Genomic DNA, 113434 nt, shown 5'->3' on the forward strand with positions numbered 1-113434 from the left:
CGCCGCGATCACGCCGAGGGCCGCGAGCCGGTCGGTCATGTTGCGCGCCTCGCGAAGCTGGAGGAGGGCGCCTTCGGTGCCGGCCGCCGGGTCCGCGGCGGCGATCAGGTCGAGGCAGGCGTTGGCGAGCGAGCGGCGGCCGGCCGAGGCGGCGTCCGGGCTGTAGGGGGCGTCCTGAGACGCCCGCAGGGCCAGGGCCAGCGCATCGAGGCGCGGGCGCAGCCGCGTGCCCAGCGCTTTCCGAAGGGCGGTTCGGGCCGCGTGGATCGCGTCCGGGTCGAGGTCGGCGGCGATTTCGTTGGCGGCTTCGCCTTCGCCGGGGAGCGACAGCACCAGGGCGGCGAAGGCCGGGTCGGCCAGGGCCTCGCCGTCGAGGAAGGCGCCGAGCGCGTCGGCGAAGGCCTCGCCCGCGCCCGGTGCGGCCGGTTCGAGGATCAGCCGCATCGCGATCCCCTGCGCCGCCTGCCAGCGGTTGAACGGGTCGGTGTCGTGCCGGAGCAGGACGAGGCGCTCGGCGTCGGTCAGGTCGAGTTCAAGCCGCACCGGGGCGGAAAAGCCGCGCAGCACCGAGGGCACGGGCGCCTCGGCGACGCACTCGAACACCACGGTGGCGGTCCCGGTGTCGAGGACGAAGACGCCGTCGGAGACCGATGTCGAAGTCGCCCCGGCGAGGGGGCCGTTCTCGCCGACGAGGCCGAGGGCGACCGGGATCACCAGGGGAGGGCCCGCCGCCTCGAGGCTCTGGCGGAAGGTCAGCGTGTATCGCCGGGCCTCGGCGTCGTAGGCGCGCGTCACCGCGAGGGCCGGCGTGCCGGGGCGCTCGTACCAGCGGGCGAAGGGCTGGAGGTCGCGCCCGGTCACCGCGGCGAAGGCCGCCAGGAAATCCTCGACGGTCGCCGCGGTGCCGTCGTTGTCGGAAAAGTACCGGTCCATGCCGGCCCGGAAGGCGTCGGCGCCGACGAGGGTGCGCAGCATCCGCACGATCTCGGCGCCCTTGTCGTAGACCGTGGCCGTGTAGAAGTTATTGATCTCGGCATAGGCACCCGGCCGGACCGGGTGCCTGAGCGGGCCGGCATCCTCCGGGAACTGCCGGGCGCGAAGGTTGCGGACCTCGCCGATGCGGTGGACGGCGCGCGAGCGCATGTCGGACGAGAATTCCTGGTCGCGGAAGACGGTCAGCCCCTCCTTGAGGCAGAGCTGGAACCAGTCGCGGCAGGTGACGCGGTTGCCCGACCAGTTGTGGAAGTACTCGTGCGCGATGATGCGCTCGATCGCGGCGTAGTCGCCGTCGGTGGCGGTCTCGGGGGAGGCCAGAACGTATTTGTCGTTGAACACGTTCAAGCCTTTGTTTTCCATCGCGCCCATGTTGAAGTCCGACACGGCGACGACGTTGAACACGTCGAGGTCGTAGGCGCGCCCGAACGCCTCCTCGTCCCACCGCATCGAACGGATCACCGCGTCGAGGGCGTAGGCGGCGCGGGGCCCTTTGCCGGGCTCGACGTAGACCGCGACCGCGACCGTTCGGCCCTCCATCGTGGTGAAGTCCTGCGCCACCCGGTCGAGCGCGCCGCCGACGAGGGCGAAGAGGTAGGCGGGCTTCGGGTGGGGATCGTGCCACACGGCGAAGTGCCGCCCGGTGCCGGCGATCTCCCCGGCCTCCACCGGGTTTCCGTTGCCGAGCAGCACCGGGCATTCGGCGCGCTCGGCCTCGATTCGGGTGGTGTAGACCGCCATCACGTCGGGCCGGTCGAGGAAGTAGGTGATCCGGCGGAACCCGTCGGCCTCGCACTGGGTGCAGTAGACGCCGTTCGAGCGGTAGAGCCCCATCAGCTTGGTGTTGGCGGTCGGGTCCACCCGCGTCAGGATCGTCAGTTCGAACGGTCCCTGCGGTGGCGCGTGCAGCGTCAGCCCCGCGGGGCTCGCCGCGTAGGCCTCGGCGGACAGCGGCGCGCCGTCGAGTTCGATGCCGTCGAGCGTCAGGTCGTCGCCGTCGAGCACCAGGGGCGCGCCCGCCCGGCCCGCCGGGTTCGCCCGCAGCGCCAGCCGCGCCGTGATCCGCGTGTCGTGCGGGGCGAGCCGCACGTCGAGGTCGACGCGGTCGATCAGGAAGTCGCTCGGCCGGTAGTCTTCGAGGCGGATCTGGACGGGCGTGTCGGTTCGCATCGGGGCATCGCTCGGCTGGCCGGAGGGGACGTCGAAGGGACGTCGAAGGGGCGTCGAAGGGGCGTCGAAGGGGCGTCGAAGGGGATGTTCGCGGTCCGCCGCGGCGCGGCCGAGCCCGTTGACGGGGTCCGGCCCGGGCCCAGATAGGCCCGCATCAGCGGAGCACGAGAACACCCATGGAATACCTGCACACGATGGTGCGCGTCGCCGACCTCGACAAGGCGCTGGCGTTCTACGTCGACACCTTCGGGCTGAAGGAGGTGCGCCGCATCGACAACGAGAAGGGCCGCTTCACCCTGGTCTTCCTCGCCGCCCCCGGGGACGCGGCGCGGGCCGAGACCACCAAGTCGCCCCTCGTGGAGCTGACCTACAACTGGGACCCGGAGACCTATTCCGGCGGGCGCAACTTCGGGCACCTCGCCTACCAGGTCGACGACATCTACGCCTTCTGCACCCGGCTGAAGGACAAGGGCGTGACCATCAACCGGCCGCCGCGCGACGGGCACATGGCCTTCGTGAAGTCGCCCGACGGCATCTCGATCGAGATCCTGCAGAAGGGCGGCGCCAAGGAGCCGCAGGAGCCGTGGTCCTCCATGGAGAACACCGGGACCTGGTAGCCGGATCGCGACGGTTCGGGGCAAGCCGCACGGCGTGGGCAGACGAGGATTTCGGTCCTGGGCGGCCTCGACGCCTGAACGCGCGGCCGTCCGCTTGACCCGGGCGGGCGATCCGGCCCACATCCGCGCCGGATCAGTCGGCCGGGCGGCCGCTCCGAGCTTCGGCTTGGGGAGGAAAGTCCGGGCTCCATGGAGAGACGGTGCCGGATAACGTCCGGCGGGGGCGACCCCAGGGACAGTGCCACAGAGAGCAGACCGCCCCGGACCGCGAGGTCGCGGGGTCAGGGTGAAAGGGTGCGGTAAGAGCGCACCGCGGACGCGGCAACGCGGACGGCACGGCAAACCCCACCGGGAGCAAGACCGAATAGGGGCGGCGCGCGTCTCCTCGCAGGAAGAGGCGCAGGCCCGCTCTCCAGGCCAGTCGCCCGGGTTGGTTGCTCGAGGCGGTCGGCAACGATCGTCCCAGAGGAATGGCCGCCACGTCCGGATGCGCCTCGGCGCCTCCGGGCCCTACAGAACCCGGCTTATAGGCCGGCTGATCCGCTTCCTGCCTGTCCGGACGCAGAGCCACGGCACCGGCTAAGCCGTTGACGGAGCGTGCCGATCCGCCGCGCGAAGCACGGTCCTGCGGAATATGTGCCGCCGGTCGGCGCATCGCGGCGAAGCTTTCGCCAGCAGACGCGCGCAGGTCCCGAGGATCGCCGGCGCCCGTGCGCCGAACGTCGGCGGGCGGGGCGAAAAATTGACCGTCGGTTAACCTTGCTGAGGTCACATCGGACGTCCGCGATGCGGGTCTTCGCTTGCGTTGACGATCGTCAGAGGCCCATGGTACCCGCCAACATCTCGTCATCGGCGATTTCCGGATCGGCGGACGCCCCCAGCGGCCACGCTCGCCGCGGCCGTGCGGGGATCGTCCGCGCGCGGGCCTTCGGCCACCGCACGAGCGGGATCGCCCAAACCGACCGCGCCGCGTCGCCGCGGCCGGGTGCAGGCAGCCATGAGCCGAACCGTTCCCCCCATCCCCGGCGGGCCGCCTCGGCCGCACGCGGCCCGGCGCCTTCGCCCGAACGGGCCGCGGCGATGACGCGCAAACCCATCGAGAAACCGTGCGGCCCGCACGTCCCGGTGCTGCTCGACGAGGTGCTCGCCGCCCTCGACCTTCCCGGTACGACGCTGGCCGTCGACGGCACCTTCGGCGCCGGCGGCTACACCCGCGCGATGCTCGCCGCCGACCCGGACCTCCGCGTGGTCGGCATCGACCGAGACCCCTCGGCCATCGCCGGCGGCGCGGCGCTCGTCGCCGCGTCGAACGGGCGCCTCACGCTGGTTCCGGGCCGATTCGGCGCCCTCGACGCGCACCTGGCGGATCTCGGCGAGGCGCAGGCCGACCGGATCGTGCTCGATATCGGCGTCTCCTCGATGCAGATCGACCAGCCCGAGCGCGGCTTCTCGTTCCGCAACGACGGCCCGCTCGACATGCGGATGGCCGCCACCGGCCTCAGCGCCGCCGACCTCGTCAACGAGGCCGAGGAGGTGGAGCTCGCCGACATCATCTACCATTACGGCGAGGAACGCCGCTCGCGGGCGGTGGCCCGCACCATCATCGAGGCGCGCCGCCGCGGCCGGATCGAGACCACGGCGCAGCTCGCCGACCTCGTCGCCGGGGTCGTGCGGACCGAGCCCAGCAGCGGCATCCACCCGGCGACGCGGACGTTCCAGGGCCTGCGCATCGCGGTCAACGACGAGCTCGGCGAGCTGGTCCAGGCGCTGCACGCCGCCGAGCGGATGCTGCGGCCGGGCGGGCGGCTCGCGGTGGTGACGTTCCATTCGCTCGAGGACCGCATCGTCAAGCAGTTCTTCTCCGCCCGCAGCGGCCGCGCCGTCCAGGCCTCGCGCCACATGCCGAGCGCGCTGCCCGGCGGCGAGCCCACGGCCGCCCGCAGCTTCACGCCGGTGACCAAGGGCCCGGTGCTGCCCTCCGATTCCGAGACGGCGCGCAACCCGCGCTCGCGCTCGGCCAAGCTTCGCGCCGCCGAGCGCACGGACGCACCCGTGCCGGCGCCGCTCGCCGCGATCCAGGCGCTCGCTGCGCTTCCCGAAGCCCCGCGCGGAGGCGCACGCCGGTGATCCGCCTGCTCAACCTGCTGGCCGTCGCCGGCCTCGTCGCCTCGGCGATCTACGCCTACTCGATCAAGTACGACACGCTCTACCAGGGCGGTCAGGTCTCGAAGCTGAAGGCCGGCCTGCATGCCGAGCGTCAGGCCATCGCGGTGCTGCGCGCCGAATGGCAGCTCTTGACCCGGCCGGACCGGCTGCAGGCGGCGGTGGAGAAGCACCTCGCCCTCGAGCCGATCGGCACCGCCCACCTCGGGCGCCTCGCCGACCTGCCGGCGCGGCCCGAGCGCGGCGACGAGATCGGCCGCCTGCTCGCGGCCACCGCGACGCCGAAGGAGAAGGGGCCGGCCTCCGAGCCCCGCACCACCGGCTCGATCACCCGCACCGTCGTCACGACCCGCACGCCGAACCCGGCATCGAGGTAGTCCCCGTGTCTCAAGACGCCCACGACGCCCGAGAGGCGCACGACGCTCAAGCGGCTCACGAAGCCCGAGACGCCCACTTCGCGGCCGACGACGCGGCCGGCATCGGGCATGCCGCGCCTGAGCCTGCGCACCACGGCGACGCGGACGAGACGCCGGCCGCCGCGCGGCTGGCGATCGAGGAGCCGGTCGTCGCGGCCGAGCCCCGCGTGCATCCGGGCGTGCGCCTGTTCCGGGCGATGTTCCGCCTCGCGATCGAGCGCTCGCACACCCGCGTCGCGCTCGTCGGACTCGCCTTCGTGGCGGTGTTCGGCGCGATCAGCGTGCGGCTGCTGTCGATCGCGATCTTCGGCGCGCCGCCGAGCCAGGAGCACCGGGTGGCGGCCGCGTCCACCACCGCCATTCGGCCCGACATCATCGACCGCAACGGCGAGATCCTCGCCACCGACATCCGTACCGTTTCGGTCTTCGCCGAGCCCGGCAACATCTACGACAAGGACGAGGCGGTGGAACTCCTCACCGCCGTCCTGCCCGAGCTGAACGCGACGGAACTGCGCGCCAAGCTCACCCAGAAGCCCGGCAAGAAGGGCGTCGGCTTCGTCTGGGTCAAGCGCGAGCTGACCCCGAAGCAGCAGGCCGAGGTCCACCGCCTCGGCATCCCCGGCATCGGCTTCCTGCCCGACCACAAGCGCGTCTACCCGAACGGGGTCGCGGCCGCCCACATCATCGGCGCGACCAACCTCGACGGCATCGGCATCGCCGGCATGGAGAAGTACATCGACAACCAGGGCAACAAGGCCCTCAACGACTTCGGCTTCGTCGCCAAGCAGACCGACCTCAAGCCGATCCAGCTCTCCGTCGACCTGCGGGCGCAGTTCGCGGTGCGCGACGAGCTCGCCAAGGGCATCGAGCACTTCAAGGCCAAGGCCGGCGCCTCGATGATCCTCGACGTCCAGACCGGCGAGGTGATCGCGCTGGTCTCGATGCCGGACTTCGACCCGAACAACCCGGTCGACGCCCTGTCCGACGACAAGATCAACCGCATGAACGTCGGCGTCTACGAGATGGGCTCGACCTTCAAGGCGATGACCCTCGCCATGGCGCTGGAATCGGGCAAGTACAACGTCAACTCGACCTTCGACACCCGCGGCGGCGTGCTGAACTGGGGCCGCCAGAAGATCCACGAGTATCACGGCACCAACCGCGTCATCACCATGCCGGAGGTGTTCACCCACTCCTCCAACATCGGCTCGGCCAAGATGGCCCTCGGCGTCGGCGTGCCCGGCCACAAGGCCTTCCTGCGCAAGATGGGCCTGCTCGACCGGATGCGGACCGAGCTGCCGGAATCGGCCATGCCGATCGTCCCGCCGCGCTGGACCGAGATCAACACCATCACCATCGCCTTCGGCCACGGCCTCGCGGTGGCGCCGATCCAGGCGACGGCGGCGGTGGCCGCGATCGCCAACGGCGGCTTCCTGATGACGCCGACCTTCCTCAAGACCGACGTCAAGGAGGCGATGGCCAAGGCGACGACGGTGCTGAGCCCGCAGACGAGCGAGGCGATGCGCTTCATCATGCGCCTCAACGCCGTCGAGGGCTCGGCCAAGAAGGCGGCGATCCCGTACTACTTCGTCGGCGGCAAGACCGGCACCGCCGAGAAGGTGATCGGCGGGCGCTACAACAAGAACCGCCTGTTCACGACCTTCATGGCGGCCGCGCCCATGGACAAGCCGAAATACCTGTTCGTCACCATCATGGACGAGCCCCAGGGACTGCCGGAGAGCGGCGGTTACGCCACCGCCGCCTGGAACTCCGGCGTCGTCACCGGCAAGGTGATCGAGCGCGTGGCGCCGATCCTCGGCCTGCCGCCGCAATTCGAGCCGCCGGCCAAGCCCTTCCCGCTGATGGTCAAGCTCAACGCCTACCACGCCAACATGGTCGGCGGCCCGTGAGCGCGGCGACGCTGGGCGCCCTGTTCCCCGAAGCCGGGGCGGCGGAGGCCGACCGGCCGGTGGCCGGGCTGACCGCCGACAGCCGGAACGTGGTGCCGGGCGGCGTCTTCGTCGCCGTGCCGGGGACGAAGGCCGACGGACGCCTGTTCGCGGCCAAGGCCGCCGCGGCCGGCGCGATCGCGGTGGTCGGTGAGGGCGACCGCCCCGCCGACCTGCCGCCGGCCTGCGCCTGGATCGCCGTCGCCGACCCACGCCGGGCGCTGGCGCTCGCCGCCGCGCGCCTGTCCGGGCGCCAGCCCGCGACCATCGTCGCGGTGACCGGCACCGCGGGCAAGAGCTCGGTCGCCGACTTCGTCCGCCAGATCCTGTCGCGGATCGGGCGCGCGTCCGCCAGCGTCGGCACCGTCGGCATCGTCACCGACCGTGGCGCCGCCTACGGCTCGCTGACGACGCCCGACCCGGTGACGCTGCATGCGACGCTGACGCGGCTCGCCGACGACGGCATCACGGACCTCGCGATGGAGGCCTCCTCGCACGGCATCGAGCAGCGCCGCCTCGACGGCGTGCAGCTCGCCGCCGCCGGCTTCACCAACCTCGGGCGCGACCACCTCGACTACCACGCGACCATCGAGGACTACCTCGCCGCCAAGCTGCGCCTGTTCACGACGCTCCTGCCGGCGGGTGCGCCCGCGATCGTCAACGCCGACGGCGCCTACGCCGACCGTGTCATCGCGGCCGCGACCGCGGCCGGCCACGACGTCCGCACCACCGGCCGCGCCGGCTCCGAGATCCGCCTGCGCGACGCCCGCACCGAAGGCTTCGCGCAGGTGCTCGACCTCGACGGCCGCCACGGCCCGCGCCGGGTCCGCCTGCCGCTGGTCGGCGGGTTCCAGGTGGAGAACGCGCTCGTCGCCGCCGGCCTCGTTCTCGCCACGCCCGCCGGCGCCGCCGACCCCGACGGCGTGTTCGCGGCGCTCGAACACCTCGTCGGCGTGCCCGGTCGCATGGAGCGCGTCGGCGAGGCCGACGGCGCGCTGTGCCTCGTCGACTACGCTCACAAGCCGGAGGCGCTGGAGGGCGTCCTCGTCGCTCTGCGCCCCTTCGCCTCCGGGCGCCTCGTCGTGGTCTTCGGCTGCGGCGGCGACCGCGACCGCGGCAAGCGCCCGATCATGGGGGCGATCGCCGCGCGCCTCGCCGACGCGGTCATCGTCACCGACGACAACCCGCGCTCCGAGGAACCCGCCGCGATCCGCGCCGCCATCCTCGCCGAGGCGCCGGGCGCCACCGAGATCGGCGACCGCGCCGAGGCGATCCGCACGGCGGTGCGCGGGCTCGGACCCGGCGACGTGCTCGTGGTCGCCGGCAAGGGCCACGAAACCGGCCAGATCGTGGGCGACCGGGTGCTGCCGTTCTCGGACCACGCGGTCCTGAGGGCGGCGATCGACGAGTTTTCGCGATGAACGCGTCTTCCCCGAAGCACGACGAAGTCCGCGCCTCTCCCTTCCCCGCAGAGGGGGAGGGGGCTTCGCGTCCGCGCACCGTCAGACCGGAGGCCGCATGAGCCCGAACGCCAAGCCGCTCTGGACGGCGGCCGAACTCGAGGCCGCCACCGGGGGCACGCTTCACGGGTCGCGCGGCGCCGTCGCCGGCGCCTCGATCGACACCCGCACGCTGCAGCCCGGCGACCTGTTCTTCGCGATCAGGGGCGAGGCCCGCGACGGGCACGACTTCGTCCGCGCCGCCCTGGACAAGGGGGCTGGCGCGGCCGTGGTCGCCGCCGACCGCGCGGCGTCGTTCGACGGCCCGGTCCTGGCCGTGCCCGGCGACGGGCCCGATCCGGTCCTCGACGCGATGACGCGCCTCGGCAAGGCGGCCCGCGACCGCACCGCGGCCCAGGTCGTGGCGGTGACCGGCTCGGTCGGCAAGACCGGCACCAAGGAGGCCCTGCGCCACGTGCTGTCGGCGCAAGGGCAGACCCACGCCTCCGTCGCCTCGTACAACAACCACTGGGGCGTGCCGCTGACGCTGGCGCGGATGCCGGCCGACACCCGCTTCGGCGTGTTCGAGGTCGGCATGAACCACCCGCGCGAGATCGTGCCGCTGGTGGCCCAGGTCCGCCCGGAGGTGGCCCTCGTCACCACCGTCGAGCCGGTCCACATCGAGCACTTCGCCTCGGTGTCGGCGATCGCCGACGCCAAGGGCGAGATCTTCTCAGGGCTCGCGCCCGGCGGCGTCGCGGTGATCAACCGCGACAACCCGAGCTTCGCGCGCCTGCACGCCCACGCGCTCGCCTCGCGGGCAGGCCGCATCGTCACCTTCGGCGAGCACGCGGAGGCCGACGTGCGCGCCAGGCGCATCGTGCTGCGCCCCGATCTTTCCGTGGTCGACGCCGTGGTGATGGGCCAGCCGGTGACCTACCAGCTCGGCACGCCGGGCCGGCACACGGCGATGAACTCGCTCGGCGTGATGGCGGTGGTCCACAGCCTCGGCGCGGATCTGGCCCGCGCCGCCCTGTCGCTCGCGGCGCTGCGCCCGCCGGCCGGGCGCGGCGAGCGTACCGCCCTCCAGATCCGCGACGGCGAGGCCTTCCTCGTCGACGAGAGCTACAACGCCAACCCGGCCTCGGTGCGCGCCGCGCTGTCGACGCTGGCCGCGATCGAGACCGGGCCGCGCGGGCGCCGCATCGCCGTGCTCGGCGACATGCTGGAGCTCGGGCCGACCTCGGACGCCCACCATCGCGACCTCGCCGGCGCGGTCGCCGACCACGCGGTCGACCTCGTCTTCACCGCCGGCACGCTGATGAACCACCTGTTCGAGGCGCTCCCGGTCTCGCGCCGGGGCGTCGCCGCCGCGACTTCGGCCGACCTCGTCGAGCCGCTGGCCGCGATCCTGCGGCCGGGCGACGCCGTGATGGTCAAGGGCTCAAACAGTATTCGCATGGGCCGGATTGTCGAGGCGCTCAAAGCCCGCTACGCGAACCCCCCGGTGCGCCGCGACGCGCCGGCCCCGACCGCCGGGCCGTGACCGGCATCTGATCGTCCGCCGAGGCGCCGGGACCGTTCGCGTCCCGTCGGCGCCCTTCTTCGTGTGAGCCAAGCCGCCGAGCCCCCCGGATGCTGTATCTCCTGTCGGACCTGAGCGGCACGCTCTCGGCCTTCAACGTCTTCCGCTACATCACCTTCCGCACGGGAGGCGCGCTGTTCACGGCGGGCCTGTTCGTGTTCTGGTTCGGGCCGCTGATCATCTCGCTGCTGCGCCTGCGCCAGGGCAAGGGCCAGCCGATCCGCGAGGACGGGCCGCAGACCCACCTGCTGACCAAGCGCGGCACGCCGACCATGGGCGGCCTGATGATCCTGGCCGGCGCCATCGTCGCGATCCTGCTCTGGGCCAACCCGCGCAACCACTACGTCTGGATCACGCTCACCGTGACGCTGGGCTTCGGCGCGATCGGCTTCTACGACGACTACCTCAAGGTGACGAAGCAGTCGCACAAGGGCTTCTCGGGCAAGCTCCGCCTCGGGCTCGAGGCCCTGATCGCGATCACGGCCTGCTACGCGATCTCGTACTTCTCGCCGTCCACGCTGCAGAACCAGCTCGCCTTCCCGGTGTTCAAGGACGCGCTCTTGAACCTCGGCTGGTTCTACGTGCTGTTCGGCGGCTTCGTCATCGTCGGCGCCGGCAACGCGGTGAACATGACCGACGGTCTCGACGGGCTCGCCATCGTCCCCGTGATGATCGCCTGCGGCACCTTCGGCGTCATCGCCTACCTCGTCGGCAACTCGTTCACCGCGAGCTACCTTCAGGTGAACTACGTGCGCGACACCGGCGAGCTCGCGGTGGTGGCCGGCGCGGTGATCGGGGCGGGCTTAGGCTTCCTCTGGTTCAACGCGCCGCCGGCGCAGATCTTCATGGGCGACACCGGGTCGCTGGCGCTCGGCGGCCTGCTCGGCGTCGTCGCGGTGGCGACCAAGCACGAGATCGTCCTGGCGATCGTCGGCGGCCTGTTCGTCCTCGAGATCATGTCGGTGATCATCCAGGTCGCGTCGTTCAAGCTGACGGGCAAGCGCGTCTTCCGCATGGCGCCGATCCACCACCACTTCGAGCAGAAGGGCTGGAAGGAGCCGCAGGTCGTGATCCGCTTCTGGATCATCGCCGTGATCCTGGCGCTCGCCGGCCTGGCCACGCTCAAGCTGCGGTGACCTGTGGTAGAAGTCGGCTCCGCAACGCCACTCCCACCCCGACCCTCATCCTGAGGTGCGCACGCGAAGCGGGCGCCTCGAAGGAGCCCTCCAGAAACTTCGGTGCGGTCTGGAGGGCTCCTTCGAGGCCCGCTGACGCTGGCACCTCAGGATGAGGGGGAGGGTTGGGACGAGCCCCGATCGCCGACCGGTTCCGAGTTTCCGATGACCCCAATCACCACCTTCGCCGGCCGCGCGGTCGCCTTGTTCGGCCTGGGCGCCTCCGGCCTCGCCACCGCGCTCGCCCTCAAGGCCGGCGGCGCGCAGGTCGTCGCCTGGGACGACAACGCCGACGGCGTCGCGAAGGCGGCCGGGCAGGGGATCGAGACCGCGGACTTGCGCGGGGCCGACTGGTCGGGCTTTTCGGCGCTGATCCTCTCGCCCGGCGTGCCGCTGACCCATCCGGCGCCGCACTGGACCGTCGCGCTCGCCAAGGCGGCCGGCATCGAGGTCGTCGGCGACATCGAGCTGTTCTGCCGCGAGCGGCGCGCCCTGGCGCCGGGGGCGCCGTTCGTCGCGATCACCGGCACCAACGGCAAGTCGACCACCACGGCGCTGATCGCCCACATCCTGCGCACTGCCGGCCGCGACGTGCAGATGGGCGGCAACATCGGCACCGCGATCCTCTCGCTCGAGCCGCCGGCAACGAATCGCATCCACGTGGTCGAGCTGTCCTCGTTCCAGATCGACCTGACGCCCTCGCTCGATCCGAGCGTCGGCGTGCTCCTCAACATCACGCCCGACCACCTCGACCGCCACGGCACCTTCGCGCAATACGCCGCGATCAAGGAGCGGCTGATCCAGGGCTCGGACCAGGCCGTCGTCGGGATCGACGACGGGCCGAGCCGCGCCATCGCCGACGGGTTCGCCGAAGGCGGCGCCGACCGGTCGACGCGCATCCACGTGCCGCGCGACGCCGCGCTCACCGCCGACGCCGTCACCGTGCGCGACGGGATCGTCTCGGACCGCGACGGCGCGCCGCTCGCCGACGTGTCGGCGATCCGGTCGCTGCGCGGCGCGCACAACTGGCAGAACGCGGCCGTGGCCGTGGCGGTCGCCCGCGCCCTCGGTCTTGCGGCCGACGCGATCCAGGCCGGGCTCGCGAGCTTCCCCGGCCTGCCGCACCGGATGGAGGAGGTTCGGGTCCGCGGGCCGGTGCTGTTCGTCAACGATTCGAAGGCGACCAACGCCGACTCGACCGAGAAGGCGCTGACCGCCTTCCGCGACATCCACTGGATCCTCGGCGGCAAGGCGAAGGACGGCGGGATCTTCCCGCTCGTCCCGTACTTCGAGCGCATCGCCCACGCCTACCTGATCGGTGCGGCCTCCGACGCCTTCGCCGCCACCCTGGAGGGCGCCGTGCCCTACACCCGCTGCGAGACCCTGGACGTCGCCGTGAAGGCGGCGGCCGAGGGCGCGGCGGCGTCGGGTGCGCCCGAGCCGGTGGTGCTGCTCTCGCCGGCCTGCGCCTCCTACGACCAGTTCCGCAGCTTCGAGCAGCGCGGCGACGTGTTCCGAGAGCTCGTGCGCGCGCTGCCCTGAGCCGCCGCTTCGAGGCGCGCCAGCTCGCTGCGCGCCTCGTGCCGGACGTGTGGCCCTACCGGGCCAGCACGCTGGCCGCCTCGCGCGTCGTCGTGACCGCCACGGAGACCTCCGTCACCGAGGCCGAGATCGTGCTGATGTTGGCGGTGATCGCCGCCACGGCCTGGGCCGCGGCCTGCATGTTCTGCGACAGGTCGCGCGTGACGATGCTCTGCTCCTCGACCGCGCTCGCCGTCGCGACGACGTTCTCGCGCATGATGTCGACCGAGCCGCTGATCGAATCCAGCGCGCCGACCACCTCGCTCGACAGGCCCTGCAGGCCGTTGATCTCGGCACCGATCTGCTCCGTCGCGCGGGCGGCCTGGTTGGCGAGGTTCTTGACCTCGTTCGCGACGACCGCGAAGCCACGTCCGGCTTCTCCGGCGCGCGCCGCCTCGATGGTGGCGTTGAGCGCGAGCAGGTTGATCTGCGCGGCGATCGACTGGATCAGGCCGACGATGCCGGTCATCGACCCGGCAGCCTCCGTGAGGCGCTGGGTGAACCCGCCGGCCGCCTGGACCCGTTCGAAGGCGGCGTCGGTCGCGCTGCGCGAATGTCCCATGCTCTGGGAGATCTCGGCGACGGAGGCGGCCAACTCCTCAGACGCCGCCGCCATCATCGCCACGTTGCTCGAGGTCGTCTCCGCGGCGGCGAAGGCCGCGCCGGACCCGTCCGCCGAGCGGCCGATCGCCTGGTCGATCTCGGTGAAGTTGCGCTCGATCAGCCGGCGAAGGTTGGCCAGCAGCATGACCTGGTCGGTGACGTCGGTGGCGAACTTCACGACCTTGTAGGGGCGGTTCGCGGCGTCGAAGATCGGGTTGTAGGTCGCCTGGATCCAGACCTCGCGCCCGCCCTTCGCGATGCGCTTGTACTGCGCCGCCTGGTACTCCCCACGCTTCAACGCCGCCCAGAACGCCGCGTACTCGGCGCTCTGCCGGTAAGCCGGCTCGACGAAAATGCTGTGCGGGCGCCCGCGAACCTCCGACAGGTCGTAGCCCACCACTGCGAGGAAGTTCGCGTTGGCATCGAGGACGGTGCCGTCGAGATCGAAGGCGATCACCCCTTGCGCCTTGTCGATCGCCGCGATCTGGCCCGCCCGGTCGGCATCCTCGGCCTTCTGGCGCGTGATGTCGGTGGCGAACTTCACCACCTTGTAGGGCTTGCCGTTCCGCCCGATCATCGGGTTGTAGGAGGCCTCGATCCAGAGGTCGCGGCCGCCCTTCGCCATCCGCCGGAACTGGCCTGCGCTGAACGCGCCGGTGCGCAGTCGATCCCAGAACGCCTTGTACTCCGCCGAGTCCCGGTACTGCGGGTCGACCAGCATCGCATGCGGCTGCCCGACGAGTTCGGGAAGCGTGTAGCCGACGGCCGCAAGGAAGTTCGCGTTGGCGTCGAGGATTCGGCCCGACAGGTCGAACTCGATCACCCCCTGGACGCGGTCGAGGGCGGCGAGCTTGGCGGCGGCTTCGACGGTCTTGCGTGCGGCGAACATGGGCGGATCGTCCCGGCGTGGCGACTCGGAAGGAGGCGCCGTCGTGAGTGCAATTCAAGATTGCAATTTCGCCGTTAATATTTCGTATTCACTACGGATCGGCTGGCGGGCCGGGCCGCCTGGCGGGTTTGGCAAGGATGCCTTTACCATTCGCGGACAGGATCGCTCCCGACCGTCGCGTGCTCCTGCGCGACCGCTCGAAGGTCGTCGCACGCCCATGATGTCCCGCGCGGAACGCACGCCCCTGACCGACTGGTGGTGGACGGTCGACCGCGGCCTGCTCGCGGCCTTGGCCGCCCTGATGGTCGCCGGCCTGGTCTTCCTGATGGGCGGCGGCCCGCCGGTGGCCGAGCGCATCGGCCTGCCGACCTTCTACTTCCTCAACCGCCAGGCGATGTACCTCGCCCCGACGATCGGGTTGATCTGCGCGGTGTCGTTCCTGAGCCTGCGCGGCATCCGCCGGCTCGCGCTCGGCACCTGGCTCGTCGGCGTCGCCCTGTGCCTGCTCGCCGGCAAGTTCGGCCCGGAGATCAAGGGTGCCCACCGCTGGATCCAGTTCGGCTCGTTCGGCCTGCAGCCCTCGGAGTTCGTGAAGCCCGCCTTCGTCATCGTCGCCGCCTGGGCGTTCTCGGAAGGCGCGCAGCGCCGCGACATGCCGGGCGGGTTCCTCGCGATCCTGCTCCTGCCGATCACCATCGTGCCGCTGCTGCTGCAGCCCGATTTCGGGCAGACGATGCTGATCACGCTGGTGTGGTGCGCCCTGTTCTTCGTGGCCGGCCTGCACCTGATCTGGGTGGCGGTGCTCGGCGTCCTCGGCCTGACCGGGGTGTTTGCCGCCTACACGTTCTTCCACCACGTGCGCGAGCGCTTCAACCGCTTCCTCGACAAGGATTCCGGCGACAGCTTCCAGACCTTCTGGTCGCAGGAATCGTTCCGCTCCGGCGGGTGGTTCGGCACCGGCCCGGGCGAGGGGATCGCCAAGCGCCACCTGCCCGACGCGCATACCGACTTCATCTTCTCGGTGACCGGCGAGGAATTCGGCGTCCTGGTCTGCCTCTGCCTCGTCGCTTTGTTCGCCTACATCGTGCTGCGCGGGCTCAAGCTCGCGCGCCGCACCGACGACACCTTCTCGAGGCTCGCCATCACCGGTCTGATCACCCTCTTCGGCCTCCAGGCCTGCATCAACATGGCGGTGAACACCCAGCTCATGCCGGCCAAGGGCATGACGCTGCCGTTCGTCTCCTACGGCGGCTCGTCGCTGATCTCGCTGGCGCTGGGCATGGGCTTCCTCGTGGCCCTCACCCGCAAGCGCCCGCGCACCACGATGCTGAGCCAGAAGCCTCCCGGCACCGCGCCGGCCACCGTCGCCGGGGTGATGCGGTGACGGTGTTCACGCCCACCATCCTGCTCTGCGCCGGCGGCACCGGCGGCCACCTGTTCCCGGCCGAGAGCCTCGCCCACGCGCTCCGCGCCCGCGGCATCCGCGTGGTGCTCGCCACCGACGCGCGGGTCGATTCCATCGCGGGCGGCTTCCCGGCCTCCGAGGTCGTCACGATCACCTCGGCGACGCCGTCGGGCCGCTCGATGCTGCGCCGGGCCGGCGCGGTGCTGACGCTGGGCCGCGGCTTCGCGGAGGCCGCCAAGGCGGTCAAGCGCATCAACCCTGCGGCGATCGTCGGCTTCGGCGGCTACCCGACCGTGCCGCCGATGCTCGCCGGGCAGATCCTGCGGGTGCCGACCATCATCCACGAGCAGAACGCGGTGATGGGCCGGGCCAACGCCTTCCTGGCGCGCGGCGCCCGCACCATCGCCACCGGCTTCAAGGAGGTCCGCGGCGTCCCCGACAAGGCGCGCGCGCCGCGCATCCACACCGGCAACCCGCTGCGCCCGGCGGTGATCGAGGCCGCCAAGGTCGCCTACCCGCCGCTCGGGCCGACGGACGTCCTGCACCTCCTCGTCTTCGGTGGAAGCCAGGGCGCGCGGGTGATGGGCGAGGTCGTGCCGAAGGCCCTGGCGCAGCTGCCGGCTGCCTTACGCGCCCGCCTGCACCTCGTGCAGCAGGTCCGCCCCGAGGACCTGACCGCGGTGCAGAACGACTACCTCGCCATGGGGCTCGCCGGCCTCGAGGCGGCGCCGTTCTTCAAGGATTTGCCCGGGCGGATGGCGGCGAGCCACCTCGTGGTCGCGCGCTCGGGCGCCTCGACGGTCTCGGAGCTCGCCGCCATCGGCCGCCCGTCGATCCTCGTGCCGCTGCCCGGAGCCCTCGACCAGGACCAGGCGGCCAACGCGGCGACGCTCGCCAAGATCGGCGCGGCGCTGGCGATGGCCCAGACCGCGTTCACGCCGGACCGCCTCACCGCGGAACTCGTCGACGCCTTCGAGAATCCTCAAAAATTGACCGCGGCGGCCGACGCGGCGAAAAGCGCCGGCATCCACGACGCCGCCGAGCGGCTCGCCACAGTGGTCGTCGACACGGCCGCCCGCACCTGAGTCTTCCGGGACGCACGCCTCGGCGCAGTCCCGCCATCGAACGGTTCTTCCTATGAAACGGTTCTTGCCATGAAGCTGCCCGACAAGCTCGGTCCCATCCACTTCATCGGCATCGGCGGCATCGGCATGTCCGGCATCGCCGAGGTGATGCACAACCTCGGCTACACGGTTCAGGGCTCCGACGCCTCCGACAACGCCAACGTGCGGCGGCTCGCCGACAAGGGCATGAAGACCTTCGTCGGCCACGCCGCCGGCAACGTCGAGAATGCCGGCCTCGTCGTCGTCTCCACCGCGATCCAGCGCGACAACCCCGAGCTGATGGCCGCCCGCGAGGCCCGGCTCCCGGTGGTGCGCCGCGCCGAGATGCTGGCCGAGCTGATGCGCTTCAAGTCCTGCGTCGCCATCGCCGGCACCCACGGCAAGACCACGACGACCTCCCTCGTCGCGACGCTGCTCGACGCCGGCGCCATGGACCCGACGGTCATCAACGGCGGCATCATCAACGCCTACGGCACCAACGCCCGCATGGGCGAGGGGGAGTGGATGGTGGTGGAGGCCGACGAATCCGACGGCACCTTCCTCAAGCTGCCGGCGGACGTCGCCATCGTCACCAACATCGACCCCGAGCACCTCGACCATTTCGGCTCGTTCGACGCGGTGAAGGACGCCTTCCGGCGCTTCATCGACAACATCCCGTTCTACGGCTTCGCGGTGATGTGCATCGACCATCCCGTGGTCCAGGACATGGTCGGCCACATCGAGGACCGGCGCATCATCACCTACGGCGAGAACCCGCAGGCCGACGTGCGCCTGATCGACGTGGACCTCCGCGGCGGCCAGAGCCGCTTCCGCGTGATGATCCGCGACCGCCGCCCCGGCTTCCGCATGGAGATGGAAGACCTCGTCCTGCCGATGCCGGGCAAGCACAACGCGCTCAACGCCACCGCGGCGCTGGCCGTCGCCCACGAGCTGGGCGTGTCCCCGGAGGCGATCCGCAAGGCGCTCGCGGGCTTCGGCGGCGTCAAGCGCCGCTTCACCCGCACCGGCGAGTGGAACGGCGCGCAGATCTTCGACGATTACGGGCACCATCCGGTGGAGATCAAGGCGGTGCTCAAGGCCGCCCGCGCCTCCACCGAGGCCAAGGTGATCGCGATCGTGCAGCCGCACCGCTACTCGCGCCTCGCCTCGCTGTTCGACGACTTCTGCACCTGCTTCAACGACGCCGACACGGTCATCGTCGCCCCGGTCTACGCCGCAGGCGAGGCGCCGATCGAGGGCATCGACCGCGACGGCCTCGTCGCAGGCCTGCGCTCCCGCGGCCACCGCGACGCGCAGGCGCTGGAGCGTCCGGAAGACCTCGCCGGCATGGTCGCCGCGCACGCGATGCCCGGCGACTACGTCGTCTGCCTCGGCGCCGGCAACATCACGCAATGGGCCTACGCCCTGCCGGCGGAGCTGGCGGCGCTGAAGCCGTGACTGTCGCCTTCCCCGACATCACGCCCGCGATCCGCGCCGGCGCGCCGAACCTGCGCGGTCGGCTGCTGGCGAACCCGTCGCTGGCCGACCTGACGTGGTTCCGCGTCGGCGGGCCGGCGCAGGCGCTGTTCACGCCCGCCGACGAGGAGGACCTGGCTCACCTCCTGGCCGGGCTCGACCCCGAGATCCCGGTGACGGTGATCGGGCTCGGCTCGAACCTGATCGTGCGCGACGGCGGCATCCCCGGGGTCACGATCCGGCTCGGCGGCAAGGCCTTCGGCGCGGTGGAGATCGACGGCGACACCTTGCGCGCCGGCACCGCCGTGCCCGACATGCGGCTGGCGAAGGCCGCGGCCGAAGCCTCGCTCGACGGGCTCGCCTTCTTCCGCGGCATCCCGGGCTCGGTCGGCGGGGCGCTGCGCATGAACGCCGGCGCCCATGGCGGCGAGACCACCGACGTGCTCGTCGAGGCCCGCGGCGTCGACAGGCGCGGCGCGCTTCGCCGCTTCACCCACGAGGCGATGGGCTTCACCTACCGTCATTCGGCGGCGCCCGAGGACGTGATCTTCACGAGCGCGCTGTTCCGCGGCCGCCCCGGCGACCGCGCTGCGATCGAGGCGGAGATGGCGCGGGTGACCGAGGCCCGCGAGGCGGCCCAGCCGATCCGCGAGCGCACCGGCGGCTCGACCTTCAAGAACCCGCCGGGCGGCAAGGCGTGGCAGCTCGTCGACGCCGCCGGCTGCCGCGGGCTGACGCGGGGCGGCGCCCAGGTCAGCGAGATGCACTGCAACTTCCTGATCAACCGCGACGGCGCCACGGCGGCCGACATCGAGGGGCTCGGCGAAGAGGTGCGGCGGCGGGTGCACGAGACCAGCGGGGTCGCGCTGCACTGGGAGATCAAGCGGATCGGCGTCTCCGCCGACGGCTCGACGCCGACCTTCACCTGAGATCCGTTCGTCTTCCTTCGATACGCGCCACGGAGCCGCCCATGTCCAAGCACGTCGCCGTCCTGATGGGGGGCACCTCGTCCGAGCGCGAGGTCTCGCTGAACTCCGGCACCGCCTGCGCCGACGCGCTGGAGGGCGAGGGCTACCGCGTCACCCGCGTCGACGTCGGGGCCGACGTCGCCGCCGTGCTGTCGGAGCTTCGGCCGGACGCCGCCTTCAACGCGCTGCACGGGCCGGCGGGCGAGGACGGCACGATCCAGGGGCTGCTCGAGATCCTGCGCATTCCCTACACGCATTCCGGCGTGCTGGCTTCGGCGCTCGCCATGCACAAGGAGCGGGCGAAGGTCGTGATGCGGGCGGCCGGCGTCAGCGTTCCGGAGGGCCGGGTCGTTAACCGGCATGATGCCGCGAAGTCACACCCGATCGCGCCGCCCTACGTCGTCAAACCGGTCTCCGAAGGCTCGTCGATGGGCGTCATCATCGTGCGCGACGGGCGCTCGCATCCGCCCCAGATCCTGACCTCCGAGGAGTGGGTCTTCGGGGAGGACGTCCTTGTGGAGACTTACGTTGCGGGCCGCGAGCTCACCTGCGCGGTGATGGGCGACCGGGCGCTCGGCGTCATCGAGATCAAGGCCGCGTCGGGGGGGTGGTACGACTACGACGCCAAGTACGCGCCGGGGGGCTCGATCCACGTCCTGCCGGCCGAACTTAAACCAAATGTTTACCAGCGTGTCCAAGAGTTGTCGTTAACGGCGCATCAAGCACTGGGCTGCCGGGGCGTCAGCCGTGCCGACCTTCGCTACGACGACACACCGGGTGGCACCGGTGCCCTCGTCGTCCTGGAGGTCAACACGCAACCCGGCATGACCCAGACCAGCCTTGTGCCGGACATGGCCGCCCATGCTGGGTATCGTTTCGGTGAGTTCGTACGATGGATGGTGGAGGACGCGTCTCTGGGCCGCTGAGCCCCGCTGGGTTTCCCGGCGCGACCGGTCCTGCCGCGCGCTTCGCTGGGCAGGGCTTGGCCGGGCAGGGCCTGGCCGGTAGCGTCCTCTCCCGGCTTCCGCGCTTCCTGCGCCGGTCCGATTCCCTGCGCCGCGGTCGGCCCGGCCCGTCGATGGCCGAGCGCCTGCCGCGCGGCGTCGGCGCCCTCGGCCTCAGCACGGCCTTCGGCGCGCTGGCGCTCGCCGGCTTCGTCGCCAGCGGCCGCTACGACGCCTTCGTCGCCGAGAACGGCCGCCCCTTCGACATCCTCGCGCGCATCGCCGGCTTCGGCGTCGAGCGCGTCACCATCTCGGGCATCTCCCGGATGTACGAGCGCGAGGTGCTCGCCGCCGCCGGCATCGACTGGCGCGCGTCCGTTCCCTTCCTTGACGTCGCCGAGGTGCGCGCCCGCCTGCTGCGGGTGCCGTTGATCGCCTCCGTCTCGGTGCGCAAGATCTATCCCCGCGAGATCGTCATCAACCAGGTCGAGCGCGAGCCGGCCGCCCTTTGGCAGATGAACGGCGAGATCAGCGTCATCGCCGCCGACGGCACGATCATCGATACGATGCGCGACGACCGCTATGCGACGTTGCCGCTCGTCGTCGGCGACGACGCCAACACCAAGCTCGGCGAGTATCTCGCCCTGGTCGCCGCGGCCGGCCCGCTGGCCGACCGCATCCGCGCCGGCACCTACGTCTCGGGCCGGCGCTGGACGCTGAAGCTCGACGGCGTCGACATCCGCCTGCCGGAGGTCGAGCCCGGCGCCGCGCTGGCGCGCCTCGTCGAGCTCGAGCGCGCCAACCGACTGCTGGAGAAGGACATCATCGCCGTCGACCTGCGGATGCCCGACCGGGTCGTGGTCCGCCTCACCGAGGAGGCCGCGGCCGCCCGGGCCGAGGCCTCGAAGAAGACGAAGAAGGGGACGGCGACGTGAGCCCAGCCCAGGCGCTCCTTTCGACCACCCGCCGCCCCGCCCGTTCCCCGTCTTTCGCCGGTCAGCGCTGATGCATTCCCAACACGGCCTCACGCCCCGCCTGAAACCGCTCTCGGCGCGTCGCAGCACCACGCTGTCGGTGCTCGACATCGGCACGAGCAAGGTGGTCTGCCTCATCGCCGAGCTGCAGCCGGCCGAGGCCCTTTCGACGCTGAAGGGCCGCACGCACCTCGCCCGCATCATCGGCATCGGCCACCAGCGCTCGCACGGGCTGAAGGGCGGCGCGATCGTCGACCTCGAAGCCGCCGAGGGCGCGATCCGGCAGGCGGTGCACGCCGCCGAGCGGATGGCCAAGGTCGAGGTCCAGTCGGTCATCGTCAACATGAGCGGCGGGCGCCTCGCCTCGCAGCACTTCCAGGCGCGGGTCAACGTCCGCACCGGCACGGTCACCGGCGCCGACGTGGAGCGCGTCCTCGAGGCCGCAAGCGCCCACGGCGTCAGCCCCGGCCGCGCCGTGCTCCATGCGCTGCCGACCGGCTACGCGCTGGACGGCCAGGGTGCGGTGATCGACCCCTCGGGCATGATCGGCGAGGCCCTCGGGGTCGACCTCCACGTGGTCACCGCGGAGGCCGCCGCCGCCCGCAACGTCATGCTGGCGATCGAGCATTGCCATCTCGGCGTCGAGGCGGTGATCGCCACCCCCTACGCCGCCGGCCTCTCGGCGCTCGTCGACGACGAGGCCGAGATGGGCGTCTGCGTCGTCGACATGGGCGGCGGCACCACGAGCTTCGGCGTGTTCTCCGGCGGGCACCTCGTCCACACCGACGCGATCGCCGTCGGCGGCCACCACGTCACCATGGACATCGCCCGCGGGCTCTCCACCCGGGTCGCTGCGGCCGAGCGGCTGAAGACGCTCTACGGCTCGGCCATCGCCACCCCCTCGGACGAGCGCGACATGATCGCGGTCCACGGCGTCGGCGAGGACGAGGGCGAGACCCCGAACCACGTTCCGCGCTCGCAGCTGGTGCGGATCATCAAGCCGCGGGTCGAGGAGGTGGTCGAACTCGTCCGCGACCGCCTGCGCGCCGCGGGCTTCGCCGCCCAGGCGGGGCGCCGTGTGGTGCTGACGGGCGGCGCGAGCCAGCTCGTCGGCCTGCCCGAGGTTACCCGCCGGGTGATGCAGGGCCAGGTCCGGATCGGGCGTCCGCTCGGCATCCGCGGCCTGCCCGAGGCGGCCAAGGGTCCGGCCTTCTCGGCCGCGGTCGGCCTGCTGGTCTACCCGCAGGTGGCGCATGCCGAGCACTTCGAGCCGCGGGGCCAGCGCGCCTTCGCCGGCACGGGGACCGACGGGTACATCGGCCGCGTCTACGAGTGGCTGAAGCAGGGTTTCTAGGCGTTTTCCCGGGCGCCCTCTCGCGCCCGGCCTCGACGAATCGGCGTCTCCTCGACGGAGGCGCTCCGGACAACGCGTTAAAGGTCACGAAGGGCTCGACACCATGGCCATCTCTCTCCAGGCGCCTGACATCCGCGAACTCAAGCCCCGCATCACCGTGTTCGGTGTCGGCGGCGCCGGCGGCAACGCCGTCAACAACATGATCGAGTCGGGCCTGCTGGGCTGCGAGTTCGTCGTCGCCAACACCGACGCCCAGGCGCTGACCTCCTCGAAGGCCGAGCGCGTGATCCAGATGGGCCTCGGCGTGACGCAAGGGCTCGGCGCCGGCTCGCACCCCGAGGTCGGCTCGGCCGCCGCCGACGAGGTGATCGACGAGATCCGCGACCAGCTCTCGGGCGCGCACATGTGCTTCATCACCGCCGGCATGGGCGGCGGCACCGGCACGGGTGCCGCCCCCGTCATCGCCCGGGCGGCGCGCGACATGGGCATCCTCACCGTCGGCGTCGTGACGAAGCCGTTCCAGTTTGAGGGCCTGCGCCGCATGCGCACGGCGGAAGCCGGCATCCAGGAGCTCCAGGCCGCCGTCGACACCCTGATCGTGATCCCGAACCAGAACCTGTTCCGGGTCGCCAACGAGAAGACCACCTTCGCCGACGCCTTCGCGATGGCCGACCAGGTGCTCTACTCGGGCGTCGCCTGCATCACCGACCTGATGGTCAAGGAAGGCTTGATCAACCTCGACTTCGCCGACGTGCGCGCGATCATGCGCGGCATGGGCAAGGCGATGATGGGCACCGGCGAAGCGAGCGGCGAGAAGCGCGCCAGCCGCGCGGCCGAGGCCGCCATCGCCAACCCGCTCCTCGACGACGTCTCGATGAAGGGCGCCCGCGGCCTGCTGATCTCGATCACCGGCGGCGCCGACCTGACCCTGTACGAGCTGGACGAAGCCGCCACCCGCATCCGCGAGGAGGTCGACCAGGAAGCCAACATCATCCTCGGCGCCACCTTCGACGAGAGCCTCGACGGCATCATCCGCGTCTCGGTGGTCGCCACCGGCATCGAGCCGGCGCTGATCTCGGCCAACTCCCCGAACAACAAGGAGATCGCCGAGACCGAGCAGCGCATCGCCGAGGTCGCCGAGCGCCTTCGCTCCGAGGCCCGCTCGCGCGCCGCGCAGAACGCCCCGAGCTTTCGCGCCGCGGCCGAGCCGGCCGTGACCCAGGTTCAGGCGGCCCCCGTCCAGCCCGTGCGCCAGGTGGCGCCCGAGCCGGTGCATCAGCCCGAGATGCGGATGGAGCCGGCGCCCGTGATGCGCGACGACATCATGCTGACCCAGGCCCAGCCCCGCGCCGCCGCCCCGTTCGTGCCCGTCCCGGCGCCCGCGCCCGAGCCGGTCTCGCAGGCCCATGCCGGCCCGTTCATGCCGCCGCGCCCGGCCGCCCCGCTCGCCCGCGCCCCGCGGATGCCGCAGATCCACGAGCTGCCGCCGATCGCCCAGACCCAGATCGCGGCAAGCCGCGGAGAGCATGTCGAGAACCACGGCGACACCAAGCGCACCAGCCTGCTCCGCCGCCTCGCGACCGTCGGCTTCGGCGGCCGCCGCGAGGAAGCCGAGCCGGCGCCGGCGCCCCGCGCCCAGCCGCAGGTCCAGGCTCCGATGCCGCCGGCCCCGCGGGTCCAGGCTCCGGTCGCCCCGACCTACCGCCCGGCGCAGGGCAACCTCGACGCGCAAGGCCGCATGGCGCCCCAGCCGCGGATGATGGACGACGACCAGCTCGAGATCCCGGCCTTCCTGCGCCGCCAGGCCAACTGATCCGGCGATCCCCCGAAGCCCCGCGGGCCAACGCCCGCGGACCTCATCGCGCGACGCGATTTCCGCCCCGGCACCCGTGCCGGGGCGTTTTGCGTTGCAACATGGAGTGGCCTATTTTCCGGGCGCCGCCGGTGATTTTCGTCGCAAAACCGCTCGGCGCGGCCCCGTCCCGGCGTTCGGGCGGGGGGCGTGGTGCGCGCAGGACACAGCGCGAGCGCTTGGTTGTAGGCGTGTTAACCATTCCTTAACGTGTTGAACTGGAACGATATTCCGGAGATCGCGGCGCGAGCGTGTCTGTAACACAGCGTAAGAAAGCGTGATTTGGCCGGGCTGTGCGCCGCAGCTATAAAAATCTCGAACGAACGAATAGCGGCGCGGTTTTCGGACCGACGCCGCACGCAGGGGCTTCAAGCAGCGGACGGATCGGAAGGCGTCGTCACAACGCGATACGCGCGGTGGCGTGGCCGGATCGCGGCCGAGGGCTAAGGAATGCGGACGAACCAACAAACAACACTCAAGGGCGCGGCCGTGCTGAGCGGCATCGGCGTCCATTCCGGAAACCCGGTTGCGATCACGCTGCGCCCGGCTTCCGCGAACCACGGTATCGCTTTCCTCCGCACCGGAATGGCCTCCGGCAACGACCGACTCATCAAGGCCCACCACGCCTGCGTCTCCGCGACCGAGCTCTGCACCGTGATCGGCGACGTCGATTCCGGGGCGGTCGCCACGATCGAGCACCTGATGTCCGCCTTCTACGGATTGGGCGTCGACAACGCGCTCGTCGAGATCGACGGGCCCGAGATGCCGATCCTCGACGGCAGCGCGCTTCCTTTCGTCAAGGCGATCGACGCCGTCGGCATCGCCCAGACCGGCACCGCCCGCCGCTGGATCAAGGTCCTCCGCCACGTCCGCATCGAGGCCGGCGCCGCCTTCGCCGAACTCCGCCCGATCGACCGGGGCTTCCGCCTCGACGTCGAGATCGATTTCGAAAGCCCGGTGATCGGCCGCTCGCGCAAGGCGATGGACCTCACCGCAGCCGCCTACCGCCGCGAGATCGCGCCCGCCCGCACCTTCGGCATGATGAAGGACGTGGAGCGCTACTGGAAGGCGGGCTTCGCCCTCGGCGCGTCCCTCGAGAACACCGTCGCCGTCGGCGAGACCGACGTGGTCAACCCCGAGGGCCTGCGCTTCGCCGACGAGTTCGTCCGTCACAAGTTCCTCGACGCCGTCGGCGACCTGGCGCTCGCCGGGCTGCCGCTCCAGGGGGCCTACCGCTCCTATTGCGGCGGCCACCGCATGAACGTCGGCATCCTCGAAGCCCTCTTCGCCGACCGCGCGAACTACGCGATCGTCGAGGCGCAGGGGACCCGCCGCGAGACCGCGCTCGCCGAATTCGGCGCCGGGCTCGGCATCGCCGCCTTCGCCGGCGACCTCTGAGAGACCCTTCCGGCCTGCCGCCTCCGGGCGATGTGGCCTGCAAGACACAGCCGCCCGCCGATCCGCGCGGGCGCGGAACCGCCGCTTTCATGCCCGAATCTGCCGCCACGGTGAATCGTCCGTGAAGTGCGCGGCAGTCCGGGATGCGGTGGCCGCCCGGACCCGGTAGAGTGCCGGCGCCGACATGAACCCATGATGGCTCAACGGCGCTCCGAAGCGAGGACGCGCCCGTTCGGGGGAAGAACCGCCAATGCCTGTGACCCTTCGGACCCGCGGAGCGGCGGCGGCCGTGCTCATCACCGCCTTCGGCCTCGGTCTCGGCGGTTGCGACGCCCTCGACCCGACCAACCTGTTCGCCGAGAAGTACAAGCCCGAGGTCGTGCAGGACACGCCGGCCGACAAACTCTACAGCGAGGGCTTGGCGAAGATCGAGGACAGCGACTACGAGGGCGCGGTCAAGAAGTTCGATTCGCTCGACAAGCAGTACGCCTATTCCGACTGGTCGCGCCGCGCGCTGCTGATGACGGCCTACGCGAACTACGAGGGCCAGAAGTACGACGACGCGATCACCGCCTCGAAGCGCTACCTGCAGCGGCATCCGGCGAGCAAGGACGCGGCCTACGCCCAGTACTTGATGGCGATGTCGCAGTACAAGCAGATCCCCGACGTCACCCGCGACCAGGACCGGTCCGAGAAGGCGCTCGTCGCGCTGCAGGAGCTCGTCCAGAAGTATCCGACCTCGGAATACTCCACCGACGCCAAGGCCAAGATCCAGATCACCCGCGACCAGCTCGCCGGCAAGGAGATGGAGGTCGGGCGCTACTACCTCGAGCGCCGCAACTTCCCCGCCGCGATCAACCGCTTCCGCGACGTGGTCAGCAAGTATCAGACGACCCGCCACGCCGAGGAGGCGCTGGAGCGGCTGACCGAGGCGTACATGGCGCTCGGCATCGTCGCCGAGGCGCAGAACTCGGCCGCCGTGCTCGGGCACAACTTCCCCGACAGCCCCTGGTACAAGGACGCGCACGCCCTCCTGCAGAACGGCGGCCTCGAGCCGCGCGAGGAGAAGGGCTCGTTCCTCAGCAAGATCTACACCTCGGTGATGGGCCGGACCGCGGCCGCCCAGTAGGCCGCCCGCGCATCACGACGGGACGCGAAAGCGCGGGCGGGGCTTCGGCTCCGCCCGTTTCGCATTTCGGGGGTGCGATCGGCCCGGCATCGGCCTACATGACGGCTTCGTATTTCCCGTAAAGTTTAGGGCACCCGTCCGGATCGACGGACGGGGAGCCGGAGGCACGAAGGCGCGGCATGCTGGTGCAGCTCGCGATCCGCGACATCGTCCTGATCGACAAGCTCGACCTGAACTTCGCCAGCGGGCTCAGCGTGCTCACCGGCGAGACCGGCGCGGGCAAGTCGATCCTTCTCGACGCGTTCAGCCTGGCGCTGGGCGGGCGCGGTGACGGCTCCCTCGTGCGCCACGGCGAGGCGCAGGGCGGCATCACCGCGGTGTTCGACGTCGGCCTCGACCACCCAGCCCGGCGGATCGCCGCGGAATCCGAGATCGACACCGAGGGCGACCTGATCCTGCGGCGCACGCAGATGGCCGACGGGCGCACCCGTGCCTTCGTCAACGACCAGCCCGTCGGCGTGCAGGTCCTGCGCGCGATCGGCGCGGCCCTGGTCGAGATCCATGGCCAGCATGACGACCGGGCGCTCGCCGACGTCACCACCCACCGCGCCATCCTCGACGCCTTCGGAGGCCTGAGCGGCCCGCTCGACGCGGTGGCGAAGGCGGCCAAGACGGTGAAGACCGCCCGCACGACGCTCGCCGAGCACCGCGCCCGGGTCGAGACCGCTCGCCGCGAAGCCGACTTCCTACGCCATGCGGTCGAGGAGCTGGCGGCCCTCGATCCGAAGCCAGGCGAGGAGGCGACGCTGGCCGAGCGCCGCACGGTGATGCAGCAGAGCGAGAAGGTCGCGCGCGAGCTGAACGACGCTTTGGCCGCCGTCGGCGGCTCGCATTCGAGCGTGCCACAGCTCTCCTCTGCCATCCGCAAGCTCGAGCGCCGCGCCGCGCAGCTGCCGGCGCTGGTCGAGCCCTGCGTCGCGGCGCTGGACGCCGCCCTCGTCGCCCTCGACGAAGCCCGCGCCGTCCTCGACGCCGCGGTGTCCGAGGCCGAGTTCGATCCGCGCGAGCTGGAGCGGGTCGAGGAGCGCCTGTTCGCCCTGCGCGCGGCCTCCCGCAAGTACGACGTCGCCGCGGACGACCTCGCGGCCCTGCGTGAGCGCTACGAGGCGGACGTGGCGGCGATCGATGCCGGCGAAGAGGCGTTGGCCGGTCTCGAGGCGACGCTGGCCACGGCCGAATCGGCCTACGCCAAGGCCTCGGAAAAGCTCAGCGCCGGGCGCCGCCGGGCGGCCAAGGCCCTTGACGCGGCGGTGCAGGCCGAGCTGCCGCCGCTCAAGCTCGAGCGCGCGCGCTTCATCACCGAGATCGTCACCGATCCCGAATCGCGCGACCCCGCCGGGATCGACCGCGTCGCGTTCTGGGCGCAGACCAACCCCGGCACCAAGGCCGGCCCGATGATGAAGGTGGCCTCGGGCGGCGAGCTGTCCCGCTTCATGCTCGCCCTGAAGGTGGTGCTCGCCGACAAGGGTTCGGCGCCGACGCTGATCTTCGACGAGATCGACACCGGCGTCGGCGGCGCGGTGGCGGACGCGATCGGCGCGCGGCTCTCGCGCCTGTCGCGGGACGTGCAGGTCGTGGCGGTGACCCACGCGCCCCAGGTCGCGGCGCGCGCCGTCACGCACTTCCTCATCGCCAAGGATGCGGTGAAGGGCGCCGGCCGCGTCGCCACCCGCGTCGCCTCGCTCCCCGTCGCCGCGCGGCGCGAGGAGATCGCCCGCATGCTCGCGGGTGCCACCGTCACCGACGAGGCCCGCGCCGCGGCGGCCCGCCTGCTCGAAGGCGCGGCCGTCTAGGGGGACGCTCCGACGATCCCCGCAAACCGTCGGTTAAGGTTAACACCTTCTTAACCATCGGGACCGACACTGATGCGATCCGGTGGCGACAGCGATTCGCGTACGCCGGCAACGTCCTACTTCGGGGGGGACCATGCATCAGGCCGCAGCCAAGTTCGAAGTCCTCCCGTCGCGCGAGGGCCTCGCGTCGCATCGCGGCGCTGCCAGCGTCGACACCCATCATCTCGGGCAGACCCTACGCACCGTCTATGAGGGCAGCGTCGACAAGCAGCCGATTCCGGACTCCCAGGTCGACCTGCTGCTGCGCCTGCGCCAGAAAGAACGCGACCTGCGCCGCAGCGCCTGAAGCGGGCAGGGGGCAAAGTCCGGGCCGCAAGGCGATCCGACGCAACCTTTCTGGCTCATCGCAGCGAGCCGTAAGGACGCCTCAAGCCATCTACCAGCGCTTGGCGCCCGGGCGCCGCTGATACTCGGCGGCGCGGATGCGCGTCAGCAAGCGGTCCAGGCTCATCAGCATCGAAGCCTCGTCGGCTCGGGCGCGCTCGGCCTCGCCGGGCTCGGTGCTGAAGTTCTGCCGCGCCTTCGCCAGGGCCAAGTCGCGCTCCAAGGCCTCGCGCTCGGCGTGGAGGGCCTGGAAGGCGCCGTCGTCGGGACGCGGCGCACGCGTCGGCGCCGCAGGCGAATCGTGGGGCACGGGAACGTCTTTCCGACCGGGCGAGCCGCGGCGGAATGCCGACGACCGAGCCCGGATCGAACGGAGAACGCGCGAACCCGGCAAAGCGTGCCATCGCCAAGCGATCCCGAACAGATCCCAAGCTGATTTCGCGGCGATCCCGGTCGCCGCGGCGCCGAAGCCGCCCATGTCATGCGGCTGTCATCTGCGTGTCCTAACCGCGGCGGTGTCGAGCCAGGCGGCTGCGGCCGCCGGACTGCCGGACGGCCGGCGCGATTCCGCACCTGCGGATCCGCGCCCCTCGGACGCGCTCGACGGATGACGGAGATCGATGTGAAACCCTTCACCTACGCGCTCGCCCTCGGCCTCGCGACGGCCCAGCTCGCCTTCCCGGCGCTCGCCGCCGACATCACCGGCGCCGGTGCGACCTTCCCGTTCCCGGTCTATTCCAAGTGGGCGGAAGCCTACCGCAAGGACACCGGCACCGGCCTGAACTACCAGTCGATCGGCTCGGGCGGCGGCATCAAGCAGATCCAGGCCAAGACGGTCGACTTCGGCGCCACCGACGCGCCGCTGAAAGGTCCGGCCCTGGAGAAGGACGGCCTCGTCCAGTTCCCGACCGTGATGGGCGGTGTCGTCGCCGTCGTGAACATCCCCGGCATCGAGCCGGGCAAGCTCAAGCTCACCGGCGACGTGATCGCCGACATCTACGCCAACAAGATCACCAAGTGGTCCGACCCGAAGATCGCCGCGCTGAACGACGGGCTGAAGCTGCCCGACGCCAACATCACCCCGGTCTACCGCTCGGACGCGTCGGGCACGACGAACATCTTCACCACCTACCTCAGCCAGGTCTCGGAGGGCTGGAAGAAGGAGTTCGGCGCCGCCACCACCGTGAGCTGGCCCGCCGGCCAGGGCGGCAAGGGCAACGAGGGCGTCACCGCCACCGTCAAGCAGGTCCCGAACGCCATCGGCTACGTCGAGTCGGCCTACGCCAAGCAGAACAAGCTCAGCTACGCGCTGATCCGCAACAAGGCCGGCAAGTTCCCGCAGCCGGACGACAAGGCGTTCCAGGCCGCCGCCGCCAGCGCCGACTGGAAGAGCCAGCCCGGCTTCGGCATCACGCTCACCGACCAGGCGGGCGAGGATGCGTGGCCGATCACGGCCGCGACCTTCATCCTCGTCCACAAGGAGGCCGCCGACCCGGCGAAGTCCGCCGACGTGCTGAAGTTCTTCGACTGGGCCTACAAGAACGGCGACAAGCTCGCCTCCGACCTCGACTACGTTCCGCTGCCGGACGCCGTCGTCGGCCTGATCCACGAGGAGTGGAAGCAGGTGAAGGGCAAGGACGGGAAGCCCGTCCTCGGCATGTGAGGCCGACGGCGCGGGGCGGACTCCACCGCGCGCCTCGATCGTCGACTCGTCGGGCGGCCACCGGGACCACGGTGGCCGCCCGACCCCCGAGCGGACCGGCTTCCTCCCATCCGGTCTCACTCCCATCCGGTCTCACTCGCATCCGGTCTCGCCCTCGCGCCCGGCCGCACGGCGCGCTACCACCCCAGACGGTGAAAAGAACCGCGGATGACCGCCTTGACCGAACAGATCGCCCTGACGCGCTCCGGCACGAGCACGCGCTCGCGAAAGGGGCCGAGCAAGGGCCTCGACGCCCTGTTCCGCGCCGCCTCCTACGGTTCGGCCCTGCTGGTGCTGGTGGTGCTCGCCGGCATCCTTGGGTCGATCCTCTACGGCGGCTGGCCCGCCTTCCGCGAGTTCGGCTTCGGCTTCCTCACCTCCAGCGCCTGGAACATCGGCACGGAGCAGTACGGCGCCCTCGTCGCCGTCACCGGAACCCTCGCCTCGGCGCTGCTGGCCCTGGTGATCGGCGTGCCGATCTCGCTCGGCATCGCGATCTACCTGACGCAACTCTGCCCCGGCTGGGCGCGCAAGCCCGTCGGCATGACGATCGAGCTGCTCGCGGCGGTGCCGAGCATCATCTACGGCATGTGGGGCCTGTTCATCTTCGCCCCGTTCTTCGCCCGCTTCGTGCAGATGCCGGTCTCGAACGTCGTCGAGGGCCTGCCGATCGTCGGCACGCTGCTCTACGCCCGCGTGCCCTCGGGCGTCGGCGTGCTCACCGCCGGCATCATCCTGGCGATCATGATCGTGCCGTTCGTGGCCTCGATCGCCCGCGACATGCTCGACCAGATCCCGACGATCCTGCGCGAGAGCGCCTACGGCATCGGCTGCACCACCTGGGAGGTGGTCCGCCACGTCCTGCTCCCGCAGGCCTCCGTCTCGATCATCGGCGCGATCATGCTCGGCCTCGGCCGCGCGCTCGGCGAGACCATGGCGGTGACCTTCGTGGTCGGCAACGCCAACCGGCTCTCGGCCTCGGTGTTCGACCCCGGCTCGACCATTGCCTCGCGCATCGCCAACGAGTTCAACGAGGCCGACGGCCTGCAGCTGAACTCGCTGATGGCTTTGGGCTGCATCCTGTTCGCGATCACCTTTGTCGTCCTGATCATCGCCCGCTTCCTGACGCGCCGCGTCAAGGTCGCCTGAGGGAGCCCGTCGTGGACGCCAACAACACGATCCGTCCCGCGCCGGCCCTCAAGCCGACCCGCATCCGCGGCAGCCGCCGGGTCGCCGACCGCACCCTGCGCCTCGCCTGCCTCCTTGCCACCGTGCTCGGCGCTGTCGTCCTCGGCTCGATCCTCCTGATGCTGATCATCGAGGGCGCGCGCGGGTTCTCGCCGCTGCTGTTCACCCAGCCGACGCCCGGCCCGGGCTCGGAAGGCGGCGGCATCGCCAACGCCATCCTCGGCAGCCTGGTGCTCACCGGCATCGGCATCCTCGTCGCCACGCCGATCGGCCTGATGGCCGGCACCTACCTCGCCGAGTACGGCCGCGGCTCGAAGCTCGCCGAGGTGATCCGTTTCCTCAACGACATCCTGCTCTCCGCGCCCTCGATCCTGATCGGCCTGTTCGTATACACCCTGATGGTGCGGCCGATGGGGAGCTATTCGGGCTGGGCCGGCGGCGTGGCGCTGGCGATCATCGCGACGCCGGTGATCGTGCGCACCACCGAGGACATGTTGCGCCTCGTCCCCGGGACGCTGCGCGAGGCCGGCGTCGCGCTCGGCGCCCCGATGTCGACGGTGATCCGCAGCGTGACGTGGCGGGCGGCGTCGGCCGGCATCGTCACCGGCATCATCCTGGCGCTCGCCCGCATCGCCGGCGAGACCGCGCCGCTGCTGTTCACGGCGCTCAACAACAACTCGTGGTTCAGCCGCGACCTGATGGGCGGCGTCGCGAACCTGCCGGTGATGATCTACCAGTTCGCGCTCTCGCCCTATCCGAACTGGCAGCAGCTCGCCTGGGCCGGCGCGCTCCTGATCACCATGACGATCCTGCTGCTTTCGGTCGTCGCCCGCGTCGTCATCAAGCCGCAGACCGCGCGCTGATGTCCATGGGGACCCAGAACCCGCCGCCGGCACCCACGAGGAACACGACGATGAACGCCGCCCCCGCGATCAGCGCTTCCCAGTTCGACGGCCGGAACCCGGCCGACGAGCACGCGCCCATCCGCATCGCCGCCAGGGAGCTGAACTTCTATTACGGGCAGTTCCATAGCCTGAAGAACATCAACCTCGACTTCCACGACCGCCAGGTCACCGCCCTGATCGGCCCGTCCGGCTGCGGGAAGTCGACCCTGCTGCGCACCTTCAACCGGATCTACAGCCTCTACCCGGAGCAGCGCGCCGAGGGGCAGGTGCTGCTCGACGGCCAGAACGTGCTCGACGCCAACGTCGACCTGAACGAGCTGCGCTCGCGCATCGGCATGGTGTTCCAGAAGCCGACGCCGTTCCCGATGTCGATCTACGACAACGTCGCCTTCGGCCTGCGCCTCTACGAGAAGCTGCCGAAATCCGAGCTCGACGGCCGCGTCGAGTCGGCCCTGCGCAAGGCCGCCCTGTGGGACGAGGTGAAGGACAAGCTCAAGCAGTCCGGCATGGGCCTCTCCGGCGGCCAGCAGCAGCGCCTGTGCATCGCCCGCACGGTGGCCCAGAGCCCCGAGGTGATCCTGTTCGACGAGCCGACCTCGGCCCTCGACCCGATCTCGACCGGGCGCATCGAGGAGCTGATCGAGCAGCTGCGCAGCGAGTTCACGATCGTCATCGTGACCCACAACATGCAGCAGGCCGCGCGCATCTCGCAGTTCACCGCCTTCATGTATCTCGGCGAGGTCATCGAGGTCGGTCCGACCAACCGCATCTTCATGAACCCGACCGTGCGTCAGACCCAGGACTACATCACCGGCCGCTTCGGCTGAGCCGCATACGGATCGATCGAGGACCAAGCCCATGCCCGGCCACATCGTCACGTCCTACGACACCGACCTCGAGGACCTGCGCCGCTCGATCTCCGAGATGGGCGGCGTCGCCGAGAAGATGATGACCGAGGCGACCGACGCCCTCGTTCGCCGCGACACCCAGCTCGCTCAGGCGGTGATCCTCGCCGACAAGCGCCTCGACACCCTTCAGCGCGAGATCGAGGAGCGCTCGGTGCTGCTCATCGCCCGGCGCCAGCCGATGGCGATCGACCTGCGCGAGACGATCTCGGCGATCCGCGTCTCGGGCGACCTCGAGCGCATCGGCGACCTCGCCAAGAACATCGCCAAGCGCGTCGTCGCGATCAGCGACCAGGCCCAGGCGCAGAAGATCGTGCTCGGCGTGCAGCACATGAGCGACCTGGTGCAGGAGCAGCTCAAGGACGTGCTCGACGCCTATGCCAGCCGCGACGTCTCGGCGGCGCACAACGTCTGGGAGCGGGACGGCGAGATCGACGCGCTCTACAACTCGCTGTTCCGCGAGTTGTTGACGTACATGATGGAAGATCCGCGCAACATCTCGTTCTGCACGCACCTGCTGTTCTGCGCCAAGAACGTCGAGCGCATCGGCGACCACACCACCAACATCGCCGAGACGATCCATTATCTCGCCACCGGCGAGAACCTCGCCGGTGACCGCCCGAAGAACGACGCGTCGAACTACGCGACGGTGACGCCCGGCGCCTGAGACGCCTGTCGGCGTCTCACGGCGGCCAAGGAAGTCGGGCGGCCCGCCCGGGAGTGCCCTGCATGCGTACGCGGATCCTGATCGTCGAGGACGAGGAGGCGCTCACCACCCTCCTGCGCTACAACCTCGAAGCCGAGGGCTTCGAGGTCGATTCCGCCGCCCGCGGCGACGAGGCCGAGCTGCGCCTGCAGGAGCAGGTGCCGGACCTGATCCTGCTCGACTGGATGCTGCCCGGCCTCTCGGGGATCGAGCTGTGCCGCCGGGTGCGGGCGCGGCGCGAGACGGCGTCCCTGCCGGTCATCATGCTGACGGCGCGCGGCGAGGAGGGCGACCGCATCCGCGGCCTCGGGACTGGGGCCGACGACTACATCGTCAAACCGTTCTCCGTGCCGGAGCTCCTGGCCCGGGTCCGCGCGCTGCTGCGCCGGGCCAAGCCGACCCATGTCGCGAACCTCCTGGAGGCCGGCGACATCGAGCTCGACCGCGACAGCCACCGCCTGCGCCGGGCGGGCAGCGAGATCCACCTCGGGCCGACCGAGTTCAAGCTGCTCGAATTCCTGATGCAGAGCCCCGGCCGGGTCTATTCCCGCGAGCAGCTCCTCGACGGCGTCTGGGGCCACGACGTCTACATCGACGAACGCACCGTCGACGTGCATGTCGGCCGCCTGCGCAAGGCCCTGAACCGCACCGGCGAGACCGACCCGATCCGCACCGTCCGCGGCTCGGGCTACGCCTTCGACGAGACGTTTTCGGGCGAGGATTAGGGCACCTTCGTTCCCGCGCCCGCGAGCCCCGCGCTGCGGCCCGTCGCCGTTACGGCGTCCAGCGCGCTCAGCACCGTGCCCTCGGTGAGGATCTGCGGCAGCACCGTCGGCTCGCCTGGCCCTGCGTAGAGCAGGTAGAGCGGCACGCCGCTGCGGCCGTGGCGCTCGAGCAGGCGGGTGATCTCCGGATTCTGGTTGGTCCAGTCGCCCTTGAGGTAGGTGACGTCGCGGGCGCGCATCGCTGCGCCGACCGCCGCCGTCCCGAGCGAGGTGCGCTCGTTGACCTGACAGGTGATGCACCACGCCGCGGTCATGTCGACGAAGACCGGCCGGCCGCCGGCCAGCAGCGCGTCGAGGCGCGCCTGCGTGAACGGCTCGACGCCCTCGGCCCTGGTCTGGGCGCCCGGCGCGATCCGGTCGCGGTCGAGGGTGAGGGCGAGCGCCGCCACGCCGACGACGGCGAGCACCGCGAGGCCGCGGGCGAGCTGCGCCCGCACCGGGCGCGCGTCGCGGCCGAGTTCCCACGCCCAGGCGGAGAAGCCGAGCAGCACCAGTCCGATCAGCGCGGCGAGCAGGCCCTGCGGCCCGACCTGCTGGGCCAGCACCCAGACCAGCCACGCGACCGTGGCGTAGATCGGGAAGGCCAGCGCCTGCTTCAGCACGTCCATCCAGGCGCCCGGGCGGGGCAGGGCGCGGAGCGCCGCCGGCCACAGGGTCAACGCCAGGAAGGGCAGGGCGAGGCCGAAGCCGAGGCTCGCGAACACCACGAGGCCGGCGGCCGTCGACTGCGTCAGCGCGAAGCCCACCGCCGAGCCCATGAAGGGGGCGGTGCAGGGCGTCGCCACCACGGTCGCGAGCACGCCGGTGAAGAACGAGCCTTCGAGTCCGGCCCGCCGGGTCAGCCCGTCGCCGAGCCCGGCGAGCCGCCCGCCGAGGTGGAGCATGCCCGACAGGCTCAGGCCCATGGCGAAGAGCAGGTAGGCCAGGGCGGCCACCACGGTGGGCGATTGCAGCTGGAAGCCCCAGCCGATCCCGGCTCCCCCGGCCTTCAGCGCGATCAGCAGCGAGGCCAGCGCCAGGAACGCCGCCAGCACGCCCGCCGTGTAGGCGAGCCCGTGCAGGCGGACCCGCCCCGGCGCCTCGCCGGAATGCTTCACCAAGCTGAGCACCTTGATCGACAGCACCGGGAAGACGCAGGGCATCAGGTTGAGGATCAGGCCGCCCAGCAGCGCGAGGCCGGCCGCGGTCCAGAGCGTCAGGGTCTCGGCCGGCTCGGTGCGCGGGATCGCCGGCGCCACGCTCGGCATCGCGCTGCCGGCCGCGAGCGGCGCCTCGTCGCCCAGCGCGAAGGCCTGGCGGACGAGACCGTCGCCGGTCTCCTCCTCGATCGCCAGCACGCCGGGCAGGCTCTCGGGCGCGGCGTCGGTGGGCGTCGCGCGGGTCAGCGTCAGGTGGAGGCCGGCCGCGTCCACGGTGAAGGGCTGCGGCGCGGCGTTCTCGATCGCCGTCTCGGAATAGGGAAAGAACGCCACCGCGCGGAGCCTGTCCGCGGCGAGGCCCGGCGCGTCGAGGTCCAGGGCGAGGCGGTCGCCCTGGCTCGACAGCCGCACCGGCCACGGCGAGGCCTTGGGCAGGGCGGCGCGGGCACGCACGAACAGCGCGGCGTTGGCCGGATCGGCCGCGGCCTCGCGGGCGACCGGCAGGGTCAGGGTGAGGTCGGCCGAGCCGGGGATGCATTCCTTCTCGCACACGAGATAGGTGAGCTTGCCCGCAAGCGTCACGGGGGCTGCCGGGTCGAGGCTTGGCGGCGGCGTCACCCGCACGAGCAGGATCGCCTCGCCCTCGTAGCCGAAGTTCATCAGCGTCGCGATCGGGATGCGGTGCGGTGCCGGCCACTGGATCGCCGAGGCCGAGAAGCCGGCCGGCAGCGTCCAGGTCACCTCCGGCGGCAGGCCCGAATCGCCGGGGTTGCGCCAGTAGACGTGCCAGCCCGGCTTCATCGCCATGCGGATGGCCACGGTGAACGGCGTGGCGCCGGCCATTGCCGCAGGCTCCGCCACGAGGCTCGCCCGCACGAGGTCGGCCGGCGGCTTGAAGCCTTGGGCCGCGACGGGCCCGGCGAGCAGCGATAGGAGGAGGGCGAGAAGACGGAGCATGCGGTCCCTTCGCGCGACCGTCCACGACGGTTTCACGCTGCTCTGGTCATAGGCGCGAACCGGCGGAGGGTAAAATCGCGACGGCGCGTCCGGGTGCCGCGCGGAGGATCGATCCTGGGTTCAGAGTGCCGCCGTCGCCCGCTCCAGCCAGGCTCGCGTCTCCGGGTCGAGGTCCGGGTCGAGCACGTCGCGGACGTGGGCGTGGTAGGCGTCGATCCAGGCGCGCTCGGCGGGGCTCAGCATCTCCGGCACGATCAGGCGGCGGTCGTAGGGGACCAGCGTCAGGGTCTCGAAGCCGAGCACCGGGCGTTCGCCGCCGGGCACCTCGCGGGGCTCGACGAGGACGAGGTTCTCGATGCGGATGCCGTAGCCCCCGGCGCGGTAGTAGCCCGGCTCGTTGGAGAGGATCATCCCCGCCTCCAGGGCGACGGTTCCGGTCTTGGCGATGCGCTGCAGGCCCTCGTGCACCGAGAGGAAGGCGCCGACGCCGTGGCCGGTGCCGTGGTCGAAATCGAGGCCGGCCTCCCACAACGGCAGGCGCGCAAGGGTGTCGATCTGCGCGCCTGTGGTGCCCTTGGGGAAGACCGCGCGGCTGATGGCGACGTGGCCCCGCAGCACGCGGGTGTAGCGATCACGCATCTCCGCGCTCGGCGCGCCCACCGCGACCGTGCGGGTGATGTCGGTGGTGCCGTCGGGGTATTGCGCGCCGGAATCGATCAGGAACAGCTCGCCCGGCTCCGCCCGCCGGTCGGTGGCGCGGGTGACGCGGTAATGCACGATCGCGCCGTTCGGCCCGGAGCCGGAGATCGTCGGGAACGAGACGTCGCGCAGGTCGCCGCCGTCCGCGCGAAAGTCCTCCAGCGCCTCCACCGCGGCGACCTCGGTGACGTGGCTCTGCCCGTCGAGCCAGGCGAGGAAACGCACCACGCTCGCCCCGTCGCGCCGGTGTGCGGCGCGGGCGCCGGCGATCTCGGCGGCGTTCTTCACCGCCTTCATCGCGGTGATCGGGTCCGGGCCGACATCGGGGGTGCCGCCCACCGTCGCGACGCGCTCCTTCAGGGCGGCGGCGCCGGTGGCGGCGTCGAGGCGCACGCGCTTGCCGGCGAGCTCGCCGAGCGCCGGCTCGAAGTCGTCCCGCGAGGCGATGTCGGCGACCGGGGCGAGCGCCGCCCGCGCCTCCTCCGTCACGTCGTGCGACACCAGGAACAGCCGCGGCCGGCCCTCGCGCGGCAGGATGGCGTAGCCCAGCGCCAGCGGCGTGTGCCCGACGTCGCCGCCGCGCAGGTTGAACGCCCAGGCGAGGTTGTGGGGATCGGAGATCACCAGCGCGTCGCACTGGCCGGCCTCCAGCTCCACGCGGATGCGCGCGATCTTGTCGCTCGCGGTTTCGCCGGCGAAGTCGAGCGGATGCGCGATCACGCGGCCCGATGGCGGCTTCGGGCGGCCGGCCCAGACCGCGTCCACCGGGTTCTCCGATAGCGCCTTCACCGAGGCGCCGGCCTTGGCGGCGGCATGCTCGAGGCGGGCGACCCCGTCGGGGGTGTGCAGCCACGGGTCGTAGCCGAGCACTGCGCCGCGCCGCAGGGTCCGGCCGATCCAGGCCTCGGCGGTGCTCTCGGCGAGGGGCACGACCGTGACGACGCCCGGATCGACCTGTTCCGGCGCCTGGATGGTGTAGCGCCCATCGACCATGAGTGCTGCGGCCTCGGCCAGGATCACGGCGGTGCCGGCCGAGCCGGTGAAGCCGGTGAGCCAGGCGAGCCGCTCGGCGTTGGCCGGGACGTATTCGGATTGGTGCTCGTCGGCGCGGGGCACGACGAAGCCGTCGATTCCGGCCTCGCGCAAGGCGGCGCGAAGGGCGGCGACGCGCTCAGGCCCCTTGCGGTGGCTCGGGTCGTCGAAGGTCTGGAATCGGGTGCGGGTCATGCGCCCACGGTATCGCCGGCGGCACCCCGCGGGCAACCGAACGCGGGCCGTCCGCCTCGGATCGGGCTCAGCGCCGGGCGGACCCGGCCAGCGGCCGCTGCGCCGCCCCGCCGCGGCGCAGCACCAGGGCGACCCAACCCTCGATCGTCCCCCGCGAGGCGAGGTGGAAGCCCTGGTGGCGGTAGGCCGAGAGCACGCCGGCCACGTCGCGCTCGATCAGCCCCGAGAGCACCAGCACGCCGCCCTCGGCCACCACCGCCGAGAGCGTCGGCGCCAGGGCGCGCAGGGGGCGGGCGAGGATGTTGGCGAAGACGACGTCGAAGTGGCGCGTCCGCGCGGCCATGGCGTTGCGCACCCCCGGGCCCTCGTAGAGCTTGAGGTAGGGTCCGAGCCCGTTGGCGCGGGCGTTGGCGCGGGCGGTGCGCACCGCCTCGCCGTCGAGGTCGCCGGCGATCACCGGGCGGCGCAGGGCCTTGGCGGCGGCGAAAGCGAGGATGCCGGTGCCGGTGCCGACGTCGAGCACCCGGCCGGGGCGGCCACGCTTGAGCACGTCCACCAGGGCCTTGAGGCAGCCGAGCGTCGTGCCGTGGTGGCCGGTGCCGAAGGCCAGCGCCGCCTCGATCTCGATGGCGAGCTCGTTCGGCCGCACGGTGTCGCGGTCGTGCGAGCCGTGGATTCGGAAGCGTCCGGCGCGCACGGGCACGAGGCCTTCGAGCGAGGCGCGGACCCAGTCCTTCTGGTCGACGGTGCGGAACTCGGCGGCGTCCGCCTTCGCGCCGACCACGGGGCGGATCAGGTCGCGGATGTAATCTTCGTCCGGCGCGTCGGCGAAGTAGGCCTCGAGCCGCCACGTCACCCCGTCCTCGGACTCGAAGGCGGCCACCGCCGTCTCCGTCGGGTCGAACATCTCGCCCAGCAGGTCGGTCATCGTGCGCGCCGACCGCTCGTCGGTCATCAGCTGCAGGACGTGGGTCGGGCGGTTCGGGTGCAGGCCTTCGAGCATGGCCGCCTCTACCACCCTCGGATCGGAGCCGCCACAAGCGGATCGAACCGCGGCAAAACCGCCTGGGAATGCGGCAGATTGTTCACGCGTTCATCATATCGACCCCCGGAACCGGCTTCGGCGTGCAACGGTTTCGGTCAGGCCACCACGTCGGCACTCCGCATTGTCGTCCGAGTCGTTCGTTCATCGAGGGTGCGTCCGCGTGACCAAGTCGAGACCTTCCGTTGCCCGGCCGGTCGTCCTCAACGGCCTCGCCCGGCGCCGGCGCCAGCCGGCCCGGCCGCGCGACGCCCTGCTCGGGGCCGAGGCCCTCGAGACGCCGCTGCCGGGCCGGCTCCTCGTGCTGCTGAGCCGCCTGCACCGCGCCGAGGAGGCGAAGCCCGGCACGAAGGACGAGACCGGCGCCTGAGCCGCTTGCGCGCCGCGCATCCCCCGTCCAAGGCTGCTTATCGAGCGGCCGCGACGGTCCGCGGCGCCTCCCGGACCGGACGACCCATCCTTGCTCGACCTGACGCCCGACGAGTGGACCGCCGTGGCGCTGAGCCTGAAGGTGGCCGCCGTCGCGACGTTCGCGAGCCTGCTGCCGGGGATCGCCGTGGCGTGGCTTCTCGCCCGGCGGCGGTTTCCCGGGCGCGCCCTGCTCGACGGGCTGGTCCACCTGCCGCTGATCCTGCCCCCCGTCGTCACCGGCTACCTGCTGCTCCTGGCGCTCGGCCGGCGCGGGCTCGTCGGCGGGTGGCTCGCCGAGGTGGGGATCGTGTTCGCGTTCCGCTGGACCGGGGCGGCGCTCGCCTGCGCAGTCATGGGCTTTCCCCTGATGGTGCGGGCGATGCGCCTGTCGATCGAGGCCGTGGACGCCCGCCTCGAACAGGCGGCCGCGACGCTCGGCGCCCGGCCGCTGGCGGTGTTCCTCACGGTGACCCTGCCGCTCAGCCTGCCCGGCATCCTCGCCGGCGCGGTGCTGGCCTTCGCCAAGGCGATGGGCGAGTTCGGCGCCACCATCACCTTCGTCTCGAACATCCCCGGCGAGACACAGACCCTGCCCGCGGCGATCTACACGCTGACGCAGGTGCCCGGCGGCGAGGCCGCGGCGCTGCGCCTCACGCTGATCTCGGTCGCCCTGTCGATGGCCGCCCTGCTGCTGTCCGAACTTCTGGCCCGCCGCATCGGGCGGCGGCTGGGGGCGGGATGACGGGGAGGCTGCGATCCCACCGCGCCTCATGCATAGGCATACGGCCCGCCGCGCTCCAGCGCGCGCCGGTAGGCCGGGCGGGCGTGGATGCGGGCGAGCCAGTCGGTCAGGCGCGCGCCGGCGCCGGTGCCGCGCGCGGCGAAGGCTTCGAGCGGGAAGCTCATCTGGATGTCGGCGGCGGTGAAGGCGTCGCCGCCAAACCACGGTCGGTCGGCCAGCTCACCCTCCCAGTAGGCGGCGTGGCGGCGCAGCTCCGGGTCGACGAACTTGGCCGTGACCGCCTTGGCGATCCCCCGCACCAGGGGGCGCACCAGCGCCGGGCTGCCCGGCGCGAGGCGCGAAAAGACCAGCTTCAGCAGGAGCGGCGGCATCGCCGAGCCTTCGGCGTAGTGGAGCCAGTAGGTGTAGCGGCGATGCTCTTCGGTGCCGGGGGCAGGCACCAGGGCGCCGCCGCAGCGGGCGGTGAGGTATTCGACGATGGCGCCGGATTCCGCCACCGTCACGTCGCCGTCGGTGATCACCGGCGACTTGCCGAGCGGGTGGATCGCCCTGAGTTCCTGCGGCGCCAGCATGGTCTCGCGGTCGCGGGCGTAGCGCTTCACGTCGTAGTCCAGGCCGAGCTCCTCGAGCAGCCAGAGCACCCGTTGCGAGCGGCTGTTCTCCAGGTGGTGGACGGTGATCATGCGCGGCCTTCCGTGAGGGTGTCGTCGCACAACGCGGGGACGCCGCGAAGGAGCCGGCCGGCATGACGATCGCCGTCGCCGTCGCCCTGCGCCGGGGCGCGTTCACGCTGGACGCCGCCTTCGAGGCCGGGGCCGGGCTCACCGCCCTGTTCGGCCGCTCGGGCTCGGGCAAGACCACGCTGATCGACCTGATCGCCGGGCTGAGCCGCCCCGATCGCGGCCGCATCGTCGTCGCCGGCGAGACGTTGGTCGACACGGAGCGGCGCATCGCCCTGCCGGTGCATCGGCGCCGGATCGGGCTGGTGTTCCAGGACGCGCGCCTGTTCCCGCACCTCAGCGTGCGGGGCAACCTCGGCTACGGTCGGCTCTTCTCCGGCCAAAGGGCGGACCGGGCCGAGCACGACGCGGTGGTCGACATGCTCGGCGTCGGCCACCTGCTCGACCGGCGGCCGGCGGGCCTCTCCGGCGGCGAGCGCCAGCGCGTCGCCATCGGCCGTGCGTTGCTGGCCAAGCCCCGCCTGCTGCTGATGGACGAGCCGCTGGCGGCGCTGGACGAGGCGCGCAAAGGCGAGATCCTCCCCTACATCGAGCGGCTGCGCGACGAGGCCGGCATCCCGATCGTCTACGTCAGCCACGCGGTCGGCGAGGTGGCCCGGCTCGCCAACACCGTGGTGGTGCTGGAGGCCGGCCGCGTCGCCGCCTGCGGCCCGGCCGAGGCGATCCTGCGCCGGGCCGACCTCGTTCCGGTCCACGAGGCCGAGGCCGGCGCGCTCCTCGACATGACCGTTGCCGGGCACGACCCGGAGGCCGGCCTGACCCGCCTCGAAGGCGCGGCCGGGCGGCTCCTCGTACCGCTGCTGCCGCGCGCCGTCGGCAGTGCGTTGCGGGTGCGGGTGCCGGCCCGCGACGTGCTGGTCGCCACCGCGGTGCCGATCGGCCTCAGCGCCCGCAACGTGCTGTCCGGCCGGGTCGCGGCGCTGATCCCGGACGGGCACGCGGTGATGGTGGAGGTCGCCTGCGGCGGCGCGGTGCTCGCCGCCCGCCTCACCGGCGCCGCCGTCCGAGACCTCGACCTCGCGGTCGGCCGCCCGGTCCACGCGGTGATCAAGAGCGTCGCCCTCGATCCCGCCGGGATGGGCGGGCGCCGGGCGATCGAGATCTGAGGCACTTTCGCGCGAGACGGACGCAGGCTCGCGCGAAGGTCATACGGCTGCACGGCGGGTTCGATCGTCTTCCATGATCCGAAGATCGCGGAACAGGCTCTCGTGGCGGCGGATCAACCCGCGATGTCGTTCGTCCTCGACCCGACGCAGCCGCAGAAATCGCTTCGTTCGGTTGGAAGCGAGCGTTCACGGGATGTCAGTTCACGTGTTTTCGGCCCGGTTTCCGCGCCGGAACCGACAATCTTTATAGGATAAAAGTCATATTTAGTGAACCCGATCAGTCGAAATGACTGTAACAAATGTTTAATTCGATTTGATTACCGTGACATGTTGCTTCTTCGCAATGCGTGGATTCCATTGAGCTGAAGTGATGACTGGCATCGACGCGAACGAACAAGCATTCGGTCTTCAAGGCCCGGCCTCTTCAGACACCAGAGTGGCGGGCGCTTTGGGACTGGTACAGGCCGCCACCTATGCTTTCATCACCAACGACAGCAGCGGTCGTATCACCTTCGTGAACGATGCGGCCGAGGCGCTCTTCGGATACGGACCCGGCGCGATGCTCGGCCAAAACATCGATGTCGTCGTTCCCGAACGGTTTCGCGCCAGCCACGCGGCAGGTTTGGCCCGCATGGTCCGTAACGAGCCCTCCCGGATGGCCGGCCGAACGATCGAGGTCACGGCGAGACGTTGCGACGGCAGCGAGTTTCCGGCCGAATTCACGTTGTCGATTTGGAGAGACCGCTTCGGCCTCGGCTTCGGGGCGATCATGCGCGACATCTCGGAATGGCGCGCCCGCGACGCGCATCTGGTCAGGCTTGCGCATCACGACACCCTCACCGGGTTGCCCAACCGCGCCTCCTTCGAAGAGACGCTCGACGCGCGGCTCGTCGCCGGTCAGGCCACGTGCGTCCTCATGCTCGACCTCGACGGGTTCAAGGAGGTGAACGACAGTTGCGGGCACGGCACCGGCGACGCCGTCCTCCAAACCCTCGCCATCCGTCTGCCGGCCTGGCTCGGTGCGGATGCGATCCTCGCCAGGTTCGGCGGCGACGAGTTCGCCGTGATGCTGCCGGGCGCCACCGATCCACTGAAGGTCGCAGCCGGTGCCGCCGCGCTTCTCGAAGCCTTCGCGGCACCGTTCTGCGTCTTAGGTCATACCTTCCATCTGGGCGTCAGCGTCGGAGGGGCCATCAGCCCGACGCAGGGCCTGTCGGCGGGCGAACTCGTCGGCAACGCGGACTTGGCGCTTTTCGCGCGAAGCAGGACGGCAAGCGTGTCTTCCGCTTGTTTCAGCCCGAGATGCGGAGCGCGCTGCTTTCGCGGCTGGCGATGCAGTCGGAGTTGCGCAGGGCGGTCGCGGCCGGCGAGTTCGTGCTCCACTACCAACCGCAGGTGGCGCTCGAGAACCGGTGCATCAACGGGGCCGAGGCCCTCCTGCGGTGGCGGCATCCCGAACGCGGATTGCTGTATCCGGGCGCCTTCCTGCCGCAGCTCGAGGAGCACCCCCTGGCCCTCGAGGTCGGACGCTGGATCCTCGACGAAGCCTGTCGGCAGGCGGCGGCCTGGCGCGACGCCGGGCTCCCGATCCGGAAAATGGGCGTCAACCTGTTCACCGCCCAGGTCCGGTCGGGGACGCTGACCTTGGACGTCGCCGACGCGCTCCAGCGGCACCGGTTGAGCCCGGAGATGCTGGAGCTGGAAATCACCGAAACGATCTTCCTGAAGGTCGACGAACCTGTCCTTCGCCCGTTTCGCGACCTGCATCGTCGCGGAGTCGGCATCTCGTTCGACGATTTCGGGACCGGCTACGCCTCGTTGAGTTCGCTCAAGCGTTTCCCGCTGACGCGCCTCAAGATCGATCGGGGATTCGTCCGGGACCTGATGACCGATCAGCACGATGCGGCGATCGTGCGCTCCATCATCCAGATCGGGAACGACATCGGGTTGGACATCATCGCGGAAGGGATCGAGACCGCGGACCAGGAGGCGCGGCTGCTCGAAATGGGCTGCAAGCAGGGTCAGGGATTCCTGTACGCAAAGGCGCTGCCGGCGGCGCAGTTCGAGGATCTCCTCCAGGGTTTCGGTCCCCGCCAGAAGATCGCGAGCTGATTGACGGGGGGAAACCGGCAAGCTGCTCGGCGTTCACGGATTCCGAGCGTTTGCAGTCGGTGGCGAACGACGGGTTTCGACCCTCACGCCCGCCCGTCGACGAAGGCGCGCATCAACACGTGGGCGATCGCCATCGGCGGCGGGGCGAACAGGTCGTCCGGGTGGCGGCGCTCCAGCATCGCCAGCACCTCGGCGCGGTCGAACCAGCGGGCGTCGGCGAGTTCGGTGGGGTCGGTGACGATGGTCTCGTCGAGGGCCTCCGCCGTGCAGCCGATCATCAGCGAGGACGGGAACGGCCAGGGCTGCGAGGTGTGGTAGGCGACCGAGGACACCCGCACCCGCGTCTCCTCGTAGGATTCGCGCGCGACCGCGGCCTCGATCGTCTCGCCCGGCTCGAGGAAGCCGGCGAGGCACGAGTACATCCCCTCCTTGAAGTGCGGGCCGCGCCCGAGCAGGCAGCGTTCGCCGCGACGGATCAGCATGATCACCACCGGGTCGGTACGCGGAAAGTGGTGGGCGGCGCAGGTCGGGCATTCCCGCCGGAAGCCGCCGGCGCGGAACAGGGTCTGCGTGCCGCAATTGGCGCAGAAGCGATTGCGCCCGTGCCAGCCGAGCATCGACTTGGCGGTGGCGAGCAGGCCGAGCTCCTGCTGCGGCACCGCGCCCTCGGTGGCGATGGTGCGCAGGTCCAGCGTCCGGAAGGTGTCGTCGGCATAGGCCTCGGCCGCCTCGGGAGCCGCGACCGCCGCGAAGATCGGTCGCCCCTCGACGTGCCCGAGGAAGATCCGCTCCTGGGTGATCAGCGGGTTCGCCCGCGCGCCGTCCTCGGCGGAGAGGATCGCGCTGCCGCCGCGCAGCACGAGCGCGTCGCCGGCCATCAGCACGAGGCCGGTGTCCGGTGTGTCGGAGGCCGGCACCGCGCCCTCCGGCTGCTCCGAGGAATGGCGGACGAGCCGGCTCTGCGTGAAGCCGAGCGTCGCGAACGGATCGGGCATCGCCACCTCAGGCTGCTGCGAACTGGGCGCCGGCGCGCTCGGCGAGCTGCGCGCGGGCGTGATGCGGATAGGGCTTGCGCGTCTCGAAGCCCCAGACCGGGCCGGGCCAGGCCGGATCGGACAGGAAGCGCCCGACCACGTGGACGTGGAGCTGCGCCACCACGTTGCCCAGCGTCGCGACGTTGACCTTGTCGGGCTTGGCCAGCGCCTGCATCACGCTCGTGGCGAGGTGCACCTCGCGCCACAGTGCGGCCGCGTCGTCGGCGGCGAGGTCGGTGAGTTCGCTCAGCCCGGGCCGGCGCGGCACCAGGATCAGCCACGGGAAGCGTGCGTCGTCCATCAGCAGGACGGAGCAGAGGCCGAGGTCGCCGACCGGCACGGTGTCGGCGGCGAGCCGGGGATCGAGGGTGAAGTCGGTCATGCGGGCGATGTAGCGCGGGCGACCCGCCCGGCGCCATGCCTTCATCGCTGGCCTGCGATCAGAGGTCGCCGGTCGGGGAGGGCGGCCGGCGTCGCGTCGTGCGGGATGTCACAAGGTCGGCTCGGTCCCCGACCGGCCGACGGCGACGAGGTCGGCGTTGACGACGCCCTCGGCATCCTTGCGGGCGAGCACGACCACGTCGGCCCCGGGGACCAGCAGGGCCTTCTCGCCCGGCGCGATCTGCGCGGTCGGCGTGCCGGGCGGGATGGTGAAGGTCTTGCTGCCGCCCTCGTAGACCAGCTCGACCTCGCGCGGCGCATCGAGCGAGAGCCCGCCGATCCAGCCCGCGGTGAGCCGCGCGTCGGGGGCGGCGTCCCAGGGCTTGGTGCCGGCTTCGAAGCCGCGCTCCGACGGCGAGTAGATCGCGACCTTGATCGGCTTCGGCTTCCCGTCGGGGCCGGGCACCGACACGATGCTGACGTAGCTCTCCGGCTTGATGTCGCGCAGCCGCCCGGCGGTGGCGATGAACAGGCGCGTCTTCACGTTCATCAGCACGGTGACCGTCTCGCCGTCCGGGCGCCGGATCCGCACAGACTCCGCGTCGCGGGCCTCGACGGTGCCGTGGTAGCGGGCGACCGATTCCTTCGGTTGCGGGGCGGAGGTCGGGGCCTGCGGGGCCTGGGCCTGCGCCGCGACGGAGGTCGCGCTCAGCGCGAGCGCGATCAGACAAGCTCGGATCACTGTGGTCAGCCCTCGATCGACCGGCACGGCCCGGCGAGGCGCGAACGCCGGGCGTACGGCCGAGGTTCCGGCCATGACGCCGCGGCGCCGCTCAGTGCGCCATCAGCATCGGCAGGTCGGCGTGGGCGAGGAGGTGGCTCGTCGGCCCGCCGAAGATCATCTGCCGCAAGCGGCTCTGGGTGTAGGCGCCCTTGATCAGCAGGTCGGAGCCGAAGGCCTTGGCCTCGGCGAGGAAGGTCTCGCCCGGCGTCCGGCGCCCGGCGGGGAGCGCCCTGTGCTCGGCCGACACGCCCTCGCAGGCGAGCGAGCGGGCAAGGTCCTCCGCGCTCGGACCCGGCACCGTGCCGCCCTCGACGCTGAGCACCAGCACGCGGGAGGCCGCCCGCAGCAGCGGCATCGCGAAGGCGACCGCCCGCGCGGTCTCGGTCGAGCCGTTCCAGGCGACGACGATGGCGTCGCCGAACCGCGTCGGCGGGGTGGGCGGCGCCACCAGGATCGGGCGCCCGCCCTCGAACAGGGCCGTCTCCAAGGTGGTCATGCGCGGCGTGCCGTCGGCGGCGCCCGGGCGGCCGACGACGGTGGCCGAGAACAGGCGCGCGTATTGCCCGAGGAAGGCGTCGCCCGCGGGCACGTCCTGGCGCCAGCGGTAGCGGGCGCCGGCGCCGGCGACGTTCTCGGGAACGCACAGGCCGTCGCGGGCGTGGCGCGGGATGCCGGCCGCATCCATGAAGGCGACGAAGCGCCCGCCGGCCTTCTCGGCCTCGGCCCGGTCGGCCTCCTCGTCGCGCAGCCAGGTCATGCCGCCGACCATGTCGACGGGCACGTACTCGGCGAGTGCCGGCCGCAGGGACACGCCCTCGATCAGGCTGCCGAAGCGCTGCGCCACGAGGCGCGTCGTCTCCAGCACCGAGGGCAGGGCGTCGTGGAGCGCGATCGGCACCAGAAGGGTCTTCATCGCGTCGCCTCGCTTGGGGTTCGCCATCGTTGGGGCGACGCTAATGCGGATCGCGGCGGCGGGAAACTCGCCGTCCCCCGGCGCTCACACGGTTTTCGGACTCGGATCGGGCGCCGGATCGAGGCGCGCGCGGGCCAGCCGCGTCATCGGGCGCTCGACGAAGGCGTGGACGAGGAGCGCCGCCGCGACGCTGGCCGCCAGCATCAGGGCGAGCGCGGCCCAGGGGTCGAGCAGGGCCGCGAGGTTCGCGCGCACCAAGACCTCGCGCAAGGCGCGCAGGGCGAAGGGGTGGACGAGGTACAGCGCGTAGGAGGCGTCGCCCAATGCGGCGAGCGCCGACACGATCGACGATCGCCGCCCGCCTTCCGCCCGCGCATGGCCGAGCGCGGCTGCGGCGACCAGGCAGGCCGCCGGGATGCCGAGGGCGAGCGGGCGCCAGAATCCGTCGAGGTCTGCGCTTCCTTGCGCGGCGCGCCAGAGCAGGCCGAGCCCGAGGAGCGCGAGCGCCGCCCGCGCCGGCTCCCTCAGCCTCAGCCCCTCGTCACGGGTCAGCGCGATCAGGGCACCGAGGGCGAATTCCAGCATCACCGGGTTCGACCAGAAGGCGAGCGGCACCGAAGCGGGCCGCAGCCATGCCCCCGCCAGAACGATTCCTGCGAGCGCCGCCACGAGCCACGCCACACGCGACCGTCGGCCCCAGCCGAGCCCGACCGCGAAGAGTGCGTAGAAAGCCATCTCGCAGTTCAGCGTCCAGCCGAGGCCGTAGACCGGCTGTACCGCGCCGTCCGCCCGCGCGGCCGGCCAGAACAGGAACGCGGCGACGACCGATCCGGCGTCGAGCGGGCCGCCGGCGCCGCTGAGGGCGGCCGGCGCCGCCAGCCCGACCGCGAGGTAGAGGGCGGTGACCAGCCAGTAGAGCGGCACCACCCGCGCGATCCGGTGGGCGAGGAAGCGCCGCCGGCCGTGCGGCCCGGCGGCGTGGGCCGTCGCCGCGTGGACGATGATGAAGCCAGAGATCACGAAGAACACGTCGACGCCGCCGGCCCAGGGCAGCAGCGCGCTCGGCGCGAAGGCCTGGCCGGTCCGCTGCGCCAGCGCGGCCGCCTCGGATTGCGCATGGTGCATCACCACGAGCAGGGCCGCCGCCGCGCGCAGGATCTGGATCGCGATGAGCTTCACGGGCGGCGGCCTCGCGGCGGACGGGACGGCGCAGGCATGGCCGCTGGCGCGAGGGCGATCAAGCGCGGCTTCGCGCGCCGCGGCCCCGGCAAGGTCAGCCAAGACCAGAGGAACCATGGGCGATCGTCATCGTTGGTCCAGTGAAGTGCTGCCGCCGTCCGCATCGGTTGATTCCGGTCCGGGCGATGCAACGATGACGGCTTGCACGCTCACCATTCGTGACCAGAGGTTTTCAATGCTGAAGAATTACGCAGTCCTGTCCGCCCTCGCCTTCGCCGTCTCGACCCCCGCCATGGCCCAGGGCCTGAGCGATTTCCGCCTGCAGGCGCTGCAGGCGAACGCCTTCGAGATCCAGTCGAGCCAGATCGCGCTGTCGAAGTCTCGCAACCCGCAGATCCGCACCTATGCCCAGGAAGCGATCCGCGACCACCGCTCGGCTAACGTCGCCCTCGTCGGCGGTGACCGCAGCTACGTCGCCGCGCAGGGCGGTGTCGTGGGCGGTCCGGTCGACGGCCTGATCGGCGCGCCGCTGGCGGTGGCCGGTGGTGCCGTCGGCGCCGCGACCGGCGCGGCCGCGGGCGTTGTCGGCGGCACGTTGAGCGGCGGCCCGGTGGGCGGGCTCGAGGGTCTCGGCTCGGGCGCCCAGCGCGGCGCGGCGGCGGGCAGCCGCCTCGGCGGCGTGGACGTCGACCAGACCGCCGGCACCACGGTGGTCCAGCCGAGCCCCGAGCAGCAGGCGATGCTGGCGGAGCTTTCCGCGACCCCGTCGGGCGCGCGCTTCGACCGGCTCTACGTGAGCCAGCAGGTCCAGGCGCACCGGATGACGATCGGCATGACCGAGGCCTACGCCTCGTCCGGCCCGAACCCGGCGCTCCGCACCTACGCGCAGCAGGCGCTGCCGGTGCTGCAGCACCATTACGGCATGGCCCAGCGCCTGCCGGGCGCCCGCGACGCGATGTGATCACAGCGCTTCCGCCCGGCGGCGACGCCGGGCGGGGCTGACGAAAAAGGGCGGCGGGCCATCGAGCCCGCCGCCCTTTTTCGTGTCCGAAACCCCTTGCGCGGGCGCTCCGGTGGACGCGCCCGCTCGATTATCCTCAGTTGCAGCTGATCAGCGCGGACGGGCGCAGCGGCTCGCCGTTCCGGTCCGCCGCCGGCTTGAAGTCGCCGGTCTCCGGATCGCGCACCAGCAGGTCGCCGGTGGCCACGCCGAAATGCGCGCCGTGGAGCTGCAGGCTGCCGTCCTCGACCCGCTCCTTGATGAACGGGAAGGTCATCAGGTTCTCCAGGCTCTGGCTCACCATCCCGTGCTCCAGGCGGGTGAGGTATTCGGGCGCGCTCGAATCGCCCGCCTTGGCCTCGGCCGGCTCGACCAGCGAGACCCACTTGCCGATGAAGTTGCCCTTCGAGAGCGGCTTGGCCTTGTCGGCATAGGCCTTGATGCCGCCGCAGCTGGCATGGCCGAGGACGACGATGTTCTTCACCTTGAGGCCTTGCACCGCGAACTCGATCGCCGCCGAGGTGCCGTGATAGTCGCCGCCGGTCTCGTAGATCGGCACGATCGCGGCGACGTTGCGGATCACGAACAGCTCGCCCGGCCCGACGTCGAAGATCGCCTCCGGCGCGACCCGGCTGTCACAGCAGCTGATCACCAGGGTTTCTGGCTCCTGGGCCGAGGCGAGTTCCTGGAAGCGCTTGCGCTCCGTCGGGAAGCGGCCGGACAGAAAGGAACGGTAGCCGTCGGTCAGCGCGGTTGGGAACATGATGTCTCCTGACAAAGGGAAGATTCCGTCACGGAACGAACAGCCTGAGCACCCTGTTCCACGCTCAAGTTTGTCGCCAATTCAGGATGATCGGGGCCTCCGGAACGTGCCCGGCGACCAAGCGCGCGGCGAGTTCCCCGAGGCCGGCCGGCTCGATACGCGCCTCGGTTGAGAGCAGTTCGGAGACACTCCACCAGCGGGTGCCGTGAAGCGGGTTGTCCTCGGTTTCCATCAGGCGGCTGGTGTCGACGCGGTCGTCGGGGAGCCGCACCAGGAAGTAGCGCTCGCGCGCGTCGCGGGACTGCCGGAACAGGTGGAACGGGCCGTCGCAGGCCGCGACCTGCGGGCCGATCGGGCAGTCGGCGCGGCCGATCTCCTCCGACAGCTCGCGCCGGCAGGCCGTGACGTGGTCCTCGCCGGGCTCCAGCCCGCCGCCGGGCATGAACCAGAATCGCAGCGGCTTGCCGTCCGGCTCGATCGCGTGGACCGATTCGTACTCGATCAGCAGAAGCCGGTCGGCCGGATCGAACACCAGCGCGCGGGCGACGTGGCGGATTCCGAGGGGCTGTGCGCTGGACTGTTCGCTCATGGTCCACGTCGTTAGCAGGATTCCGGCCGCGTGCCTCTTCGAGGGGGCGCCGGCATCCAGATCACCGCCGGCAGGCCGTGCCCGTCGCGCTCCGGCGGGTCGGGCAGGGGGCTCGCGCGTCCGAGGAGGATGTCGCGGGCGACGACGAGGCCGGCCATCGCGTCGAGGTGGTCGTCCGCCCCGACCCCGCGCGGCCGCGCGCCGTGGACCAGCGTCTCCGGCAAACCGGCGGCGACGAGGAGCGCCCGGCGGAGGTCCAGTCCGGCTTGGCGCTGCGGCCCCTTCTTGCCCGCACCGAGCGGCCGGTCGCCGTTGAGGCGGCGGAAGGCGATCTCGGGATGCACCTCGTGCAGGCGCGCCGTCAGCGCGGACCGCGAGTGGAGCAGGTCGTCCACCGCGCGGATGTAGCGGAAGATGTTGAAGCATTGGATCGAGGGCGCGAAGGGTGGCGCGCTGTTGGCCCGCGACAGGGCCTTGGCCGCCGTGTAGTCGTCGGCGAAGATCGCCGCCCGCGGCGGCACCGGGAAGACGCTCGACCGGTTGGCGCCGAGGTAGGCGCGCGCGGCCCGGTCGGCGGCGCGTCCCCCGGCCGTCGCGCGGTTGGGCAGGCCGATCGGCACGTCGATCCCGACCGAGACCGGCGCCTCCGGTCCGTCGAGGCAGGCGGCGACGGTCTTAAACAGGGCCGCCCGGTGACGGCCTGGGTCGTCGAGGTCGAGCAGCACCCCCGCCCAGGCGCCGCGGCAGCCATCGAGTCCCGCGATCCAGCGCGCCATGCCGGCCTCCTTGTCTCGCCGTCCGGGGAACGGTATCGGCGCGTTCGTCTGACCGACCGCCGTGCAAACGAAAAGGGCCGCCATGACCGAGTGTCGTCCGTGAGCGCCGGGCTCCCCGAGGTCGGCATCCGCGGGCTCGATCCGCGGCTGGCGGGCTGGGGCTTTCCCCGCTGGGGCTCGGCGCAGGCCGCCGGCCTCGACCTCCACGCCTGCCTCGACGCGCCCCTCGACCTCGCGCCGCAGGCCGCCCCGGTGCTGATCCCCGCGGGCTTCGCCGTGCTGATCCGCGATCCCGACTGGTGCGGACTCGTCGTCCCCCGGTCCGGCCTCGGCCATCGCGCCGGCCTGGTGCTCGGCAACGGCACCGGGGTGATCGACGCCGACTACGAGGGCCCGCTGATGGTCTCGGCCTGGAACCGCAACCCGAGTGGTGATCCGATCCAGATCGCGCCGGGGGACCGCATCGCGCAACTGGTTTTTACGCGCGTCGCACGGCCGCGCTTGGTGGTCTTCGAGGCGGACGAGACGGCGTCCGGGCGGGGTGGTGGCGGGTTCGGATCGAGTGGGCGATGATGGACATGCGTGCTTCCCTCCCCGCAAAGGGGGAGGAAAGAGGGGGCCGCCGGTCGCAAACCCAGTTTGTAGGCCTATTCCGCCGCCGCCTTAACCGCGGCGCAGCCCTCTTCGGGAAGCCCAAAACGGCCGATCGTGTCCTGCAGGCGGAGGGCCGCGTTGATCAGCGCCATGTGCGAGAAGCCCTGGGGGGTGTTGCCGCGCTGCTCGCCGGTCTTCGGGTCGATCATCTCGGCGAACAGGCCGACGTCGTTGCCCCGTGCCAGCAGGCGCTCGAACGCGGCCTTGGCCTCGCCGGTGCGGCCGTCCAGCGCCAAGCATCCGACGCGCCAGAACGCGCAGGCCGTGAACGTGCCCTCGTCTCCGGCGAGCCCGTCGTCCATCCGATAGCGGTAGATCAGGTCGCCGACGCCGAGCTCGTCCTCGATCGCGGCGAGCGTCTTGCGCAGGCGCGGGTCGCTCGGGTCAATCGCCCCGAACAGGGCCGCGCGCAGCACCGCCGCGTCGAGGTGGTGCGAGCCGTAGGCGCCGGTGAAGGCCTGGCGCTCCTCGTTCCAGGCCTTCTCCAGGTAGTCGGCGCGGATCTCGGCGGCGATCCGCTCCCAGGTCTCGATCTTCTCCGGCGCCACGCCCTCGATGTTGCGGCCGATCCGGGCGGCGTCGTTCAGCGCCACCCACAGCATCGCCTTGGTGTGGAGCTGCTGGCGCGGGCCCGTGCGCAGCTCCCAGATGCCGTCGTCGGCCGCGTCGCGGCAGGCGATGGCGCGGCGGGTGAGGTTGTCGAGCACCTCCGGCAGGCGATCGTTGACCTTCTCCGGCGGGTCGTAGTCGACCGCTTCGAGGAAGACGCACAGCGCCCGGATCAGCTCGCCGTAGATGTCGTGCTGGTCCTGGCCCTCGGCGGCGTTGCCGACGAGCGGCGGGCCGACGTCGCGCCAGCCCGAGAGGTGGTCGAGCTCCTCCTCCGGCGGCATCGCCTCGGCGATGCCGTAGAGCAGCTTCGTGTCGCGGCCGAAGCTGCCGTCCGCCTCGCGCAGGAAGCGCAGGAACTCGGAGGCTTCGCGGACGTAGCCGAGCATGACGAAGGCGGTGACCGTGAAGGTCGCGTCCCGCATCCAGGTGAAGCGGTAGTCGTAGTTGCGGTTGCCCGGCACCGCCTCGGGCAGGCCGGCGGTGGCGGCTGCGACGATGGCGCCGGTCGGCGAGTAGGTCAGCAGCTTGAGGCAGAGCGCCGAGCGCAGGACCGCGTCGCGATAGGGGCCGTGATAGGTGCAGCGGTCGCTCCAGCGCCGCCAGTAGTCGATGGTGGCCTCGGCGCGGCTCTCGGCGCCGGCGAAGTCGTCGATCGCGGCGCGCTCGCCGTCCTCGCCGTGGGTGAGCACGAGGTAGGCGGTCTCCCCCGCACCGAGGGCGAACCGGCTCTCGGCGATCGCGCCGTCGAGGCTCGGCTCCGGCGCGGCGTTGACGCGCAGCCGCTGCTTGCCCGCCTCGAACAGCACCGTCGCGCCGTCGGCGATGGGGATGCCGTCGCAGCGTGCGTAGTCGAAGGTCGGGCGCACGGTGAAGCGCCCGGCGACGTGGCCGTCGAGGCAGGTGAGCAGGCGGACGAGCCGGCTCTCGCCCTCGCCATCGGGGCCCTCCTCGGGCTCGGGGGTCGGCGGGTTGACCGGCATCACGTCGACGAGCCGGGCACTGCCGGTCTCGGTGACGAAGGTCGTCTCCAGCACGTTGGTCTCGGGCAGGTAGCGCCGCGAGGTCGAGCGCAGGCCCTCGAACGCGATCCGGCAGGAGCCGCCCTTGTCGTCGTCCAGCAGCGCGAGGAACAGGGCCGGGGAGTCGTGCCGCGGCCAGCACAGCCAGTCGACCGAGCCGTCGCGGGCGATCAGCGCGGTCGAGTGGGTGTCGCCGATGACGGCGTAGTCTTCGATGGGTTTATACAAGATGCGTTTCCCGGGGGCTCGACCCGTTCTAACGCGCCGCCCGCCCGGTTCGACCGCGCCCGACGAAATGTCACATAGGTTTATAATGCGGGCTCACGCCCCGGCTTGGAATTCCGCGACGTGCTCGGCGACGATCGCGTCGAACGAGGCGTCGGCGGTGAAGCCGAGCGCGCGCGCGCGGTCGGTGGCGAAGGCTTCGGGCCAGGTCTCGATGATGCGCGCGACCGCGTCGTCGGGGTCGCGGCGGATCAGGGCGACCGCCTTGTCGCCGCCGACCTTGCGCAAGGCCTCGATCTCCTCCGCCACGGTGGCCGACACGCCCGGCAGCGTCAGCGACCGGCGCAGGCCGAGGCGGCCGAAGTCGAGCCCGGCCGCGTGGAGCAGGAAGCCGGTGGCGGCTGAGGGGCTGGCGAACCAGTGCCGCACGGTGTCCGGCACCGGCAGGATCGCCGGCCGGCCGGCCAGCGGCTCGCGGATGATGCCGGAGAAGAAGCCGGACACCGCCTTGTTCGGTTTGCCCGGGCGCACGCAGATCGTCGGCAGCCGTAAGGAGATGCCGTCGAGGAAGCCGCGGCGGGAATAGTCGGCGAGCAGCAATTCGCCCATCGCCTTCTGGGTGCCGTAGGAGGAGGCCGGCGTGACGATCCAGTCGTCGCCGATCACCGGCGGCAGCGGCGGCCCGAACACCGCGAGCGAGGAGGTGAACACCACCTTCGGCCGGTAGCCGTCCGCCGCGTGCGCGCGGCGGATCGCGTCGAGCAGCAGGCGGGTGCCGTCGAGGTTGACCCGGTAGCCGAGTTCGAGGTTCGCCTCCGCCTCGCCCGAGACCACCGCTGCAAGGTGGAACACGATGCCCGGGCGCCCGGCGATGGCGGTGTCCGCCGCCCCCGGAGCTGTGAGGTCGGCGGCCTCGGTGCGGACGGTGCCGGCACAGCCCGCGGGCGCGTCGGGCTGGACCACGTCGATCAGGGTGAGCGCGTCGAGCGGGTGGTCGCCGACGGTGCCCGATGCGACCAGGGCCTTGGTGAGGCGGCGGCCGATCATGCCGGCGGCGCCGAGGATCAGGGCGTGCATGGGAAGCTCCTTGGCTTGCGAGAACGGTTCGGCTCGCCCACCCGCCGACCTCATCCTGAAGGGGACCTGTGGGACGGGCGTGGCGCCCTCACCGCATCAGGTCGAGGGCGCGCAGGAAGAAGTCGCGGCCGCCGAAGTTGCCGGACTTCAGCGCCAGCAGCATCGGGTCGCCGCCGGCGGTGCGCAGAACCGGGACGCCGGCGGCGATCTCGGGCCCGAGCAGGAAGGCCTTCAGCCCGAGGTGGTCGACCACCGCCCCGGAGGTCTCGCCGCCGGCGACGACGAGGCGGCGGACGCCGCGGGCGAAGAGGTCCGCGGCGAGCTGCGCCAGGGCCGCCTCGACGGCGTGGCCGACCGCGGCGACGCCGTGCTTTGCCTGCAATGCGCGCACGGCGTCCGGCGCGGCGCTGCTGGCGATCAGGACCGGGCCGTCGGCGAGGCGCGAGGCGGCCCAGGCGAGGGTCGCCTCGCGTTCGGCGGGGCCGGCCATGAGTTTTTCGATGTCGAGGTGCAGCACGGCCATGTGCGCGGCCGCGGCTTCGATCTGCGCCAGCGTCGCCTGCGAGCAGCTGCCGGCGAGGCACGCGGCGTGGCCGCCGACCGGCTCGCCCGCCATGGCGTCGGCGGCGGGCGCGCCGCGGCCGTCGGCGACGAGCGCGCGGGCGAGGCCGAGGCCGAGGCCCGAGGCGCCGCAGGAGACCCGGTGCCCGAGGGCGGCGCGGCCCAGGATCTCGAGGTCTGACTCGAAGATCGCGTCGGCGATCGCCGCGCCGTGGCCGTCCGCCGCCAGGGCGTCGAGGCGGGCGGCGACGGCCTCAGGCCCCTTTGCCACGGTGGCGATGTCGACGAGCCCGACCGTGCCGGCGCTCTGGCGGGCGAGCACCCGCACGAGATTCGAATCGCGCATCGGGTTGAGGGGATGGTCCTTCAGCGGGCTCTCGGCCAGCAGGGTCGCGCCGACGAAGAGGTGGCCCTGGCAGACGCTGCGCCCGGTCTCGGGGAAGGCGGGCGTGACCAGCGCGATCGGCTCGGCCGCATCCGCCCGAAGGGCGTCGAGCACCGGGCCGATGTTGCCGGCGTCGGTCGAGTCGAACGTCGAGCAGACCTTGAATAGCACGTGGTTCGCGCCGCGGCGGCGGAGCCAGGCGTCGGCCTCGCGCGACCGCGCCACCGCCTCGCCCGGCGCGACGGACCGGCTCTTGAGCGCCACCACCACGGCGTCGACCTCCGGCAGGACGAGGTCGTCGGCCGGCACGCCGATGGTCTGCACCGTGCGCAGGCCCGCCTTGGTCAGGGTGTTGGCGAGGTCGGAGGCGCCGGTATAGTCGTCGGCGACGCAGCCGAGGGCGAGGGCTCGGGAAGGAGACTGCGAAGCGCTCATCGGGCGTTTCCCCGCTGGCCGGCGCGATAGGGCGCGAACCAGCTTAAGCCCTCGACGCTGCCGGCGGCCGGGTTGTACTCGCAGCCGACGAACCCGTCGTAGCCGAGCCGGTCGAGCTCCGCGAACAGGAAGGCGTCGTCGATCTCGCCGGTGCCGGGCTCGTGGCGCGCCGGCACCGAGGCGGTCTGCACGTGCCCGACGATCGGCATCAGCTCGCGCAGGCGCATCGTGACGTCGCCGTGCATGATCTGGCAGTGATACAGGTCGAATTGCAGCTTCAGGTTCGGCAACCCGAGGTCGCGGATCAGCGCCGCCGCCGCCCCGAAGTCGTTCAGGAAGTAGCCCGGCATGTTGCGGCCGTTGATCGGCTCCAGCACCAAATCCCGTCCGGTGCTGCCGACGGCCTCCGCCGCCCAGGCGACGGCGCGGCGGTAGGCGTCGCGCGCGGTCGAATCGTTCGGGTCGGCCAAGCCCGCCATCAGGTGGAGGCGCCCGACGCCGGTGGCCTCGGCGTAGCGGAGCGCTGTGGCGACGCCTTGCTTCAGCTCGTCGAAGCGCTCGGGTAGGGCCGCGAGCCCGCGCTCGCCAGCCTCGAAGTCGCCCGGCGGCAGGTTGAACAGCGCCTGGGTCAGGCCGTGGCGCGCGAGCCGCTCGGCGATCGCGTCGGCCGGATGCGCGTAGGGGAACAGGAACTCGACGGCCCCGAAACCCTGGTCCGCGGCCGCGGCGAAGCGGTCGAGGAAGGGCAGCTCGGTGAACATCAAGGTGAGGTTGGCGGCAAAGCGCGGCATGGTTTCGAACTCTTTCTGCGCCGGTCCCCGACGAGACCGAGCGTTAGATCCCCGGTCGTCCCACCCTTGCCCCTCATCCTGAGGTGCCGGAGCGAAGCGGAGGCCTCGAAGGAGCCCTCCAGGGATGACGGCGGGTTCTGGAGGGCTCCTTCGAGGCCCGCCGAGGCGGGCACCTCAGGATGAGGTGGTGGATCGGACGATCGAACGCCGACGGATGCTCAGCTCTTCGCCCCCGGCAGGGTCGCGCCCGAGACCTGGGCGTAGAGCCGCGCGACGGAGGAATCGTCGTCGCGCCCCATGCCCGAGCCCGAGGCCATCAGGAACATCTGCAGGGCGGCGGCCGCCACCGGCACGGGGTACTTCTCGACGCGGGCCATGTCCTGCACGATGCCGAGGTCCTTGACGAAGATGTCGACCGCGCTCTTCGGGCCGTAGTCGCCGTCGAGCACGTGCGGCATCCGGTTCTCGAACATCCACGAATTGCCGGCCGACTTGGTGATGACCTCGTAGACGCGCGCGAGGTCGAGGCCCTGCTTGGCGGCGAAGCTCATCGCCTCGCACGCCGCGGCGATGTGCACGCCGGCCAGCAGCTGGTTGATCATCTTGAACGCCGCGCCCTGGCCGGCGGCGTCGCCGAGCTCGTAGAGCGTGCCGGCCATCGCATCGAGGGCGGGACGGGCCGCGTCGAAGGCGGCTTGCGTGCCCGAGGCCAGGAAGGTCAGCGCCCCGTCGGCGGCGCGCGCCGCGCCCCCGCTCATCGGCGCGTCGAGGTAGTGGCGGCCGGTCGCCTCGAGGCGGGCGGCGAGGCGCCGGGCGACCGCCGGGTCCATGGTCGCGGAGGAGACGAACACCGCGCCCTCCGGCATCGCCGCCGCGGCGCCGTCCTCGCCGAACAGCACGGTCTCGGTCTGTGCGGCGTTGACGACGACGCAGATGACCACGCCCGCGCCCTCGGCCGCCTCCGCCGGGCTCGTCACGCCGCGCCCGCCGGCCGCCGAGAAGCGGGCGACGGCCTCGTGGTTCACGTCGCAGGCCGCGACCGTGAAGCCGGCGCGCAGCAGCGAGGCCGCCATGCCGAAGCCCATCGAGCCGAGCCCGATCACCGCGGCGTGGCGGGCGGAGGAGGTTGCTGTCATCGCGGATGTCCGGTTGAAGCCTTGGGCGGCGGGTGCCGGGGTCTAGCGGTTCACCAGGCCCTTGGGCGTCACGAAGGTCGCGATCGAACCGAGCACCAGCATCGCGGCGAGCGCGTACATGCCGGTGGCGGTGTTGCCGCTGTAGTCCTTCAGGGCGCCGATCACGTAGGGGCTGGCGAAGCCCGCGAGGTTGCCGACCGAGTTGATCAGCGCGATGCCGGCGGCGGCGCCCGCACCCGAGAGGAAGGCGGTGGGCAGCGACCAGAACAGCGGCGCGCAGGTGAGCACCCCGCCGGCCGCCACCGAGAGCGCCATGATCGCGATCGTGGTGCTGCCGGCGGTGGCCGCGACCACGAAGCCGACGGCGCCGCAGAGCGCCGGCACGATCAAGTGCCAGCGCCGCTCGCGCATCCGGTCGGCGCTGCGTCCGAGCAGGATCATCACGAACACCGCGAACAGGAACGGGATCGCGCTGATGAGGCCGATGTTGAGGTTGCCCTGCACGCCGGTGGATTTCACCAGGGTCGGCATCCAGAAGGTCAGGCCGTACTGGCCGGTGACGAAGCAGAAGTAGATGAAGCTCATGAACCAGACGCGGCCGTTCTTGAACACGGTCGCGATCGAGTGCGGGCTCGTCTCCTTGCCGACGTTGTCGGCGGCGATGTCGCGCTCGATCACCGCCTTCTCGGCGTCGTTCAGCCACTTGGCCTCGGAGGCGCGGTTGTCGAGGTAGAAGAACACCGCGACGCCGACCAGCACCGCCTCGATCACGAACATCCACTGCCAGCCGGCCAGGCCGTGTGCGCCGTTGAACGCGTCCATGATCCAGCCCGAGAGCGGGTTGCCGAAGATGCCCGAGACGGGGATCGCCGCCATGAACACGGCGATGACCTTGGCGCGGCGATGGGCCGGGAACCAGGCCGTCGTGTAGAGGATCACGCCCGGGTAGAAGCCGGCCTCGGCGAGCCCGAGCAGGAAGCGCATGATGTAGAAGGTGGTCGCCGAGTTCACGAACAGGAACGCGCCCGAGATGATCCCCCACGTGACCATGATCCGGGCGATCCAGATCCGTGCGCCGACCTTGTGGAGGATCACGTTCGAGGGCACCTCGAACAGGAAGTATCCGATGAAGAACACGCCCGCGCCGAAGCCGTAGACCGTCTCGCTGAAGCCGAGGTCCTGGGACATCTGCAGCTTGGCGAAGCCGACGTTCACCCGGTCGAGGTAGGCGACGACGTAGCAGAGCATCAGGAACGGCACGAGGCGCCAGAACACCTTCGTATAGGTCTGCTCGACCAAGTCCTTCGACGGCACGGCGCTGCCCGGCAGCACGGCGGCTGGTGAACTCATGGCGTCCTCCAAGGCCGACGTCTTGGCGCGTCGGCGTCATGATTGATTCTGCGCCGTGATGCGGCGCTTGGATTCTGCCTAAAGTATTTTGGCAGCGCTGCCAATCGAGTTGCGGGTGACAGCGATGCTCGATATGTCGCTTCTGATCTCGCCGCGCGAAGGGCCACCATGAACCTGCATCGGCGCCTCGTGACGCTGGCGGACGTCGCCCGGGAATCGGGGTTCGGCGAGAGCACCGTCTCGCGGGTGCTGCGCAACCAGGGCTCGTTCTCGAAGCGCACCGCCGACCGCGTGGCCGAGGCGGTGGCCAAGCTCGGCTACGTGCCGAACCGCCTGGCCGGGTCGCTGGCCGGCAACGCGGCGTCGGCCGGCTCGCAGCTCGTCGGCATCGTGATCCCGTCGCTCGCCAACATCGTCTTCCCCGACCTGCTGCGCGGGCTGACGGGGGCGCTCGACCGCACCGGCTTCCAGAGCGTGATCGGCGTCTCCGACTACGATCCCGACCGCGAGGAGGCGCTGGTCGCCGCCCTGCTGTCGTGGCGCCCGGCCGGGCTCGTCCTCACCGGCCTGGAGCACAATCCCGACACCGTGGCGCTGCTGCGCGCCGCCGGCATCCGCGTCGTCGAGATGATCGACACGGACGGGCCGGGCCTCGACCTCGTCGTCGGCTTCTCCAACCGGGCGGTCGGCGAGGCCAGCGCCGCGCATCTGGTGGCGCGGGGCTACCGCCGCATCGGCTATGTCGGCCACGACATCCTTCGGGATCTCAGGGCGGGGAAGCGGCTCGCGGGGTTCGAGGCGGCCCTGCAAGGCACGGGGTACGGGCTGATCGACCGCGAGATCGTCGCCGAACCGTCCTCCGCTACGGCGGGGCGGGCGGCGCTCGACCGGCTGCTCGACCGCACGCCGGACCTCGACGCCGTGTACTTCTCCAACGACGACATGGCGCTCGGCGGCTACTTCTGCTGCCTGGCGCGCGGGTGGTCGATCCCGCACCGGCTCGCGCTGTTCGGCTACAACGGCCTCGACATCACCGCGGCGATGCCGCAGCCGCTCTCGACGATCCGCACGCCGCGGCTGCGGATCGGCGAAATCGCCGCCGAGCGTCTGGCGGCGGGCGGACCGGCCGAGACGATCGACCTCGGCTTCGCGCTGGTCGCGGGCGCGACCGCATGAGGGATCGGGCATGAGGGATCGGGCATGAGCGAGTCGAAGCAGCGCGAGGACATCTGCCGCCACGGGCGCTCGCTGTTCGAGCGCGGCCTGACGCCCGGCTCCTCGGGCAACATCTCCCTGCGCCTGCCCGACGGCGGCTGGCTGGTGACGCCGACCAACGTCTCGCTCGGCTTCCTCGACCCGGCCCGGATCTCGCGCCTCGACGCCGCGGGTCGGGTGGTCTCCGGCGACAAGCCGACCAAGGAGATCCCGCTGCACACCGCGCTCTACGAGAGCCGCGCCGAGGCTCGCGCCATCGTCCACCTGCACTCGACCCACGCGGTGGCGGTGTCGATGCTGCCCGAGATCGACCCGAAGGCGGTGCTGCCGCCGCTGACGCCGTACTACCTGATGCGCACCGGCGGCACGGCCCTCGTGCCGTACTACCGCCCCGGCGATCCGGCGGTGGCCGATGCGATCCGGGGTCTGGCGGGGAAGTACGCCTCCGTGCTGCTCGCCAACCACGGCCCGGTGGTGGCCGGCGAGAGCCTGGAGGCCGCCGTCTTCGCCACCGAGGAGCTGGAGGAGACGGCCAAGCTCTACCTGCTCCTGCGCAACCTCAATCCGCGCCAGCTCAGCCCGGCCCAGGTCGCCGACCTGGTCTCGCATTTCGGGCTGACGCTGCCGGAGCATGATGGGCACGCGCACGGCTGTTCATGATTTTCACGCCATCCCCGTCATTCCGGCTCCGCTGCGCGGCCCCGGAATGGCGGGGTGGTGTTTCAAAGCCCCGTCCAGCCCGTAAGCGTCGGATAGAGCTCCGACCATTCGGGATTGAAGTCCTCGATGAGTCGGACCTTCCAGTCGCGCCGCCACTTCTTGAGCGCCTTCTCGCGGTCGATCGCGTCGACGATCCGATCGTAGAATTCGTACCAAACGAGGCGATTCACGTCGTAGGTCGCAGTGAACCCGCGATATCTCTTCGTCCTGTGCTCATGAACACGACGCGCAAGGTCGTTTGTCACGCCCAGGTAGAGGGTGCCATGCCGACGGCTGGCAAGCAGGTATACGGCACTCGGCAGGTCCGACGACGGTATCGGTTTCGATGCTCAAGAGCAGTATCGCGAACATCTCAATCCTTCGAGAGCATCCCGCGCCCGATGGAGAACACCCGCCCGTCGCCCAGCAAGTGCGCGGTGAAGTCCTTGGAAAACAGCGGCTCGAACGCCGCGTCGCGGACGTTGAGGCCGCCGGCGTAGGCGCCGAAGGCCGGCATCACCAGGCGGGTTCCGTCGGTGACGAAGCAGCGGCGGCGCACCGCCCGGCCGCGCATCGCGACCTTGCCGCACGGGTGGAGGTGGCCGGCGACCTCGCCGGGCGCCGCGCCCGGGGTCGGCTCGTGGCGCAGCGTCAGGCCGCCGAGCCGCAGCACGTCGGCGTAGCGCCCGCCGACGCCCTCGCTCACCGCGGCGTCGTGGTTGCCGGCGATCCAGACCCAGTCGCGGCCCTGCTGCAGCGCCGCGACCATCGCCCGGTCGCCCGGCTCCATCCGCTCCGGCCCGCGCGCGTCGTGGAAGCTGTCCCCCAAGGCCACGATGCAGGCCGGGTCGAAGCGGGCCACGGCCTCGTGCAGGCAGGCCAGGGTCTCGCGGGTGTCGTAAGGCGGCAAGAACTGGCCGGTGCGGGCCGCATACGCCGAGCCCTTCTCCAGGTGGAGATCGGACACGATCAGGGTGCGGTGCGCGGGCGCCCACAGGCCGCCGCACAGGTCGAGGGTGAGAACCTCGCCGGCGAGCGTCAGGCCGGGGGATTTTTGAGTCTTCTCGAGTCTCAGGCCGAGCGCCAAGATGGTGTCCTCGTCGGTGGGGAAGGGGGCCGTCACCCCAGCGCCTCTTCGAGAAGCTGGGCCTCGGCCTCGGCCAGGATCTCGTCGGCGCCCTCGCCGTAGACCCGTTCCCGCCCGATCTCCAGCATCACGGAGACCGAAAGCGGCGAGACGCGGTCGAGGGCCTTGTGGGTGATTCGCCCCTGGATGCGCTCCAACATCATGCCGAGCCGCCTCACGTCGAGGAGTCCGGTTGCCGCATCCTGGCGCGCGGCGCGCATCAGCAGGTGGTCGGGCTGGTGCTTGCGCAGCACGTCGTAGATCAGGTCGGTGGAGATCGTCACCTGCCGCCCGGTCTTCTTCAGCCCGGGATGGCGGCGCTCGATCAGCCCGGCGATGACCGCGCATTGGCGGAAGGTGCGCTTCATCATCGAGGATTCGTCGAGCCACGCTTCGAGGTCGTCGCCGAGCATGTCCTGCGCGAACAGGTCTTCGAGGAAGCGGGGCTCCAGCGCGATCCGCTCGGAGAGGTCGCGGGTCATGAAGATCGCGATGCCGTAATCGTTGGCGGCGAAGCCCAGCGGCCGCAGGCGGGCGCGCTCCAGCCGCCGCGTCAGCAGCATGCCGAGCGTCTGGTGCGCGAGCCGGCCCTCGAACGGGAAGGCCGTGAGGTAGTGGCGCCCCGCCCGCGGGAAGGTCTCGACCAGGAGGTCGCGCTCGCCCGGCAGCAGCGACCGGCTGCGCTGGAGCAGCAGGTAGTCGGCGACCTGCCGCGGCAGCCGGTCCCACTCGAACGGGTCGGCGATGATCGCGCGCACGCGCGCAGCGAGGTAGGTCGAGAGCGGGAACTTCGAGCCGGCATAGGAGGGGATCGCCGGGTCGGTGCCGGGCCCGGCGCGGGTGGCCATCGCCTCGTCCTCGGCCAAGCCCTCGAAGCGCAGGACCTCGCCGGCGAACAGGAAGGTGTCGCCCGGCGTGAGGGTGTCGGCGAAATCCTCCTCGATCTCGCCGAGCACCCGGCCGGTCTTCGGCAGCACCGTGCCGGGCTTGCCGCGCAGCGAGCGGGCGAGCCGGACCTTCACCTTCGCCGCCTCGACGATGGTGCCGACGTTCATCCGGTAAGCTTGCGCGACGCGCGCATCGCGCACCCGCCACAGGCCGTCCGGCCCGCGCAGGATCTTGGCGAAGCGCTCGTAGGCGCGCAGCGCGTAGCCGCCGGTGGCGACGTAGTCGACGACCGCCTCGAAATCCTCCCAGGACAGGGTCGCGTAGGGGGCGGCCGAGATCACCTCGTCGTAGAGCGCCACCGGGTCGAACGCGTCGGCGCAGGCCATGCCGAGCACATGCTGGGCGAGCACGTCCGGCGCGCCGAGGCGGGCGTCGGGCGTGTCCTGCGCCGCCTCCTCGACGGCATCGAGCGCCGCCCGGCATTCGAGGATCTCGAAGCGGTTGCCGGGGACGAGGTAGGCCTTCGACGGCTCGTCCATGCGGTGGTTGGCGCGCCCGATCCGCTGCATGATCCGGCTCGCGCCCTTCGGCGCGCCGACGTTGATCACGAGGTCGACGTCGCCCCAGTCGATGCCGAGGTCGAGCGTCGCGGTGCAGACGATGGCGCGAAGCGAGCCCGCCGCCATCGCCGCCTCGACGCGGCGGCGCTGGGTGGCGTCGAGCGAGCCGTGGTGGAGGGCGATCGGCAGCACGTCGTCGTTGAGGCGCCACAGCTCCTGGAAGGTGTACTCCGCCTGGAGACGGGTGTTGACGAAGACAAGCACCGTGCGGTGCGCCCGGATCAGGTCGTAGATCGCCGGCATGGAATGCCAGGCCGTGTGCCCGGCGAGCGGCAGGGTCTTGCCGATGTCGAGCAGGTGCAGGTTCGGCGCGGCCCCGCCGCGCACGACGACGAGGTCGGCCATGGGGCTCGACGCGCTCCCTCTCCCAGGAGGAGAGGGTTGGGGTGAGGGGCGTGCCGTATCCGGAGGGGCCACGCCCCTCATCCTTGCCTTCTCCCCCTGGGAGAAGGGACCTGCGCCGTCACCGGTATCCGGGTCCGATTCGGAGAGCGCGTTCTGCGGCACGAGATACTGCCGCAGCGCGTCCGGCTCGCGCACCGTCGCCGACAGGCCGATCGCGGCGAGGCCGGGGCTGAGCCGGTGCAAGCGGGCCAGCGCGAGCGACAGCAGGTCGCCGCGCTTCGAGGTGACCAGGGCGTGGAGCTCGTCCAGCACCACGCAGCGCAGCTGGGAGAAGAAGTCCGCCGCCTCCCGGTGCGCGATGAGGAGGGCGAGCTGCTCCGGCGTGGTGAGCAGGATGTCCGGCGGGCGCTCGATCTGGCGGGTGCGCTTGTGCGCCGGGGTGTCGCCGGTGCGGGTCTCGATCCGCAGCGACAGGCCGATGCCCTCCACCGGTGCCTCGAGGTTGCGCGCGATGTCGACCGCAAGCGCCTTCAGCGGCGAGATGTAGAGCGTGTGGAGTTTTCGCTCGGACGGCTTCGCCCGGCTCTCCGACAGGGCGACGAGGCTCGGCAGGAAGCCGGCGAGCGTCTTGCCGGCGCCGGTCGGGGCCACGAGCAGCGCCGAGCGGCCGGCGCCCGCGATGCGCAGCAGCTCGAGCTGGTGCGGCCGCGGCGTCCAGCCCCGCGCGGAAAACCACGCGGCGAAGGCCGGCGGCAGGACGCCCGTGTCGTCCGTTTTCCCAGGCCCCTTGCGCCCGCTCAGGCGAGCGCCATCAGGAAGCGGTCGATCAGCTCCAGCGCCCGCTCGGACATCGCGCCGGGGTAGCGGATGAAGACGTGGCAGCCACCGGCATAGACCGCCGTGTGGCCGCCGTTGCCGGCCGCGGCCCAGCGGCCGGACATGTAGAGCGTGTCGTCGAGCAGCGGGTCGCAGGTGCCGACGGTGAATAGCGCCGGCGGCAGGCCCTTGAGGTCGGCGTAGATCGGCGAGACGTCCGGCCGGCGCCGGTCGATGCCGTCGCGGACGTAGCCGTTGGCGAAGGCGGTCAGGTCGGTGGTGTTGCAGACAAGACGCTCGTCGCCCCAGTTGCGCACCGACGGGGTCAGCCCGAGGTCGAAGAAGCCGGCGTTGAGGTTCGCGCCGCGGAACGCGCGCGGCAGCGCGTGCCGGTCGCGCAGGCGCAGCAGCACCATCACCGCGAGGTGCGCCCCGACCGATTCGCCGCCGATCGTCAGCGCCGTGACGCCGAACTCGGCCTTGCCCGGCCCCGCGAGCCAGAGCGCGGCCGCCTCGCAATCGAGGAGGGCGGCTGGATAAGGATGCTCGGGGGCGAGGCGGTAATCGACCGAGAGGCAGATGAAGCCGCAGGTGTCGGCGATCCGCTCCAGCCACGGGTCCTGCTCGTCGGCCGAGCCCCAGACCCAGCCGCCGCGATGGATGTGCAGGTAGGCCCCGCGCAGCTTCACGCCGGCCCGCGGGCGGATCACCCGCAGGTCGAGAGGGCCGCCGGGGCCCTCGATCGTCATCGTCTCGGCGCGGGTGCTGCGCGGCATCGCCGGCGAGGCGGGCGTGCCGGCGCGGCGCCGGGCGCGCACCTCGGCGATCGGCAGCGACCACGGGTCGGCCTGCGCCGCGTGCGCGGCGACGATCTCGGCGTTGAGCCGCTTGGTCTCCGGATCGATCGTCGCCGGGTCGAACAAGGCGTGGTCGATCATGGGGCGTTTCGTCTCTTTACGCGTCTCTTGGGGCAACGCGGCGCGCGGGCGGAGGGCGTCGGCGAATCCCGCGCGCATCTTGGCGCGCCGGGGCCGCATTGCCATCTCGTCCCGGGCAGCGAAACCGCCTAACGCCCGAACCACCATCCGGTTTCGCCGCCGGTGTGGTGCATCCGTCACGGTTCCGCCGGCTTCGGGCGGTTGGAAGGGCGTCGTCCTCCGAGGAATGTCGATGATCGTCGAGCACGACCCCCGCCGCCAGGGTCAGAACCATACGGGTGCGTCCTACCGCGAGGCGCCGGGTTATCGCGCCTCGGCTTTGCGCCGCTTCCTCGGCGGGTCGCCGGCCGCGGTGTTCCTGCGGCTGCTGTTCCTGTCGGTGCTCGTCGGCGCCTTCATGGCGATGCTCGGGCTCACGCCCGCGCGCCTGTTCTGGCAGGTCTACGACTCGGCCCGCGCGCTCGTCGACCTCGGCCTCGCCACGTTCCACGATTTCGGCGGGTGGATCCTGGCCGGCGCCATCGTGGTGGTTCCGCTCTGGCTGATCTCGCGTCTGTTCGCGGTCTCGCGGTAACCCCACCGCGATCGGGAGCCCGCGTGACCCCACCCCTTCCCATCACCGGGCGGCGCGTCCTCGCGCTCGCCCTGCCGATGACCATCGCCAACGTCACGACGCCGATGCTGGGCTTCGTCGGCGCCACGGTGATCGGGCGGTTGGGCGACGCCGCCCTGCTCGGGGCGATCGCGCTCGGCGCCGTCATCTTCGACGCGCTGTTCTGGTCGTTCGGCGCCCTGCGGATGGCGACCGCCGGCCTCACCGCGCAGGCGGTCGGCGCCCGCGACGCCGCGGAGGTCGACCGGACGCTGGCGCGCGCCCTCGCGGCCGGCCTCGTCGCGGGGATCGTCCTCGTCGTCCTGCAGGGGCCGATCGCGGCGGCGGCCTTCCGGATCACCGGCGCGAGCCCCGCGGTGATCGCCGGGCTCGCCACCTACGTCCACATCCGCATCCTCTCGGCGCCGTTCGCGCTGGCGAACTACGCCGTGCTCGGCTCGGTGCTCGGCCGCGGGCGCACCGATCTCGGCCTGCTGCTGCAGGTGGCGATCAACGTCGTGAACATCGGCCTGACGCTGGCCCTGGTGCTCGGCCTCGACCTGAGCCTGGCCGGCGCCGCCCTCGCCACGGTGATCGCGGAAGCCGCCGGCCTGGCTCTCGGCCTCGTGATCCTGGTGCGCCTCGGCTCGAAGCCCTGGCGGGTGCCGTGGTCCGAGATCCGAGACCCCGTCGCCCTGAAGCGGACGCTCGCGGTCAACGGCGACGTGATCGTGCGGACGCTGGCGCTCGTGTCGGGCATCGTGCTGTTCTCGGCGCTCGGCGCACGCCAGGGCGACGCGGTGCTCGCGGCCAACGCGGTGTTGTGGAATCTCTTTCTGATCGGCGGGTTCTTCCTCGACGGCTTCGCCACGGCCGCCGAGGCCCTGTGCGGGCAGGCGGTGGGCGGGCGCGACGCCGGCGGGTTCCGCAAGGCGTCGGCGCTGTCGCTGGGCTGGTGCCTCGGCTTCGGCCTCGGCGTGAGCCTGCTGGCGCTGGTCGGCGGCCACGCCTTCATCGACTTCGTCACCACGAGCGAGCCGGTGCGCGCGGTGGCGCGGCGCTACCTGCCGCTGGCGGCGGCCGCCCCCTTCGTCGCGGCGCTGCCCTTCGCCTACGACGGCATCTACATCGGCGCGACCTGGACGCGGGCGATGCGCAACCTGATGCTGGCCGCGCTCGCCGCCTATTGCGCCACCCTGGTCCTCGTCCAGGGGCTGCAGCTCGGCAATGCCGGCCTGTGGCTGGCCTTCCTGAGCTTCCTCGGCGCGCGCGGCATCGGGCAGGCCCTGGCCTATCCGGGCCTCGCCCGGCGGACGTTTTCGCCCGACCGCGCCTGAAACTGCGTCTGAGCTTACCGCCTCAGCGTGGGTCCTTCCACGTGGTCGGCGCGGCGGGGGCCGGCGGCAGCGCCTCGACCCGGCGCTGAACGCTGCGCCGGGCCGGCGCCTCCGCGCGCCGGTGGCGGACGAGGCGGGCGCGCCGCATCCGCGGGCGCCGGGCGCTCTCGGTCGAGGAGCCGACGACGCCCCCGATCACCGCGCCCGCCACCGCCCCGATCGGGCCGCCGACGAGGGCGCCCGCAACCGCGCCGGAGCCGACGCCGACCACCGTGTTGCTGGCGGCAGAGGCGGCGCCGGGCAGGGCGAGGCTGGAGGCCAGCATCAGTCCGAAAAGCGTGCGTCGCAGCATGGGGATGACCTTCGAAATCCGTGGCGTTTCCCCGCCCTTGGCCGCGGAAGGTGACCAAAGCGGGGCTCCGACGTTGCGCGGACGGCACGGTGCCTCCGGTTTCGATCGCGGCGGATTCTCGGAGTTTCGTCGCCGCGGCCCCTGGCAAGGCGAGTGCATTGCGGTAGGGTCGCGCACTTTTCTACGGGGTGACTCGCCGAATGTCCGATCTCCGCCTCCGCCGCAGCGTCCTCTACATGCCGGGCTCGAACCAGCGTGCGCTCGACAAGGCCAAGACCCTGCCGGCCGACTGCCTGATCCTCGACCTGGAGGATGCGGTCTCCATGGAGGAGAAGGACCTCGCCCGCGAGCAGGTCTGCGCCGCGGTCAAGAGCGGCGAATACGGCGACCGCGAGCTGATCATCCGCGTCAACGCCCCCCAGACGCCGTGGGGCGAGAAGGACCTGCGCGCCGCGATCGAGGCGCGGCCCGATGCGATCCTGATGCCGAAGGTGTCCTCGCCGGCCGTGCTGGAGAGCATCGCCGACCACCTCGAGGCCCTCGACGCGCCGGACGGCATCGCCGTCTGGGCGATGATCGAGACGCCGGCCGCGATCCTGAACATCCAGGACATCGCCCGCGCCAGCCGCGACCGGCGTACCCGGCTCACCTGTTTCGTGCTCGGCACCAACGACCTCGCCAAGGACACCTGGGCCCAGCTCGTTCCCGGCCGCGTGCCGATGCTGCCGTGGATGATGTTCACCCTCGCCGCCGCCCGCGCCTCCGGGCTCGCGATCCTCGACGGCGTCTGGAACGACATCGGCGACGTCGAGGGCTGCCGCGCCGAGTGCCGCCAGGCGCGCGACCTCGGCTTCGACGGCAAGACGCTGATCCACCCGAACCAGCTCGAGCCGGCCAACACCTCCTTCGCCCCGACCGAGGAGGAGGTGCGCCGCGCCCGCCTCGTGCTCGAAGCCTTCGACCGGCCCGAGAACGCCAAGCGCGCGGCGATCAAGGTCGAGAACCGCATGTACGAGCGCCAGCACGTCGGCATGGCCAAGCGCGCGGTGACGTGGTCCGAGGCGATCAAGGCCAAGGGGCAATAGCAACAAGGGCCAGTAGCGCCGAGGGCCGGTCGGTCGGAAGCGCGTCGCGCGGGGGCGCCGTTCGGCCTCGTCCCGTCATGGCCGTCGGCTGCGGCGCGCGCCCTCGTCCCTCGTCTCCCACAAGGAGGTTCTCATCGCTCAGACGACGATCACGCCCCCGCCACGGCGCCTGCGCGCGCTGGTGGGCCTCGTGGCGGCCACGGTGCTGCTGCCGTTCCTCGTGATGCTGCTCGGCCTCTGGGAGGGCAGGCGCGCCGACGACGACTGGGCCGCGTTCGCGGCCGAGCATCGCCACCTCTCCGCGATCGTCGCCGACCTGGAGGCGCGGACGCCGCGCGACGGGCGCGTCGACTACACCCTGCAGTTCCGCAAGGGCGGCCAGACCTACGGCGGCCCCCTCGCCCTGGACAAGGCGCGCGACGCGCGCGGCGAGGTCGCGACCATGACCACGCTAATGGATTGGCGCCGCAGCCTGCCGCCGGTTGTGGTCGTGGGCGGCGGGCTCGCGGCGGCGCTCTCGATCCTGGTGCTGCTCGCCGGAGCCGTCCTCGGGCTGGTGGGGCGCACCTCGCGCGACGCGCTCGTGGGCGGGTTCTCCCTGGTGCGCAAACTCCTGCCGGCGGCGCTGGCGCTGCAGATCGTGGCGGCCACCGCCGGGTTCGTCGCCGCCGTGATCTTCGAGGCGGGGATGCTCGCCCAGTCCGGCTTCGACGGCGGCGCGCTGAAGCTGCTCGGCGTCGCCGCCGTGGCGGTCGGCGCGACCGTGATCGCGGCGGCGAGCACCCTGTGGGGCCTGCGCCGCGCGCTCGCCGCCTTCGAGCCCGACCCGCTGCCGATCCTCGGCCGCCCGGTCTCGGCCGCGGAGGCGCCGGGGCTGTGGCGCCTCACCGAGGGGCTCGCCGACCGCCTCGGCGCGCTCAAGCCCGAAGCCGTCGTGGTCGGCCTCACCGGTGGATTCTTCGTCAGCGCCGGCCCCGCCCTGCTGCAGCCCGGCGGCGAGCGCCTGGCCGGCCGGATCCTCTACCTGCCGCTGCCCTACCTCGCCCTGATGCGGGGCGACGAGGTCGCGGCGATCATCGGCCACGAGCTCGCCCACTATGCCGGCGGCGACACCGCCTACAGCCAGCGCTTCCTGCCGATCTATGCCGGCGTCGGGCGCTCCCTCGACGCGGTCGCGGCCGGCCACCAGGGCTCGCTCGGCCTGCTCGGCCCGTCCCTGCGCCTCGGCGTGTTCGTGATGGAGCGCTTCCACCTCGCCGTGCGCCATTGGAGCCGGGCGCGCGAGTTCGCGGCGGACGCTGCCGGCGCCGGCTTGACCACGGCCGAGGCCTCGGCGCGGGCGCTGCTGCGCACCGGTGCCGTGCAGCCGCGCATCGCCGAGACCCTGGACGCCGCCGCCGAGGCGCCGGCTTCCGCGCCCTCAGACCTCGTCGCCGCCGTGCTCGACCGCGCGGTCGCGCAGGGGCTCGACGACCCGGCCGCCCACCTGGAGGCGGAGCAGGCCCACCCGACCGACACCCACCCGCCGACCCGCGAGCGCGTGGCGGCGCTCGGCGTGCCGCTCGGGCCCGACCTGCTCGCCCTGGCCGCGACGGCGCCGCCCGCGCACGCCCTCGGTCAGCTCGGCGCCTACTTCGCCGACCCGGCCGGCCTGTGCCGGGCGGCGACGGCCGACTTCCTCGGCGTGGTCCGCGAGCACGAGGCGGCCGTGCGGGCCGACCTGGAGACGGCGGCGGCAGGCGTCGCCGCCGAGGACCAGGTGCTGCGCGACAACAGCCGCCCCGGCGCCTTCGTGCTCGTCGGCGCGGCCGTCCTGTTCGGCCTCGCGGCGCTCGGCCTCGCGATCTTCGGCTTCCCGAGTCTCTCGGCGCGGGAGGCCGGCTACTTCGCGGTCGTCGTGCTCGTGCTCGGCGCGATCCTCGGGGCTTTGGGCGGCTACCGGCTCTGGCGCGGCGAGCGGGTCACCCTGATCCTGCGCCCCGACGGGCTGGAGGTGCCGGGGCTCGATCGGTCTATCGCCTGGGAGGCGATCGCCGACCTCGACATCAGCGTGAACCAGACCGGCATCGCCACGCGCCTGCTGCTGCCGCCGGAGGCGCCGTTCCCGGTCCGCGTGCCCGGCGGGCGCGGCGTGAAGCTCGACGCCAAGCGCCGCATCGTCACCTTCGCCCTCGGCCTGCCCCGCCGGACGACGCCGCAGGACTTCGCCGACCTGCTCGGCCGCTACCAGGTCGCGGCGCAGGCGCGTCACCTCCTGGCCCAGGCCGAAGCCGCCCGATCCGAAACCCGGACCCTTTGAGGCTCGATGACCGCATCGCCCGACCGCACCGGCCCCTCGACCGGCCCTGCCACGAACGCTTCGCAGGCCCCCCTGCGGCTGCCGCCGGCCAGCGGCGGCTGGCGACAGACCCTTTGGGTCCTGCTCGGCGTCGCCGGCTTGTGCGGCGTCCTGGTGGCCTGCGCCCTCTATACGGCGCCGGCGGTGCTGTCGGATTGGCAGGTGCGCGAGGCGGCCCAACCCGTCCCCGACGCGCGGGTGAGCGACGGGCGGTGCAGCACCAAGCTGGTCGTCCACATCTGCGACGCGACCCTGAGCCTGTCCACGCCCAAGGGCGCGGTGACGCGCCGGGTGAACTACGTGTTCACGGGCGTGCACCTCGGCGATGACAGCATCAGCGTCATGGCCGACCCGGCCCGCCCCGACCTCGTCACCACCGATCTCGGCCTCGACCGCCTGGTGAACCGCACCATCACCCTCGTGGTCGTGCTCCTGGCGACGTTCGCCACCATCGTGGCGGCGCTCGCCGCGCTCGTCCGCAACCGGCGCGCGGGGGCCTGACGGCGACGGCCGGCGACGGCCCGTCCGTTCACGCGGCCGCCGGCCGGTCCGCTGCCGTGCAGTGGAACGCCACCGTCTCGTAGGGGTAGCGGACGCTGTCACGCCCGGCCAGCTCCGGCGTGGCGGCGATCAGCGCCCGCACCGCGGCGGCCATTCCCGCCCTTTCGTCGGTGGGCAGGGCGGCGATGAAGCTTACCGAGAGCGCGCGGCCGACGACCACGTCCTCGGCCGGCCCTTCGTGGTGGTGGGGCAGGCGCCGCTCGTGCAGGGGCCCGAAGCCCGCGGCCGGGAACGCCGCGCGCCAGGCTCCCGTACGATAGCGCGGCGTGTCGTCCTCGTAGGCGTCGACGATCCGCGTCAGGTCCGCGACCCAGGGCACGGATTCGTCGCGCACGTTCCAGACCAGCCCGAGCGTGCCGCCGGGGCGCAGCACGCGGCGGATCTCGGCGAGCGCCGCCGCTGTGGCGAACCAGTGGAAGGACTGCGCGCAGACCACCGCGTCGACCGCGCCGTCGGCGAGCGGGATCGCCTCCGCATGGCCGGGATGCGCTTCGACGCCGGGATTGCACTGGACGAGTCGCGCCCGCATGGCGGCGACCGGCTCGGCGGCGACGACGCGGGCGCCGGTCTCCGTCAGGCGCGGGGTGAACTTGCCGGTCCCCGCGCCGAGGTCGAGCACGGTGCGCCCGGGACCGAGCCGAAGGTCGCCGCGCAGCCAGCCGTCCAGCGCCGGCGGATAATCCGGTCGGCCGCTGACGTAGGTGTCGGCCTGGGCGGCATAGCCGGCCGCGGCCGAGCGGTGGATCGTCTCCATCCCGAGCCCTCGAATTCTTCGAACACAGCCCACCGGACGTGTCGCCCCGGGAGCGTGCGTCAAGCCGGGTCGGCCTCCGCGGCGGCGACCAAGGCGGCGCCGTCCTCGGTCAGCGCATAGTGGGCGCGGCTCGACCGGGCGTCGCGCCGGCCGACCGCGACGAGGCCCGCCTCGTCCAGGGCGGCGACGGCGCGCAGGGCGTGGGCGTGGGCGACGTCGAAGGCCTTGGCGAGGCTGCGGCTGTCGGCGACCGCGCCGACGAAGGCCGCCGCCAGTAAGACCGCCTCGATCGGTTCGAGGCCGGGCCGCCGCCGCGCGACCGCCTCGACCAGCGTGAGGAACGCCGTCTCGTCGGCCGCGCTCGCGTCGTCGGCCGTGCTCAAGCCGCCGCGGCCGCCACCGTCCGCGGGCACACGGTGACCAGAACCGACTTCGAGGTCGGCGTGTCGCTCTCGGCGCCGAAGGTCGAGAGCGGCACCAGCACGTTGAGCTCGGGGTAGTAGCCGGCCAGGCTCCCGCGCGGCATGTCGAACGGCACCAGGCGGAAATCCTCGGCGATGCGCGACGTACCGTCCGCGTGCAGGCCGACCACGTCGACCCGCTCACCGAAGCTTTGGCGCAGGGTGACGAGGTCGTCGGGGTGGCAGAAGATCACCCGGCGCTCGCCGTAGACGCCGCGGTAGCGGTCGTCGAGGCCGTAGATCGTGGTGTTGTACTGGTCGTGGCTGCGGAAGGTCTGCAGCACGAAGGTGTTGTCGGCCCCCGCTGCGACTTGGTGCTCGGTGGCCGCGGGCAGCGCGTCCGCCGAGAAGTTCGCGCGGCCGGTGGCGGTCTCGAACACGCGCTCGGCGGCGAGGTTGCGCAGCATGAAGCCGCGCGGGCGCCGGACTCGGACGTTGTAGCCGGCAAACCCCGGTACCGTGCGCTCGATCCGGTCGCGGATGCGGTCGTAATCCTCGGCCATCGCCGCCCAGTCGATCCGGTCTGAGCCGACGGTGGCCGCCGCCATGCCCGCGATGATCGCGATCTCCGAGCGCAGCTCCTTCGAGGCCGGCTTGTTGATGCCGCCCGAGCCGTGGACCATGCTCATCGAATCCTCGACGGTCACGATCTGGGTCTTGCCGGCGGCGTTCCGGTCGATCTCGGTGCGCCCGAGGCAGGGCAGCACGTAGCCGACCCGGCCCGGCACGAGGTGCGAGTGGTTCAGCTTCGTCGCGATGTGGACGGTGAGCTCGCAGGAGGCCAGCGCCTTGGCCACCAGGGCCGTGTCCGGCGTGGCGCGGGCGAAGTTGCCGCCCAGCCCGATGAAGGCCTTCGCCGTGCCGTCGAGCATCGCGCCGATGGCGGCCAGCACGTTGTGACCGTGCCGGCGCGGGGCGGCGAAGCCGAACTCGCGCTCCAGCGCGTCGAGGAAGGCGGCCGGCGGCTTCTCGTTGATGCCGACCGTGCGGTCGCCCTGGACGTTCGAGTGGCCGCGCACCGGGCAGAGGCCGGCGCCCGGGCGGCCGATGTTGCCGCGCAAGAACATCAGGTTGGCGATCTCGCGCACCGTCGCCACCGAGTGGCGGTGCTGCGTCACGCCCATCGCCCAGGTCGCGATCGACTTCGACGAGGTGATGTAGATCTCCGCCACCTCTTCGAGGATGGCGCGCGACAGGCCGGACTGGTCCTCGATCGCGTCCCAGCCGGTCGCGTCGGCCGCCGCGCGGTAGGCGGCGAGCCCTTCGGTGTGGCTGGCCAGGAAGGCGCGGTCGAGCACCGAGGGACGGCCGGCGGCGAGGGCCGCGTCGTCGGCGGCGAAGACCGCCTTGGCGATGCCGCGGAAGGCGGCCATGTCGCCGCCGAGCCGCGGCTGCAGGTAGTGGCTCGCGATCGGCCGGCTCGCGCCGCGCAGCATCTCGACGGTGTTCTGCGGGTCGGCGAAGCGCTCCAGCCCGCGCTCGCGCACGGGGTTGAACACCACCACCTTGGCGCCGCGCTCGGCGGCCTTGCGCAGGTCGGCGAGCATGCGCGGGTGGTTGGTTCCGGGGTTCTGCCCGACGACGAAGATCGCGTCCGCCTTCTCGAAATCCTCCAGCAGCACCGTGCCCTTGCCGACGCCGATGGCGTGCGCGAGCCCGATGCCGCTGGCCTCGTGGCACATGTTCGAGCAGTCGGGGAAGTTGTTGGTGCCGTAGGCCCGGGCGAACAGCTGGTAGAGGTAGGCCGCCTCGTTCGAGGCGCGGCCGGAGGTGTAGAACTCGGCCTGGTCCGGGTGGTCGAGGCCGCGGAGCGTCGCGCCGATCTCGGCGAAGGCCGTGTCCCACGACACCGCGACGTAGCGGTCGCTGGCTGCGTCGTAGCGCATCGGATGGGTGAGGCGGCCCTCGCCCTCGAGGGCGTAGTCGCTCCAGCCGCGCAGCTCGCTCACGGTGTGGCGGGCGAAGAACTTCGGCGGGGTGCGCTTGTCGGTGGCCTCCCACGAGACCGCCTTCACGCCGTTCTCGCAGAACTCGAACGACGACCCGTGTTCCGGGTCGCCCCAAGCGCAGCCGGGGCAGTCGAACCCGTCCGGCTGGTTCGCCTTCAGCAGGGCGCGGGCGCCCGAGAGCGGGGAGCGGCTGCCGAGGAGGTGCTTGCCGCAGCTCTTCAGCGCGCCCCAGCCACCGGCGGCCGAGGAACGCTTGGGCGTGCTGACGGGGTCGGTCATGACGAGGCCTGGATCGAGGTTCGCGCGTGGCGATCACGCACTTGCGAGATAAGAGACCGCGCGGGTGCTTCTCAATCGTGTCTCGACGCACCCCCCTCATGCGTCCGGCACGCGCGCATTTTTAACGGTTCTCGTTTCCCGGGGGCGGCAAAGGACGCGCGATGCAGGCACGGGTTCGGGTTCTCGCGGCGTTGGCGGCCGGATGCGCCGTCGGGGTCGCGATGATGGCCAACGATCATGCCCGCGACGCTGGCTGGGCCGTCACCGCGAACCAGATCGCCGACGCGCGGGCGTATGGGAAGCCGGGGGTCGAGATTGCCCCAGGCCGCTTCGTGTCCGAGCCGCTCCCGAGCGAGCACGCCGCTTTGCTGCCGGTGAAGTGGCTGCTGCTCGGTGCCGCCGCCGCCGCCGCGGTGTTCGTCGGAACGCGACGGCGGGGGTGAGCTGACTTTCCGCCGCGGCCCCCGACCTCGCGCCTCTTTCATTCCCTGCAGAGGGGGGAGGAAAGAGCGCGTCACGCCTCCCGCGCCAGCGCCTTCGCGTCGCGCCCGACCACGCCGGCGAGGCTCGTCAGCCCCTCCGATCGCATCCGCTCGACCAGGCCGCGCTTGATCGTGCCGACGAGGCCGGGGCCTTCGTAGACGAGGGCCGAGTAGAGCTGGAGAAGGCTCGCGCCGGCGCGGATCTTGGTCCAGGCGGTCTCGGCCGAGTCGACGCCGCCGACGCCGACCAGGGGCAGCCGGTCGCCGACGCGCAGGTAGGTCTCGGCCAGCATCCGCGTCGAGGCCGAGAATAGCGGCCGGCCGGACAGGCCCCCGGTCTCGCCCGCGAGCGCCGTCTCGGCGAGGAAGGCCGGCCGCGCCACCGTGGTGTTCGAGACGACGAGCGCCTGCACCCGGCGGCGAACCGCCGTGGCGCAGATCGCGTCCAGGGCGTCGAGGGTGATGTCGGGGGCGATCTTCAGAAGGATCGCGGCCTTCTCCGATCCGATCCGGGCGGAGGCCGCGTCGCGGGTCGCGACCACCCGGGCGAGCAGGTCGTCGAGGAAGGCCTCGCCTTGCAGGTCGCGCAGGCCCGGCGTGTTGGGCGACGAGACGTTGACGGTGACGAAGTCCACGAGCGGCGCGAGCCGCCCGGTGCAGGCGACGTAGTCGGCGAGCCGGTCGACGGCCTCCTTGTTGGCGCCGATGTTGACCCCGACGATCCCCGGCCGCCCGGCCCGCGCGCGCAGGCGGTCGGCGACCACGTCGAGGCCGGCGCTGTTGAGGCCGAAGCGGTTGATCACCGCCCGGTCCCGCGGAAGCCGGAACACCCGCGGGCGCGGGTTGCCGGGCTGGGGCTTGGGCACCACGCCGCCGACTTCGACGAAGCCGAAGCCGAAGCCAAGCAGCGCGTCGGCCGCCTGCGCGCCCTTGTCGAAGCCCGCCGCCAGGCCGACCGGGTTCGGGAACCGGCGGCCGAACGCCTCGACCGCGAGGCGGGAATCGTCGGCGGGCGGCGTGCGCGGCGGCATCAGGCTGAGCGCGCGAACGGTCAGGTTGTGCGCGTGCTCGGCGTCGAGGCCGTGCAGCGCCGGGCGCAGCAGCGGAAATAGGGCGCCGATCATGCCGGGATCTCCGCCGGCAGCACGTGCGCGCCGTCCGGCCCGAGCGGCATCGGGCTCACGCGGCGCACCGCGTCGAGGGGCAGGTCGCCGTAGAGATGCGGAAACAAGTCGCCGCCGCGCGAAGGCTCGTAGCGCAGCGCCGGACCGAGCGCTTCGGCGTCGACGGCGACGAGCAGGAGCCCGTCGCGACCGGAAAAATGCCGCCGCGCGGTCTCGGCCACCTGCTCGGCTGTGGAAAAGTGGATGAAACCGTCGGCCCGGTCGATCTCGGCGCCGACGAAGCGACCGAGGGCTTCCGCCTCGCGCCACAGCCTCTCGGGACAGATCTTGTAGATCGACGTCATCGGCGCACCCGCTTTTCGATGCGCCGTCGATAGGGCGACGGGCGGTTCCCTGGCAACCGTCCGGCAACCATCCCGACGGTTGTAACGACCTCCGGGAGGCGTGGATTAGCCATTCGGCCGATTGCCTTTCTCGATCCGTAGTTCTACTTTCCTACAACTAGGCCGTGCGTCTCTGCGGTCGTCTTCGCCTTGGTCTCGCATGCTGTCCCACGAGCAGATTTGGAATGCCATCGACCGTCTGGCCGAGCGGCACGGCTTCTCCCCATCCGGCCTCGCCCGACGTTCCGGGCTCGACGCCACCAGTTTCAACCGGTCCAAGCGCGTCGGCGTCGACGGACGCAAGCGCTGGCCCTCCACCGAGTCGGTGTCCAAGGTCCTAGCCGCCACCGGCGCCAGCCTCGACGACTTCCTCAGGTTGATCGAGGCCCGCGAGGGTCCGCCGCGCGCCACCGTGCCGCTGATCGGCCTGACCCAGGCCGGCGCCGGCCGCCAGTTCACCGACGAGGGCATGCCGACCGGCGGCCCCGGCTGGGAGGAGATCGAGTTTCCCGATCTCGGCGAGGAGCGCGCCTTCGCCCTGGAGGTGCAGGGCGAGTCGATGCTGCCGCTGTTCCGCGACGGCGACGTGCTGATCGTCTCGCCCTCGGCCGGCGTCCGCAAGGGCGACCGCGTGGTGGTGCGGCTGCATTCCGGCGAGGTCATCGCCAAGGAGCTGCGCCGCCGCACGGCACGCACCGTCGAGCTCGCCTCGCTCAACCCCGAGCACGACGACCGCACCCTGAACGTCGGCGAGATCGCCTGGATCGGCCGGGTGATGTGGATCCGGCAGTAGGGGGGTCGGGGGCGCTCTCGCGTTTCGCTTCCACCCTCGCTCCGTCGTCTCGCACCCGCGCCCCGTCGTCCCGGGGCTGCGCAGCGGAGCCCGGGATCGAGAGGCGCCGACGGCGCCCAACCGAGCGCAACCTGCGGTCTGGGTTCCGGGCTCGCCTGCGGCGCCCCGGGATCACGCGATCGTGTCGATAGGCCTTCTTTCATTCAACCTAGGTGGAAGGCCGGCACACGAACCCATCCGGTGACCGCCTCACCCCCGGGGCGCCGCTTCAGGCTTGGCCGTCCGGGCCGATGTCGCTATCGCTGAGCGGTCGGAGCCGCGGCTTCGCGAGGCCGGACGAGAGCATGGCAGAGCCCGACGCGGACGGCTTGAACGAACCGGCGCCGGACGCCGGCTGGATCGCGCTGCTCGATGCCGCCGCGCCCGCCTTCCTCGCCGACCCGCGCCGGCCGGACGAGCCGATCGTCCACGCCAACCCGGCCCTGCTGGACCTCGCCGGCCTGGAGGCCGCGGCCCTGGTCGGGCGCAACGTCCGGCTGCTGGCGGCCGACCGGCGCGCCCTCGACGACGGCGCCGAGTTCCTGGCGGCGCGGGGCGACGGCACCACCTTCTGGGCGCGCGTGACGCTGTGCCCTGTCGCCGGCAGCCCCTATCGGTTGGGCCAGGTCTTCGACGTGACCCGGCGGCGCGACGCCGAGAGCGCCCTCGTGCTCTCGCGCCAGCGCGAGGCCCTGGGGTTGCTCACCAACAGCGTCGCGCACGAGTTCAACAACTTCCTCCAGATCCTGATCGGCTACATCGACGGGCTGAAGCGCCGGCTCGGCGACAGCCAGGAGCCGTTCATCCAGCGGGCGATGAGCCGCTCCACCGACGCGACCGAACGCGCCGCCGTGCTCACGCGCCAGCTGCTGGCCTATTCGCGCAAGATCGCCCCCGACGTGCGCCCGATCGACCTCGACGCGCTCGTGGCCGCCACCGTGGAGCGCCTGCGGCCCGGCCTGCCCGTGGGGGTGCGCTTGGAGCTTGCCGGCACGCCCGGCCTGCCGCGGGCGATCAGCAACCCGCTGCAGGTCGAGCTGGCGCTCGGCCACGTGGTCACCAACGCGTGCGAGGCGATGCCGGACGGCGGCACCATCCGGATCGAGAGTTTCCGCATCGCGCCGGGCGACCGCTCGGTGCAGCGTCCGGAGGACGGCGCCGTCGGCATCCGCATCACGGATACCGGCGCCGGCATGTCGCCGGAGATGCTGGCCCGGGCGCTCGCGCCCTTCGCCACCAGCCGCGAGGCCGGGCGCGGGGCCGGGCTCGCCATCGTGCACGGGCTGATGAAGCGGCAGAACGGCACCATCGCCCTCGACAGCCGGCCGGGGGAGGGCACGCAGGTGCGTCTGGTCTTCCCGGCGGCGCCCGAGCGGCCTGCGGCCCCCCTGCGCTGACGAATTGTCAGGGATGACGCGAAAAACATCGCGAGGCGACGGACTAAAACACGCCGCCCGGCGTCACCATCTTATGCGTCGGCGTTCGCGCCAAGACGTTCGACGACGCAAAGGCGTCCGACGACGTCCGGGACGTTTCGAGATGACCAGGGGCCGATCGATGCTCACCTCCACCACGCGCCGCAAGCGTGCGGCGACCTTTCTGGCGCTGGCTGCCGCGTTGACGGTCGCAGCGCCCGCCGTCGAGGCCCGTCCTGGCGGCGGCGGCAGCATGGGGTCGCGCGGCTCGCGCACCTTCAACGCGCCGTCGGCCACCACGACGGCGCCGACCGCCGCGCCGATGCAGCGCACGCAGACGCAGCCCACGCCCGGCATGAACAACCCGGGCATGAGCAACCCGGGGATGCAGGCGCCGGCCGCGCGCCCCCGCTTCGGCGGCGGCTTCATGGCGGGCCTGCTCGGGGCCGGCCTTCTCGGCGCGCTGCTCGGCGGCGGCTTCTTCGGCGGGCTCGGCGGCATCGCCTCGATGCTCGGCCTGCTGCTGCAGGTCGGCCTCGTCGTGCTGCTGGTGTCCTTTGCCGTGCGCTGGTTCCGCCGCCGCAACGGCGAGCCGGCGACGGCGGGCGCGCCCTATGCGCGCTCGGGCCTCGACCCGAACGCAGCGGGGGGCAGCAACGCTGGCCCCGGCGGTGCTGCGGGCGCCGGTGGCATGCTCGGCGGCGCCCAGCGCCCGCCGCAGCAGCGCCCGGTGCAGATCGGCCCGAACGACTTCCAGTCGTTCGAGCGCCTGCTCGGCGAGGTGCAGGACGCCTATTCCCACGAGAACATGGTCGGCCTGCGCAACCTCGCGACGCCGGAGATGGCCGGCTACTTCGAGGAGGAGCTGCGCGGAAACAAGGCCCGCGGCGTCGTCAACCGCATTACGGACGTGAAGCTCCAGCAGGGCGACCTGTCGGAGGCCTGGGGCGAGGGCGCGCAGGAATTCGCCACGGTGGCGATGCGCTACACGCTCAAGGACGAGACGATCGACCGGAACACCAACCGCGTCGTCGAGACCGAGCCGGGCGAGGCGACCGAGCTCTGGACCTTCGCGCGCAACCCGGGCCGTCCGTGGATCCTCTCGGCGATCCAGCAGACCCGCTAACGCGGCACGAATCGGAGAAACGGGCCGGCGTCCCTCACGGGGCGCCGGCTTTCTTCTGCGCGTCCCACAGGTTGGCGAGCCGCACGAAGCCCGCCACCGGCACCTCCTCGGCCCGCGCGGTCTCTGCGATGCCGGCCTCGGCCAGCAGCGCGGTCGGCTCCGGCGTGAGGCTCTTCAGGCTCTGGCGCAGCATCTTTCGGCGTTGCCCGAAGGCCGCCCGCGTCACCGTTTCCAGCGCCCGCGCCCGGCAGGGCAGGGGGACGGCGCGCGGGACGATTCGGACGACGCTCGACGTCACCTTCGGCGGCGGCACGAAGGCGGAGGGCGCCACGTCGAACAGGATGTCGCTCTGCGTGCGCCAGCCGCAGAGCACGCCGAGGCGGCCGTAATCGGCGCGCTCGGTCTCGTCGGCGACGATGCGCTCGGCGACCTCGCGCTGGAACATCAGCGTAGCGCTATCCCACCACGGCGGCCAGGCCGCGTCGTCGAGCCAGCCGGTGAGCAGGGCGGTGCCGACGTTGTAGGGCAGGTTCGCCACGATCCGCGCCGGCCCGTCGCCGACGAGGGGCCGGGGGTCGAAGGCGAGGGCGTCGGCGTCGACGACCGTCAGCCGACCCGGGTAATGCGCCGCGATCTCGGCCAACGCCGGCAGCGCGCGGGGATCGCGCTCGACGGCGATCACCCGCGCGGCCCCCTCCGCGAGCAGCGCCCGCGTCAGCCCGCCGGGTCCCGGCCCGACCTCGAGCACGGTGACGCCCGCGAGCGGCCCGGCCGCGCGGGCGATGCGCCCGGTGAGGTTGAGGTCGTAGAGGAAGTTCTGCCCGAGCGCCTTCTTCGGCTCCAGCCCATGCCGCGCCACCACCTCGCGCAGGGGGGGCAAGCCGTCGGAGGCGGTCATCGGGCGGTTCGCTTGTCAAAGATCGCGAAGGCGTTGGAAGGTGCGCGCGTCCCCTCTCCCCGCGCGGGGGGAGAGGCCCGGCCGCACCTTGCCGTGCGGCCGGGAAGAGGAGGCGAAGCCTTAGCGGCGGTGAGGGGGCGCTTCCGGAAGAGCCTCAACCGGCGTCGCCCCCTCACCATCGGCTGCCGCCTCGCTTTGCCGACGACGAGGTCGGCAAAGCCCTCTCCCCGCGCGCGGGGAGAGGGGATGCGCGCGGAAGCGGGCGCACCGCCTGGCAAGGACCAGCTCACAACTCGTCCTCCGCATCGAAATGCGCGGCCGGCATCGAGCGCGGGCGGCCGACGTAGGCGTTCAGCGGAATGATGTCGGCGGTGCGGCCCGCGCCGCCGGCCCGCGCCGCCGCGGTGCGGGCGAGGCGGTCGGCGAGCCGGATCGCGGCGATCAGGCTGTCGGGGCGGGCGAGGCCCTTGCCGGCGATGTCGAAGGCGGTGCCGTGGTCCGGCGAGGTGCGCACGAAGGGCAGCCCGAGGGTGACGTTGACGCCGTCGTCGAAGGCGATGGTCTTCACCGGGATCAGCGCCTGGTCGTGGGTCGGGCACAGCGCCACGTCGTAGGTCCGTCGCGCCCGCTCGTGGAACAGCGTGTCGGCGGGAAGCGGCCCGCGGATGTCGACGCCCTCGGCGCGCAACCGCGCCACCGCCGGCGCCAGCACGTCGCGGTCCTCGTGGCCGATCGTCCCGGATTCACCCGCATGCGGGTTGAGGCCGGCGAGCACCAGCCGGGGCGCTTCGAGGCCGAAGCGCTCGGCGAGGTCTCGGGCGACGATGCGGGCGGTCTCGACCACGAGGTCCTGCGTCAGCAGCCCGGGCACGTCGCGCAGCGGCACGTGGATCGTCACCGGCACCACCGCGAGCGTCTCGCTCCAGATCATCATCACCGGGCGCGGCGGCGACCGGCCGGGGGCGACCGCGAGCGCCGCCAGGAACTCGGTGTGGCCGGGATGGGCGAACCCCGCCCAGGTCAGCACGAACTTGGCGATCGGGTTGGTGACGACCGCCGCCGCCCGGCCCGTGCGGACGAAGCCGACGGCGGCGGTGATGGACTCGATCGTCGCGCCGGCCGTAACCGAATCCGGGACGCCGGGCTCGGCGAAGGTCTCGTTCCCGCTCGGCAGCGCCACCACGGGGAGCGCGCGGGGGAACACCTCGGTCGCGGTCTCGGGGTCGATCTCGGCGATCGGCACGGCGAGGCCAAGGCGGTTCGCGGTCCGCTCGACGAAGGCCGGGTCTGCCACGAGGAAGAAGGCGGGGAGTGGGTCGGCGGGCGTGCTGGCGAGCCAGGCCGCAAGCACCAGTTCCGGTCCGATCCCGGCAGGGTCTCCGAGCGTCAAGGCGAGGGGGAGCATCGGGGTCGGCGGGGTTTCGCGGCGGGAGGCCTGCCTTAGCAGGAGCCTCCCATCGCCGCGAGCCCGTGCGTCTTAGCCGTCAATGCGCCGAGGCGATGCCGTCCGCCGTGGTGGCGGTGCCGACGTTCTGGCGCAGGTCCGCCTCGCCCAGGGTCTTGAGCTCGACGCGCAGCAGCACGGTCTGGTTGCGCTCGGAGACGCCGGTCACCGTGGCGATCGGCGAGACGATGTAGTTGAGCGAGACCGTGGTGCACTCGTCCTGGTAGCCGGCGCCGACGCTCATGCCGGAGAGGTAGAACCGGCCCGGGTTCTGGTAGGTCGGCAGGTTGCCGACGGGGTTGGCGATGTAGCTCGTCAGCGCCTCGGAATAGAGCGTCCGGGTGTCGAGGTAGTGGGTCAGGTCGACGAGCGCCGAGCCGGTGACGAACCAGTTCGGGGTGATGTTGTAGGTCGCCGTCGCGGTGATGCCCTCGCGGCGATGGCTGAAGCCGAGCAGCGGCTGCGCCTCGTAGTACGAGTAGAACGCCGAGAGCGACAGCGGCAGGAACGGCGCGAACCGGGCGGTGATGCCGGTCTCGAAGCGGTTCACCTTGAAGTCCGCCTGGTCGAAGCGGGCGCGCGTGATCAGGCTGATGTTCTGGTTCGGCGAGACCTGGACGCGGCCGACGAAGTCGGAGGCCGCGGTTTCCAGGCCTGAGTTCAGGCCGACGTTGGCGATGTCGCCGCGGCGGAACGAGTTGACGCCCGCGATCTGGATCGACTCGCCGAACATCGCGTTCGCGTACCAGCCCGAGGCGGTGACCACCGAGTACTGCGCGCCCAGGTTGGTGCGCACGCCGCCCTCGACCCGGTCGTAGCCGGAGAACTTGTCCCACTGGAACAGCGAGGTGTCGTCGAAGACGAGGCTCTGCGCGTCCTCGTTCGGCAGGTGGCCGATCCGGTTCTCGGACGGCCGGGCGATGACCTGGGCGATCGGCTCGAGGGTGTGGACGCCGAGCGGCCCGAAGTCGCTGACGAAGGGATAGCGATAGTCGATGCCGACCGCCGGCATCACGCGGCCGGTGAAGCCGTCGTCGACTGAGGCGATCTGCGGCACCAGGGCGTTCTGGTAGCCCGACAGGCTCGGGTTCACGAAGAACGCGTCGGTGCGCAGGTACGCGAACGGCGTGATCGCCTGGCCGAGGTCGTCGATGAAGGTCCGGCGCCAGGAGAGCTGGGCCGAGGCGCGGGTGTCCGTGCCTGCCAGGCCCCGCACCAGGCAGGTGTTGCGGTTGAAGGTCGTGCAGGTCTCGTAGAGCGGATAGCTGATGCCGTTGACGCTCGGGCTGAACAGGTAGGTGCCGGTGCGCGGCAGGCCCTGGAAGTCGGTCGCCTCGCGGGTCAGGCTGGTGATGTTGGCCTGGAAGCGGACCTCGCCGCCGAGCTCGCCCGGGCCGTTGATGCGCTTGTCGTAGTCGATCACCGGCAGGACGAGGGGCTGCTCCTTCTGCCAGTCGAAACTCGACAGGCCCTTGAAGTAGTAGCCGCGCATCTCGAAGTACGAGCGGTCGCCCTGACCGATCAGGTACGCGGTCGACACCGCCTCACGGAAGTAGTCCGTCGTGATCGACTGGTTGCGGATCCGGTAGTTGTCGAGGAACCACTTGTCGGTCACGCCGACGAGGTCCCAGCCGGTGCGCCAATTCTCGTTGATGTAGAACCGACCCTTGGATTCGATCGAGCCGCGGAAGTCGCGGTCGCCGGCGCCCAGCGGCCCCGGCAGGAAGGCCGAGGGTGTCGTCTGGAAGATGCCGGAGACGCGCAGGTTGTAGCTGCCGTTGTCGAGGCGCTGGCGGAACTCGCCCTGCCCGAGCACGCCCTGGCGGCTCAGGAAGGACGGCGACAGGGTCAGGTCGTAGTCCGGCGCGAGGTTGAAGAAGTACGGCACCGTCAGGCCTGTGCCGAGCGCCGTCGAGTTGATGAAGCGCGGGGTGAGGAAGCCGCTCTTGCGCTTCACCGTCGGGTCGGCGGACTCGAAGTACGGCAGGTACGCCACCGGGATGCCGGCGATCTCGACCGTCGAATCCTCGAAGTAGATCGTGTGCGTCTCGTTGTTGTGAATGATCTTGGCGGCGCGCACCTGCCACAGCGGCGGCTTCTCCGGGTGGTCGCGGCAGGGCTCGCAGGCGGTGTAGGTGCCGTAGTCGAAGCTGGTCTGTTCGCCTTCGAGGCGCTCGCCGCGCGGGGACGAGAACCGCGTGCGGATGGTCTCGCCCTTCTTCACCACCGTCTGCTGGATGCGCAGGCTGTCGATGAAGCCGCTCTTGAAGTCGTCGGTCAGCTCCATCTTCTCGCCGGTGACGACCGCGCCGTCTTGGTCGGTCAGGCGAACGTTGCCCTCGGCGAAGACGCGGCTCGACGCTCGGTCGTAGCGGACGCGGTCGGCCTGCAGCGTGCGCGGGCCGTAATGCAACTCGGCGTTGCCGCGGGCGGTGACGGTGTTCTTGTCGTTGTCGTAGATCAACTCGTCGGCCTCGACGAGGAGCTTGTCGCCGGGCTTTCCGGCCACGGGTTTGCCGGCCGAAGGCTTGGCTGCGCCCGGCAGGCCCTGGGCGTCGGCGGGCACGGTGCCGCCGATCGGCGCCGCGGCGCAGAGGAGCGCCAGCAGCCCGAGGACCTTCGCGATGTCGGCGACCTTACGCAACGCCTGTCCCAACTCCGGTGACGACCGCCGCCACGTTTCCGTCCACGTCCGCCTCCCGCGCCCACGTCCGATACCCGCATCCGAGGCGCGGGCGTCAGCCGTCTTCCTGGTACAGAAGCGTGAGCGTACCGAGAAGGCTTCCTACCACGGCCGGGAACCACGCCGCCACCGGCGCCGCGACGATCCCGGAGGCTCCGAGGCCTTCCATCACTTGGCGGGCGACGTACAGGGCGAACCCCGCCGCGACCCCGCCGAGCACCAGCTTTCCCACACCACCAAAGCGGAAGAACCGTAAGGAAACGGTTGCCGCCACCAGCACCATGGCCAGGAAGAGGATCGGCCTGGCCCAGAGCACATCATACTGGAGACGGTAGCGGGTGGCATCCAACCCCGCCCGCTCGGTGCGTGCGATGGTGTCGGGTAGTTGCCAGAATGGCACGGATTCCGGGGGGGTGAAGCGCTGCCGCACCTGGCTCGGGTCGAGGGTCGATGCGATGAGGTAGGTGCCGAACGAATCCGGCGGGGCGCCTGGCGTCAGCACCCGGGTGTCCGTGAGCTCCCAGTAGCCGTCGTGCAGGCTCGCCCGCGCGGCGACGATCTGGGAGACGAAGCGGCCTTCCGCGTCGAAGGTGAAGACCTGGACGCCGGCCAGCGTCGTCGTGCCCTCGATCGCGGTCTCGGCGCGGATGATGGCGCCGCCGTCGAGGCTCTTCTGGCGGATCCACAGGTCCTTGCCCGAGGAGGCCTTGGTCGACTTGGCGAAGATCTTCGCCTCGATCTCGGTGGAGCGCTGCTTCATCATCGCCGAGACCGGGTTGTAGACCCCGACCGTGAAGGCGCCGAGCGCCAGCGCCACGAAGAAGCCCGGCTGCAGGAACTGCCAGGCCGAGATCCCGGCGGCGCGCGCCACCACGAGCTCGAGCTTGCGCGAGAGCTGGAGCAGGGCCGCCATCGAGCCGAACAGCACCGCGAAGGGCAGCACGCCCTCGGCCACCGCCGGCGTGCGGTAGAGCGAGAGCTGGGCCATCAAACCTGTGGACGCGCCCTCCGCGTCGCCGGCGCGGCGCAGCAGCTCGACGAAATCCAGGGTGTAGACGAGCGCGAAGACGGTGATGAACACGCCGAGCACGGTGCGCGCGAAGCGGGCGGCGAAGTAGCGCCCGAGGGTGAAGCCGATCAGCATGACGGCTCAGCCGGCGGCGAGCCGGGGTGCGCGGAAGCGCCCCCGCAGGGCGGATACGATCCGGGCGTTGAGGCCGCGCACCGCGGGCCCCTGGAAGATCACGAGCGACGACAGCGCGATCGCCAGCAGCGGCACCGCGTAGATCGCCACCACCGCGCCGGCGCTGCGGGTCGCCGCGCTGGTTGCGGTGAAGCCGGCGATGCGCAGCGCGACCACCGCCAGCACCGCGCCGGCCATCGCGCCGGCCCGGCCCTGGCGCGTGGTGCGCGGGTCGCCGAGCGCGGCGAAGGCGATGAAGACCAGTGCCAGCGGATAGAGCCAGGCCGAGAGCCGGTCGTGCAGCTCGGCCCGGAAGCGGCCCTTCTGCAGCTTGAAATAGCCCTCGCTCTTGTCGGGGAAGAGCAGCTGCGCGGTCGAGCGCTCGCGCGGCTTGTACACCGTGTCGGCGTCCGGCGGCGCGAAGGCCGCGAGGTCGATCGTGTAGCGCTCGAAGGTCAGGATCGAAGAATCCCGGCTGTCCTTCTGCTGCTGGTGCACGCTGCCGTTCTGCAGGGCGAGGTAGCTGCCGCCGTCCACGTCGATCGCGTTGCCGCGCTCGGCGAGGTAGACCTTGGTCTTGCCGGCCTCGCGCCGGTCCTGGATGAACAACCCGAGCAGGGCGCCGCCGGGGCCGCGCTCGCGGAAGTGGAAGGTGATGCCGTTGTCGAGCTGGGTGAACTGCCCTTCCTTGACGACGTTGGCGATGAAGTCGCCGCGCACGCGGGTGATCACGTCGCGCAGCTCCTGGAAGCTCGCCGGCATCACGACGATGGTGATGAAGCCGACGAGCGCGCTCACCGCGAAGGCCAGCGTGAGGAAGGGCCGCAGGATCGCCCTCGGCTTCATCCCGGCCGCCGACATCACGATCAGCTCCGAATCGCCGTTGAGGCGGTTCAGCGCGTAGACGACGGCGATGAACAACGCGACCGGCGCGATCACCACCACCAGCGTCGGCAGCGACAGGCCGGTGATGAACAGGAAGACCAGCACGGTCTGGCCCTTGGCCGTGATCAGGTCGAGCTCGCGCAGCGCCTGCGTTACCCAGATCGTGCCGACGAGGCCGACCAGGCAGGCGAGGAACGCCGCGAGCGCGATGCGGAAGATGTAGCGCGCGATCTGCGTCATCGAATCATCCCCGCCGCCCTCATCACAGCGCCCGCCGCCCCCTTCCGGTCCCGCCCCGGACCGTGCCGCCGGATCGCCCGGCCCGTCCTCCGATGGCGCGTGAACTGGGGCCTTTCGAGGGCGCCCGCGTCGCGTTGCGTTCTCCGCCTCACCGGCTACACAGGGCACCGGTGGGCGTGCGGCTGTCGAGCACGCTCGTGACAGCGGAACAGGGCAGAAGGCAACGCCATGTCGGACGGCATCACCATCCATTTCGCCCCCCTCGGTCGGGGCGGATCCGGGGACCTCGTGGTGTTCGTCGGCGACGACCTCGTGCTCGGCGCGGGCGCCCGCGACGCGCTCGGTCAGGCGGGCGTCGACCTGGTCTCCCGGGCCGCCGGCAGCGAGAAGTTCAAGGCGCGCGCCTCGAGCGCGATGGTGCTGCCGGCGCCGGCCGGCGTCGACGCGGACCGCCTCGTGGTGGTCGGGCTCGGCACCGACAAGGACCGGGGCAAGATCGACTGGCCGGTGCTCGGCGGCTTCACCGCGGGCAAGGTCGCGGGCCGCGAGGCCCGCGTGGTGCTCGACTGGCCGGGCGCCGCGGCGATGCCGGCGGACGCCGCCGACTTCACGCTCGGCGCACGCCTGCGCAGCTACGCCTTCGACCGCTACAAGACCAAGAAGAAGCCCGAGGCCGAGGACGCGAAGGCCGCGACCACGCTGACCCTGATGCTCGCCGGCCACGCCGAGGCCGAGGCCGCCGCAGGCGCGAGCGCCGCCGTCGCAGAGGGCGTGACGCTCGCCCGCGACCTCATCAACGAGCCGCCGAACGTCCTCACCCCGGAGGAGTTCGCCCGCCGCGCCTCCGAGCTGACCAAGCTCGGCGTCGAGGTCGAGGTGCTGGAGCCGGCCCGCATGCGCGAACTCGGCATGGGCGCGCTGCTCGCCGTGGCGCAGGGCTCGGTGCGCGAGCCGCGCGTCGTGGTGATGCGCTGGAACGGCGGCCCCGGCGGCGAGGCTCCGGTCGCCTTCATCGGCAAGGGCGTCGTGTTCGATTCCGGCGGCATCTCGATCAAGTCCGCCGGCGGCATGGAGGACATGAAGGGCGACATGGGCGGGGCGGCCGCCGTCGTCGGCACCCTGCACGCGCTCGCCACCCGCAAGGCGAAGGTCAACGTCGTCGGCGCCATCGGCATCGTCGAGAACATGCCCGACGGCGCCTCCTACCGCCCGTCCGACATCGTGACCTCGATGTCGGGCCAGACCATCGAGGTCATCAACACCGACGCGGAAGGCCGCCTCGTCCTCGCCGACGTGATCTGGCACGTGCAGGGCGCCTACAAGCCGAAGTTCATGATCGACCTCGCGACGCTGACCGGCGCGATCATCGTCGCGCTCGGCCAGGACATCGCCGGCCTGTTCTCGAACGACGACGAGCTCGCCGGCCGGATCCACGCCGCCGGCGAGGTGGTGGGCGAGATGGTTTGGCGGATGCCGCTGATCCCGGCCTACGACAAGGCGATCGACTCGAAGTTCGCCGACATGAAGAACACCGGTGGCCGTCATGGCGGCGCCGCGACGGCGGCGGCCTTCATCAAGCGCTACGTCAACGACGTGCCGTGGGCGCATCTCGACATCGCCGGCGTCGGCATGTCCTCCACCGCCAGCGAGATCAACAAGAGCTGGGGCGCCGGCTGGGGCGTGCGCCTGCTCGACCGGCTGGTGCGCGACCACTACGAAGCCAAGTAGCGGTCGCGTTTCGTCTAGCGGCCGCGGTCCGGGGGGACGGTTCGATGCGGAATTCCAGTGTTGCCGCCGCCGCCCCCGTGGTGGCGGCGCTACTCGCCCTCGGCCTCGTCGCGGCCACGGGCCTCAGCCAGCGCTCCGACCTGCCTGAATGGCTGGCGCCACGCGCCTACGGGTTCTTCCTCGACAGCTATCCGCTGTTCGCCTTCGCCCTGGCCTACGGCTTGGCCCGCCTCGTCGCGGCGGCCGCGGCGCCGGGGCCGGCCGGCGTCCCGCGCCGGGCGGTGTGGGGCGTCGTCGGGATCGCTGCGCTGCTGCTGGCCTCGCTCTACCCGACCTTCGGCGGCGTGATCCTGCGCGGGGCCTACGGCACCGGCAGCATGGCGTTCCTCACCGGCCAGCCGCTCTGGCTCGCCTACGCCCTCGGGGCCGCGGTCGCGGCGCTCCTGTTCGGCACGATCCTCGGCCTGTTCGGCTGGCTCGCGGCCGGGCGGCTCCGCCCGCGGACCGGCTGGCGCGCCCGCATCGGGTTCACATTCTGCGGTTTCCTCGCCCTGTGGTTCGCCGCCGCCCTCCTCGGGCTCGGCCGGGCGGAGGGCATCGGACCCTGGCCGGGCCGGGCGTTCGACGGGTCGGAGGCGGGCATCGCCGCGCTGCTGGTCCTCGCCGCCGCCCTGCCGCACGCCCTCGTCGTGGCCTTCGGCCGACGGGCGCGTGCCGCGACGGCATAATCCGCCGGCTGTCAGCGCCTGCCGCCCGGGGCCGGCTGCGCTCGCTTGCCGCGGGCGGAGCGATCCCGCACAGTCCCAGCCAAGGGGAGCGAACACGCAAGACCGATAAGCGCGGCCAAGAATGCCGTGCGCGATGGAGAAACGCCGTGATCCAGGAAAGCCGGGCACCGCGCCCGTGGCTCGCCGCCTACCCGCCGGGCATGCCGGCGGAGATCGACGCCGACAGCCTCGGCACCCTCGTCGACCTGTTCGAGACCAGCACCGCGCGCTTCGCCAAAAGGCCGGCGGTGACGTGCTTCGGCTCTTCGATGACCTACGCCGCGATGGGCGCCGCCGCCCGCGCGCTGGCCGCTTGGCTCGCCGCGCAAGGACTCGCCAAGGGCGACCGCGTCGCGATCATGATGCCGAACGTGCCGGCCTACGCGGTCGCGATCTTCGGGGTGCTGGTCGCCGGCGGCACGGTGGTCAACATCAACCCGCTCTACACGCCACGCGAGCTGTCGGCGCAGCTCAACGATTCCGGCGCGCGCATCCTCGTCGTGCTGGAGAACTTCGCCCACACCGTCGCCGAGGCGATGCCCGGCGTCGCCCTCGACCGCGTGGTGCTCGCCGGCCCCGGCGACGGCCTCGGGCTCAAGGGCAAGGTCGTGGATCTCGCCTCGCGCCACCTGAAGAAGGCGGTGAAGCCCTTCGCCCTGCCTGCGGACAAGACGGTGCGGTTGGACGCGGCCCTGCGGCAGGGCAGGGGGCTGAAGGCGCCTGCAATCCAGGTGACGCAGGGCGACATCGCCTTCCTGCAATACACCGGCGGCACCACCGGCATCGCCAAGGCGGCGATGCTAACCCACCGCAACATCATGGTGAACGTCGTCCAGAGCGAAGTCTGGCTCGAGGGGATCGAAGCGCCCGGCCGGGTGATGGTCACCGCGCTGCCGCTGTATCACATCTTCGCGCTGACCTGCTGCTTCTTCTTCTTCATGCGCACCGGCGGCAGCTGCCTGCTGATTCCCAACCCGCGCGACGGCGACGGCTTCGTGAAGACGCTGGCGAAGACGCGCTTCACGCACTTCTCTGGGGTCAACACCTTGTTCAACTTGTTGAACAACCATCCGAAGATCGACACGGTGGACTTCTCGCAGCTCGACTACGTGGTCGCCGGCGGCATGGCGGTGCAGAGCGCGGTCGCCGCGCGCTGGAAGGCGGTCACCGGCAAGACCATCATCGAGGGCTACGGCCTGTCGGAGACTTCGCCGGTGGTCTGCGTGAACCCGTATCGGCTGGGGACGTGGTCCGGCACGATCGGCTACCCGCTGCCCTCCACCGAGGTGTCGATCCGCGGCCCTGACGGGATGCCGGTGCCGGCCGGCACCCCCGGCGAGATCTGCGTGCGCGGGCCGCAGGTGATGAAGGGCTACTGGAAGCGCCCCGACGAGACCGCCGCCGCCACCACCGCCGACGGGTTCTTCCGCACCGGCGACGTCGCCGTGATGGAGGCGGACGGAGAGGTGCGGATCGTCGACCGGATGAAGGACATGATCCTCGTCTCCGGCTTCAACGTCTACCCGAACGAGGTCGAGGACGTGCTCGCCGCCCATCCCGGCGTGCTCGAATGCGCCGTGGTCGGCGCGCCCAGCGCCGAGACCGGCGAGATGGTGGTGGCCCACGTCGTCGTGCGCGACCCCGACCTGACGCCTGAGGCGATCCGCGCCCACGCGCGAACCCAGCTCACCGGCTACAAGGTGCCGCGCAAGGTCGTGCTGCAGGCGAGCCTGCCGAAGACCAACGTCGGCAAGGTGCTGCGCCGGGCGCTCCGCGACGAAGCGCCACCCGCGTGACGCGAAACGCAGGTAACCCCTGCGCCGTAGACGGCGAACATTCAGTTCGCGGCAGGCGCCCGGCACCCGCGAGGGGCGGCGCGGCTGCGGCGGCGGACACGATTCGGAGACGACGATGCTGATCAAGCGGTTGCGCGGCTGGGAGATTCCCGAACACCTCGTCACGCCGGAATCGGTGTTCCTCGACCGGCGGGCGCTGCTCGGCGGCTCCGCCGGCCTCGCGGCGGCGGCGATGCTGGGCGGGCGGGCGCTGGCCGAGACCGGCCCCTATCCGGCCCCGCGCAACGACGCCTACGCCCTCGACCGTCCGCTGACTCCTGAAAAGTTCAGCGGCGACTACAACAACTTCTACGAGTTCGGCACATCGAAGACCGTGCTGCCGGCGGCCGACGCCCTCAAGACTAGCCCGTGGACGATCAAGGTCGACGGCCTGGTGGAGAAGCCGTTCGACATCGGGGTCGAGGACCTGGTCCGCAAGGTCGGCCTGGAGGAGCGGCTCTACCGCCACCGCTGCGTCGAGGCGTGGTCGATGTCGGTGCCGTGGACCGGATTCCCGCTGGCGAAGCTCGTGGCGCTGGCCAAGCCCGCCTCGGGGGCGAAGTACGTCCAGCTGACGACCTTCCTCGACCGCAAGATGGCGCCGGGCCAGCGCACCTTCTACCCGTGGCCCTATGTCGAGGGCCTGACGATGGAGGAGGCGGGCAATGACCTCGCCTTCATCGCCACCGGCATCTACGGCAAGCCGCTGCCGAACCAGTTCGGCGCGCCGATCCGCCTCGCGCTGCCGTGGAAGTACGGGTTCAAGTCGATCAAGTCGATCGTGAAGGTTTCGTTCGTGGCCGAGCGGCCCAAGACCTTCTGGGAGGCGCTCGGCCCGTCCGAGTACGGCTTCTGGGCCAACGTCAACCCGGCCGTGCCGCACCCGCGCTGGAGCCAGGCGAGCGAACGCGTGCTCGGCACCGACACCCGCGTCCCGACGCTGATCTACAACGGCTACGGCGAGCAGGTGGCGGGCTTATACAAGGACCTCCAGGGCGAGCGCCTGTTCGCCTGAGGCAGTCGGTCGCTGCGCATCCCCTCTCGCCGCACGGATCTCGGGCCTGCCCGAGATCCGATCTTGCCTGCCGAAGTCGGGCAGGCCCGACTTCGGTGGGGGAGAGGACTTCGCCGACCTCGTCGTCGGCGAAGCGAGGCGGCAGCCGCCGGTGAGGGGGGCGACGGAAGAGCCTCGTCCGGCACCTCCCCCTCACCGCCGCTGCGGCTCCGCCTCCGCTTCCCGCAGGCACGGCGAGGTGCCTGCGGGCCTCTCCCCGCCCGCGGGGAGAGGGGGCTCCCCGGAAGGCGGACCGACCGAGCCTGGCGAGCCGACGACTCACCCCGCGTCGCGCAGCGCCCGGCGGATGATCTTGCCGGTTGTCGTCATCGGCAGGTGATCGCGGAATTCGATCTCGCGCGGGTATTCGTGGGCCGAGAGCCGGGTGCGGACGAAGGCCTGGATCGCGTCGGCGAGCTCCGGCGAGGGGGCATGGCCCGGGCGCAGGACGACGAAGGCCTTCACGATCTCGGTGCGCAGCGGGTCGGGCTTGCCGATCGCGGCGGCGAGCGCCACCGCCGGGTGGGTGCAGAGGCAATCCTCGATCTCGGCCGGGCCGATCCGGTAGGCGGCCGAGGTGATGAGGTCGTCGTCGCGGCCGACGAAGTGGACGTAGCCGTCGGCGTCGCGTCGTGCCTGGTCGCCGGTGAGCATCCAGTCGCCGGAGAACTTGCGCGCGGTCGCCTCCGGCTGGTTCCAGTAGCGCAGGAACATCACCGGGTCGGGGCGGGCGACGGCGATCTCGCCCGGCTCGTCCACGCCGGCCTCGCTGCCGTCGGGCCGAAGGATCGCCACGCGATGGCCGGGCACCGGCACGCCGGCCGAGCCCGCCCGCCCGACCCCTTCCGCGGGCGCGGCCGAGAGCACGAGGTTGCACTCGGTCTGCCCGTAGGCCTCGCCGACGGAAAGCCCGAGGGCGTCCTTCACCCAGCGATAGGTGTCGGCGCCGAGCGCCTCGCCCGCCGAGGCGACGTTGCGCAGGGACGAGAGGTCGTAGCGCTCCCGCGGCGTCGCGATCGTCCGCAGCATCCGCAGCGCGGTCGGCGCCAGGAAGGCGTTGGTGATCCGCAGGCGTTCGATCAGCCGGAAGGCGGCGTCGGCCTCGAAGCGGGCGGCCCGCGCCACCACCGGCACGCCGTGGCGGAGCGAGGGCATCAGCACGTTGAGCAGGCCGCCGGCCCAGGCCCAGTCCGAGGGCGTCCACATCAGGTCGCCGGAGCGGGGCGGGAAGGCGTGCATCCGGTCGAAGCCGGGCATGTGGCCGAGCAGCACCCGGTGCCCGTGCAGGGCGCCCTTCGCCTGGCCGGTGGTGCCGGAGGTGTAGATCATCAGCGCGGGGTCGTCCGGGCCGGTGTCCCGGGCCGCGAAGTCGGGCGCGGCGCCGGCGAGCAGGTCGGCGAGACTGAGCGCGTCGCCCGCGGCGCCGTCCACCGAGACCAGCAGCGCGAGGTCGGGCAGCCGCCCGCGGATCGGGTCGAGCTTGGCCAGTCCCGCTGCGTCGGTGATGCAGGCGCGCGCGCCCGAATCGGCCAGCCGGTAGGCCAGGGCCTCGGGGCCGAACAGGCCGGCCAGCGGCAGGGCGACGGCGCCGAGCTTGTAGGCGGCGGCGTGCGCCACCATCACGGCGGCCGATTGCGGCAGCAGCACCGCGACGCGGTCGCCGGGCGCGACGCCGTGGGCGGCGAGCGCCCCGGCGAGGCGGTTCGAATCCGTGCGCAGCCGCCCGAAGGTCGTGGTCGCGACCGCGCCGTCGGCGGCGACCTCGAGGATCGCCGGGCGCTCCGGCTCGGCCGCGCCCCAGCGGTCGCAGACGTCGACGCCGACGTTGTACCGGGCCGGGATGTCCCAGCGGAAGCCCGGCCCGGACGCGTCCACCCGCCCCTAGCCGCGGTCGGCGGGGAAGCCGCCGGCGAAGACGAAGTCGGTGATCGGCCGGCGGCCGTTATGGGCCTCCTTGGCGCGCTGGTCCGCGTCGAGCTCGGCCGGCGCCACCGCGCGGCCGACGCCGTAGGCGGCCTCGATGGTGTGGTGCTCGGGTACGTTGAGCACGCCCGGCGCGCGCTCCCGGTCGAACCCGCCCATGCCGTGGACATGCCAGCCCTGGCGGTTGGCCTGGAGCTGGAAGGCCAGCGAAGCCGCGCCCGCATCGAGGGAATGGCTCGCCGACGGCTTGAGCTCGTCGCCGACCTTCATGCGCTCGTTCGAGACCAGGAACACCAGGGCGCCGGTGCCGGCGACCCATTTCTGGTTGCCCGGCAGGATCAGGCCGAAGAACGTCTCCCAGTGCGCGTCGTCGCGCAGGGCGTAGAGGAAGCGCCAGGGCTGGGAATTGTAGGAGGAGGGCGACCAGCGCGCCGCCTCGAACATCCGCATCAGCTCCGCCTCGGGCACCGCCTCGCCGGTGAACAGGCGGGGCGAGCGGCGATCGACGAAGAGCGGGTCGACCGCGTGGTCGGGCCGGCGCGGGTTGTCATCGGTCACGGGCGTGGTCTCCGGATGGTGCGGCGCGTTGGCAACGCTTTGCACGAGCGGCGGCCCTGTCGGCAAGGCCGGCTCAGCCGCGGCCGGACAGCCCGCCCATGCGCGCGCGCCGCCCCTGCTCGACGTGCCAGCGCGCCTCCGCCACGGCGCCGGCGAGGCGGCGGATGCGCCAGCGCCGCCACGGGCGGATCAGCGGATGGCCCGGAAGCCCCGCCTCGTGCCGGCGCAGGCGCGCGAGCAGCCCGGGTATGCAGGAGGCCGCCGCCTCGCTGGTGGCGATCTCCATCTGGCGCAGGGTCTCGCGGAGTTCGGCCTTGTGGTCCGCCATCGTCCCGGCTCGCGCATTCGAAGGCCACGATCCTGAACCGACGCCGGGGCGCGGGCGAGGTGGCACGGGCGCGCGGGTCCCCGAGGCGGGGCCCGGTGCCCATTCAGCGATCGTTTTCGTCAGCGATCGTTCTCGGTGGTCAGGGCGTCGGCGCGGATGCCTTCGCCGCCAGCCGGTCCGAGCCGCACGCCGGAGCTGCCGTCCTCGGTGAAGGCGACGCCGGCCGCCATCAGCGCGCTGCGCAGCACCTCCAGCTGGCCCGAGGGCGGATCGCCGTGGCCCGCCTCGAAGTCGCGCACGAAGCCGGCGTCCAGCCCGGCCTTGCCGGCCAGCTCGGCTTCCGACCATCCGAGCAACCCGCGCGCCGCCCGCGACTGGACCGGGCTCATCGGCCTCGGGGCCGCGCCGCTCTGGCCACCTTCGTCAGATCCCGCCACGCCGAACTCTCCTCACATCCATCGATCCGGTGCGTGACAACGGAGCGGAACCCGGATCGTTTCAGAAATCCCGCGGCGCGTCCGCCGAACTTCGCGTGGGATGCCGGCAAAAGCCCGCCCGCGGTCGCCTTGACCACAATTGCGCTGAAATCCTATCGCATTGGCGCTTCCGCGCGCCGCCACGAGCTTCGGGATGCACAAGCTTCAGGATGCTTGAGGGTGGCGCACCGGGACAACGGGACAAGGGGCGTACCATGAAACCGATGCTGATCGCCGCTCTGGCCTGCGCCGCCGGCGCGCTGGCGCTGACCACGGCCACCGAGACGATGGCGCAGGGCGCGGCCTCGATGAGCGGCTTCGGCAAGGGCAACCGCCGGCCCGGCGGCGAAGAGAAGAAAGAGCAGTACATCCCCGGCGCGAAGCAGACCGAGAAGGTGTTCCCGCTCGATTCGACCTGGACGGCGGTGAGCATCAACGGCAAGCCGTTCGGCGGCGCCGACCGGCCGAGCTTCATCATCGACAAGCAGTACCGCGCCCGCGGCTACGGCGGCTGCAACACCTTCGCGGCGACCGCCTTCCCGCTCAAGGAGCAGCACCTCGCGGTCGGCCCGCTCGCCCTCACCAAGAAGTCCTGCGACAAGAGCCTCCAGGCGGCCGAGCAGGCCTACTTCGTGGCGCTCCGTACCACCGCGCAGTGGGACATGGTCGGCTCGCAGCTCGTGCTCAAGAGCCCCAACGGTGAGCTGAAGTTCGACCGCGCGCTCTGAGGCCCCGTTTAAGGCCCCGTTGACCACGCCGCGAGACGCCGGAGCCGGATTCACCCGGCCTTGAGACGCCCTCGCGCCTTCTGCCCTCCGGTTCACGACGGGGGCGGCGCATGGCGAAGGTCGGTTTCGGGCGGGCGGCGCTCCGCCCCGGCATCCAGGACGTCTCCCGCTACGTCGCGCCGTCGAGCTTCCACCGCGGTGCGGCCTGGCTCGCGGCCGCCCTGCCGCTGCTCGGCATCCTCCTGGTGATGGGCGCACGCTGACGAGGCGCCCCGACCGCCCGGCGCGCGAAGAACGATCTTCCCCGCATCGGCGTCTGCGCAGTCGGGATCTTCCACGCCGCCGCGAGGCATGCCGGCGGAGGAGAAAAAGATCGCCCTGCCCGGCACTTGGCCCGATTGCCCCCGCCCGCCGCACGCGATATCCCGGCTCCGGAAACGCCCGGCCCCGCCCCGTCAGGGGCGGTCCGGCGCGCCGTCACCTGAGCGTCCCTTCGGAGATTCGCGACCATGGCATCCGCCGACACCCAAGACCGCAAGCCCGGCCATGGCCGCGTCTACGGCTCGATCACCGAGACCATCGGCAACACGCCGCTCGTGCGCCTGAACCGCCTGCCGCAGGCGCGCGGCATCGACGCCGAAATCCTGCTGAAGCTCGAGTTCTTCAACCCGATCGCCAGCGTGAAGGACCGCATCGGCGTCAACATGATCGACGCGCTGGAGGCCTCGGGCAAGCTGAAGCCGGGCGGCACCCTGGTGGAGCCGACCTCCGGCAACACCGGCATCGCGCTGGCGTTCGTGGCCGCCGCCCGCGGCTACCGCCTGATCCTGGTGATGCCCGAGACGATGTCGCTGGAGCGCCGCAAGATGCTGGCCTTCCTCGGCGCCGAGCTCGCGCTGACGCCGGGGCCGCAGGGCATGAAGGGCGCCATCGCCAAGGCCGAGGAGCTGCTCTCCGAGATCCCCGGCTCGGTGATGCCGCAGCAATTCTCGAACCCGGCCAACCCCGAGATCCACCGCAAGACCACCGCGGAGGAGATCTGGAACGACACCGACGGCCAGCTCGACGCGTTCGTGGCCGGCGTCGGCACCGGCGGCACCATCACCGGCGTCGGCTCGGTGTTGAAGCCGCGCCTGCCGAACCTGAAAGTGTTCGCGGTGGAGCCGACCGATTCGCCGGTCATCTCCGGCGGCCAACCCGGCCCCCACAAGATCCAGGGCATCGGCGCCGGCTTCATCCCGGACAACCTCGACCGCGCCATCGTCGACGGCGTCATCACCGTCTCGAACCAGCAGGCGTTCGAGACCGCCCGCGAGCTCGCCCGCCTCGAAGGCATCCCCGGCGGCATCTCCACCGGCGGCAACGTGGCCGCGGCACTGGAGCTGGCGAGCCGGCCGGAGTTCAAGGGTAAGCGCATCGTCACGATCGCGTGCTCGTTCGCCGAGCGCTACATCTCCTCGGCCTTGTTCGAAGGCATCGGCTGAGTCTTTAGCCGGGCGGCCGCAATTGTGGCGCCGAGCGGAAGCCCGGCGTCACAGAAAATACAGGATCGGCCGGCATCCCACGGCAACCGCCTGTTAACGACGATCCGCCAACGGTCGTCGCCGGGCCGATTGCCGACCAACGGGGCTGACGGATGACTTTCGACGACGCGCGCGACGACTTCTCCCGTCTGCACCGCATCTTCAGCTTCCACCTCGGGGTCGCCGTCGGCCTTTCGTGGCTGACCACGCTCTACGCCGCCTGCTACGCGCCGTGGGTGCGCAACATCCGCGCGATCCTCGATCCCGCCTCCGGCCTCGACCACATCGAGAGCACGGTGTCCTACCTCTTCGTGATGCCGGCGCTGCTGACGCTGGCCTGGGTCTCGCTGGTCTTCGGCCGCGAGGTGATCCGCCGCTCGCAGACCCTGCCGAACGTCGCCTTGGAGTTCGCGGTCGCGGCGCTGGTCGCCTTCGGCGTCTTCTACCTCTCGATCGACCGCGCCGTCGCCGCGCTCTACGCCGGCCTCTGAGCGGGCCGAAGTCGTTTTCGGCCGTCTCGGCCGCCGCACGCGCGCACCTTTCACTTCAGACAACCCCGGACCCGTCGTTCCGGGGCGCCGTAGGCGAGCCCGGAATCTCCAGAACCGCCGTGGCGCCCGAACCAGTCTCCCTCGGCGGCTCTGGATCCCGGGCTCTGCTGCGCAGCCCCGGGATGACGGCGGCGAGGCTGTCCCGTCGATTCGCAGGCCTCGCCCAGCAGGACCGGTCGCCCCGGGGTGGAGGTGGAAAACGCACCCGCCCGAAGCGCTTGTGAAAGCGGATGGGCCAACCATGCGCGCGCACGCCCTTTCAAACGCCTGCGGCTGCGTGTAGACGCGGGCCTCAACGACAATCCCGCCGCCTGCGCCCATCCGTGCCGCCCGTAGACCGGGGCTGCGCGGCCGGGCACGCGTGACCGTACCGAAGGCGTCCGATGCCGAAGCGCACCGATATCTCCTCGATCCTCATCGTCGGCGCGGGGCCGATCATCATCGGGCAGGCCTGCGAGTTCGACTATTCCGGCACCCAGGCCTGCAAGGCGCTCCGCGAGGAGGGCTACCGGATCGTGCTGGTGAACTCGAACCCCGCGACCATCATGACCGACCCGGACATGGCGGACGCGACCTACGTCGAGCCGATCACCCCCGAGATCGTCGCCAAGATCATCGAGAAGGAACGGCCGGACGCGATCCTGCCGACCATGGGCGGGCAGACCGCGTTGAACTGCGCGCTCTCGTTGCAGCGCATGGGCGTGCTGGAGAAGTACGGCGTCCAGATGATCGGCGCGACGGCCGAGGCCATCGACAAGGCCGAGGACCGGCACCTCTTCCGCGACGCGATGACGAAGATCGGGCTGGAGACGCCCAAGTCCGAGCTCGCCAACGCCTCCGCCCCGAAGAAGGCCGACCGCGACAAGCGCCTCGCCGAGATCGCCCGCATCGAGGGCCAATGGCCCGCGGGCGCGGAGCGGGACGCGGCGATCGCCGCCTTCGAGAAGACCTGGCATGCGGGCGAGGGCGACCGGCGCAAGCGCTACATCGAGCATGCGCTCGGCCAGGCGCTGATCGCGCTCGCCGAGGTCGGCCTGCCGGCGATCATCCGGCCGTCCTTCACCATGGGCGGCACCGGCGGCGGCATCGCCTACAACCGCGAGGAGTTCCTCGACATCGTCGAGCGCGGCATCGACGCCTCGCCGACCAACGAGGTGCTGATCGAGGAATCGGTGCTCGGCTGGAAGGAATACGAGATGGAGGTCGTTCGGGATAAGAACGACAACTGCATCATCGTCTGCTCGATCGAGAACATCGACCCGATGGGCGTCCACACCGGCGATTCCATCACCGTCGCGCCGGCGCTGACGCTGACCGACAAGGAATACCAGGTGATGCGCGACGCCTCGCTCGCGGTGCTCCGCGAGATCGGCGTCGAGACCGGCGGCTCGAACGTGCAGTTCGCCATCGACCCGGCCACCGGCCGGATGATCGTCATCGAGATGAACCCGCGCGTCTCGCGCTCTTCCGCGCTCGCCTCGAAGGCCACCGGCTTCCCGATCGCCAAGGTCGCGGCCAAGCTCGCCGTCGGCTACACCCTGGACGAGATCGCCAACGACATCACCGGCGGCGCGACCCCGGCCTCGTTCGAGCCGACGATCGACTACGTCGTCACCAAGATCCCCCGGTTCGCGTTCGAAAAATTCCCCGGCGCCGAGCCGACGCTCACCACCGCGATGAAATCGGTGGGCGAGGCCATGGCGATCGGCCGATGCTTCGCCGAGTCGCTGCAGAAGGCGCTTCGCTCGCTCGAGACCGGGCTGACCGGGCTCGACGAGATCGAGATCGAGGGGCTGGGCAAGGGCGACGACCACAACGCGATCAAGGCTGCCATCGGCACGCCGACGCCGGACCGGCTGCTCAACGTCGCGCAGGCGCTCCGCCTCGGCATCAGCCACGCCGAGGTCCACGCATCGTGCAAGATCGACCCGTGGTTCCTGGAGCAGCTGCAGGGCATCATCGACCTGGAGAACCGGGTGAAGGCGCACGGCCTGCCGACGACGCCGGGCGCGTTCCGCCAGCTCAAGGCCGCCGGCTTCTCCGACGCCCGCCTCGCGGTGCTCGCCGGCACCGACGAGCCGGCGGTGCGCGAGGCGCGCCACGCCCTGAAGGTGCGGCCGGTCTACAAGCGCATCGACACCTGCGCCGCCGAGTTCAAGGCGCCGACCGCCTACATGTACTCGACCTACGTCGCCCCCTTCGCCGGCGAGGTCGCCGACGAGGCCCGGCCGACGGACGCGAAGAAGGTCATCATCCTCGGCGGCGGCCCGAACCGGATCGGCCAGGGCATCGAGTTCGACTATTGCTGCTGCCACGCCTGCTACGCGCTGTCGGAGGCCGGCTACGAGACCATCATGGTCAACTGCAACCCGGAGACGGTCTCGACCGACTACGACACCTCCGACCGGCTCTACTTCGAGCCGCTGACGCAGGAGGACGTGCTCGAGATCATCGAGACCGAGCGGCAGAACGGGACGCTCCACGGCGTCATCGTGCAGTTCGGCGGCCAGACCCCGCTGAAGCTCGCCCGCGCGCTCGAAGCCGCCGGCGTGCCGATCCTCGGCACCTCGCCGGACGCGATCGACCTCGCCGAGGACCGCGACCAGTTCAAGCGGCTGCTGGACAAGCTCGGGATGAAGCAGCCCAAGAACGGCATCGCCTACTCGGTCGAGCAGGGCCGGATGGTCGCCGCCGACCTCGGCCTGCCCTTCGTGGTGCGGCCGAGCTACGTGCTCGGCGGCCGCGCCATGGCGATCATCCGCGACGAGACGCAGTTCGCCGACTACCTGCTCGACACGCTGCCGAGCCTGATCCCGTCCGAGGTCAAGTCGCGCTACCCGAACGACAAGACCGGTCAAATCAACACGGTGCTCGGCAAGAACCCGCTGCTGTTCGACCGCTACCTGTCGGACGCGGTCGAGATCGACGTGGACGCGGTCTGCGACGGCACCGACGTGTTCATCGCCGGCATCATGGAGCACATCGAGGAGGCCGGCATCCATTCCGGCGATTCGGCCTGCTCGCTGCCCTCGCGCTCGCTCTCGCCCGAGACCATCGCCGAGCTCGAGCGCCAGACCAAGGCGATGGCGCTGGCGCTGAAGGTCGGCGGCCTGATGAACGTGCAGTACGCGATCAAGGACGGCGCGATCTACGTGCTGGAGGTGAACCCGCGTGCGTCCCGCACCGTGCCCTTCGTCGCCAAGGTGATCGGCGAGCCGATCGCCAAGATCGCCGCACGCGTGATGGCCGGCGAGGCCCTGGCCACGTTCGGCCTGAAGAAGAAGGTCCTGAACCACATCGCGGTGAAGGAGGCGGTGTTCCCCTTCGCGCGCTTCCCCGGCGTCGACGTGCTGCTCGGGCCGGAGATGCGCTCCACCGGCGAGGTCATCGGGTTGGACGCTGGCTTCGGCGTCGCCTTCGCCAAGAGCCAGCTCGGCTCCGGCACCAAGGTGCCGCGCTCGGGGACGGTGTTCGTCTCGGTGCGCGACGGCGACAAGGCCCGCATCCTGCCCTCGATCCGGCTGCTCGCCGGCCTCGGCTTCTCGATCGTGGCCACCGGGGGCACCCAGCGCTACCTCGTCGAGAACGGCGTCGCCTGCGACCGGGTGAACAAGGTCCTGGAGGGCCGGCCGCACGTGGTCGACTCGATCAAGAACGGCGACATCCAGCTCGTCCTGAACACCACCGAGGGCGCGGGCGCGCTGTCGGACTCGCGCTCGCTGCGCCGGGCGGCCCTCTTGCATAAGGTGCCGTACTACACCACTCTGGCGGGAGCGATGGCGGCGGCCGAGGGCATTCAGGCCTATCTCGAAGGCGATCTTCGGGTCCGCGCCCTGCAGGAATACTTCGCAGCCTGAAGCCGGGCGGCGACACGACGTTTCGAACCGATCGCGGGACACGCGTTCGGACGGGTTGTTGGAATCTGGCCCGGAGGGCGCGGCATCGCCGCGTCCGGCCGGGCCTCTTCATTGTGGCGCGAGACGATGGCGATAGACAAGGTTCCGATCACGGTGCGTGGCTTCGCAGCCATGGAGGAGGAGCTGAAGCACCGCCAGCAGGTGGAGCGCCCGCGCATCGTCGCGGCGATCTCCGAAGCGCGCGCGCACGGCGACCTCTCCGAGAACGCCGAGTACCACGCCGCCAAGGAGGCGCAGTCCCACAACGAGGGCCGCGTGCTCGAGCTAGAGAGCCTGATCTCCCGCGCCGAGATCATCGACGTCACCAAGCTCTCGGGCGACAAGATCAAGTTCGGCGCCACCGTGAAGCTCCTGGACGACGACACCGAGGAAGAGAAGACCTACCAGATCGTCGGCGAACCCGAGGCCGACGTGCATTCGGGCCGCGTCTCGATCACCTCGCCGATCGCGCGGGCGCTGATCGGCAAGGGTGTCGGCGATTCCGTCGAGGTGACGACGCCCGGCGGAGGCAAGTCCTACGAGGTCGTCGGCATCCGGTACGGGGCCTGACCGGTGCGGATGGCGCGACGCCGGATCGCCGGGCTGCTCGCCCTCTCGGCGTTCGCCGCGTCGGCGCTTGCCGTCGCCGCCCGGGCCGGTGACTTTCCGAGCCTGCGCGGCGAGCGCTTCGCGGACGTGCGCGTCGACGTGCGCCCCCTCCTGGCGCTCGGTGCGGGTGCGCAGGCCGAGGCGCTCCGCGCGGACCTGACCGCGGCCCTGCGCAGCCGCTTCGCGAGCCGCCTCGGCGGTCGCGGCCCCAGCCTCGTGGTGCTGGTGCGCGGCTTCTCGCTGCGGCCCTATGCCGGCGGCGGCACCAACGGCCGCTCCGGCTTCGGCGGCGGCTCGCAGAACGACTACCTCGACGGCGAGGCCCTGTTGGTCGCCCGGGACGGCGCGGTGCTCGGCCGCCACCCGCAGCTCACGGCGACCCCGTCGAGCTTCGGCGGTGCCTGGTACGACCCGCAATCCGAGCGCCGCCGCGTCACGGCCATCGCCGACATCTACGCCGACTGGCTCGTCCGCAACCTGCCCGCCGACTGACGTGGCCGCCCCCAGCGAGACGCTTCCCAGCCCGGCCCTGGCCGGCGCCCGCGCCTGGATCGTCACCGACGGCAAGGCCGGCGACGAGAACCAGTGCGTCGGCATCGCCGAAACCCTCGGCCTGTCCTACGAGATCCGCCGCGTGCCGGCGAACGGCCCGTTCGGCTGGACGGCGCCGTGGGGGCCGATCGACCCGCGCCAGGGGCCGTATCGCCGCCGCGGCGCGCTGGCCGGCCCCTATCCCGACATCCTGATCGCCTCGGGGCGCCGCGCGGTGCCGTATCTCCGCGCCATGCGCCGGGCGGCGGCGGGCCGCACCTTCACCGCCTTCCTCAAAGACCCGCGCACCGGGCACGACAGCGCCGACTTCATCTGGGTGCCCGACTACGACGACCTGCGCGGCCCCAACGTCTTCACCACGCTCACCGCGCCGCACCTGGTCACCGCCGAGCGGATCGCGGCGGCCCGCGCCCGGCCGGACCCGCGGCTGTCGGCGCTGGACGGGCCGCGCGTCGCGGTGCTGATCGGCGGCGACAGCCGGCACTTGAGCTATCGCGCCCTCGACATGCAGCGCCTCGTCGGCGACCTGCGCAAGCTCGCCGGCTCCGGCTGCCGCCTGATGGTCACCGTCTCGCGCCGCACGCCGGACCCGCTGCGCGACGCGATCCGCACGCTTGTCGCCGAGACCGGCGGCTTCCTCTGGGACGGCGGCGGCGACAACCCCTACGTCGCGATGCTGGCTTTCGCCGACGCCATCGTCGTGACCTCGGATTCGGCCAACATGGTCAGCGAGGCGGTCTCCACCGGCGCGCCGGTGCTGCTGTTCGACCTGCCGCGTACCTATATCCGCCATCGGCGGATGTTCGCCGGGCTGGCGATGGCCGGGGCGTTGCGCCCGTTTACCGGGCGGTTGGAGCCGCTCGCGTACAAGCCGATCGACGCGACGCCGGTGATCGCGCGCGCGCTGGCCGACGGCTACGCCGCCTTCCGCGCGGCGCACGGCGCGAGCGTGACGCAGGATCGCCTGGATTAGAGCATTTTCATGCGAGGTGGATGCCGGCTCGCGTGAAGGAAATGCGACCACACAGTAGGTTGGAGCATTCCCCGTGATCCAGGGATCACGGAAAATGCTCTAGAGCTAGGAAGTAGAGGACGCCATGGCCCACACCCATTCCAGGCTGATCGTCGTCGGTTCGGGGCCGGCCGGTTACACGGCCGCGATCTACGCCGCCCGCGCCATGGTCCAGCCGCTGATGATCTCGGGCTTCCAGCCCGGCGGCCAGCTGATGATCACCACCGACGTCGAGAACTATCCGGGCTTCGCCGAGGCGATCCAGGGCCCGTGGCTGATGGAGCAGATGCGGCTCCAGGCCGAGCACGTCGGCACCACGATCCTGTCGGAGTACATCACCAAGGTCGACCTCAAGGTGCGCCCGTTCCGGCTCGAGGCGGATTCGGGCGAGACCTATTCCTGCGACGCGCTGATCGTCGCCACCGGCGCGCAGGCGAAGTGGCTCGGCCTGCCCTCCGAGGCCAAGTTCCAGGGCGGCGGCGTCTCGGCCTGCGCGACCTGCGACGGCTTCTTCTTCCGCGGCAAGCCGGTGGCGGTGGTCGGCGGCGGCAACACCGCGGTGGAGGAGGCGCTCTACCTCGCCAACCTCGCCTCGAAGGTCACGGTGATCCATCGCCGCGACGCGTTCCGCGCCGAGCGCATCCTGCAGGAGCGCCTGTTCAAGCACCCGAACGTCGAGGTGCTGTGGAACCGCGAGATCGACGAGATCTGCGGCACCACCAGCCCCGCCCCGTCGGTGACCCACCTGCGCCTCAAGGACACCCGCACCGGCGAGGCCAGCGAGGTGCCGGTCGACGGCGTGTTCGTCGCGATCGGCCACAAGCCCGCGACCGAGGTGTTCGAGGGGCAGCTGACGATGCGCCACGGCGGCTATCTCAGCGTCCGCCCCGGTACCGCCGAAACCGAGATCCCCGGCGTGTTCGCGGCCGGCGACGTCACCGACGACGTCTACCGCCAGGCGATCACCGCGGCCGGCATGGGCTGCATGGCCGCGCTGGAGGCGGAGAAGTACCTCGCCAACCTCGACATCGGCGAAAGCCCGGTCCAGGCGGCCGCCGAGTAGCCGGACGTCCATCCGCCCTCCCGAATCCGCATTCGGGCGGGGCACGACTGCGCGGATCGAACCCGCTTGACGGTTCTGTCAACATTTTCTTTGTGCCGCGCCTTGCGCGCGACCATGCCCAGGACGCATGAGTGGCAGGCGTCGTGACGGAGCCTGCGCGCCCCGGCACCGTCGGTTTGCGTGAGGGAGTCTCGCCGTGGATTGGGACAAGATCCGGATCTTCCTCAACGTGGCGGAGGCCGGCAGCTTCACCCGTGCCGGCGACGACATCGGCCTCAGCCAATCCGCGGTCAGCCGCCAGATCAGCGCGCTGGAACGCGAGCTCAAGGCGCCGCTGTTCCACCGGCACGCCCGCGGACTGATCCTCACCGAACAGGGCGACCTACTGTTCCGCGCCGCGCGCGACATGAAGCTGCGGCTGGAGAACACCCGCGCGCGCTTGGTCGAGACCAGCGAGCGGCCATCGGGCGACCTCAAGGTGACCACCACCGTCGGGCTCGGCACCGCCTGGCTGGCGCAACGCGTCGCCGAGTTCCTCGACCTGTACCCGGACGTGCGGATCGAGCTGATCCTCACCAACGAGGAGCTCGACCTCGCCATGCGCGAGGCGGACGTCGCCATCCGCATGCGCCGCCCGGCCCAGCCCGACCTGATCCAGCGCCGGCTGTTCACGGTGCACTACCACGCCTTCGCCAGCCAGGATTACGTGAAGCGCTTCGGCGAGCCCAAGACCGTCGAGGACCTCGACGAGCACCGGCTCGTCTCCTTCGGCGGCAACGAGCCGTCCTACCTGCTGGCCGCGCACTGGCTCGCCAACGTCGGCCGCGAGGGCCGCGAGCGCCGCCCGGTCGCCTTCACCGTCAACAACATCGGCGCGCTGCAGCGGGCGATGGAGACCGGCGCCGGCATCGGCATCCTGCCGGACTACGCCGTCGACGGCGACGACCACCTCGTCCAGGTGCTGCGCGAGAGCGAGATGCCGACGCTGGAGAGCTACCTCGTCTACGCCGAGGAGATGCGAACCGTCGCCCGCGTCCAGGCGTTCCGCGACTTCCTGGTCTCGAAGGCCCAGCGCTGGACGTATTGAGGGGCGGACGTTTCGCCGAGCACCGTCGATCCGCCAGCCCTCGAACCCGGCTCCGCTGGCCCTCCGTCCGCCCGCCGGCTAACACCCGCCACGGCCTCGGACGGCCGAGCGGAGCATCATGACCATACGGCCGATCGCCTTCGACCTCACCCGCCTCGTCACCCGTCTGCGCCATGCGAGCCCGTCGGGGATCGACCGGGTCGACCTCGCCTACGCCCGCCACGTGCTCGCGGGCGCGGGGCCGCGCTTCGGGCTGGTCTCGACCGGGCTCGGGCCGCGCGTGCTCGACCGGGCGCATGCGTCCCGGATCGTCGAGGCGGTCGCGGCCGGGTGGATCGAGGACGTGGCGGCCGAATCCGACCCGGTCTACCGCCGCCTGGAGGCGCGGCTCGCCGGCCGGCCGGCGGACGTCGCCGCCGGGCGCGGCCCCACGCGATCGAGCACGCTCCGTCGCCGCCGCATCCAGGCGGAGACCGTGCTCGGCATCTTTCGCGCCGCACCGGTGGCGGCCCTGCCCGAGGGCAGCCTCTATCTCCACACCTCGCACCTGCGCCTCGACAAGCCGGAGCGGTTCGACTGGCTCTACACCCGCGCCGACGTGCGGCCGGTGTTCTTCGTCCACGACCTGATCCCGATCACCCATCCCGAATACGGCCGGACGGGCGAGGCCGAACGCCACCGCCTGCGCATGCGGACCATCGGGCGGCACGCGGCCGCCATCATCGTGAACTCGGCCGACACCGGCGAGCGGACGCTGGCGCATCTTGCCGCCGACGGGTTCGGGCGGCCGCCGCTCGCGGTCGGCCATCTCGGCGTCGAGCCGGCCTTCGGGCGAGAAGGGCCGCGATTCGCGCCCGACCGGCCGACCTTCCTGGTCTGCGGCACCATCGAGCCGCGCAAGAACCACCTGCTGCTGCTGCACCTCTGGCGCGACCTCGTCGAACGGCACGGCCCGGACACGCCCCGCCTCGTGCTCGTCGGGCGCCGCGGCTGGGAGGCGGAGAACGTCGTCGACCTGCTGGAGCGCTGCGAGTCGATCCGCCCGCACGTCGTCGAGGTCTCGGGCCTCTCGACCCACGGCCTCGCCGCGCTGACGCGCAGCTGCACCGCCCTGCTGATGCCCTCCTTCACCGAGGGCTACGGCATCCCGATCGTCGAGGCCGCAGCCTCCGGCGTGCCGGTGGTCGCCTCCGACATCGCGGTCCACCGCGAGATCGGCGCGGGCTTCGCCGACTTCCTCGATCCCCTCGACGGGCTCGGCTGGCGGCGGGCGGTGGAGGACTTGAGCCGTCCGGGGGGCGAACATCGCGAAGCTCTGGCGCGGCGCCTCGACGGCTACGTCGCCCCGAGCTGGCCCGCGCATTTCAAGCCGGCCGACGCGCTGCTGGCCGCACTCTGATCCGCAGCCCACGCCCTGGATGGGGGGCGCGTGTTGCGCCGTGGGCGGCTGACGAATAAGGGAAAGCGTCAGCCCGCGCGCCGGTGCCCGCGCAGCCGGCCTCTCTCCCAGGGAATCGACCGATGCGTGTTGTCGACCTCGACCGCGATGCGATCAAGCAGGGCCTCGCCGACGGTTCGATGCTGGTGATCGACGTGCGCGAGCCGCATGAATACGAGAACGGCCACATCCCCGGCGCGGTGATGCACCCGCTCTCGACCTTCGACCCGACGGCGGTCGCCGCGCTGATCGAGGCGGACGGGCGCCGCCCGGTCTTCTCCTGCGGCTCCGGCGTGCGCTCCGTCCACGCGCTCGACGCGATGCAGGCGACCGGGCTCGATCTGAACGAACACTACAAGGGCGGCTACCGCGACTGGTCGGCGGCCGGTGAAGCGATTGAGTAGGTCCGTCGAAGCGTCGCACCGCGCGCGTCGTTCGTCTCGCGGCGGCGAAGCCATGTGCGGCGGCGCACAACCTGTGTGCGCTTCGGGGAATAGGTGGCGGGCTGCTGGGGAACCATCCATGTACAAGCGTCGGCTCGCAAGCCTCATCGTGATCGCCGCGGCGCTCTCCGCGCCGCAGGCCCGCGCCCAGGCGCCGGGCGGCCCGCCGCCGAAGGTGACGGTCGCCAAGCCCGTGGTCCGCGAGATCATCGAGCAGGACCAATATACCGGCCGCTTCGACCCGATCGAGTTCGTCGAGGTCCGGGCGCGGGTGACCGGCTACCTGGAGAAGATCAACTTCACCGACGGCGCCACGGTGAAGAAGGGCGACGTGCTCTTCGTCATCGACCGGCGCCCCTACAAGGCGGCCCTGGAGCAGGCGCAGGCCTCGCTGACCTCCGCGAAGGCCCGGCTGTCGTTCTCGCAGACCGACCTGGAGCGCGCGCAGACCCTGTCGAAGGGCGGCAATATCTCCGAGCAGGTCACCGACCAGCGCCGGCAGGCCTCGCAGACCGCGCAGGCCGACGTGGACAGCGCCGAGGCGGCGCTCCGCAACGCCCAGCTGAACTTCGACTTCTCGGAAGTGAAGTCGCCGATCAACGGGCGGATCAGCCAGCGCCTCGTCACCGAGGGCAACATCGTCATCACCGACCAGACGATGCTGACCACCATCGTCTCGCTCGATCCGATCTACTTCTCCTTCACCGTCGACGAGAAGTCGTTCCTGAAATACCAGGGCTCGCTCGGCATCGGCATGGGCCAGACCCAGCGCGGCAAGGGCGTCCCGATCCTGATCGCGCTGTCGGGCGAGGCCAAGCCGACCCGCAAGGGCACCCTCGACTTCGTCGACAACCGCGTCGACAACGCGACCGGCACGATCCTCCTGCGCGCCACGGTCGAGAACGCCGACGGCTTCATCAAGCCGGGCCTGTTCGGCATCGTCTCGATGCCCGCGACGAAGCCCTTCCAGGGCGTCCTGATCCCGGACGAGGCGGTCGCCGCCAACCAGGACAAGCGCATCGTCTACCTCGTCGCCGAGGACGGGACGGTGAGCTCCCGGGACGTGAAGCTCGGACCCAAGGTCGACGGCTACCGCATGATCCGCGACGGGCTGAAGGGCGACGAGACCATCGTGGTCAACGGCACGTCCCGCGTGCGCCCCGGCGCCAAGGTCACGCCGGAATCGACCACGCTGCCGCCGAGCAAGACCTAGGGTTAACAAGACCTGAGGCTCATAAGACCTGAGGCCGCGCGAGACCTGAGGCGTAGCAAGACCCGAGGCCGCCCGGCGGTCTCGAGCCGACGAGCGGCACCGGTCCCGACCGGTGCGGCGCCATCGACGACGCCGGTGGCCGGCTCCGCG

At 71.6% G+C, this 113434-nt stretch carries 100 protein-coding genes, 1 other RNA gene and 1 pseudogene (1 of these 102 cut by a window edge); 62 read left to right on the top strand and 40 right to left on the bottom strand.

Annotated features, from left to right (window positions below; genetic code table 11):
- A protein-coding gene (gene pepN, locus MFF13_RS00990) for an aminopeptidase N (RefSeq protein ID WP_238270182.1) crosses the window boundary here: on the bottom strand, positions 1-2163 show its 5' portion. Its footprint begins 453 nt before the window's first position; the window shows 2163 of its 2616 coding nt (coding positions 1-2163); its start codon is at positions 2161-2163; the stop codon falls past the left edge of the window.
- 176 nt (positions 2164-2339) lie between these two features.
- Here pepN and gloA point away from each other — a divergent pair, with 176 nt between their 5' ends.
- The 9 genes from gloA to murD all read left to right on the top strand — a co-directional run bounded on the left by gloA (position 2340) and on the right by murD (position 13049).
- Positions 2340-2780 (top strand): lactoylglutathione lyase, encoded by a 441-nt coding sequence (gene gloA / locus MFF13_RS00995; protein WP_147753934.1) that lies wholly within the window; start codon positions 2340-2342, stop codon positions 2778-2780.
- Positions 2781-2913: 133 nt separating this feature from the next.
- Positions 2914-3323, top strand: an RNA gene (rnpB, locus tag MFF13_RS01000) — RNase P RNA component class A.
- Between the two features lie 537 nt (positions 3324-3860).
- Positions 3861-4907: a 16S rRNA (cytosine(1402)-N(4))-methyltransferase RsmH gene (gene rsmH / locus MFF13_RS01005; RefSeq protein WP_238270183.1), complete on the top strand. Its 1047-nt coding sequence runs from the start codon at positions 3861-3863 to the stop codon at positions 4905-4907.
- Positions 4904-5320, top strand: a complete 417-nt coding sequence (ftsL, locus tag MFF13_RS01010) for a cell division protein FtsL (RefSeq protein ID WP_147753936.1) — start codon at positions 4904-4906, stop codon at positions 5318-5320. The genes rsmH and ftsL overlap by 4 nt, the downstream gene beginning before the upstream one ends.
- A 101-nt stretch (positions 5321-5421) precedes the next feature.
- Complete coding sequence (locus MFF13_RS01015; protein ID WP_373322466.1) at positions 5422-7269, top strand: peptidoglycan D,D-transpeptidase FtsI family protein; 1848 nt, start codon at positions 5422-5424, stop codon at positions 7267-7269.
- On the top strand, positions 7266-8729 hold the full coding sequence (locus MFF13_RS01020; protein WP_238270184.1) for a UDP-N-acetylmuramoyl-L-alanyl-D-glutamate--2,6-diaminopimelate ligase: 1464 nt from the start codon (positions 7266-7268) through the stop codon (positions 8727-8729). Before MFF13_RS01015 ends, MFF13_RS01020 begins: the two co-directional genes overlap by 4 nt.
- A gap of 97 nt (positions 8730-8826) precedes the next feature.
- Positions 8827-10293: a UDP-N-acetylmuramoylalanyl-D-glutamyl-2,6-diaminopimelate--D-alanyl-D-alanine ligase gene (locus MFF13_RS01025; protein ID WP_147827871.1), complete on the top strand. Its 1467-nt coding sequence runs from the start codon at positions 8827-8829 to the stop codon at positions 10291-10293.
- Between the two features lie 89 nt (positions 10294-10382).
- Positions 10383-11468: a phospho-N-acetylmuramoyl-pentapeptide-transferase gene (gene mraY, locus MFF13_RS01030; protein WP_147753360.1), complete on the top strand. Its 1086-nt coding sequence runs from the start codon at positions 10383-10385 to the stop codon at positions 11466-11468.
- Between the two features lie 204 nt (positions 11469-11672).
- Positions 11673-13049 carry a UDP-N-acetylmuramoyl-L-alanine--D-glutamate ligase gene (murD, locus tag MFF13_RS01035; RefSeq protein ID WP_238270186.1) on the top strand — a complete coding sequence of 459 codons (1377 nt, stop codon included), beginning with the start codon at positions 11673-11675 and terminating at the stop codon, positions 13047-13049.
- A 55-nt stretch (positions 13050-13104) separates the two neighbouring features.
- Here the strand turns inward: murD and MFF13_RS01040 are convergent, their stop codons facing one another.
- Positions 13105-14580: a methyl-accepting chemotaxis protein gene (locus MFF13_RS01040; protein WP_147827873.1), complete on the bottom strand. Its 1476-nt coding sequence runs from the start codon at positions 14578-14580 to the stop codon at positions 13105-13107.
- Positions 14581-14797: 217 nt separating this feature from the next.
- On the opposite strand from MFF13_RS01040, the gene MFF13_RS01045 reads away from it, so the two are divergent.
- From MFF13_RS01045 to MFF13_RS01100, 12 genes are all read left to right on the top strand, one after another.
- The gene (locus tag MFF13_RS01045) at positions 14798-15964 is read left to right on the top strand and encodes an FtsW/RodA/SpoVE family cell cycle protein (RefSeq protein ID WP_147753363.1); all 1167 of its coding nucleotides are present in this window, start codon (positions 14798-14800) and stop codon (positions 15962-15964) included.
- Positions 15961-17070, top strand: a complete 1110-nt coding sequence (gene murG / locus MFF13_RS01050; protein ID WP_147753364.1) for an undecaprenyldiphospho-muramoylpentapeptide beta-N-acetylglucosaminyltransferase — start codon at positions 15961-15963, stop codon at positions 17068-17070. The genes MFF13_RS01045 and murG overlap by 4 nt, the downstream gene beginning before the upstream one ends.
- A gap of 69 nt (positions 17071-17139) precedes the next feature.
- A complete protein-coding gene (murC, locus tag MFF13_RS01055) occupies positions 17140-18546 on the top strand; it encodes a UDP-N-acetylmuramate--L-alanine ligase (RefSeq protein WP_147827874.1) in 1407 nt (468 codons plus the stop codon).
- The gene (gene murB / locus MFF13_RS01060; RefSeq protein ID WP_238270188.1) at positions 18543-19493 is read left to right on the top strand and encodes a UDP-N-acetylmuramate dehydrogenase; all 951 of its coding nucleotides are present in this window, start codon (positions 18543-18545) and stop codon (positions 19491-19493) included. Before murC ends, murB begins: the two co-directional genes overlap by 4 nt.
- Positions 19494-19534: 41 nt before the next feature.
- Positions 19535-20458 (top strand): D-alanine--D-alanine ligase, encoded by a 924-nt coding sequence (locus MFF13_RS01065; protein WP_147753366.1) that lies wholly within the window; start codon positions 19535-19537, stop codon positions 20456-20458.
- Complete coding sequence (locus MFF13_RS01070; protein ID WP_147753367.1) at positions 20425-21411, top strand: cell division protein FtsQ/DivIB; 987 nt, start codon at positions 20425-20427, stop codon at positions 21409-21411. Before MFF13_RS01065 ends, MFF13_RS01070 begins: the two co-directional genes overlap by 34 nt.
- Positions 21412-21481: 70 nt before the next feature.
- A complete protein-coding gene (ftsA, locus tag MFF13_RS01075; RefSeq protein ID WP_147753368.1) occupies positions 21482-22804 on the top strand; it encodes a cell division protein FtsA in 1323 nt (440 codons plus the stop codon).
- Positions 22805-22907: 103 nt separating this feature from the next.
- Positions 22908-24617, top strand: a complete 1710-nt coding sequence (ftsZ, locus tag MFF13_RS01080; protein WP_147827875.1) for a cell division protein FtsZ — start codon at positions 22908-22910, stop codon at positions 24615-24617.
- 489 nt (positions 24618-25106) lie between these two features.
- Positions 25107-26054 carry a UDP-3-O-acyl-N-acetylglucosamine deacetylase gene (gene lpxC / locus MFF13_RS01085; protein WP_147827876.1) on the top strand — a complete coding sequence of 316 codons (948 nt, stop codon included), beginning with the start codon at positions 25107-25109 and terminating at the stop codon, positions 26052-26054.
- A gap of 250 nt (positions 26055-26304) precedes the next feature.
- Positions 26305-27183: an outer membrane protein assembly factor BamD gene (locus MFF13_RS01090; RefSeq protein WP_147752459.1), complete on the top strand. Its 879-nt coding sequence runs from the start codon at positions 26305-26307 to the stop codon at positions 27181-27183.
- Positions 27184-27362: 179 nt separating this feature from the next.
- A complete protein-coding gene (gene recN / locus MFF13_RS01095; protein ID WP_147752458.1) occupies positions 27363-29036 on the top strand; it encodes a DNA repair protein RecN in 1674 nt (557 codons plus the stop codon).
- Positions 29037-29169: 133 nt separating this feature from the next.
- Complete coding sequence (locus MFF13_RS01100; protein ID WP_147752457.1) at positions 29170-29382, top strand: hypothetical protein; 213 nt, start codon at positions 29170-29172, stop codon at positions 29380-29382.
- A 90-nt stretch (positions 29383-29472) separates the two neighbouring features.
- Here the strand turns inward: MFF13_RS01100 and MFF13_RS01105 are convergent, their stop codons facing one another.
- On the bottom strand, positions 29473-29730 hold the full coding sequence (locus MFF13_RS01105) for a hypothetical protein (RefSeq protein ID WP_147752456.1): 258 nt from the start codon (positions 29728-29730) through the stop codon (positions 29473-29475).
- Positions 29731-30042: 312 nt separating this feature from the next.
- On the opposite strand from MFF13_RS01105, the gene pstS reads away from it, so the two are divergent.
- From pstS to phoB, 6 genes are all read left to right on the top strand, one after another.
- Entirely contained in the window at positions 30043-31083 is a 1041-nt protein-coding gene (gene pstS / locus MFF13_RS01110; protein ID WP_147752463.1) for a phosphate ABC transporter substrate-binding protein PstS, read from the top strand.
- Positions 31084-31290: 207 nt separating this feature from the next.
- Positions 31291-32271 (top strand): phosphate ABC transporter permease subunit PstC, encoded by a 981-nt coding sequence (gene pstC / locus MFF13_RS01115; protein ID WP_147827877.1) that lies wholly within the window; start codon positions 31291-31293, stop codon positions 32269-32271.
- 11 nt (positions 32272-32282) lie between these two features.
- On the top strand, positions 32283-33173 hold the full coding sequence (gene pstA / locus MFF13_RS01120) for a phosphate ABC transporter permease PstA (RefSeq protein WP_147827878.1): 891 nt from the start codon (positions 32283-32285) through the stop codon (positions 33171-33173).
- Positions 33174-33223: 50 nt separating this feature from the next.
- Positions 33224-34042, top strand: a complete 819-nt coding sequence (gene pstB, locus MFF13_RS01125; protein WP_147752453.1) for a phosphate ABC transporter ATP-binding protein PstB — start codon at positions 33224-33226, stop codon at positions 34040-34042.
- Between the two features lie 31 nt (positions 34043-34073).
- The gene (gene phoU / locus MFF13_RS01130; protein ID WP_147752452.1) at positions 34074-34787 is read left to right on the top strand and encodes a phosphate signaling complex protein PhoU; all 714 of its coding nucleotides are present in this window, start codon (positions 34074-34076) and stop codon (positions 34785-34787) included.
- 62 nt (positions 34788-34849) lie between these two features.
- Complete coding sequence (gene phoB, locus MFF13_RS01135) at positions 34850-35551, top strand: phosphate regulon transcriptional regulator PhoB (RefSeq protein ID WP_147752451.1); 702 nt, start codon at positions 34850-34852, stop codon at positions 35549-35551.
- On the opposite strand, the gene MFF13_RS01140 is transcribed toward phoB, so the two are convergent.
- From MFF13_RS01140 to MFF13_RS01150, 3 genes are all read right to left on the bottom strand, one after another.
- Positions 35548-37707: a protein-disulfide reductase DsbD family protein gene (locus MFF13_RS01140; protein ID WP_147827879.1), complete on the bottom strand. Its 2160-nt coding sequence runs from the start codon at positions 37705-37707 to the stop codon at positions 35548-35550. The two genes, phoB and MFF13_RS01140, sit on opposite strands and share 4 nt — an antisense overlap.
- A 120-nt stretch (positions 37708-37827) precedes the next feature.
- Positions 37828-39633, bottom strand: coding sequence for an aminopeptidase P family protein (locus MFF13_RS01145; RefSeq protein WP_238270190.1), 1806 nt, complete (start codon positions 39631-39633; stop codon positions 37828-37830).
- A gap of 67 nt (positions 39634-39700) precedes the next feature.
- A complete protein-coding gene (locus tag MFF13_RS01150) occupies positions 39701-40636 on the bottom strand; it encodes a 50S ribosomal protein L11 methyltransferase (protein ID WP_238270192.1) in 936 nt (311 codons plus the stop codon).
- Positions 40637-40838: 202 nt separating this feature from the next.
- Here MFF13_RS01150 and MFF13_RS01155 point away from each other — a divergent pair, with 202 nt between their 5' ends.
- Positions 40839-41045, top strand: coding sequence for a hypothetical protein (locus MFF13_RS01155; RefSeq protein ID WP_147752447.1), 207 nt, complete (start codon positions 40839-40841; stop codon positions 41043-41045).
- A 90-nt stretch (positions 41046-41135) separates the two neighbouring features.
- A complete protein-coding gene (gene modB / locus MFF13_RS01160) occupies positions 41136-41828 on the top strand; it encodes a molybdate ABC transporter permease subunit (protein WP_147827881.1) in 693 nt (230 codons plus the stop codon).
- A 26-nt stretch (positions 41829-41854) separates the two neighbouring features.
- On the opposite strand, the gene MFF13_RS01165 is transcribed toward modB, so the two are convergent.
- The gene (locus MFF13_RS01165) at positions 41855-42511 is read right to left on the bottom strand and encodes a glutathione S-transferase family protein (RefSeq protein ID WP_147827882.1); all 657 of its coding nucleotides are present in this window, start codon (positions 42509-42511) and stop codon (positions 41855-41857) included.
- 62 nt (positions 42512-42573) lie between these two features.
- Between MFF13_RS01165 and modC the strand changes: the two genes are divergently transcribed.
- The 3 genes and pseudogenes from modC (at position 42574) to MFF13_RS01180 (ending at position 45786) form a co-directional block, all read left to right on the top strand.
- Positions 42574-43674 carry a molybdenum ABC transporter ATP-binding protein gene (gene modC, locus MFF13_RS01170; RefSeq protein WP_147827883.1) on the top strand — a complete coding sequence of 367 codons (1101 nt, stop codon included), beginning with the start codon at positions 42574-42576 and terminating at the stop codon, positions 43672-43674.
- Positions 43675-44044: 370 nt separating this feature from the next.
- Positions 44045-44872 (top strand): annotated as a pseudogene (locus MFF13_RS01175) (diguanylate cyclase domain-containing protein); the annotation flags it as partial.
- An 89-nt stretch (positions 44873-44961) separates the two neighbouring features.
- Positions 44962-45786, top strand: a complete 825-nt coding sequence (locus MFF13_RS01180; protein WP_238270193.1) for a putative bifunctional diguanylate cyclase/phosphodiesterase — start codon at positions 44962-44964, stop codon at positions 45784-45786.
- Between the two features lie 83 nt (positions 45787-45869).
- Here MFF13_RS01180 and nudC read toward each other — a convergent pair whose 3' ends face one another.
- The 5 genes from nudC to MFF13_RS01205 all read right to left on the bottom strand — a co-directional run bounded on the left by nudC (position 45870) and on the right by MFF13_RS01205 (position 50077).
- Positions 45870-46781, bottom strand: a complete 912-nt coding sequence (gene nudC, locus MFF13_RS01185) for an NAD(+) diphosphatase (protein ID WP_147827885.1) — start codon at positions 46779-46781, stop codon at positions 45870-45872.
- A gap of 7 nt (positions 46782-46788) precedes the next feature.
- Positions 46789-47202: an HIT domain-containing protein gene (locus MFF13_RS01190; protein ID WP_147827911.1), complete on the bottom strand. Its 414-nt coding sequence runs from the start codon at positions 47200-47202 to the stop codon at positions 46789-46791.
- 108 nt (positions 47203-47310) lie between these two features.
- Positions 47311-47943: a hypothetical protein gene (locus MFF13_RS01195; RefSeq protein WP_238270194.1), complete on the bottom strand. Its 633-nt coding sequence runs from the start codon at positions 47941-47943 to the stop codon at positions 47311-47313.
- Between the two features lie 91 nt (positions 47944-48034).
- Entirely contained in the window at positions 48035-48898 is an 864-nt protein-coding gene (locus tag MFF13_RS01200) for a universal stress protein (RefSeq protein WP_238270196.1), read from the bottom strand.
- A gap of 84 nt (positions 48899-48982) precedes the next feature.
- Complete coding sequence (locus MFF13_RS01205; RefSeq protein ID WP_238270198.1) at positions 48983-50077, bottom strand: acyltransferase family protein; 1095 nt, start codon at positions 50075-50077, stop codon at positions 48983-48985.
- A 235-nt stretch (positions 50078-50312) separates the two neighbouring features.
- Here MFF13_RS01205 and MFF13_RS01210 point away from each other — a divergent pair, with 235 nt between their 5' ends.
- The gene (locus tag MFF13_RS01210) at positions 50313-51038 is read left to right on the top strand and encodes a DUF4142 domain-containing protein (protein WP_147827887.1); all 726 of its coding nucleotides are present in this window, start codon (positions 50313-50315) and stop codon (positions 51036-51038) included.
- Between the two features lie 136 nt (positions 51039-51174).
- Here MFF13_RS01210 and MFF13_RS01215 read toward each other — a convergent pair whose 3' ends face one another.
- From MFF13_RS01215 to MFF13_RS01225, 3 genes are all read right to left on the bottom strand, one after another.
- Positions 51175-51840 carry a carbonic anhydrase gene (locus tag MFF13_RS01215; RefSeq protein ID WP_147754358.1) on the bottom strand — a complete coding sequence of 222 codons (666 nt, stop codon included), beginning with the start codon at positions 51838-51840 and terminating at the stop codon, positions 51175-51177.
- Positions 51841-51904: 64 nt separating this feature from the next.
- Positions 51905-52429 carry an NUDIX hydrolase gene (locus tag MFF13_RS01220; protein WP_238270200.1) on the bottom strand — a complete coding sequence of 175 codons (525 nt, stop codon included), beginning with the start codon at positions 52427-52429 and terminating at the stop codon, positions 51905-51907.
- An 11-nt stretch (positions 52430-52440) separates the two neighbouring features.
- Entirely contained in the window at positions 52441-53205 is a 765-nt protein-coding gene (locus MFF13_RS01225) for a DUF429 domain-containing protein (protein WP_147827889.1), read from the bottom strand.
- Positions 53206-53304: 99 nt separating this feature from the next.
- On the opposite strand from MFF13_RS01225, the gene dut reads away from it, so the two are divergent.
- On the top strand, positions 53305-53778 hold the full coding sequence (dut, locus tag MFF13_RS01230) for a dUTP diphosphatase (protein ID WP_147827890.1): 474 nt from the start codon (positions 53305-53307) through the stop codon (positions 53776-53778).
- Between the two features lie 74 nt (positions 53779-53852).
- Here dut and MFF13_RS01235 read toward each other — a convergent pair whose 3' ends face one another.
- From MFF13_RS01235 to MFF13_RS01260, 6 genes are all read right to left on the bottom strand, one after another.
- Positions 53853-55721: a glycoside hydrolase family 15 protein gene (locus MFF13_RS01235; protein WP_373322467.1), complete on the bottom strand. Its 1869-nt coding sequence runs from the start codon at positions 55719-55721 to the stop codon at positions 53853-53855.
- Between the two features lie 90 nt (positions 55722-55811).
- Positions 55812-56792 (bottom strand): D-erythronate dehydrogenase, encoded by a 981-nt coding sequence (gene denD / locus MFF13_RS01240; RefSeq protein WP_147827892.1) that lies wholly within the window; start codon positions 56790-56792, stop codon positions 55812-55814.
- A gap of 88 nt (positions 56793-56880) precedes the next feature.
- Positions 56881-58173 (bottom strand): 3-oxo-tetronate kinase, encoded by a 1293-nt coding sequence (otnK, locus tag MFF13_RS01245; protein ID WP_238270202.1) that lies wholly within the window; start codon positions 58171-58173, stop codon positions 56881-56883.
- Positions 58170-58964 carry a 2-oxo-tetronate isomerase gene (gene otnI, locus MFF13_RS01250; protein ID WP_147827894.1) on the bottom strand — a complete coding sequence of 265 codons (795 nt, stop codon included), beginning with the start codon at positions 58962-58964 and terminating at the stop codon, positions 58170-58172. Before otnI ends, otnK begins: the two co-directional genes overlap by 4 nt.
- Positions 58965-59182: 218 nt before the next feature.
- A complete protein-coding gene (gene ltnD / locus MFF13_RS01255) occupies positions 59183-60100 on the bottom strand; it encodes an L-threonate dehydrogenase (protein WP_238270204.1) in 918 nt (305 codons plus the stop codon).
- Between the two features lie 42 nt (positions 60101-60142).
- Positions 60143-61450, bottom strand: a complete 1308-nt coding sequence (locus MFF13_RS01260; protein ID WP_238270206.1) for an MFS transporter — start codon at positions 61448-61450, stop codon at positions 60143-60145.
- Between the two features lie 168 nt (positions 61451-61618).
- Between MFF13_RS01260 and MFF13_RS01265 the strand changes: the two genes are divergently transcribed.
- Positions 61619-62626 carry a LacI family DNA-binding transcriptional regulator gene (locus tag MFF13_RS01265; RefSeq protein WP_147827896.1) on the top strand — a complete coding sequence of 336 codons (1008 nt, stop codon included), beginning with the start codon at positions 61619-61621 and terminating at the stop codon, positions 62624-62626.
- 24 nt (positions 62627-62650) lie between these two features.
- Complete coding sequence (gene otnC, locus MFF13_RS01270; protein WP_147827897.1) at positions 62651-63325, top strand: 3-oxo-tetronate 4-phosphate decarboxylase; 675 nt, start codon at positions 62651-62653, stop codon at positions 63323-63325.
- A 62-nt stretch (positions 63326-63387) separates the two neighbouring features.
- Here otnC and MFF13_RS01275 read toward each other — a convergent pair whose 3' ends face one another.
- The 4 genes from MFF13_RS01275 to MFF13_RS01290 are packed head-to-tail and all read right to left on the bottom strand — an operon-like array spanning position 63388 to position 68097.
- Positions 63388-63687, bottom strand: coding sequence for a GIY-YIG nuclease family protein (locus tag MFF13_RS01275; RefSeq protein WP_147754047.1), 300 nt, complete (start codon positions 63685-63687; stop codon positions 63388-63390).
- Between the two features lie 50 nt (positions 63688-63737).
- Positions 63738-64451 carry a ligase-associated DNA damage response endonuclease PdeM gene (gene pdeM, locus MFF13_RS01280; protein ID WP_147754055.1) on the bottom strand — a complete coding sequence of 238 codons (714 nt, stop codon included), beginning with the start codon at positions 64449-64451 and terminating at the stop codon, positions 63738-63740.
- Positions 64452-64483: 32 nt separating this feature from the next.
- Positions 64484-67144 carry a ligase-associated DNA damage response DEXH box helicase gene (locus MFF13_RS01285; RefSeq protein WP_147827915.1) on the bottom strand — a complete coding sequence of 887 codons (2661 nt, stop codon included), beginning with the start codon at positions 67142-67144 and terminating at the stop codon, positions 64484-64486.
- Entirely contained in the window at positions 67141-68097 is a 957-nt protein-coding gene (locus MFF13_RS01290; RefSeq protein ID WP_147764359.1) for an alpha/beta hydrolase, read from the bottom strand. The genes MFF13_RS01285 and MFF13_RS01290 overlap by 4 nt, the downstream gene beginning before the upstream one ends.
- 232 nt (positions 68098-68329) lie before the next feature.
- Between MFF13_RS01290 and MFF13_RS01295 the strand changes: the two genes are divergently transcribed.
- Both MFF13_RS01295 and MFF13_RS01300 read left to right on the top strand, forming a co-directional pair.
- Positions 68330-68671, top strand: coding sequence for a DUF6460 domain-containing protein (locus tag MFF13_RS01295; protein ID WP_147754779.1), 342 nt, complete (start codon positions 68330-68332; stop codon positions 68669-68671).
- Between the two features lie 77 nt (positions 68672-68748).
- Positions 68749-70026, top strand: a complete 1278-nt coding sequence (locus MFF13_RS01300) for an MATE family efflux transporter (RefSeq protein WP_147827916.1) — start codon at positions 68749-68751, stop codon at positions 70024-70026.
- Between the two features lie 22 nt (positions 70027-70048).
- On the opposite strand, the gene MFF13_RS01305 is transcribed toward MFF13_RS01300, so the two are convergent.
- Positions 70049-70378, bottom strand: a complete 330-nt coding sequence (locus MFF13_RS01305) for a hypothetical protein (protein ID WP_187273544.1) — start codon at positions 70376-70378, stop codon at positions 70049-70051.
- Positions 70379-70578: 200 nt separating this feature from the next.
- Between MFF13_RS01305 and MFF13_RS01310 the strand changes: the two genes are divergently transcribed.
- The 3 genes from MFF13_RS01310 (at position 70579) to MFF13_RS01320 (ending at position 74302) form a co-directional block, all read left to right on the top strand.
- Positions 70579-71463, top strand: coding sequence for an HpcH/HpaI aldolase/citrate lyase family protein (locus MFF13_RS01310; protein WP_147750328.1), 885 nt, complete (start codon positions 70579-70581; stop codon positions 71461-71463).
- A 190-nt stretch (positions 71464-71653) separates the two neighbouring features.
- On the top strand, positions 71654-73762 hold the full coding sequence (locus MFF13_RS01315; protein WP_505744293.1) for a M48 family metalloprotease: 2109 nt from the start codon (positions 71654-71656) through the stop codon (positions 73760-73762).
- A 6-nt stretch (positions 73763-73768) separates the two neighbouring features.
- Positions 73769-74302 (top strand): hypothetical protein, encoded by a 534-nt coding sequence (locus MFF13_RS01320; RefSeq protein WP_238270208.1) that lies wholly within the window; start codon positions 73769-73771, stop codon positions 74300-74302.
- A 28-nt stretch (positions 74303-74330) separates the two neighbouring features.
- Here the strand turns inward: MFF13_RS01320 and MFF13_RS01325 are convergent, their stop codons facing one another.
- Genes MFF13_RS01325 through MFF13_RS01335 form a run of 3 tightly spaced genes read right to left on the bottom strand, consistent with a single transcriptional unit; the run spans position 74331 to position 77805 of the window.
- Positions 74331-75116, bottom strand: coding sequence for a class I SAM-dependent methyltransferase (locus tag MFF13_RS01325; protein ID WP_238270210.1), 786 nt, complete (start codon positions 75114-75116; stop codon positions 74331-74333).
- A gap of 59 nt (positions 75117-75175) precedes the next feature.
- Positions 75176-75499, bottom strand: coding sequence for a hypothetical protein (locus MFF13_RS01330; RefSeq protein ID WP_147764349.1), 324 nt, complete (start codon positions 75497-75499; stop codon positions 75176-75178).
- Positions 75496-77805 (bottom strand): FdhF/YdeP family oxidoreductase, encoded by a 2310-nt coding sequence (locus MFF13_RS01335; protein ID WP_238270212.1) that lies wholly within the window; start codon positions 77803-77805, stop codon positions 75496-75498. The genes MFF13_RS01330 and MFF13_RS01335 overlap by 4 nt, the downstream gene beginning before the upstream one ends.
- 161 nt (positions 77806-77966) lie before the next feature.
- Between MFF13_RS01335 and MFF13_RS01340 the strand changes: the two genes are divergently transcribed.
- A complete protein-coding gene (locus MFF13_RS01340; RefSeq protein ID WP_147827900.1) occupies positions 77967-78248 on the top strand; it encodes a hypothetical protein in 282 nt (93 codons plus the stop codon).
- A gap of 71 nt (positions 78249-78319) precedes the next feature.
- Here MFF13_RS01340 and MFF13_RS01345 read toward each other — a convergent pair whose 3' ends face one another.
- Positions 78320-79411: a quinone-dependent dihydroorotate dehydrogenase gene (locus MFF13_RS01345; RefSeq protein ID WP_147827901.1), complete on the bottom strand. Its 1092-nt coding sequence runs from the start codon at positions 79409-79411 to the stop codon at positions 78320-78322.
- The gene (locus tag MFF13_RS01350) at positions 79408-79755 is read right to left on the bottom strand and encodes a DUF952 domain-containing protein (protein WP_147750332.1); all 348 of its coding nucleotides are present in this window, start codon (positions 79753-79755) and stop codon (positions 79408-79410) included. The genes MFF13_RS01345 and MFF13_RS01350 overlap by 4 nt, the downstream gene beginning before the upstream one ends.
- A gap of 199 nt (positions 79756-79954) precedes the next feature.
- Between MFF13_RS01350 and MFF13_RS01355 the strand changes: the two genes are divergently transcribed.
- The 3 genes from MFF13_RS01355 to MFF13_RS01365 all read left to right on the top strand — a co-directional run bounded on the left by MFF13_RS01355 (position 79955) and on the right by MFF13_RS01365 (position 83167).
- The gene (locus MFF13_RS01355; protein WP_147764353.1) at positions 79955-80587 is read left to right on the top strand and encodes a S24 family peptidase; all 633 of its coding nucleotides are present in this window, start codon (positions 79955-79957) and stop codon (positions 80585-80587) included.
- A gap of 344 nt (positions 80588-80931) precedes the next feature.
- Complete coding sequence (locus MFF13_RS01360) at positions 80932-82023, top strand: ATP-binding protein (RefSeq protein ID WP_147827902.1); 1092 nt, start codon at positions 80932-80934, stop codon at positions 82021-82023.
- Positions 82024-82183: 160 nt separating this feature from the next.
- The gene (locus tag MFF13_RS01365; RefSeq protein ID WP_147827921.1) at positions 82184-83167 is read left to right on the top strand and encodes a TIM44-like domain-containing protein; all 984 of its coding nucleotides are present in this window, start codon (positions 82184-82186) and stop codon (positions 83165-83167) included.
- Between the two features lie 34 nt (positions 83168-83201).
- Here MFF13_RS01365 and rsmA read toward each other — a convergent pair whose 3' ends face one another.
- The 5 genes from rsmA to lptF all read right to left on the bottom strand — a co-directional run bounded on the left by rsmA (position 83202) and on the right by lptF (position 90500).
- A complete protein-coding gene (gene rsmA, locus MFF13_RS01370) occupies positions 83202-84065 on the bottom strand; it encodes a 16S rRNA (adenine(1518)-N(6)/adenine(1519)-N(6))-dimethyltransferase RsmA (protein ID WP_147764355.1) in 864 nt (287 codons plus the stop codon).
- A 286-nt stretch (positions 84066-84351) separates the two neighbouring features.
- Positions 84352-85470, bottom strand: a complete 1119-nt coding sequence (gene pdxA, locus MFF13_RS01375; protein ID WP_238270214.1) for a 4-hydroxythreonine-4-phosphate dehydrogenase PdxA — start codon at positions 85468-85470, stop codon at positions 84352-84354.
- 79 nt (positions 85471-85549) lie between these two features.
- Complete coding sequence (locus MFF13_RS01380) at positions 85550-88153, bottom strand: LPS-assembly protein LptD (protein WP_147750337.1); 2604 nt, start codon at positions 88151-88153, stop codon at positions 85550-85552.
- A 94-nt stretch (positions 88154-88247) separates the two neighbouring features.
- Positions 88248-89336, bottom strand: a complete 1089-nt coding sequence (lptG, locus tag MFF13_RS01385) for an LPS export ABC transporter permease LptG (RefSeq protein ID WP_147765305.1) — start codon at positions 89334-89336, stop codon at positions 88248-88250.
- A 6-nt stretch (positions 89337-89342) separates the two neighbouring features.
- The gene (gene lptF, locus MFF13_RS01390) at positions 89343-90500 is read right to left on the bottom strand and encodes an LPS export ABC transporter permease LptF (protein WP_147765304.1); all 1158 of its coding nucleotides are present in this window, start codon (positions 90498-90500) and stop codon (positions 89343-89345) included.
- A 228-nt stretch (positions 90501-90728) separates the two neighbouring features.
- On the opposite strand from lptF, the gene MFF13_RS01395 reads away from it, so the two are divergent.
- The 4 genes from MFF13_RS01395 (at position 90729) to msrP (ending at position 95845) form a co-directional block, all read left to right on the top strand.
- The gene (locus tag MFF13_RS01395; protein ID WP_147832325.1) at positions 90729-92228 is read left to right on the top strand and encodes a leucyl aminopeptidase; all 1500 of its coding nucleotides are present in this window, start codon (positions 90729-90731) and stop codon (positions 92226-92228) included.
- A gap of 44 nt (positions 92229-92272) precedes the next feature.
- Positions 92273-92956 (top strand): hypothetical protein, encoded by a 684-nt coding sequence (locus MFF13_RS01400; RefSeq protein WP_238270216.1) that lies wholly within the window; start codon positions 92273-92275, stop codon positions 92954-92956.
- Between the two features lie 200 nt (positions 92957-93156).
- Positions 93157-94791 (top strand): AMP-binding protein, encoded by a 1635-nt coding sequence (locus tag MFF13_RS01405; protein WP_373322468.1) that lies wholly within the window; start codon positions 93157-93159, stop codon positions 94789-94791.
- Between the two features lie 115 nt (positions 94792-94906).
- Positions 94907-95845, top strand: a complete 939-nt coding sequence (gene msrP / locus MFF13_RS01410) for a protein-methionine-sulfoxide reductase catalytic subunit MsrP (protein ID WP_147832328.1) — start codon at positions 94907-94909, stop codon at positions 95843-95845.
- A gap of 318 nt (positions 95846-96163) precedes the next feature.
- On the opposite strand, the gene MFF13_RS01415 is transcribed toward msrP, so the two are convergent.
- The 4 genes from MFF13_RS01415 to MFF13_RS01430 all read right to left on the bottom strand — a co-directional run bounded on the left by MFF13_RS01415 (position 96164) and on the right by MFF13_RS01430 (position 99130).
- A complete protein-coding gene (locus MFF13_RS01415) occupies positions 96164-97759 on the bottom strand; it encodes an acetate--CoA ligase (protein WP_238270220.1) in 1596 nt (531 codons plus the stop codon).
- Between the two features lie 6 nt (positions 97760-97765).
- The gene (locus tag MFF13_RS01420) at positions 97766-98365 is read right to left on the bottom strand and encodes a nitroreductase family protein (protein ID WP_238270221.1); all 600 of its coding nucleotides are present in this window, start codon (positions 98363-98365) and stop codon (positions 97766-97768) included.
- Between the two features lie 73 nt (positions 98366-98438).
- Complete coding sequence (locus tag MFF13_RS01425) at positions 98439-98693, bottom strand: hypothetical protein (RefSeq protein WP_238270223.1); 255 nt, start codon at positions 98691-98693, stop codon at positions 98439-98441.
- Positions 98694-98812: 119 nt separating this feature from the next.
- Positions 98813-99130, bottom strand: coding sequence for a helix-turn-helix domain-containing protein (locus tag MFF13_RS01430; RefSeq protein WP_238270225.1), 318 nt, complete (start codon positions 99128-99130; stop codon positions 98813-98815).
- Between the two features lie 254 nt (positions 99131-99384).
- Between MFF13_RS01430 and MFF13_RS01435 the strand changes: the two genes are divergently transcribed.
- The 13 genes from MFF13_RS01435 to MFF13_RS01495 all read left to right on the top strand — a co-directional run bounded on the left by MFF13_RS01435 (position 99385) and on the right by MFF13_RS01495 (position 113284).
- Positions 99385-99897 (top strand): META domain-containing protein, encoded by a 513-nt coding sequence (locus tag MFF13_RS01435; RefSeq protein ID WP_147750347.1) that lies wholly within the window; start codon positions 99385-99387, stop codon positions 99895-99897.
- Between the two features lie 110 nt (positions 99898-100007).
- The gene (locus MFF13_RS01440) at positions 100008-100160 is read left to right on the top strand and encodes a hypothetical protein (protein WP_187273745.1); all 153 of its coding nucleotides are present in this window, start codon (positions 100008-100010) and stop codon (positions 100158-100160) included.
- A gap of 246 nt (positions 100161-100406) precedes the next feature.
- Positions 100407-101381 carry a cysteine synthase A gene (gene cysK, locus MFF13_RS01445; RefSeq protein ID WP_147764436.1) on the top strand — a complete coding sequence of 325 codons (975 nt, stop codon included), beginning with the start codon at positions 100407-100409 and terminating at the stop codon, positions 101379-101381.
- Positions 101382-101533: 152 nt separating this feature from the next.
- Positions 101534-101911, top strand: a complete 378-nt coding sequence (locus tag MFF13_RS01450) for a hypothetical protein (protein WP_147764435.1) — start codon at positions 101534-101536, stop codon at positions 101909-101911.
- 443 nt (positions 101912-102354) lie between these two features.
- Positions 102355-105828, top strand: coding sequence for a carbamoyl-phosphate synthase large subunit (gene carB, locus MFF13_RS01455; RefSeq protein WP_147764434.1), 3474 nt, complete (start codon positions 102355-102357; stop codon positions 105826-105828).
- 132 nt (positions 105829-105960) lie between these two features.
- A complete protein-coding gene (gene greA, locus MFF13_RS01460) occupies positions 105961-106437 on the top strand; it encodes a transcription elongation factor GreA (RefSeq protein WP_187273746.1) in 477 nt (158 codons plus the stop codon).
- Positions 106438-106446: 9 nt separating this feature from the next.
- Positions 106447-106968, top strand: coding sequence for a hypothetical protein (locus MFF13_RS01465; RefSeq protein WP_147764433.1), 522 nt, complete (start codon positions 106447-106449; stop codon positions 106966-106968).
- Position 106969: 1 nt separating this feature from the next.
- Positions 106970-108001, top strand: a complete 1032-nt coding sequence (locus MFF13_RS01470; protein WP_238270227.1) for a mitochondrial fission ELM1 family protein — start codon at positions 106970-106972, stop codon at positions 107999-108001.
- 124 nt (positions 108002-108125) lie between these two features.
- Positions 108126-109103 carry a thioredoxin-disulfide reductase gene (trxB, locus tag MFF13_RS01475; RefSeq protein WP_147764431.1) on the top strand — a complete coding sequence of 326 codons (978 nt, stop codon included), beginning with the start codon at positions 108126-108128 and terminating at the stop codon, positions 109101-109103.
- 196 nt (positions 109104-109299) lie between these two features.
- Positions 109300-110190 carry a LysR family transcriptional regulator gene (locus MFF13_RS01480; RefSeq protein ID WP_147750355.1) on the top strand — a complete coding sequence of 297 codons (891 nt, stop codon included), beginning with the start codon at positions 109300-109302 and terminating at the stop codon, positions 110188-110190.
- A gap of 118 nt (positions 110191-110308) precedes the next feature.
- Positions 110309-111589: a glycosyltransferase family 4 protein gene (locus MFF13_RS01485; RefSeq protein ID WP_238270229.1), complete on the top strand. Its 1281-nt coding sequence runs from the start codon at positions 110309-110311 to the stop codon at positions 111587-111589.
- A gap of 122 nt (positions 111590-111711) precedes the next feature.
- Entirely contained in the window at positions 111712-112032 is a 321-nt protein-coding gene (locus MFF13_RS01490; RefSeq protein ID WP_147764429.1) for a rhodanese-like domain-containing protein, read from the top strand.
- A 118-nt stretch (positions 112033-112150) separates the two neighbouring features.
- Positions 112151-113284 (top strand): efflux RND transporter periplasmic adaptor subunit, encoded by a 1134-nt coding sequence (locus MFF13_RS01495; protein WP_238270232.1) that lies wholly within the window; start codon positions 112151-112153, stop codon positions 113282-113284.
- The last annotated feature ends 150 nt before the right edge of the window (positions 113285-113434 follow it).

It is taken from the genome of Methylobacterium cerastii, assembly GCF_022179125.1.
GTDB classification, from domain to species: domain Bacteria; phylum Pseudomonadota; class Alphaproteobacteria; order Rhizobiales; family Beijerinckiaceae; genus Methylobacterium; species Methylobacterium cerastii.

What these genes read in the sequence shown, in the direction of transcription:
- gloA (WP_147753934.1), top strand. Translation starts at nt 2,340, where the DNA reads ATGGAATACCTGCACACGATGGTGCGCGTCGCCGACCTCGACAAGGCG.
- rsmH (WP_238270183.1), top strand. Translation starts at nt 3,861, where the DNA reads ATGACGCGCAAACCCATCGAGAAACCGTGCGGCCCGCACGTCCCGGTG.
- MFF13_RS01025 (WP_147827871.1), top strand. Translation starts at nt 8,827, where the DNA reads ATGAGCCCGAACGCCAAGCCGCTCTGGACGGCGGCCGAACTCGAGGCC.
- mraY (WP_147753360.1), top strand. Translation starts at nt 10,383, where the DNA reads ATGCTGTATCTCCTGTCGGACCTGAGCGGCACGCTCTCGGCCTTCAAC.
- murD (WP_238270186.1), top strand. Translation starts at nt 11,673, where the DNA reads ATGACCCCAATCACCACCTTCGCCGGCCGCGCGGTCGCCTTGTTCGGC.
- MFF13_RS01040 (WP_147827873.1), bottom strand. Translation starts at nt 14,580, where the DNA reads ATGTTCGCCGCACGCAAGACCGTCGAAGCCGCCGCCAAGCTCGCCGCC.
- MFF13_RS01045 (WP_147753363.1), top strand. Translation starts at nt 14,798, where the DNA reads ATGATGTCCCGCGCGGAACGCACGCCCCTGACCGACTGGTGGTGGACG.
- murC (WP_147827874.1), top strand. Translation starts at nt 17,140, where the DNA reads ATGAAGCTGCCCGACAAGCTCGGTCCCATCCACTTCATCGGCATCGGC.
- MFF13_RS01065 (WP_147753366.1), top strand. Translation starts at nt 19,535, where the DNA reads ATGTCCAAGCACGTCGCCGTCCTGATGGGGGGCACCTCGTCCGAGCGC.
- MFF13_RS01070 (WP_147753367.1), top strand. Translation starts at nt 20,425, where the DNA reads ATGGATGGTGGAGGACGCGTCTCTGGGCCGCTGAGCCCCGCTGGGTTT.
- ftsA (WP_147753368.1), top strand. Translation starts at nt 21,482, where the DNA reads ATGCATTCCCAACACGGCCTCACGCCCCGCCTGAAACCGCTCTCGGCG.
- ftsZ (WP_147827875.1), top strand. Translation starts at nt 22,908, where the DNA reads ATGGCCATCTCTCTCCAGGCGCCTGACATCCGCGAACTCAAGCCCCGC.
- lpxC (WP_147827876.1), top strand. Translation starts at nt 25,107, where the DNA reads ATGCGGACGAACCAACAAACAACACTCAAGGGCGCGGCCGTGCTGAGC.
- MFF13_RS01090 (WP_147752459.1), top strand. Translation starts at nt 26,305, where the DNA reads ATGCCTGTGACCCTTCGGACCCGCGGAGCGGCGGCGGCCGTGCTCATC.
- recN (WP_147752458.1), top strand. Translation starts at nt 27,363, where the DNA reads ATGCTGGTGCAGCTCGCGATCCGCGACATCGTCCTGATCGACAAGCTC.
- MFF13_RS01100 (WP_147752457.1), top strand. Translation starts at nt 29,170, where the DNA reads ATGCATCAGGCCGCAGCCAAGTTCGAAGTCCTCCCGTCGCGCGAGGGC.
- pstC (WP_147827877.1), top strand. Translation starts at nt 31,291, where the DNA reads ATGACCGCCTTGACCGAACAGATCGCCCTGACGCGCTCCGGCACGAGC.
- pstB (WP_147752453.1), top strand. Translation starts at nt 33,224, where the DNA reads ATGAACGCCGCCCCCGCGATCAGCGCTTCCCAGTTCGACGGCCGGAAC.
- phoU (WP_147752452.1), top strand. Translation starts at nt 34,074, where the DNA reads ATGCCCGGCCACATCGTCACGTCCTACGACACCGACCTCGAGGACCTG.
- phoB (WP_147752451.1), top strand. Translation starts at nt 34,850, where the DNA reads ATGCGTACGCGGATCCTGATCGTCGAGGACGAGGAGGCGCTCACCACC.
- MFF13_RS01140 (WP_147827879.1), bottom strand. Translation starts at nt 37,707, where the DNA reads ATGCTCCGTCTTCTCGCCCTCCTCCTATCGCTGCTCGCCGGGCCCGTC.
- MFF13_RS01145 (WP_238270190.1), bottom strand. Translation starts at nt 39,633, where the DNA reads ATGACCCGCACCCGATTCCAGACCTTCGACGACCCGAGCCACCGCAAG.
- MFF13_RS01150 (WP_238270192.1), bottom strand. Translation starts at nt 40,636, where the DNA reads ATGCTCGAAGGCCTGCACCCGAACCGCCCGACCCACGTCCTGCAGCTG.
- MFF13_RS01165 (WP_147827882.1), bottom strand. Translation starts at nt 42,511, where the DNA reads ATGATCACCGTCCACCACCTGGAGAACAGCCGCTCGCAACGGGTGCTC.
- modC (WP_147827883.1), top strand. Translation starts at nt 42,574, where the DNA reads ATGACGATCGCCGTCGCCGTCGCCCTGCGCCGGGGCGCGTTCACGCTG.
- nudC (WP_147827885.1), bottom strand. Translation starts at nt 46,781, where the DNA reads ATGCCCGATCCGTTCGCGACGCTCGGCTTCACGCAGAGCCGGCTCGTC.
- MFF13_RS01190 (WP_147827911.1), bottom strand. Translation starts at nt 47,202, where the DNA reads ATGACCGACTTCACCCTCGATCCCCGGCTCGCCGCCGACACCGTGCCG.
- MFF13_RS01200 (WP_238270196.1), bottom strand. Translation starts at nt 48,898, where the DNA reads ATGAAGACCCTTCTGGTGCCGATCGCGCTCCACGACGCCCTGCCCTCG.
- MFF13_RS01210 (WP_147827887.1), top strand. Translation starts at nt 50,313, where the DNA reads ATGCTGAAGAATTACGCAGTCCTGTCCGCCCTCGCCTTCGCCGTCTCG.
- MFF13_RS01215 (WP_147754358.1), bottom strand. Translation starts at nt 51,840, where the DNA reads ATGTTCCCAACCGCGCTGACCGACGGCTACCGTTCCTTTCTGTCCGGC.
- MFF13_RS01220 (WP_238270200.1), bottom strand. Translation starts at nt 52,429, where the DNA reads ATGAGCGAACAGTCCAGCGCACAGCCCCTCGGAATCCGCCACGTCGCC.
- MFF13_RS01225 (WP_147827889.1), bottom strand. Translation starts at nt 53,205, where the DNA reads ATGGCGCGCTGGATCGCGGGACTCGATGGCTGCCGCGGCGCCTGGGCG.
- denD (WP_147827892.1), bottom strand. Translation starts at nt 56,792, where the DNA reads ATGCACGCCCTGATCCTCGGCGCCGCCGGCATGATCGGCCGCCGCCTC.
- otnK (WP_238270202.1), bottom strand. Translation starts at nt 58,173, where the DNA reads ATGAGCGCTTCGCAGTCTCCTTCCCGAGCCCTCGCCCTCGGCTGCGTC.
- otnI (WP_147827894.1), bottom strand. Translation starts at nt 58,964, where the DNA reads ATGCCGCGCTTTGCCGCCAACCTCACCTTGATGTTCACCGAGCTGCCC.
- ltnD (WP_238270204.1), bottom strand. Translation starts at nt 60,100, where the DNA reads ATGACAGCAACCTCCTCCGCCCGCCACGCCGCGGTGATCGGGCTCGGC.
- MFF13_RS01260 (WP_238270206.1), bottom strand. Translation starts at nt 61,450, where the DNA reads ATGAGTTCACCAGCCGCCGTGCTGCCGGGCAGCGCCGTGCCGTCGAAG.
- MFF13_RS01265 (WP_147827896.1), top strand. Translation starts at nt 61,619, where the DNA reads ATGAACCTGCATCGGCGCCTCGTGACGCTGGCGGACGTCGCCCGGGAA.
- otnC (WP_147827897.1), top strand. Translation starts at nt 62,651, where the DNA reads ATGAGCGAGTCGAAGCAGCGCGAGGACATCTGCCGCCACGGGCGCTCG.
- MFF13_RS01290 (WP_147764359.1), bottom strand. Translation starts at nt 68,097, where the DNA reads ATGATCGACCACGCCTTGTTCGACCCGGCGACGATCGATCCGGAGACC.
- MFF13_RS01295 (WP_147754779.1), top strand. Translation starts at nt 68,330, where the DNA reads ATGATCGTCGAGCACGACCCCCGCCGCCAGGGTCAGAACCATACGGGT.
- MFF13_RS01300 (WP_147827916.1), top strand. Translation starts at nt 68,749, where the DNA reads ATGACCATCGCCAACGTCACGACGCCGATGCTGGGCTTCGTCGGCGCC.
- MFF13_RS01305 (WP_187273544.1), bottom strand. Translation starts at nt 70,378, where the DNA reads ATGCTGCGACGCACGCTTTTCGGACTGATGCTGGCCTCCAGCCTCGCC.
- MFF13_RS01310 (WP_147750328.1), top strand. Translation starts at nt 70,579, where the DNA reads ATGTCCGATCTCCGCCTCCGCCGCAGCGTCCTCTACATGCCGGGCTCG.
- MFF13_RS01320 (WP_238270208.1), top strand. Translation starts at nt 73,769, where the DNA reads ATGACCGCATCGCCCGACCGCACCGGCCCCTCGACCGGCCCTGCCACG.
- MFF13_RS01325 (WP_238270210.1), bottom strand. Translation starts at nt 75,116, where the DNA reads ATGGAGACGATCCACCGCTCGGCCGCGGCCGGCTATGCCGCCCAGGCC.
- MFF13_RS01335 (WP_238270212.1), bottom strand. Translation starts at nt 77,805, where the DNA reads ATGACCGACCCCGTCAGCACGCCCAAGCGTTCCTCGGCCGCCGGTGGC.
- MFF13_RS01340 (WP_147827900.1), top strand. Translation starts at nt 77,967, where the DNA reads ATGCAGGCACGGGTTCGGGTTCTCGCGGCGTTGGCGGCCGGATGCGCC.
- MFF13_RS01345 (WP_147827901.1), bottom strand. Translation starts at nt 79,411, where the DNA reads ATGATCGGCGCCCTATTTCCGCTGCTGCGCCCGGCGCTGCACGGCCTC.
- MFF13_RS01350 (WP_147750332.1), bottom strand. Translation starts at nt 79,755, where the DNA reads ATGACGTCGATCTACAAGATCTGTCCCGAGAGGCTGTGGCGCGAGGCG.
- MFF13_RS01355 (WP_147764353.1), top strand. Translation starts at nt 79,955, where the DNA reads ATGCTGTCCCACGAGCAGATTTGGAATGCCATCGACCGTCTGGCCGAG.
- MFF13_RS01360 (WP_147827902.1), top strand. Translation starts at nt 80,932, where the DNA reads ATGGCAGAGCCCGACGCGGACGGCTTGAACGAACCGGCGCCGGACGCC.
- MFF13_RS01365 (WP_147827921.1), top strand. Translation starts at nt 82,184, where the DNA reads ATGCTCACCTCCACCACGCGCCGCAAGCGTGCGGCGACCTTTCTGGCG.
- rsmA (WP_147764355.1), bottom strand. Translation starts at nt 84,065, where the DNA reads ATGACCGCCTCCGACGGCTTGCCCCCCCTGCGCGAGGTGGTGGCGCGG.
- pdxA (WP_238270214.1), bottom strand. Translation starts at nt 85,470, where the DNA reads ATGCTCCCCCTCGCCTTGACGCTCGGAGACCCTGCCGGGATCGGACCG.
- lptG (WP_147765305.1), bottom strand. Translation starts at nt 89,336, where the DNA reads ATGCTGATCGGCTTCACCCTCGGGCGCTACTTCGCCGCCCGCTTCGCG.
- lptF (WP_147765304.1), bottom strand. Translation starts at nt 90,500, where the DNA reads ATGACGCAGATCGCGCGCTACATCTTCCGCATCGCGCTCGCGGCGTTC.
- MFF13_RS01395 (WP_147832325.1), top strand. Translation starts at nt 90,729, where the DNA reads ATGTCGGACGGCATCACCATCCATTTCGCCCCCCTCGGTCGGGGCGGA.
- MFF13_RS01400 (WP_238270216.1), top strand. Translation starts at nt 92,273, where the DNA reads ATGCGGAATTCCAGTGTTGCCGCCGCCGCCCCCGTGGTGGCGGCGCTA.
- MFF13_RS01405 (WP_373322468.1), top strand. Translation starts at nt 93,157, where the DNA reads ATGCCGGCGGAGATCGACGCCGACAGCCTCGGCACCCTCGTCGACCTG.
- msrP (WP_147832328.1), top strand. Translation starts at nt 94,907, where the DNA reads ATGCTGATCAAGCGGTTGCGCGGCTGGGAGATTCCCGAACACCTCGTC.
- MFF13_RS01425 (WP_238270223.1), bottom strand. Translation starts at nt 98,693, where the DNA reads ATGGCGGACCACAAGGCCGAACTCCGCGAGACCCTGCGCCAGATGGAG.
- MFF13_RS01435 (WP_147750347.1), top strand. Translation starts at nt 99,385, where the DNA reads ATGAAACCGATGCTGATCGCCGCTCTGGCCTGCGCCGCCGGCGCGCTG.
- MFF13_RS01440 (WP_187273745.1), top strand. Translation starts at nt 100,008, where the DNA reads ATGGCGAAGGTCGGTTTCGGGCGGGCGGCGCTCCGCCCCGGCATCCAG.
- cysK (WP_147764436.1), top strand. Translation starts at nt 100,407, where the DNA reads ATGGCATCCGCCGACACCCAAGACCGCAAGCCCGGCCATGGCCGCGTC.
- MFF13_RS01450 (WP_147764435.1), top strand. Translation starts at nt 101,534, where the DNA reads ATGACTTTCGACGACGCGCGCGACGACTTCTCCCGTCTGCACCGCATC.
- carB (WP_147764434.1), top strand. Translation starts at nt 102,355, where the DNA reads ATGCCGAAGCGCACCGATATCTCCTCGATCCTCATCGTCGGCGCGGGG.
- MFF13_RS01465 (WP_147764433.1), top strand. Translation starts at nt 106,447, where the DNA reads ATGGCGCGACGCCGGATCGCCGGGCTGCTCGCCCTCTCGGCGTTCGCC.
- trxB (WP_147764431.1), top strand. Translation starts at nt 108,126, where the DNA reads ATGGCCCACACCCATTCCAGGCTGATCGTCGTCGGTTCGGGGCCGGCC.
- MFF13_RS01485 (WP_238270229.1), top strand. Translation starts at nt 110,309, where the DNA reads ATGACCATACGGCCGATCGCCTTCGACCTCACCCGCCTCGTCACCCGT.
- MFF13_RS01490 (WP_147764429.1), top strand. Translation starts at nt 111,712, where the DNA reads ATGCGTGTTGTCGACCTCGACCGCGATGCGATCAAGCAGGGCCTCGCC.
- MFF13_RS01495 (WP_238270232.1), top strand. Translation starts at nt 112,151, where the DNA reads ATGTACAAGCGTCGGCTCGCAAGCCTCATCGTGATCGCCGCGGCGCTC.